This window comes from Psychromonas sp. MME1 (assembly GCF_041080865.1).
Classification (GTDB): Bacteria; Pseudomonadota; Gammaproteobacteria; order Enterobacterales; family Psychromonadaceae; genus Psychromonas.
Map to the genome: position 1 here is coordinate 2,537,546 of NZ_CP160906.1, position 115,343 is coordinate 2,652,888.

The following is a 115,343-nucleotide window of genomic DNA, read 5'->3' on the forward strand; positions in this document are numbered from 1 at the left end:
CGAACCTATTAGCACTTAATGCAGCCATCGAAGCTGCACGTGCAGGAGAGCAAGGACGCGGCTTTGCCGTTGTTGCAGATGAGGTACGCAGCCTTGCTAGCCGTACGCAGGAGAGTACGTTAGAGATCAATGATATGCTTTCTGAATTGCATCGTTTAGTGACACTTTCAGTTAACGCAATGGAACTTAGCCAAGAGCGAAGCATCCGCTCAGTAGACTCATCACAGGCGATTTCAGAAAGCCTCGGGGCAGTTACCACTGCGATTAATTCAATTAATGATATGACCACACAAATAGCCACGGCATCGACCGAACAAAGTTCTGTGACAGAGGAAATTAATCGTAATATCAATGCGATTCAGGACATTGTCAACATACTCACACAGAGCAGTAAAGAAGCAGAAGCCGTCAGCCGCAACGTATCCAGTGAGGGAGATAAACTTGAACAGTTAGTCAGTCAATTTAAAATATAATTGATTTAAATAACCCCATAGGGAAGTTTTTGTTTGCACGGTCTGCCGCATCGTAATTTTATAACAACGCAGATTGGTGCTATTTTCTTCCCTATGGACGCTTGCAACTGGTAAAGTGTCCTGAGGCGATATCGATATATGGGCATTTTTCTCGGCTTAGTCCCAAGAGCCAAACTAGATCAATAAAAGTATGAGTAACATCTTCTCCTCGTAGCGACTACATTGTTACCAAAACAACATAATGATAATATGCAAAATTAATTAACAGGTGAGGATTAATGATAGCAATGCCCAACCGTTACCTTTTTGTGATAATTACCTTCATCCTGATTATTGTCATCACAATATTTAGCGGGCATAAATCTCAGCTAAGCCACACAAAGATCCACGCTAAAAATGGTATAATCGATATCTCTTCAGCCATTAAGCAAAGTCGAACACTTCATTTAAATGGCCAGTGGTTATTTTTTTATAACCAATTTTTAACTAATCAAGAGATACAAGAGAATATAGCGCAAGCCAAGCCGATCAATGTTCCTGCAAACTGGAAGCTTACTCAGTTTGAGCCACAAGTAAGTAAAACAGATGGCTTTGGTACCTACTATTTACAGATAACACGGGGCAAACATAAACAGCCACTGGCAATTAGTTTACCCATTATTTATTCAGCCTATCGTCTATATATCGATGATCAACTACTTGTTATATCTGGAAATGCTGCACAAAATAAAAATGATCAAGTGCCGCGTTATAAAACGCGTATTTTACAACTAGATACAGAGAAAGAAGTTATTCACCTTACGCTGCAGGTAGCAAATTTCGAAACAGATTGGGGAGGTATTCGCTACCCGATAACGATAGGCGATGCAGAGCTCATTTATCAAAATGATAAAATGAGCGCGATGAAGAGCATATTTCTAGCTGCCTTTTTATTGGCCATTGCCCTGTATAACCTGATACTTTTTTCATTAAGAAAAACGGACTCATTACCCCTGATATTTGCCCTAATATGTTTTGTTTTAGGGGGACGTGAATTTTTTATCGGTAACTATATCATCTTAAATTATCTGCCCGAATTAACCTTTTTACAAATGGATAGGGTAGAGCACCTTACCTTTTTCATTGCTGGCCCACTCATCATGCATTTTAATTACTTGAGCTTTCCGGCCTATTTTAATAAACGTTTCCTTATTAGCACCTATCTCATTGCCATATTATTAAGCCTGGTGCTTTTAATTTACCAGAATCATTTCACCGTATTTATTATGCAGCTGCTATCGTTATTTTATGTAGTCTATGCACTTTATGTGGTGGTACTAGCGTGTAAAGCAAAGCAAACTGGAGCGGGCATTATCTTACTGGCGAGTATGATTTTAGGGGGCTGCGTTGTCAATGATATTTTATATGCCCGTGAACTTATTATTAGTAGTTATTTAAGTAGTTTAGGTTTAGCAATTTATGTACTATCACAGGCTTATATGACTGGCGTAAAATTTAACCTCGCTTTTATAAACAATGAAAATTTAAGTAAACGCCTGACACGTCGTAATACAATTTTAGAAAATCTAACATTGAGATTTGAAGCCAAAGTTAAGGAGCGTACAGCGGAATTAGCCGATGCCAACCAACGTTTAAAAAAGATAGCGCAAACAGATCCCCTTACTCAAGTAGCAAATCGCAATGGTATTCAAGAGATAATACAACATGAAGAAGCTCGCTTTAAACGTAGTGCAAAAACATACTCTATAGGAATCTTAGATTTAGATCATTTCAAAAACATTAACGACAAATATGGCCATGATGGCGGCGATGAAGTATTAAAAAACGCAGCTAACATAATTAAGCAAAATATCCGTGGGCAAGATAAGGTGGCACGATGGGGCGGCGAAGAGTTTATTATTTTATTGCCGGAAACAAATTTGCTTGGCGCGGCAGAGGTCGCTAATAAATTACGCAATATGATTCAGCAAACAACCATAAAAATGTCTGGTCATGATATTCACATAACCGCAACAATTGGTTTAGCTGAAGCGCAATATGGTGAATCTTTTGATACAACATTCAAACGTGCAGATCTTGCCTTATATAAAGGCAAGGAAACAGGTAGAAATAAAGTGGCAATCTAGTCAGCCCTATACCACTCAAAGCATCACTAGAGATCTATTTAACAACTTAAAAGATAAATAATGAAAACCTTAGAACAGTACCAATTACTCACTACACAAGCGCTATCTATTATTGAAAATGAAGCGGATTTAATCGCCAATCTTGCCAATATTAGCGCCCTACTCAATATGAATTTAGATAACATCAATTGGGTTGGTTTTTATCTGCTAAAAGAGAGTCAACTTGTATTAGGTCCATTTCAAGGCAAGGTTGCCTGTATACGCATTCCTTTAAATAAAGGGGTATGTGGGAAAGCATTTTCAGATAACCAAATTCAGCGCATTGCCGATGTGCATCAATTTGAAGGCCATATCGCCTGTGATAGCGCGAGCCAATCTGAAATTGTGCTGCCGATTTGTGTCGATGGCATCGCGGTTGCCGTGCTAGATATCGATAGCCCAATTATAAACCGATTCAGCGAATTAGATCAGCAAGGGTTAAGCTATTTTATTGAACAGATTCAAGAGAAGCTTGGCTTTTAACCATACAATGTTTATCGAAGATGCCTTCATAGAATCCAAGCCATAGATTGCTAAGTAAAAAAAGCCCCGCTAATTAGCGAGGCTTTTCATATCCAACCTCTCGGTTAGGTTTATTTAGCTTGTGGGCGCATGTGTGGGAACAGTAATACATCACGAATAGTATGGCTGTCAGTGAACAACATAACTAGACGGTCAATACCGATACCTTCACCCGCTGTTGGTGGTAAACCATGCTCAAGTGCAGTTATATAATCGGCATCATAGAACATTGCTTCATCATCACCCGACTCTTTCTGTGCCACTTGATCCATAAAGCGTTCCGCTTGATCCTGTGCATCATTTAACTCAGAGAAACCATTCGCTAGCTCACGACCACCAACAAAGAACTCAAAACGGTCAGTTACAGTTGGGTCATCATCGTTACGACGCGCTAAAGGAGACGTCTCTGCTGGATAGGCAGTAATGAAAGTCGGTTGTAACAATTGATGTTCAGCAGACTCTTCAAAAATCTCAGTTAACACACGACCTTCACCCCACCCCTCTTTCAGGTTAACATGTAAACGCTCAGCCACCGCTTTAAGCCCAGCCATTGAGTCAAGTTCGCTTGCTTCTATACCCTCGTTATATTTTAGTACCGCCTCTTTCATGGTCATGCGCACAAAAGGAGCACCAAAATCAAACTCTTGCTCACCGTATTTAACGATACTCGAACCTAATACATTTTCAGTAATAGTGCGCAGCATATCTTCCGTCAAATTCATTAAGTCAATGTAATCGGCATAGGCTTGATAAAACTCAATCATGGTAAATTCAGGGTTATGACGAGTAGAAACCCCTTCGTTACGGAAGCTACGGTTTATTTCGAAAACACGCTCAAATCCACCAACAACTAAACGTTTAAGATTTAGCTCAGGCGCGATACGTAAATACATAGGTAAATCTAAAGCATTGTGGAATGTTTCAAATGGACGAGCGGTTGCCCCACCAGGTATCGCTTGTAACATCGGTGTTTCCACTTCCATGAAATCACGATCGGTTAAATAATGGCGAATAGCGGTAATGATTTTATTACGTAAAATAAACGTCTTACGTGACGCTTCGTTAGCAATTAAATCAAGGTAACGTTGGCGGTAACACGCTTCGGTATCAGAAAGCCCATGAAATTTATCAGGTAATGGACGCAATGCTTTGGTTAAAATGCGAATTTCACTGACTTTAATACTTAACTCGTTGGTTTGCGTTTTAAATAAAACACCTTTAGCGCCGACGATATCGCCTAAGTCCCATTTTTTAAACTCTTCGTTATAGAAACCTTCTGCTAGGTTATCACGAGCAACATAAACCTGTACGCGTCCCCCCATATCTTGGATTGTCGCAAAACTTGCTTTACCCATGATACGACGAGTCATCATGCGACCAGCAACACTCACCTCAACGGCAAGCTCCTCTAACTCTTCTTTGCTTTTCGCTTCATATAACTGATGTAATTGATCGGAGATATTGGCACGACGGAAGTCATTTGGAAATGCTTGGCCTTTTTCGCGCATCGCATTCAATTTAGCTAAACGCTGTGCCAGTATTTCATTTAACTCTTCTTGTGGTGCTTCTTCTTTTATTTGCTCTGACATGATAATTCCTGTTATTAATCTTTTAAAAATTTTATTACAAACCTGATTTCAGGCTCGCTTCAATAAATTTATCCAAACCGCCATCGAGTACCGCTTGAGTATTGCGGCTTTCAACACCGGTTCGCAAATCTTTAATGCGCGCATCATCTAAAACGTATGAACGAATTTGACTTCCCCAACCGATGTCCGATTTATTATCTTCACTCGCCTGTTTTTGTGCATTCTGCTTTTGCAGTTCATATTCATACAACTTAGCTTTTAACTGCTTCATTGCTTGATCTTTATTTTTATGTTGCGAACGGTCATTTTGACACTGCACCACTATATTGGTTGGCACATGAGTAATACGTACCGCTGATTCAGTGGTGTTAACATGCTGTCCACCTGCACCTGATGCACGATATACATCAATACGTAATTCCGCGGGATTAATCTGAATATCAATATCGTCATCAATTTCAGGATAAATAAAGGCTGATGCGAATGATGTATGACGACGTCCCGTTGAGTCAAAGGGCGATTTACGAACAAGACGGTGAACCCCAGTTTCAGTTCGCAACCAACCAAAAGCATATTCGCCAGCAAAACGGATCGTTGCCCCTTTTATACCCGCGACATCCCCAGGAGAAACTTCCATTAATTCGGTTTTATAACCGTGAGCTTCACCCCAACGCAAATACATGCGCAATAATATATTTGCCCAATCTTGCGCTTCAGTGCCACCAGAGCCTGATTGAATATCCAAATAGCATGAACTTGCATCGTGTTTTCCTGAAAACATACGACGAAACTCAAGCATCTCTAATTTTTTTTCTAATTCATCCGTTTGGCTTTGCGCTTCATCAAAACTATCTTGATCAGACTCCTCAACGGCCATTTCAACTAGCATTTCAATTTCTTCCGTGCCAGTGGCCAATTCATCAATCGTTTCCACCACTAATTCCAGTGAACTACGCTCTTTGCCTAATGCCTGGGCTCGATCTGGGTCATTCCATACATCGGGTGATTCTAACTCACGGGTAACCTCTTCTAAACGCTCTAATTTAGCATCGTAGTCAAAGATACCCCCGGAGCAAATTAGCTCGCTCATTTAGGTCTTTTACTTTATTTAAAATGGGATTGACTTCAAACATTAAAAATCTCTATTGATTGCTGACGAAAAGAGCCGAATTTTAACCAATATCCGCTGAAATATATAGAGCATAAAGAAAATAAGTAAATTTGTTCACTATCTTTTTCTGCCATTAACCGCCATTTTTTGGCTCAACGAGCGTAAAGTGGATAAAAACCAATAAATTTCCTGTTTTTTTATCAACGCGGGGATGCAATTTTTTTTCATTGCCGTAAAGTACAACGTTCGTATAACAAGGTTCGCCCTAACCCGATACAGGTTAGAAGCGACGCAATTTACCAATTGTATATTAGGAGAAAGTTATGGAGATGTTATCTGGCGCTGAAATGGTTGTCCGATCACTACAGGATGAAGGTATAGAGCATATTTTCGGTTATCCTGGCGGTTCCGTATTAGATATCTACGACGCTATTTTTCAATGTAGCGATATTGAACACTATTTAGTTCGTCATGAACAAGCAGCCGTACACATGGCAGATGCTTATTCAAGAGCGACGGGCAAAGTAGGCACCGTTCTGGTAACAGCAGGACCAGGTGCGACAAACTGTATTACAGGCATTGCAACAGCTTATATGGACTCTATTCCATTAGTGGTACTTTCAGGACAAGTACCCACCAATTGGATTGGTGATGATGCATTCCAAGAAACGGATATGATTGGGGTTTCTCGCCCAGTCGTAAAACACAGTTTCTTATGCCGCACAGCAGAAGAAATACCCATTGCCATCAAAAAAGCATTCTATCTTGCATCAACTGGACGACCAGGTCCCGTTGTTGTCGATTTACCAAAAGATGTGCAAAACCCACTGAATAAATTTCCCTATGAATACCCAAAAAGTGTCAGTTTACGCTCGTATAACCCAACCTTTAGTGGTCATAAAGGGCAAATAAAACGCGCCTTAAACGCATTACTCAAAGCTAAAAGGCCTGTACTTTATGTTGGTGGTGGTGCCATTGCATGTAATGCATCTAAACAAATCATTGAACTGGCTGAAAAATTAAACTTACCCGTAACCAATACGTTAATGGGGTTAGGGGCATTTCCAGGGCAACATAAACAAAATATCGGTATGCTGGGTATGCATGGCACCTATGAAGCCAATCTAACCATGCACAATGCAGATCTTATTTTTGCATTAGGCGCGCGTTTTGATGATCGTGTTACCAATAATGTCGAAAAATTTTGTCCAAACGCTAAAATTATGCAAATTGATATTGATCCAACTTCAATTTCAAAAAATATTCATGTTGACCTGCCTATCGTTGGTTCTATAGAGATTGTTTTACAGCAAATGCTTGATTTGCTACTAGTCACGCAGGAAACAAATGACGCAGAAAAAATAGCACAGTGGTGGGATAAAATTAATATTTGGCGCGCTAAAAACTGCCTTGCTTACAAAACATCGAATAGCCACATTAAGCCACAACAGGTAATTGAAAGTTTATACAAAGTTACCAATGGGGATGCCATTGTCACCTCTGATGTAGGCCAACACCAAATGTTCGCAGCGCTTTACTACCCCTTCAAAGAGCCGCGTCAATGGATTAACTCGGGTGGCTTAGGCACAATGGGCTTCGGTCTACCTGCTGCTATCGGCTGTAAAATTGCTTATCCAGATCGTCCCGTTGTTTGTGTGACTGGTGACGGTTCAATTCAAATGAATATCCAAGAGCTTTCAACCTGTATGCAATACAACATCCCCGTTGTTATTGTCCTACTAAATAATCGCTCTTTGGGGATGGTAAAACAGTGGCAGAAAATGTTCTACGGTGGCCGTCAGTCTCACTCCTATATGGATAGTGTTCCTGATTTTGTTAAATTATCTGAAGCTTATAACCATGTTGGTATCAAAGTTGATACTCTTGATGAACTTGAGCCTGCGCTTGAACGTGCATTTGAACTCAAGGATCGCGTCGTGTTTATTGATGTCATGATTGATCCAGAGGAGCACGTTTACCCAATGCAAATTAAGTTCGGTAGCATGGAAGATATGTATTTAAGCAAAACGGAGCAAACTAATGCGTAGTATTATTTCTGTATTACTTGAAAATGAATCAGGTGCACTTTCTCGCGTTGTTGGGCTTTTTTCACAGCGCGGTTATAACATTGAATCATTAACGGTGTCACCAACCAATGATAAAACGTTATCACGCATGACTATCACCACGGAAGTGTCCGATGTAGCACGTCTTGAACAGATGATGAAACAATTACATAAATTGGTCGATGTCTTGCGCGTATCGGAATTAACTGAAGGCCCACATGTTGAACGTGAACTTTTATTAGTAAAAGTTCGCACATTAAATGATACTCGTGAAGAGATAAAACGTTGTGCCGATATCTATCGTGGCCAAATTGTTGATATCACACAAAACCTTTACACCATCCAACTAAGTGGTACTTGTTCTAAGCTTGATGCATTTATTGCAACACTTGAAGATACCTGTGAAATTGTTGAGGTTGTTCGCTCTGGTGTCTGTGGTATCGCACGCGGTGAAAAAGCACTACGCGGTTAAATGGTAAAACTGATTACCCTATAAAATGCAAAGCTCAGAATTCTGGCTTTGCATTTTTTATTTCTACTAGGAGCGGTTATGTTCGAGTTAGGTGCATTATTACTCTCTGCATTTATTCTATTTATGTTTGGTTTATCAACTATTAGCTTAATCTGTATCGGGGCTATTATCATTTTGAGCTTTATCTTGTTGAATACGATTGCATTTATCTTTAAATTTGCATTTTGGATTATTTTAGCAATGATTATCTATTACCTCTTTTTCAACAAGGAACGGGATCAACCATGAAAATTTTTAATTACGCACTGATACTAGCGAGCTTACTGCTCAGTAACACTCTGCTTGCAAATACACTGACTGTCGACAACGCCTACGTCAGAGCAACACCACCACACGCACAAAATAGTGCAGCTTTTATGGTGATAAGCAATAGTAGCGAACAAAACATCAATCTTGTTTCAGCTAGCTCTGATATTGCTGAACGCGTCGAATTACACACCCATATAATGCAAGATGGGTTAATGAAAATGCGTCAGGTTGCAAAAATTGAAGTCCCAGCGAAGCAGCAAGCAATACTACAACCTGGTGGTTTGCATATAATGTTTATTGGCTTAAAAGAGGACCTGAAAGAGAATAAGTCTGTTATAGTGAAATTGTTATTTGATAATGGTGAAGAGATGACGATTAACGCACCGATCAAAAAAACTGTAATGCATAAAAATAAAACCAATTAATAATTACAATCAATAGGATTAACAATGAAAAAACAGATCTGCGCAGCCGTTGTGGCTGGCCTTATAAGCATGCCAACTATGGCTGATTTCTTAGGCGTATATGCAGGTGTTGATTACCGCAAAACAAAAACCAATCATACAGCCAATGGCTATACGGATGGATTTGATGACACGAATAACTTTTCGGGGTATCTCGCATTTGAGCACTTTATTCCACTCGTCCCCAATGCAAAAATCAAATACTCAGACTTAAGTGGTGAACACAGTGCAGACTCGAAGAACATTGACAGTTCATCAAAGAATGCCATTTTGTATTACCAACTACTTGATAACAGCTTGTTTGAGTTGGACTTTGGTCTGGCATACACCCGTGTTGAAACAGACTACGACAATTTAAGCACAAATTTAGGGCAAGCTTACGGTGCTGCAAAAGTGCATATCCCAGGTATTGCTATGCATGCATTCACTGAAGTTATTAGCGGCTCTATCAACGATGATGATGCAACAGACGCAGAAATTGGCCTTGCTTATACATTCAATCCGAATTCTGCGTTATTAAATTTTTCCCTACGAGCAGGTTACCGCTACCAAGAGGCAAAAATAGACCGCTTTAAACAAGAAAATAAGGGGCCATTTATCGGTCTGGAAGCACATTTCTAATAGTTCGTCACATTAAATGATCGAGTGCTTAACGGACTACGCTCATTGATAACAATCCCCGCCATAAATGTGCACAAGCGTAGCTTAAACACATCACGCGGGGACTGTAATTGATACCGGTTAGAATAAAGAACAGAACCAACATCCCCATTCTCACCCCCAGCATAAAAAACAACAAAAGGCATATAAGAGACACCGCCATTACAGCTAATGCCATTCATCTATATGACCAATTGCTCTTTGTGCATAATGTTGCAAGCCGGACTGGTCATCACCTTGACAACTAACTCACTCTGCCGCTTCGTTGCTGTTTTTTTCATTATTGTTTTTAAATAGCTCCTAACGGTTTCATAACTTAAGTTAGCTATTTTCGCAACCTCCAATAGTGAGTGACCATTTACCAACTCACTACAAATTAGACTTTCTTTGGTTGATAAATTATATAATTGAGATAACAGCTCCCTATTCACACAGGGAAGATGTCGATGGTAAATGAAAAGTGCAACACCAGCATGGCGGCCTTGTTTATGAAACAAAGGTGCAAATGTTAATGTGGTAGGGATTGCATCATCACCAGATAGTTGAATATTACAGATTGAGTTTTGTTGTAAACATCTTTGTATTGCACGCTGAATACGCTGATTAATTTTAACATTTATCCAATGCAAGGTCTGATTAACTTTCTTTAAATAGTTATGCGAAGATAAAAACTGTTCTGCTTGTTGATTACAATCAGCCACATAACCTTGCTCATCCAATAAAATAACAGGTAACTGAATTTGATTGAATAATAATTTTCTTATCAAATGTGGTTGATCATATTTCAATTTAAGTTGGTAAAGCTGCATTGAATGTTGAATGTGTGGAATGATTCTTTCTATAAAGCGATTCTCCTGCAATGAAAATTCACCTTGATTTTTACTTCGATGAAAAAAGAACTGGCAGCTCGATTCAGACTCATAACTCAACACGCTTCCACCAGCATAATAAATATCAAGATCCCTATTTAAACGCTGAAAAAAATCTGGATTTACTTGTAGCATTAACTCTGCGTCACAATCCCCCATGGTAATCAACTCACCAGGCAACGCTTCACTCAAACGCATAATCAAAGGATCTTTCTTGCTATTCTGCTGCAAAAAAAGTGATGCATCGCTAATATCCAACCCCTCCATCCAGATAATATTTTCCCTTTCTAGCGACTCATTAAACACCACAATGGCAGCGGAAAGTAGATTACAACGCTGAACGAATTGCTTTAAAAATGGTTTAAAACCAGCAGGCTGAACTAAAGCAGTATATAACGATTGTATTAACCGCTCACAGTCAGATTCAACCATATGCAACTCCCTATTAATCATTAAGCTTCAGAAAATGGCTATACATCAATGATATATCAAACAATTACCAGTTTATACCCAAATGGGGGTATTTGCAGCGGTACTTTTATATTATTGTGAAACCTAACATCTCAGTAAAAAGCATAATATAAAAGGAGTTAATTATGAAATTACATCCGCTTGTCCTGGCATTAGGTCTAACACCATTGGTAGGTTGTGGAGGAGGAAGTTCATCATCTGATAACGCCACCGCGACTAGCTACTCAGTATATGCAATTGATGGATATCTACGCAACGCGCAAGTATGGCTTGATCTAAATGGTAATTATCAATTAGATTTAGGAGAGCCAGAGGCACTTTCTGGAGAAGGTGGTTTAACCATATTAGATACAACCAATATCAGCAATCCAGAGCAATACTCGGTTGTTGTCAAGGCAATTGCAGCACAAACAATTGATGAAGATACTGTGACTGTAAGCAATCCCAATGGCATCGCAATTACCACTCCATTTTTATTATCCGCACCAGCGGGTCAAACAGTCATATCTCCGCTTTCCACCTTAGTTAAAATAAAAATGGATAACGGCCAGGATCAGCAGCAAGCAATGACAGCTGTCGCAACAGAGTTAGGTATTGTCGAAGACGCCTTACTTGGGGATTATATTGCAGCCAACCAAGGTGATATCGCAGCAAAAGCTAATGCAGTCGTAGAGTTAGGCGTACTGCCTGAGTCTGAACAAAAATTACAGGAAATTAGCCAAGATAATAGTAATCTTGATGAGCAGTTAACGACGCACTTAGAGACGGTGAAAGTACTAACCGAAGAGCAACGTTTAGTTAAAGAAGAAGACGGTAGTATCACTGTAGCGACAAAAATCGATACGGATGATGATGGTGTCATTGATGATAAAGATGCTTTTCCAACAGATGCCAGCGAATGGTTAGACAGTGATAAAGATGGCATGGGCAACAATAGCGATGCTTTCCCAAATGATGCGACCGAAACTGTAGATACCGATAAAGACGGTGTAGGTGACAATAGCGATGCCTTCCCTAATGATGCGACAGAAACTGTAGATACCGATAAAGACGGCATGGGTGACAATAGCGATGCCTTCCCTAATGATGCGACAGAAACTGTAGATAGCGATCAAGACGGTGTGGGTGACAATAGCGATGCCTTCCCTAATGATGCGACTGAAACAGTAGATACCGATAAAGACGGCATGGGTGACAATAGCGATGCCTTCCCTAATGATGCGACAGAAACTGTAGATAGCGATCAAGACGGTGTGGGTGACAATAGCGATGCCTTCCCAAATAATGCGACTGAAAGCGCAGATACCGATAAAGATGGTATGGGTGACAATAGCGATGCCTTCCCTAATGATGCGTCAGAAACTGTAGATAGCGATCAAGACGGTGTGGGTGACAATAGCGATGCCTTCCCAAATAATGCGACTGAAAGCGCAGATACCGATAAAGATGGCATCGGTGACAATAGCGATGCCTTCCCTAATGATGCGTCAGAAACTGTAGATAGCGATCAAGACGGTGTGGGTGACAATAGCGATGCCTTCCCAAATGATGCGACTGAAAACGCAGATACCGATCAAGATGGCATCGGTGACAATAGCGATGCTTATGCCAATGATCCTGATAAATCTGTGCTTGATACGTTTAGCAACAAAACATATACAACACCATTTATCCACCCTGTATTTAGAAAAGTAACCATTGTTGCAGTAAATACAGAAACATATATTCAAACGTTCAATAATGGTGATATACAAACGGCAACCATGATCTCTTATACCGCACTCAATGGTGTTCACTATGGTCATAACGAAATATTGGACCTATTAAAAACAGATGGCAGTTTTAACAGAATTAGTGCATGGAAATATGACTTCAACCTTGATGGTAACGCTCAATTTATCGGTGCCGCAATTGATATCGGTAATGAACAGCTAGTGGTGAAAACTTCTTAATGTATGTCGATGAGTCTGATGCCGCACTTGAAGGGGGCAATAATGGAGGAGGAAGGAACTATGATGGTATCTTTAATCCTGAATCAACCACTCATCCGGATGACCTATCTCAGGTTGATTTTGTTGCCAACGTCACCGTAACATGGCAAGAGAGCGATAAAGGAATAACCACCACAACAGATTTTATGCAATATCCAGCAGCAGGATTTGATCACACTAATATATCAGCTTTACAGGCTGAATATGCGGAGCATAAAACGGTGATGGTTGACGAAAATGGCGCACTATCTACCATAGACAAACATGATGACTGGAACGCTGACACGACCGTTAACTCACACATACAGTTTACTGTCATCGCGGAAAATCAATACCAGCTCAACTATAAACGTCCTGTCTGGGCAAATCCAACAGATGGCATTGATGAAGAGTATGCAGACTATAGCTACATAAACGGTAAAGCTGATACCTTAACCTCTTACTGGTACGAAACCAGCGAAAGTTTAAATGATCAAGGTGTACATATCTACGCCGGTAAACGTTATGTACTGGATCAGCAGGATGAAGCCAATATTAAACTGGTTGATGCGGAAAATCCGAATGGTTTGCTTTTCCAAGAATATTCTTCAACTCGTAAATCGGTCAGTGCAACAGAAAATAATGAAATTGTTACCTGGACGCACTATCCACTTGCCGGTTATGACTTTACCGTTGACACCGAAGATACTGGCCAAAACTACAAAATATTCCAAAAACAAAGCAACGGTATCTGGGTTGGCTACACTTTTCCACAATGGGGCTCACAGTCAATTGTTGATCTGCCAGGAAAAATTGAAGCTGCGCGCGCAGGCGGCACAGCGCTTTCAGAAATTGATGAACAGGTTATTGCAGGCTTAAGCCGTTACAATCAACCGATTACCACAACGTCTTTTGCCTACGATGAGCATGGAAATCCGATAACGTGGTACTTTGTCAGTAATCATCCTATTGTCACAGATGGCCAATATACAATGAGTCCCGTTACCCTAACCAATAACGGTTTTAAAGATGGCTGGCTGGTATTAAACGCCGCTGATAACTTCTTCCTTGCCGAGCCGACGACAGATACACCATGGAACTGGTTTAATGCTTATCAACGCTATTGGTTAGGCATTGACTCAATCGACACGGATCCCAACCACTTCATGTGGAGTAACTGGCTAGGTGAGTTTTACTTAGATGAAAGTCAAGCAGAAGCAAAACTTGCTGTATTACAAATTGAACACTTAATTGGTACATGGGCTAATGATTATGTCGCATTTCAATTTAACAGTGATATGACCTATGTAATGGAGCAAAAAATAGGTGATGGTGAATCACCGACAGGAACAGAGTCGGGAACCTTTAGCTATAATAGTGCGACAGGAGCAATAACAGTAACCTCTATCATCGATGATCAAAATGGCAGCTCAGGTCTTTCCGACTACCTGAATAACCCAAGCAATTCTTTTGTGCTTGCTCTGCCAGTCGTTAATGGCAGCTTAACCTTTAGTTATGTCGATGGTGATGAGAGTGGTGAATTTACACTCAATGCAAACTGATGCAGCATCATTAACCTGATTTTTACGGCAAAATAATTAAAGGTAAAACATTTATACCCATGTTATGTCAGGCACTAGCTCGGATACCAGAGCAAGACGTAACATGAGGTATAACTATACTTCAATTTTTTGCCTCGCATCTCGGCACTCTTTTTCTGCTGACTTTGCATCTTGAAGTATCATGGGTATAAATAGGGTATTAGCAGACCATGTTTAACGCCCTAACTCCCCCCTTAAATTCGTCCCTAATAATTCGCGAATCACTTTATTAGAAAGCCCTTGGCTAAGTAAGTAATATAATTTAGCGATCACGGTTTCCGTGGTCATATCCAAGCCACTAATAACCCCCGCTTCTAATAAGGCATGCCCTGTTGCATAGCCATCCATATTAACTTTACCTTTCAAACATTGACTGCAGTTGACAATTAACACACCACGATCACTCGCCTCTTTTAAGGTCTCTAAAAGAGAGTCATCTTGTTGTGCATTGCCCACACCATAGGTCAATAATACCAAGGCTTTAATTGGACTTTTTAAAAGGTTTTCGAGCACTTGCGAGTCTAATCCTGGAAATAGATGTAAAATAGCGATCGATTGGCTTTCAATCTCGGTAACGCGCAAACGTGTATTCACCGAACTTTGCGTCACCCCTGCAATATTTTTTATCTCAATTCCCGCCTCCAACAAAACCGGATAATTGGGAGAGACAAAGGCATCAAAGCCATCGGCATACTGCTTAGTGGTACGATTACCACGAAATAGCTGATTATTAAAAAACAGGCACACCTCATTAATGGGATGGTAAGCCGCGAGATAGAGCGAATTTAATAGATTAATACGCGCGTCGGAACGCAATTGAGAGAGTGGAATTTGCGATCCAGTAATAATTACCGGCTTAGATAAGTTTTCAAATAAAAAGGAGAGCGCGGATGCACTATAGGACATGGTATCGGTGCCATGCAAAATAATGAAACCATCGAAATCGTGATAACGTTTTTGAATATCTAGAGCCAGCGTATTCCAAACTTGAGGGGAAACATTCGCTGAATCAATCAGGGGGTTATATTCATAAAGCTCAAACTCAGGCATCTCATCATGATAAAACTCAGGCATATTCGCGATGGTTTGTGACAGATACCCTACCGCTGGAATAAAACCATCTTTAGAAGGTTTCATACCAATAGTTCCGCCAGTATAAGCAATATAAATTCGTTTTTTCTGGTTCATCGCACTTCTCTTTTATTCTTTATATAACGTTGCTAACTTGTATCGACACACGTAAAACGTGCTTTTGCGCCCTATTATGAAATTAATGAATAGACATAGCCACTATTATGTTTACTGTAATCGTGTTTTTCTTATCGCTAAATCACCCTGTTTTAAAGAGTAACGGCGCTAAGCAATTTGCTAACTGATCGGTTAATTGCAGTATTGAAATAGGCAAGGTTGACCGGGTGATGCTGTAGCCTTCGATAAAGGGCAAAACAATTGATACCGCAATTTGTAATTGCTCCACTGCGCATCCCACTGGGGCAATCGTTTGCAGATGCGTATATAGTTGCGCATATAGCTCGCGATAATATTGGTCGTAAGCTAAACGTCCTAGGCGATGATGATTTGCTGATGCCCAAAACTCTTTAAACAGATCACTATTGCCACTATTTTCACGATATTTAAGAATATAAAAAAGCAACGAACTTAATGCCGCTTTTCCCGATTGACGGCTTGGTTTTTGATAAGCTTGCAAGTAAGTAAAATAACGGTTAATAAAATCCTCAAACAGCTTATCTAACAAAACATGTTTATTTTTAAAATATAACAATACCGTACTTTCAGATAAAGCAGCTTGTTCCGACACTTTCTGTATCGAAAATCCTTCACAACCGACCTCTTTTAAAAGTTGCAATCCTGCCGATAAAATAGACTCAACTTGTTCATCAACCATATATATCCCCCGTATTAATACATTCATTGTAGGGGGCTTATTAATAGTGAGCAATCTTCCATAACGCAAACTTTTTCAATATGTTAACAACGAGACTCATGACAATGGCTATAATCATTACCTAGCCAACAAAGACATGGCTACAATGTGCCATTAATCTCCACATGCTTTATCAGGCGCTAGGGTAAGGAAAATAGCCGTGTGGAATTATCTATACTTCTATTTATAGCTAGAATCACGGTTGGCTTTTTTTAATGACTTTACATCTTGAAAAGTAGCATGAATATAAATATAACGAATGATGATTGAAAATGATGCAGCAGTATCGGGAGAAGCGATGAAACAACATTCCTTATATACTCTTATGCGAGGTGTGCTTTTAGCCTACTTTTTCTGCAGTATAATGAATTTATCCTTTGCGAATACGCTTCCAGAAAACACCCTCATTACCCCCTTAAAATCGCAAGCATCCTTTAGCAATAAACAGCACAAAAAAACACCACATAAAATAGCCTATATGCCACCAGCAACCGAATTTAACTATTACCTTGAGTTATGGAAGGGGATTTCAGCAGCTGCATCTGCCACTAAGAATGAAGTGTTTTTACTTGCTCCACAAAAAGACAACCCGACAGAACAGATAAAAATGCTTAGCAACGTAATACAAACGGATGTCTCTGCGATTATCTTTGCAACTCACGATGAAGTTGCCACGGCCCCTCTAATCAAACAAGCCATTGCCAAAGGAATTATTGTTATTATCGTCAATACAGACGACATCAACTACCCAACACCCGTGCATGCAATTGTTGGCTATAAACAACGTAAAAGCACTTATCTATTAGGCCAATATGCTTTATCTTTGACACAGAGAAAAACAATCAATGTCGGCATAATTGAAGGAGAAAAGGGGTATCACTCCGAGCAACGAGTGACAGGCTTTACAGATGCAATTAAGAACTCGCAATTACAAGTTATTGCCCGCGCTAATGGCCACTGGAGTACAGAAGGAGGTTATGCTGCCACATTAGAAATGTTCCGCAACCACCCCGATATCAATCTTGTTTTTGCTGCCAATGATTTCGAAATTATTGGAGTAGAAGCAGCTTTAAAAGCATTGAACATTCAAAATGTTCTCTTATTTGGCAATGATGGAGTCCCCTCTGTCATTGATGCGATTGCCAATAAAAGAATAGCGGCAACCATGTATGCAAATCCACAAGAAATGGGAAAAGTGGCATTTTCGGCCACCCTTGATAGCCTTACTAACGATTTCAAAGGAGGTTATATCGAGACAGCAATGACACTGATCACTCCCGACAACGCAGATTTACATTATTCTGAAAAAAAATGGCAACCTAATGATTTAAAAGAAATTATAATCACAGGGGAAACAACAGCAGGATTAGCTAATAAAGATGGTAGTGGTTTATATTGGGATATTATGCGCGCAATATATGAACCACTAGGCATCAAGGTTACGATAAAATCACTACCTCTTAAACGCTCACAACTAATGGTAGAAAGCCAAAAAGCAGATATGATGCTAGGAAATTATCGCGGATACTCCAACAATTTAATTTTTTCACAATGGCATTATGACACTAAGGATATAGTTGCCATATTCAAAAAAAGCACCTTGCCATGGCATGGCCAACAAAGTATTTCCGGTAAGCGTGTTGCTTGGGTTAGAGGCTCAAATTATGATAACTACCTTTCCGTAGACGTTATCACTAAAGAACAAAATAATCACGTAAGCCCATTGATAATGTTAGAAAGAGCCAGAGTCGATTACTTTCTCTGTGATCGCGCAGCTCTTGTCGAAGCATTAGAGGATTCAGCTAAACATTTGCAAGAAGCAGGTTTTAACCAAGACGACTACCAAATTAAAAGCCTCTTTAAATTGAAGTTATATCCCGCCTTTACCAATACACCTCGCGGTCAAAAGCTAGCCGAAATATTTGATAGTCAGCTCCCCCAATTACTCCACTCAGGTAAACTCAAGGCAATATTCGACAATTGGAATACCCCAATATTCCCATTTGACTACTGATACCAATCCGCATAAGCATCTGATCTATCTTGTTAATTAAAAATAATTGATAGCAACACTGCATTCAATCGCAGGTCATAGCTATAATTATGGAATCGGTAGACTTTGTATGAACTAATGGGATAATATCAAATCGTTTTATGGAGATGGATCCCCCTAATATAGTGACGCCCTAATAGGCCAAACGTTTAAACAACATTAACGTGTATGTTTAATACCAACCTGAATAAATAGCAGACCTATTTGGCTAGTTAAAATCAGATAACATACTGAATCAGTTTGGTATAAATTTATGCACGTGATAAGGGGGGAGATGTGTCAAGCCAATACGCACTTAGTCGAGCATCTATTGCAGTTCCATTTTTCAATACCATCAAAGAATATGGAAAAGATCCAAGAATCATCACCAAACAACTCGGTATTGACGATCACGTTTTTACTAATAGCAATCTTTATCTCCCCTCCTACTCATTAGGGCACCTCCTTGATTGCAGCGCAAAATTAACCAACTGTGATGATATTGGCTTTATATCTGGCCACATAGGTACAACGCAAGATCTACACCCTAAACTGGTATCATTGCTTGCTAACCAAGAAACATTAATGGATGCATTACTGGCTTTAAGCCAATGGCTGCATTTACAAGGCTCTCATTTCAATCTTGAGTTTGAATATATAGAGGGTGAGTTACGCATTTACCACACTAGCTCCTTGCACTCTTCACACAGAGGATTTAAACATGCGCACCTTTTTACAACATCACGCCTAATTAAACTATTAAGTAAATACCAAGGCACAGATTGGAAGCCTAATTATATTGTGTTGCAACCAGATATTGCCGACACCACGCAGATAGCACAAAAGACCGAAAACGGACGAGTATTAGTCGGACAACCTAAAAGTTATATAGCGATTAATTGTCAAATAGAGTCAATGGGGGCAACCAATAGCACTTACCGAGACAAGTCGACCAATGCATTACAACAACTAAAAATTATCATAAATACACTATGGTGCACTAACAACTTTAGTTTAGAGCTCATCGCTCACTTATTTGGTATTTCAGAACGCACCGTACAGCGTATATTTACCGAAAGCGGAGACACCTTTAGAAACTATATCAATAACTTAAAAGTAGACCAAGCAAAGCAACTACTTTTACAGGGATTTAGCGTAACTCAAACGGCAGAGAAGTTACAATACACAGAGCCCGCCAACCTTTCTCGCGCAATAAAAAAACAGACTGGCTTATCACCAATGCAATATATCAATCAACATGCTCGTGATTACACTCCGGAACTGCAATAGCCAATAATATTATAAAATATTACATGGCATACAATGTCGCAAAATGATAGGGACAGTATTGCCCTTCCCACGTAAAATTCTGAAATATACAAACATTATAATTTTGTTCAGGAGTCTATATGTTTAAAAAAACTTTACTTGCTAGCGTGCTCGCTGTCAGCGCATCAGCCAATGCTATCACGACTGAAACACGTCAAGCGTACAGCAAAGATTTTGGCATGGTTAGCTTCATGTATCCAAGCGAACAAGCTTCATGGTACTGGAAAAACCTTGATCAAGTGATGCCAACCGCCTCGGTTAAAAAAGCGGGTATTGCAAAACCACTTGAAAGAGATTACATCTCAGCAAGTAAAGTAAATAACGCGACTTTTAATGATACAAAATTAACTGAGATAATGAATGGTGAAAACCCAGCTGTAAACTCAATGATGATTGTGAAAGATGGCAAGGTTATTTTTGAAAAAAACAACATTCCTGCAAATACAAAACATGTATGGATGAGTAACGCCAAAGCTATCGCGGGTCTACTTGTCGCGATGTTAGAAGCTGAAGGTAAGCTTGATGTACAAAAACCACTTAAACAGTACATCCCTACACTAAACGGTAAAGATTGGGGTGACATTGCAATTATCGACGTATTAAATATGCAATCAGGTATGGATCATGAAGAGAATGATGCGGCACGTGCCAACCCTAACTCTTGGATCACTAAAATGATGTTCGCAGAAACGGGGGAAGCACCAAACTATTACGATACGTTAATTAACATTCCAAAAGCAAAAGCGCCAGGCCAAGCATTTGAATACAGCTCTGCTAATACGCAAATGCTAGGTTTACTGATTGCAACAATTGAAAACAAAACCTTATCGGAAGTGTTTGAAGAGCGCGTTTGGTCAAAAGCGGGCATGACTGGCGATGGTTACTTCTCAATGACACCTGATGGTCATGAAGTGATTCACGGCCTATTCAATTCTAACATCGAAGACATGGCTCGTTTTGGCATGTTATTTACCGATTCATGGTCAGCAACCGCTGAAAAGCAAATCATTCCTAGCGACATGGTGAAACATATTCAGAAATCGGTAAAACCAGGCGTTTACAAAGTAAGCCCTGCACACGTTGGTTTTATTGGCATGTTCCCTGATGAACCAATTGGTGGCAGCTACCAATTTGATGCGGTGTTTGCAGATGGAGATATCTACAAAGGCGGTATGCGTGGACAGGGTCTATACATCTCACCTAATAAAAATATCGTTGCCGTATGGTTTAGTAACCGTATCGAAGGTAACAACGTAGCAGGCTACATTCGTAACTTTGTAAAAGAAGAAATTAAATAACCTGTTTATCCGCCTGTATTGCATTCAAAAATAAAATACAGGCACTACCTTATCAAGTTCGCGGCATCTATATCTTTTATTTGATTGCACTGCGATAGAAGTTAAAAGTGCAAAAAGCAAGATCTACTCCCATGCCCCCTCGATTTATCTCTGAGCACGGGGTGTCCTGTACAGTTCCCAGATTAACTTATTTTGAATCGGCGAGTCGATAATCCAATTAAAGCAAGAGCAAAAATCGCCAGCGTTGCAGGCTCTGATACGATAATTTTCGTATTCGTGTAGCTAATATTATCTATTGCGCCTGAACCATGTAGCTTGATTTGCATTGAGTAAATTCCTGATATACCGAAATCGAGTCTTGCCCATTGGTTGTCACCACCAGTAAAGGGAGTGTAAAAAGTATTTGCTGATATTTCTTCGCCGTTAATATCAAATAAAGAAACTAAAGTATTGCTATTCGTTTCTTGACTTTCAATATCGAAAAAATCAATGCTGTTCAGGGTAACCGCTTCAGAAAAATCAATATTAAAGTAACCGGCCGCTCTTCTACCTTCATCATCAGGATTTGTACAGGTTAATGCATTACAAGTACTGGGATTTTCATGAAGAATTAACACATTACCAGGGCTAAGATCTCCTAGACTTGAGTTATTAAAGAAAGGAGCAGCAAGATCACTATCACCACCAGTATAATTATTTGTATCAAATATCACCGCTAGGTTATCTGCATTACGAGCAACATTTACCCCGTTAAAGGTAACACCATGAGACAAGCTATATTCATTGTCGATAATTGTCCCCGCAGCATATTTATCAAAGTTGATAATGCCACTTGTTGCGAAAGGAGAAGTAACAGCGAATAAAGCGGTTAAGAAGATAGTTTTAATGCAATTCATAATTTTCCAATAATAGTAATATTTATTTATGTGCCTGACTTATTAAGTCAAACCATCAAAGCAAAAAACAAGCCAACTTAAATAATCTATTTTTAAACATGCACTTATATTGATTTATTGATACATCGCCTTCTATGTATGTAAAGTAATTCGACTAATGTAAAACAAGGTTTAGCCCTGATGACTTCTCATAACTATGCATTTACAAATAAGTAAGCAACAAACGACAACAAACGGGGCATCCATGTATTTTACTTCATAAAGATAAACCCACGTTCAACGAGGAAATGCCTAAGTTACAAAACACCGTTTTGAAATACATGGTGAACTTCCTACACCTAATTGAACGTGGCATATTATTTTTAGTCAAAAAAGTATGGGTATTCTCTAGTACTATTATGTTTATTTTTCGAGTGCCACCACCTCACCACTCAGCGCAACTCCTGCCATAATGGCTCCTGCACCACATTGAAAGGTCTCGTTGCTTGAGGTGAGATTGTTTTTATAATTTGATTTGATATTTACTACCGCATTTCCACCTTCTTTTATCGCTCGGTCTTTTAGAGAAATCATGGCAGAAAGGAAAACCCAATTGCACGCTTCTTCATCTGTTTTATTGAAAGCGTTTGTTTTTTTCCTAGTTTTAAATTCACCTAATTCTTTGAGAGCTTTGCCGTAACTCTGTTCGCCAAAGTAGAATGAAACTTCAGAGCCTAATTTAGATTTAGCCACTTCAGAACTCATTGCCTTTGTAATAGAATAATTACCCACATCATCTCTAGCAAAAGTGCTTGATGAGAAAAAAACTAGTGATGAAAGCGCTAGAGTTGTTAATTTTTTCATTGCTATAAATTCCAAAATAGGTTGATTATGACTAGAGCATAACGAGGCTATACAATTTCTCATTGTCAGCCTGATTGTATTAAATAAAAAAACACAGTAATTCATAATCTATTGATATTCAAATAAATATTCTGTTTAAAAAATAATAGGTTCAAGCCTAGAGTGCATGTATACGCACAATTCAAACAAGGGCTTTAAAACAGCTAACAGCTAACAGCTAACAGCTAACAGCTAACAGCTAACAGCTAACAGCTAACAGCTAACAGCTAACAGCTAACACGTTGATTTTCTTTATTTCAATTTATGGGTGTCCAGCCTTTTGTTTCAGCAGGTCATGGGCGTATTGAAACGAGGATATGTGAGCAATTATTAATTGATAAAAAATGGTTGGCCAAGGAATATCGTTGGTCAGGCTTAAACAGTCTTATTAAAATAACCGCACAAGTACATGAAAAAAGTACAGGCAAAGAAACAGAGGAAACACGTTGGTACATTAGTTCATTGCAGTTAGGTGCAGAGCAAGCGTTAGGCGCAGTGCGTGATCATTGGCAAGTTGAAAGTATGCATTGGGTACTTGATATGACATTTAGAGAAGATGAGTCACGTATACGTAAAGGACGAGGACCATTAGCCTTTAACGTTATGAGAAAAATGGCAATGGCCTTATTCAAACAAGATAAAAGTAAATCGGCCAGTATGGCTGCGAAACAGAAGATGGCAGGGCTAGATGATAAATACCGCTCAACCTTGTTGGAGAGCGGGATTAAAATGCGCTAGCCGTGTCCCCACCCCAAGAAAACGTCAAAAACAAAACAAAACAAAACAAAACAAAAAAGTTCAACCAAAAAACCAAAAACATCAACCAATATCACGAATTCATTATTAAACACTCTGTTTTTGTGATATTTCCTTTGCATTTTACAACTGTTTAATAATTAAGCGTTTTTTAATGCTAGATTTGCATCCGAATAAAATATAACAAGGAGACTATTTTATGTTGAAAAAATCACCACTTACAATGATAACGAAGCAGTTATTTCCCCCCTTTCAGCAGCAGTATTCATGACTCTTCTGACAAGCCATAGCGTCTTTGCGGAAAACTTCTCTGCATATAATGCAGCACAGTTGTCAGAACACCTTCAGGCAGCTGTTGATAATGGCGATAGTAAAGATACGATTACAATTTTTGGTACCATTACGACATCACAACAATTCGACATCCAATCACCTGTAACAATTCAAGGTGCACCAGGTTTTCGTGTCAGCCGTATAGTGCGTACTTCAACTGATGCTTTTCAACCACTATTTAACATTCAAAGCAGTAATGTAACTATTCAAAATTTATTAATGTTTGATAGAAATGGTCAAAACGAAAATACTCAAGTTGCTGCAGATGCCGGCAATGACCACTCTAACGCACGTTTAATTAATATTCCCTATGAAGATGCTTATCAACAAATTAGCAATATTACCATTACCAACAATACCTTTGAAAACACTCCGGTTGGCGTTGCTTCTTCAGGGCTCATTCCTCGAAATTTAACGATTACCAATAATGATTTTAACAAGGTAAACCGTAGTGTTGAATTATTGCGTGATGTTGGTCGTGTGCACCACGTACTCGATGTGAGTGCCGATAATGTCGTATTAAATGGCGGAACCATCAACATCTCAAATAATCGTGTGACTGGTAATCGTATTCGCCTAGGATTCTCTGTTGATGCAGGCAATGATGGTATATATGTACCGCCTAGTTTTGAAAACATTCCATTTTTTGATGCTAGTGCACGTGCATTATTTAGTGATCGCCCAGTGGTGTTTACCAATAGCTCAACAATTAATGCGAATAGTATCGCGGGTGCGAATGAATTTGGTATTGCACTTGCGACGGTTGCTAACATTACTGTTGCAGGAAACTGGGTTGCAACAGCGGAAGACGATATTTGGTCTGATGATGCGAGTATTGAAAATAACTTTACAGCAGGCATCAATGTTGAGCATAACAGTGAAAATATTGTTGTCGATGCTAATACGATTGTGGTTGGTACAACGGGTGGATTTGCAACAGGTATTAATGTGCTAGGTTTCCAAGACCATGAAGCACCACTTAATCATGCACAGGCAAGTAGAAATATTTCTCTTGTGCGTAATACCTTTGAAGGGACAGGGCAAAATACTATTTTAGCATTTGGTTATGAAAACTTATTAGTGCAAGATAACGATGCTTCAGACTTTATAACGCGCAACCCTTATTCGGTGAACGCTTCTTTCTATACTATCCCTTGTGGTATAGGTACAAGTACAGCTTCAGGTAATACTAATATTTTCTTTAATCAAAGCAGTTTTGATGGTAACGGCAATGCTCCTCAGTTTTATGACGCTCATGGTAATGTTATTGACTCACCAGTTTGTAACTGAGTTTACTATAGCTTAATCACTTTAATGAAGAGCAACATTTGCGTAGCTCTTCATTGAACCCGCTTTTCAAATGACGTAAAACACTAAGATCAGGCTAATTACAGACACTAACAATCCACGCAGTGAATACACCTCGAATACCAATTTATCTCGACACACAGAGTACCCCTAGCAGTTTCATTGAATTAAGGCATTCTGAAAAAAGCATGTAAAACAGAAGATAGTTTGATGATGATTAGCTTTTTATTAGTTGTGGTGGCTAATAAACTCGCTAACTTTCATCAGGCAAGAACGGGGACAGCCACATCTTATACTTTATAAAAATATGGGAGTTGAGATCGAGGACATCCATATCTTTTGCTTTAATAAAAAGCAAACGCAGCAAACTGCCCCGATACATTGATTAAAAACAGATCAATATTACGTTGATAAAAGGTTATTAACAGTCGTTTATAGCGCTGCTTTTTCATCCGTTGTGAGGGATACCATCGCAGCGTATTTTTCCTACTATCGATACCCCAAATTCGCTTCAACCCACCCTTGCACTTGTGCAAAACGGTACTTTTCTAAACGTGCGAATCCTTGCACGTTACGTACTTTTAAGCGGGTGAAAATGGGTGTCGGTAGCCCACAGAAAAAACGCGCCAATAGCACTGGTGTTGTTTTCTCTGCTAATTTATCTCTAATTGCGGCGCTTAATTGGGTAAAGTCAAGGTCAGTTAATGGCATTAACGCGGGAGGTTCAGGCAAGCTAGCACTCTTTCCTGCACAGACGGAACAGTGCCCACATGGCGCTTGCAGATTCGCATCGGAAAAATAACGCGCGAGTTGTAAAGTTAAACATTGCTGACTGGAGAAAAAGTCGAGTAGATAATGAATCCGTGCTATTTCACTGGCCTCTTTATTTTTAAACTGCACCACGAGACCGTCGCGTAAGTCTGTATTAAGTGGTTGATGACTAACTTGATAGACCTGTGTCATCTGTTTTGTTTGTAGCTCCAACAATCCCTGTTGATCGAGATAATCAATCGCCGTGATCACGCGACTACGCTCACTTGGATATATCCTTTGTAATTGGTCAAAGTTGATGGTTGCCCAAGTACGCGCTTTATCTGCGCTGTTGAAAATGGCCTGCACAAACTGCTGCCGCTCTCCATTAAAGCGATTTAAAATCGTCGCTTCTGCTACGAGCAATTTGTATTTATATTCAGCGTAATAACTGTAAGCCGGTTGTAAAACGCCCTGCAATTCTAAATAGACTAATAGGGTTTTCAATGCCAGTAGACGGATATTAGATTGGCTCGATAGGCTATCCATCAACACCTCCCACTGCCCATTCGCTTGGGCTATCTCATGCAGTATATAATCGATGCCACTGGGTTCGGGAGTGTCGCTGTAGACAAAGTTTTCCAGCACATTAAGGTTGTTTTTATTCGCTAACAGCAAGCAGTCTGACGATAAACCGTCTCGCCCTGCTCGCCCTATCTCCTGCGCATAATTCTCAATGGACTTGGGTAAGTCATAATGGACAACAAAGCGAATGTCACTTTTATCAATGCCCATACCAAAGGCGATGGTGGCAACAATCACTGGCAGTTTCCCAGCCATAAAATCATGCTGAATCGCAACGCGGCGATCATTGGCTAAGCCAGCGTGATAAGCGGTGGCATCCACCCCTTGATTTTTTAATAAACTTGCCAACACTTCAGCGCTTTTTTGTAGAGTCACATAGATGATCCCAGATAATCCGTGGCGCTGTTTTATCCAAGGTAGGAGCAGCGCAAACTTATCCTCATCGGTGACTCCAATAACCGCGAGATTAAGGTTGTGACGATAGGAGCCCGTTAAGGTAATATGATCCGCGCTAATCGCAAATTTAGCCGCCATATCCTCAATCACTTTGGCGGTTGCCGTTGCGGTTAGTAGTAATACTTGCGGAATAGCAAAGTCGCGACGATATTGCGCTAATTTAAGATAATCGGGACGAAAATTATGCCCCCATTCCGAGATACAATGTGCCTCATCAACCACCAACAGCGAGATAGGTAGCTGCTTTAAGAAAAGACGAAAACGTTCGCTGTTTAAACGTTCAACGGAGATAAATAAAATCTTAATCTGCCTATTCGTTAAAGCGTTATAGACTGCCGAGGACTCCTGTGGCGTCTGCATCGAATGTAGGCTCGCGGCACTAATGCCCTTTTGCTGTAAAAATTGTAATTGATCGGCAATCAGCGCGAGCAAGGGAGAAACCACTAACGTCAAATTCGGTAAACACAATGCTGGCAATTGATAACAGAGGGATTTACCCGATCCCGTTGGAAAAATGGCCGCTCCACTATGACCATTAAGCAAGGCACCAATAACCTGTTGTTGCCCTTCTCTAAATTGAGTAAAGCCAAAATGCTGCTGCAGTAACTGTTCCATCTTATTCACTCTTTTCAATGACGACGAGGATCACTTATAATCAGCGACCACTTTGAGGTAAACAATATCATGCGAATTCATGCTCTGCATAAACTTTATCAACAACGCCATAGCCGCTGTACGCGCCCATTTTTAGCGAGAGGGGGACGTATTGAACGTTGCGTGCATTGCATGTTACTGCCCTATTTATGTATCTGTTCCATTAAGAAAACCGTGCCCACCAATAGTGCGTTTTTACTGTTAATGTACGATGATGAGATTTTAAAACCGAGTAATACAGGCCGCCTGATTGCCGACCTCATTCCCGATACATTTGCCTTTATCTGGTCACGCACCGAGCCAGATCCAAAGCTTTTAGCACTACTCAAGGATCCTTGCTGGCAGCCCATTATTATCTTTCCTGCTGAATATAGCGAACAGCGGCTACTAAAGCAAATGCCATTACTTACAAAGGGGCAACGTCCGTTATTTATTTTGCTCGATGCCAGCTGGGCACAAGCCAAAAAGATGTTCCGGAAAAGCCCCTATCTCGATCCCTTTCCCGTTTTATCATTTTCGCCAGAATCGATCTCACGCTATTTGGTGCGCAAAGCGGTGAAAGATAATCAACTGGCAACGGCAGAAGTCGCAGGAAGAGTATTAGAGTATATCGGTGAAACGGAAAATGCGCAGACGATGGATTTACTTTTTGAGACGTTTAAGGAGAATTATCTACTCGGTAAAGCGCGTAAACCGTTACCTGAAAATGCAACGCAGTTTGCGCTGCAGAAACAATTACTAATAAAATCAAAGGATTGAAATAAAAAATCAATGTCAGTACAGATTTATTGTTACGATTGTCCTACTATCAATTATACTGTTCAAAACTTATGAGGATAATGTATGAATATAAAACGACACATGTTAACAACTGCCTTAATCGCTTTATTTGCACTCGCTCAGGTCAATGCGGCAACAGTCACCTTAAAAGATGGACGTGCCATAGAAGGGAAGATAAAAAGCCAAAACAGTGAAACCATCGTTGTCGATATGAATGGTATTGAGATGCGCATTCCGGCTTCAGAGGTTGCCTTGATTGACTTGCAAAGTAGCACATCATTGGACAATACAGACACTGCAGCAGTTTCACAAACAAATACAACAACACAAGATAGCAGCAACATACCTGTAACCGTTCCTGCGGGCACAGCCATTACCATCCGCATGTCTGAATCGGTCAATTCCCGTAACCATAAAACAGGGCAGCGTTTTACTGGCGTACTCGAAGCGAATCTGATGGCAGGTAACGTCGTAGTCGCACCGAAAGGCGCGCAAGTTTACGGGGTGCTGAGCAATGTAAAAAAAGCGGGCCGTATTGCGGGCTCTGCGTCGATGCAGCTGGAACTCAGAGATATATCCATTAATAACGTAATGGTTGCCATCAGAACACAAGCGATCAGCGGTACAGGAGAAAATACCGCCAAAACGTCTGTGGGGCGCACTGCTCGTGCAGCTGCCATTGGTGGTTTAATTGGCGGTGGAGATGGCGCAAAAACAGGCGCAAAAGTGGGTGTGGGGGCAGCCATTTTAACTCAAGGTAGTGATATTGAAGTTCCCAAAGGTACACTGCTTGATTTTATTTTAACGGCCCCCATTCAAGGATGACAGTGTAAATATTGAACAGCGAACTCTCGGGTTCGTTGCTTCTCACTCGGCGCTATGAATGAACAAACTGACAAACAAACTGCGCAAGCATCTCTACATTGTTAAGATCTAACAAGGGCAACCTACAATTAGGGACTTGCCCATCACAGGCCACTGCAATAATGGATGCATCACTTGTAAATAAAAATGGCTTCGCTAAATCACTACGATGCAGCTCGATTTTAGAAAATGGCTGATCACGAAAACCTTCCACCAGCACTAAATCTAATGTATCAGTTTGTAATAAAGCCAGTTGCTCGCTCAATTTGCTATCGTGCTTTTGCGCATATTCAGAAAATAGAATTGAGCGCTGCGTTCCCGCCAACACCACTTGCGTCGCACCTGCTTTGCGAAGGCGGTAGCTGTCTTTACCCGGCTTGTCGAGATCGATATCATGATGACTATGCTTGATAAGGGCGACGCGCAGCCCCTGCTCAACTAATATCGGAATTAATTTCTCGAGTAGTGTTGTCTTGCCAACGCCACTATAGGCAGCAAAGCCCAGTAGCGGCTTAGGAAAATCTTCAATGGTGTGCATTTTTTCTCCCCGGTGATGAACATATTCATTAGCATTGCCAAAAAGCAGCAATGCATTTTTAATGATCATGCGTATAATAGCAAATTCAATCTATACACCACCTACACAATGATACTCTGGAAGCACAATGATCCCCTATCTCAATGAATTTTTAATGGTCACTTTGATCCACTTTTTAGCGGTGATAAGCCCCGGCCCCGACTTTGCTATCGTGGTTCGTCAAAGTATCAGCTTTGGACGAAAAACGGCAATCATGACTAGCCTCGGAATCGGTGTGGGTATTTCGATGCATGTGCTTTATACACTCCTCGGGATAGGCCTTATCATCACACAGTCAGAAACAGCCTTCATGGTTGCGAAAATTGCTGGAACTTTATATCTGAGCTATCTTGGCATAAAGCTATTATTCAGCAAGGCGCAAACAACAAAAACCATGGAAGTTAATGTTGATCATGATAAAAAACATCATCAGAAAGCCTTCATGCTTGGCTTTATGACTAATTTATTAAATCCTAAAGCGACAATGTTCTTTTTAGCGGTTTTTACTAGCATTGTTAGCATCAACACGCCCTTGTATGTACAAAGCATTTATGGCTTGTGGATCACAGTGACTACGGCATTGTGGTTTTCACTGGTTGCCTTTTTCTTTTCACAGCAAAGAGTGCGCGATAAATTCGTTAGTCATGGTTATATTTTTGAGCGGATAATGGGGGTAGTATTATTACTATTTGCAGGAAAGTTAGCTATCGCCTTAATGTAATCAACTTAACAAAGACTTGTTAGTAGGATCACTAGCAAGTCTTTGTTTAGCTTTTTATGGAACCGCAAAACCTTTCGATGCAACCCAAACTCGATACCACTGCTCAGTATTCATCTGTAGTGCTAATGCACCAACCGCTTCTTTAACACGGTCGATTTTTCCCGATCCAATAATCCCCACCGGATTGCACGGATGCTTTAAGACCCATGCAAAAATTACCTGTTCGATTGACGTAGCCCCTAATTCATCAATAAGCTCAGTTAAGGTGCCGCGTAATCTTCTCGCCTGTTCTGTCTGCTCACTAAAAATACCTCCACCCGCTAAACATGACCAAGCCATTGGACGAACACGATATTGTTGTAACTGATCGCAAACCCCATTTTCAAGCACCGCAAAGTGCATAGGATTAATTTCAACCTGATTAGTAACCAAAGGTGCATCTAAACGCGATTGTAATAAATCAAACTGCGCTGCGGTGAAGTTTGACACGCCAAAATGTTTCACCTTACCGCTTTGTTTTAGTTCGCTAAAAGCCTCCGCAACTTGATCTGCATCCATCAAAAAATCAGGGCGGTGAACTAATAAGGTATCTAACTGTTGCACACCTAAACGACGTAATGAATTGTCGGTCGACTCTAAAATAGCCTGTTTACTACTATCATAGTGAGAAACACGCTGTTCTCCGGGCGTTTGAGCAATTCCATTAATGCCAAATTTTGACACTATTTCAATTTGATCGCGCATCGCAGGGTCGAGTTTTAATGCTTCACCAAATAGTGATTCACAACCACCCGCATCATAAATCGCAGCGTGGTCAACGGTTGTAATCCCCATTTCCACATGCGCCTTAAGAAAAGATAAACGCGCCTGTGCGTTCATATCCCAAGCGCCTAAACGCCAATACCCCTGCACTAATTGAGAAAACGCAGGCCCCTGTGGTGCCATCAATACTTTTTCTACACAATTCATAACAAACTCCAACTAAACATAAATATTACCATTAAGGTTAGCATTAAAATAAGATAGCAATACAAGGGTTACACTTAGATACAAAGTAACTCAATTAATAAATTGTCGCCTTTCCGACACAAATAACATTCGTTGTCGCTTTTATGCTTACTTAAGGCAATTATTAAACGTTATCGCAGATCAAAATAATTATACAATTTGTGTAAAATATATGTTTATTTTGTAGGAAAATCCTGCAAAAGGAACTATATTACGCGCATGGGCAAGGGTGTGAAAAAGAAGCTGGTTATTGCAAATAAAAGCAGTAAAAGGAAACGCATCAATAATTACTTTTATCCAATAATTTGGCATTAATAATGCTTTAACCAGTAAACAATAGCTAGTAATAATAACTAGCAATTTTTAGATCCGTTACATATATTTATATGTAGCTGAGGAGTGCACTCTATGAACAAAGATACAATCAATACAACTTTTAACACCCCATTACTAAATGATTGTACCAATCATTTAGCCTTTCAGCTTAAACAAGCTCCAGCTGGAAATAAAAGAGAGCCAAAGAAATTGACGCCAACCTTTGAAACGTTATGCGCTGATATAGTCACTCATGAATTTATTCGTGGTTACAACTAAGTTATAACTCACTAGCGTTAATAATGACTAAGTAAACAGAGTCGCTAATATAACGACTCTGTTTACTCGCTATTGTATTATTACGAGCTACTTTTCGTCTCGATAAAAAACTAACTCGCTCTCGGTTGATTCCGCAGCAACAAAATAATAACCATCGACATCAAAAGAGGTTAACTGTTTAACTTCCGTTAATTGCTGTTCAATAATATAACGCGCCATTAATCCCCGTGCTTTTTTAGCATAAAAGCTAATCACTTTATATTGACCATTTTTTTGGTCTTTAAAAACAGGGGTAATAATCTTCCCTTGCAGCGCTTTTTTATTGACGGATTTAAAATACTCATTTGATGCTAGATTAATAAGTAAGTCATCACCTTGCTCAGCAAGCGATTGGTTGATAGTCTCTGTGATTAAATTCCCCCAAAATTGATAGAGGTTATTACCTCGCTCATTATCTAATCGCGTCCCCATTTCCAAGCGATAAGCAAGCATTAAATCCAATGGTCTTAAAACACCATATAAACCAGAGAGTATACATAGATGTTGCTGTGCATATTGCAAGGTAGTTGTAGATAACGTGTCGGCTTGCAAACCAGTGTAAACATCTCCTTGAAAAGCAAAAATAGCCTGTTTCGCCTTATCGGGTGAAAATGGCAATTGCCACTGCGCAAAACGAGCAAGGTTCAAACCTGCAATTTTGTCACTCACCTTCATTAATGAGGCAATTTCCTGCATAGATAGTTGTTGGCAGCGTGCTATCAATAACTCACTCTCTGCTAATAATTGCGCTTGAGAAAAAGTCGATATTGGCGCTGACGTGACAAAATCTAATGTTTTAGCAGGGGAAAGTACGACTAACATTGTTACTCCTAAACAGTAATATAATGACCGTGCGTAACAGCCATCATGCAGCGTTACGCACTCTTACGATGATATTAAAACCCTAATGTCACATCATCTAACGCGCCTGCGCTAAAACTTTTTTTATCGGTCGTTGAGTGTAGTTTGATCATTAAGCGAACATCATTAGCCGAATCGGCATGCGCCAAGGTTTCCGTATAACCAATAATGCCTCTCTCATATAACTCAAATAGAGATTGATCAAAGGTTTTCATACCTTGTTCCGTCGATTTTTTCATAATATTTTTAAGCTCATGGAACTCTCCCTTACGAATAGCATCAGCCATGGTCGGGGTATTATATAAAATTTCAAATGCGACACGCCGTCCTTTGCCATCGGCAGTAGGCACTAACTGCTGTGCAACTATCGCACGTAAATTTACCGATAAATCAAATAAAAATTGACGATGACGATCCTTATCAACCAAATGCATAATGCGATCAAGTGCTTGGTTAGCATTATTGGCATGTAATGTTGCTAAACAGAGATGTCCTGTTTCCGCAAAATTAAGGGTAAACTCCATGGTTTCCTGATTACGAATCTCCCCCACCAAAATAACATCAGGTGCTTGTCGTAATGAGTTTTTCAATGCGTTTTCAAAGCTATCGGTATCAATACCCACTTCTCGTTGAGTGATCACCGAACGCCCATGTTGATGCACAAATTCAATGGGATCTTCAATGGTTAAAATATGCCCTGCGGCATTTTCATTACGGTATCCTATCATCGCAGCTTGCGTTGTTGACTTACCAGAGCCCGTTGCACCCACACAGAGAATTAAGCCATGATTCGCCATACAAGTTTCTTTTAATTGCTGCGGCAGGTGTAACTCTTCAAAACTTGGGATATTACCTTCAATGCGACGAATAACCATTGAAGGTTGCTCTTTTTGCATATAGGCACTAACACGAAAACGCCCAGATTCAACCGTATTTAAAGCAAAATTAGACTCTTTTTCAATCTTGAATTTAGCGAATCGTTGTGCCCCCATCGCCTCTTCACAGAGTTGATAAACCTCCGCAGAGGTTAAGCTTTGATCATTGATTTGCTCTAAATAACCATTCACTTTCATCGTTGCAGGTAACCCTACGGAGATAAAAAGATCAGACGCTTTTGTTATCGATGCTTTATGCAGTAATGCCGTTAACATGACTTAATCCTTGTTAGAAAGTTTTAGGGTCAGATGCTTTTTGTGCCGCATCTGCATGAGAAACTTGCCCCTGGCTCACTAGGTTACGTAAACATTGATCTAATGTTTGCATACCATGCACCATCCCAGTTTGAATAACCGAATACATTTGTGCAACTTTATCTTCACGAATAAGGTTACGAATGGCTGGGATACCAAGCATGATCTCGTGTGCAGCAACACGACCACCGCCATTTTTCTTTAATAGCGTTTGTGAAATAACCGCACGTAATGACTCAGATAACATAGATCGCACCATGCCTTTTTCTGCCGCAGGAAATACATCGATAACACGGTCTATGGTTTTGGCTGCGGATGTGGTGTGCAATGTTCCAAATACGAGGTGGCCCGTTTCAGCGGCTGTTAATGCTAAACGAATGGTTTCTAAATCACGCATCTCACCGACCAGAATAACATCGGGATCTTCACGCAAGGCGCTTTTAAGGGCGCGATCAAAACCAAGGGTATCTTTATAGACTTCACGTTGGTTAATCAGCGCTTTTTTACTTTCATGCACGAACTCGATCGGATCTTCGATGGTCAAAATATGTTCATGACGACTTTCATTGATATAATCAATCATCGCTGCGAGTGTCGTTGATTTACCCGATCCCGTAGGCCCTGTTACTAAAACCAAACCACGGGGAAATTCAGATATTTTCTTAAAAATCGCGGGTGCATGTAAATCATCCAATGTTAATACTTTGCTTGGGATGGTACGAAATACCGCACCAGCGCCTCGTTTTTGGTTAAATGCATTAACACGGAAACGGGCTAAGTCTGGAATTTCAAATGAAAAATCGGTTTCTAGCTGCTCTTCAAAATCTTTACGCTGCTTATCATTCATAATGTCATAAATTAGACTATGCACCTCTTTATGCTCTAAAGCTGGTATATTTATCTTGCGAACTTCGCCATCTACCCTGATCATTGGAGGAACGCCAGCAGAAAGGTGTAGATCTGATGCATTATGCTTTACACTAAAAGCTAATAACTCTGTAATATCCATAATTTAAAAATCCTATTTATGATGAACAATATTTTTCAACAAATAACAAACGTTAAACAAAAAATAGCGCATGCAGCTCAACAAGTACACAGAAATCCTGAGCAGGTTCAGCTATTAGCGGTGAGTAAAACCAAGCCTGTTGCACTAATCAAACAGGCTTATGACTTTGGTTTACGCCATTTTGGTGAAAATTACGTGCAAGAAAGCGTAGAAAAAATCCAACAAATCAAAACTGATAAGGCATTTTCAGATCCGATTTATTGGTATTTTATTGGCCCATTACAATCCAATAAAACACGCCTTGTTGCTGAAAATTTTGACTGGGTACAAAGTGTTGAGCGAATGAAAATAGCACAACGCTTAAATGATCAACGTCCCAGTGAGTTAGCACCACTTAATATTTGCCTACAGGTTAATATTAGCGGAGAACAAAGTAAGTCGGGTACTACTTTATCGCAAGTTATTGAGCTAGCTTCACAAGTAAGTACATTACCACGCTTAAAACTACGTGGAATCATGGCGATCGCCGAAAATACCAGCGATCAACTACGCCTTGAAAAACAGTTCCAAGAGCTCCATAACATCTATTTACAGCTACAACAGCGATTTCCTAATATAGACACGTTGTCGATGGGAATGAGTGGCGACTTAGAAAGCGCAATTCGTTGCGGTAGTACCATGGTACGAATTGGTAGTGATATTTTCGGTCGTAGAGACTGATTTTTATTTTTAAAAAAGGAATTAACATGTTACACAAAAAAATTACATTTATTGGTGCGGGCAACATGGCGACAAGCATAATCAGCGGTCTAGTTAAAGATGGTTACCCGAGTGATTTAATTTGTGCGAGTGAACCAAACATTGCAAATACACAGAAATTAGCAGATAAATACGCAGTAAAAACAAGCCAAGATAACAACCAAGCAACACAATGGGCTGATGTCATCGTTTTATCGGTAAAACCACAAATAATGCCAGCGGTCTGCCAAGACCTAGCAGAACAAGGAATCGATTTTAGTCAAAAACTCATTATCTCGATTGCTGCAGGTATTTCAGTACAACGTCTACACTCGTTATTGGGTGAAAACAGTGCGATCGTTCGTACTATGCCAAATACCCCATCACTTTTGAAAAAAGGGATGACGGGCTTATTTGCTTCACAGCAAGTCACCGATGCAGACAAAGCTTTTGCTGGTGAATTAATGGCAGCAGTCGGCGAAACACTGTGGGTTGAAGATGAAGCGATGATCAATGCGGTTATTGCCGCATCAGGATCATCTCCTGCTTATTTCTTTCTGTTTATGGAAGCAATGCAAGAAAAAGCAATGGAGATGGGCTTTACTGAACAGCAAGCACGTTTACTCGTACAGCAAGCTGCATTAGGTAGTGCAGAAATGGTCAAAGAAAATAGTGAAATTAGTCTCGCCACATTACGTGAAAATGTCACGTCAAAGGGAGGCACAACTGCCGAAGCGGTGCGCACATTGAACGAATTAACATTAAAAGAGACCGTCGCTAAGGCCATGCAAGCAGCTGCTGACCGTGGTGTAGAGATGGAAAAGTTATTTTAAGTTTACAAAAAGAGAGAATATCCAATGAATGCTGTTAATTTTTTAGTCAATACTCTGTTTGATCTCTATCTGATGGTGGTATTGCTACGAGTCTGGTTACAGGTTGCTCGTGCTGATTTTTATAACCCCTTTAGCCAATTTATCGTTAAAGCGACGCAACCGGTTGTCGCGCCGTTACGTCGGGTTATACCAAGCTTGGGTGGTTGGGATACGGCGACGATCGTCTTTGCTCTGTGTGTAGCAGCATTAAAAGTTATTAGTTTAAGTTTAATTATCGGCGCTTCGATTACTCCCTTCATTGTCGCTGTATCAGCATTGGTTATTTTCATAACCGCTGTATTTAAACTACTCTTTTGGGTATTGATCTTACGTGCCATTCTCAGTTGGATTAGTCGCGGCCATAACCCAATTGAAGCAGTGATGATTCAATTAACCGAACCGCTACTTGCACCAGTACGACGCTTTATTCCTCCTATGGGTGGGCTGGATCTATCGATGCTAGTGGTGTTACTCGGCTTGCAATTTTTAGAAATGCTAATCAATGACCTACTGCAACAGCTATTCTAATGAGTGTGAATTACTTAAAACAAGACGGAGAAGATCTTCTACTGCGTCTTGTTTTACAACCGAAGGCGAGTTGCGATAAGTTTGTCGGTTTATTAGGAGATGAGCTTAAAGTGATGATTACTGCACCTCCGATAGATGGTAAAGCGAATCAACACTTAATTAAATTTCTTAGTAAGCAGTTTAAAGTCCCTAAGGGTGCGGTCATCGTAGAAAAAGGATCATTAAATCGCCATAAATTAGTGCGCATTCAAAATCCCAAACAGATTCCCCCCTTTTTTAATAACAAGGATGAACCATGTTGACATTAAATAGACTGTTAATTGCCTCTCTATTAACCGCTTTTTCGCTATTTTCTTCGATAACTTTTGCAGAGCAATCCCTTCGCTTTGCTAATTTACAGGTGCACTATATCGCCCTACCAACGACTTTTTTACAGCCAGAAATTGCTCAGCAATATGGTATAAAACGCAGCAAATTTACTGGCTTGATTAATATTTCCGTACTGGATGAAAATGACAACTTAAAAGCCGTTGCAGCACAGTTATCTGGCACAGGTAAAAATCTTATCGGGCAAGTAGAAACATTAAATTTCAAAGAGATACGAGAAGGAGAGGCTATTTACTACATTGCTACTTATCCCTTTAGCAATGAAGAAATTGTAAACTTTTCCATTGCAATTAAAAGCGCCAACACAACCAATACACTTAAGTTCCAACACAAGTTTTATACAGAGTAAAAACAGGCAAATTATGAAAAAAAAATGGGTTTTAGCCACAGGTAACAAAGGTAAAGTCAAGGAGATAGCGAACTGCTTAATAGCTTCTCAATTGAAGTCTTACCACAAAGTCATTTTAACGTTGCAGAGGTTCCAGAAACAGGTACAACCTTTGTTGAAAATGCCATTATCAAAGCGCGCCACGCAGCTAAAATAACAGGTCTGCCAGCCATTGCCGATGATTCTGGTTTAGAGGTCGATTTTTTAAATGGTCAACCCGGTATCTACTCCTCTCGTTTTGCCGGTGAAAATGCCACCGATCAAGATAATATAGATCTACTATTGAGTAAATTAGAGGGTATTAGTGCAGATCAACGCAGCGCTCGTTTTCAATGCGTACTCGTTTATATGCGTCACGCTTTAGATCCGACCCCCATTATCTGCCAAGGTACATGGGAGGGGGTAATTAGTAATGAAATGCAAGGTAAAAATGGCTTTGGTTATGATCCAATCTTTTGGGTCGAAAGTGAACAGTGTTCATCGGCACAGCTAAGCAAGCAACGCAAGGGGGAGTTAAGCCACCGCGGTAAAGCCTTGGCAATGCTTGTAGAGTTACTCAAAGAGCAGTTGGGTTAATCGCTGACTATTTATTGCCCCTACCATGAGGTAAGGGCTATTGTGCACATTATTAGGTTATTAAATGCTACAGTTACCCCCTTTAAGCCTCTATATTCATTTTCCTTGGTGTATTGAAAAGTGCCCCTATTGCGATTTTAATTCCCATAAATTACAGGGTACGATCCCAGAACAAGCCTACTTGCAGGCACTTCTCGATGATCTAAATAACGAGTTAGTTTATGTGCAAGGTCGTCAATTAGAGAGCATTTTTATCGGCGGCGGTACACCGAGTTTAATTTCAGCGTCAGGGATAGCATGGTTGCTTACTGAAATTAAACAGAAAATTCCCTTTAAAAAAGAGATAGAGATCACCCTTGAAGCCAATCCAGGGGCGATTGAAAATCAGAAAATAAGCGATTTTAAGAAAGCGGGAATTAGCCGTTTCTCCTTTGGTGTACAAAGCTTCCAGCAACAAAAACTAACGCTATTAGGTAGAATCCATGGCCCACAGGAAGCCGTTAATGCCGCGAAACAAGCGACCGCAGTAGGTATGAAAACCTTTAATTTAGATTTGATGCATGGCTTGCCTGAACAGACACTTACTGATGCACTTGAAGATTTACAAACTGCCATCGCATTACAACCAACACACCTCTCTTGGTATCAATTAACCATCGAACCCAATACCCAATATTTTTCACATCCCCCTAAATTACCTGAAGATGAGCTTCTCTGGGAGATTCAAGAGGCAGGTGTTAAGTTACTCGCAGAGAATGGTTATCAGCAGTATGAGATATCAGGTTATTGCAAAACGGGTTTCGCCTGCCAGCACAACCTTAACTATTGGCGCTTTGGCGACTATATCGGTATTGGCTGTGGCGCCCATGGTAAGTTAACCTTGCCACTTGAAAATAAAATCATTCGCAGCAGTAAAATCAAACACCCTAAGGGTTATTTAGATAAGTCTCGTCCATTTATCGATCACACTCATGTCGTCGCCAAAGATGAAATCGCCTTTGAATATATGATGAATCGCTTACGACTATTTGAGGTAATCCCATTTAAAGAGTTTGAAGCTTACACGGGATTAAGCGTTGCAACCATAGAGCCAGCGATAACTGCCGCGATCAATAAAAATTTATTGGTAAAAAATAGCGACAACTGGCAAGTAACTGAGCTTGGTCACCGCTACTTAAATGAACTATTGACGCTATTTATGGAATAATTTTTAATGTTGAGGGGAATATTTTTCCATCATCCCTTCAACATCATCCATCATCTCAGAGCTACCGCAGAAAAAGGGGACACGTTGATGGAGTTCCGTAGGCTCTATGGTCATAATTCGATTAAAGCCATCACTGGCACGACCGCCAGCCTGTTCAATCAAAAATGCCATTGGATTACATTCGTACAATAAACGTAATTTTCCTTTTGGTGCAGAGGCCGTTGAAGGGTAGATATAAATCCCCCCCTTTAATAAATTACGATGAAAATCAGAGACTAATGAGCCAATATAACGAGAGGTGTAGGGACGATTTGATGCGGGTTCGATCTCTTGGCAATGTTTTAAATATTTCTTAACACCATCGGGGAATTTAAGATAATTACCTTCGTTAATCGAGTATATTTTGCCAGTCACAGGGATCTGGATATTTTCATGGGAAAGGTAAAAAACGCCTAATGATGGATCGCAAGTAAAGCCATGCACTCCATTTCCCGTTGTGTAAACCAACATGGTTGATGAACCATAAATAATATACCCCGCAGCGACTTGGCGTATACCTGGCTGTAAAAAATCGTCTAATACAACGGGTTCACCTAACGGGCTAAGCCTTTGATAAACAGAAAATATAGTACCGATAGAGACATTAACATCAATATTCGATGAGCCATCAAGCGGATCCATTAATACGACATACTTGCTGTTTACGCTGCGCTCACTATCAAAGATAATAATATCTTCCTCTTCTTCCGATGCAACACCACAGACTTCTCCTCTCGCTTCTAATGCAGACTTAAACACATTGTTAGCAAATAGATCCATTTTTTGCTGTACTTCACCCTGTACATTTTCAAGGCCGGTTACGCCAATAATATCGACTAGCCCTGCTGTATTTATTTCCCGATTAACGACTTTCGCAGCTAATCGAATAGAACTTAGCAGTAAAGATAATTCACCCGTCGCTTTAGGGTATTCGTTTTGTTGTGCAATGATATATTCGCCTAAGGTGATCATTTTCTACTCCCTATAATATAATGTGTCGCTGATATCCAACGCTATATATTCGACCATCGAAAAAGTTAACAAAATAAAAGGCGAATACAATCACCCTCAAAATGATGCGCTAATGAGTGCAAACAAATAGGCAAAGATTAACTTTTTGTAATGATTCATCCACCTTTTCGATCTGATCAATGCGCTACAATTTTCTCATCAAATAACTATAGGAAACAAAACATGAAATTAAAAAGTTTAATTTGCGGCGTAACCATTGCATTAGCCTCCTTTACGGCATTAGCTGATGATGATGCACTTTCTGTACTGGCATTAAAAAATGCTAAATTCACCGTAGAGCAGGCAATTGAGAAGGTATCGCAGGAGTATAAAGGTAGCATTGTTGAATTTGAAGTAGACGATCATCGAGGGCAAGCTAGCTATGAATTTGAGATAGTTAATTTGCAAAGTGAACAAAAGTACAAACTGCAGGTAAGCAATGAAGATGGTAGTATATTAAAAGAGAAAACCACTAACCTAAAAAGTGATGAAAAAGAAGCGGTGAACACACTAACCGCTGCTAAGTTGAATCTAAAATCTACACTGACACTGGTGCGACAAAAATATAATGCTGAAGTAGTTGAATTTGAATTGAAAAATAAAAAAGGGATCACTTTTTATAAATTCAAACTGTACGATGAAAATGGGCGAAAACGCATTATTGTTGATGTTGAAACGGGCGAGATGGTTCCCGTTATGAAAAAATAGTTGATTATGATTAATTCGCCCGATTTTCATCATTGGGCGATAACGACAGACCACGTATATTGATAGAACATGACTATAAACGATAGAAGGATAACTTGTGCGAATTTTAGTTGTCGAAGATAACCTCACTACTCGTCAGTACCTACAAAAGGCACTGCAAGAACAAGGGTATCAAGTAGACCTTGCTGATAATGGTAAAGATGGCTTATTTTTAGCACTTGAACATGATTACCAATTAATCCTGTTGGATCGCATGTTGCCGCAATTAGATGGTTTATCGGTATTATCAACCCTCAGAAATGCCAACAACAAAACACCCGTTTTAATATTAAGCGCATTAGATAGTGTATCAGAGCGTGTCAGAGGACTACGAGAAGGAGGCGATGATTACCTCGTTAAACCCTTTGCGTTATCTGAGTTATTAATCAGAATTGAGATATTAATTAAGCGTCGTGTACTCGGTACACAGCCATCAAGCACTATCCAAGTCTCTGATCTAAAAATGGATCTACTTTCCCATAAAGTATATCGTGGATTAATAGAGGTTCCTCTACAACCCAAAGAGTTTAAATTATTACGCTATTTAATGGAGCATGCGGGGCAAGTGGTATCTCGCTCCTTGCTATTTGAAGCGGTATGGGATTATCATTTTGATCCACAAACCAATGTTATTGACGTGCACGTTGCACGTTTACGTAAAAAGGTAGAGCTAGATGGTTATCCCCCCTTACTTGAGACAGTGCGTGGCGTCGGTTACAGAATGGTGGAGAAATAACCTAAAAGCGAGTTCCATCTGGCGTTTAACCTCTTTATACACCGCCCTGCTACTTTGTGTTGTTAGCCTTTTGCTGATTATTTTATACCAATTGAGTGTCGGGCAAATAAAACGCGATCAAATAGTACAAATGGAAAACCTTGTTGAACAGCAAAAGCTCTTAGCTAAGCAACTTGAGCTCAATGATTTCATTCAACAATTTGAGATGCATGCAGCTAACTCTAGACAATACATACTGACTTTTAGGCATAAGGGAAATACCTACGGTCAATTAAGCTCCATTCCGACTTATATTAATAGTTGTCCAACGCTCTCTCGCTTCCCTATTTGGTTAGAAAAATACGATGAATTACGTTTGATTAGTGGCTGTATTTTACATATATCAACGGGCACACTATTTATCGCCAACGATGACGAATCACTTTACAATTTACAAACACAATTTCTTAACGCGTCTCTCGTGGCACTATTATCTGCATTGATATTGGGTATTTTTACAGGATTTATTTTCTCTCGACGTGTATTAAAAAGGATCCGTACATTTAATAATATTGCACAACGCGTTGAAGCAGGAGAAATGACCGCTCGAGTTCCAATCTCCTCTAATGCCGATGAATATGATGACATGGCGAGACATATTAATACCATGTTATCTCGCCTAGAGGACTCTTTTAATGCCATCAGCACAGTGACCGATGCGATTGCACACGACTTACGTACCCCACTGAGCCACCTTAAACAACAAATAGAAGAAAATATAAATGATGCACATAAAGCAGGTCTAAATAGCGACCATTTACAAAAAATGATAACGAAATTAGATGCTATTCTATTTACCTTCACTGCAATGTTAGAGATCACACGCCTTGAACATAGTCAGCAAAAAGAGCACTTTACTTTAGTATGTCTCGATGACGTGATTAATGATGCCATTGATTTAATCCACCCCCTCATAGAAGAAAAACAACAAAACTTACACATTACTGGTGCAAATTGTTTACTACAGGGTGATGCGACGTTATTGTTCAGAGTCGTTTATAATTTACTCGAAAATGCCTGTAAATATGCAGGAGAGTTTGCACAAATATCCATTGATATCAGCAACAAAGGCTTTACGCTTAGCGATAATGGTCAGGGAATTGCCGATAGTGAAAAAGAAAAAGTATTTCAACGCCTATACCGCATTGAAAAGAGTAGAAATATAGCGGGCTTTGGTATTGGCCTGTCACTAGTCAAAGCGATCGTGCGTCTGCATGATGGTAAAATAAAACTCCTAGACAACAATCCCGGCTTAAAGGTGGTTATTGAATTTACTGATACGCATTAAATAACTTCAACTAGGAATAAGCAAATCGATACTGCATAGCTACTTCAATTTTCTGCCTAGCATCTTGAAGTAGCATGGAATTTATCCCATGCTACTTCATAAAAGGCGTTAAGAAAGATTCACTAAAAATGGGTCTCGAGATAACTTATGATTACCCTCTGGCTCAAACCAAGCCAATTTTTCGGCCAAACTGACGACTTCACCAATGATCATCAATGTCGCACCTTGTAAGCCACCACCTAATAAAGTTAATTCTGATAGTTTTCCAATAACCACCTGCTGGTCTGAGGTTGTGCCCCGATTAACCAAGGCTACAGGCGTATCGGGTGAACGCCCAAAACTGAGTAACTGATTTTGTATTTCCTGAGACTGAATTAATCCCATGTAAACGACTAATGTCTGATGGGGAGCTGCGAGGGCTTGCCAATTAAGTTGTCTGCCATCTGATTTACGATGCCCTGTTACAAAGGTAACAGATTGAGAATAATCACGATGTGTTAAAGGGATCCCCGCATAGGCACTACACCCTGAAGCGGCGGTAATGCCCGGTACGACTTGAAAAGCGACCCCCGCGGCGACGAGCTCTTCTAATTCTTCTCCACCACGGCCAAAAATAAAGGAGTCCCCCCCTTTCAAACGCACCACTTTTTTACCTTGTTTAGCAAATTCCACCAACATTTGATTGGTTCTTGATTGCTCAACTTCGTGATTTCCAGCTTCCTTACCAACGGAAATCAAATCAGCATCACGACGCACTAAATCTAAAATATCGGCAGAAACCAACCTATCATATAATACGACATCAGCTTGCTGCATAAGCTGTAATGCCTTTAATGTTAATAACGATGGGTCACCTGGCCCTGCTCCAACCAAAGCAACATCTCCCTGTGTAACATCTTCCGTTAATGTTTTTTCCATTAACTCAAGCGCATTTGCTGTTTGCCCTTTTTGTAATAAATGACCTAATTGCCCGTTAGCAAATAATTTTTCCCAATAACGTCGACGTAAAGAAGGATTACCAATCACTTCCTTTACACGGTTACGAAAATCACCAGAAATACGAGCTAACCGCCCTAAATGCATAGGTAGTAACGCTTCTAATCGCTCCCTAATTAAACGCGCTAAAACGGGAGCTGTACCTGCACTTGAAATCGCCACAATAATAGGGGAGCGATCCACGATAGAGGGCATAATAAAACTGGACAGTTCTGGGTCATCGACCACATTGACGAGCAATTGTAAGGCATTAGCTGCATTTGCAATTTGTTCATTAACATCGCGCTTATCGGTTGCAGCAATAACTAACCATTTGCCCTGTAACAGATCAGTACTGAAATTTTGACGGATTATTTTTAATTGCTGATCTTTCTCTTTTTGCAATAGACGGCTATCAATTTCAGGCGCACAAACAGTGACATCAGCATTGGCTTTAAGCAACAGGTGCACCTTTCTAAAGGCAATATCCCCACCACCGACGACAAGACAGGGACGGTTTTCGAGTTTGGTAAAAATGGGTAGGTAATCCATAGCAAGTCACTCATTAATAGTATTATGAAGCCGACACTATAAAGAAATATCTCACAAAGATAAAATAGCGAAAAGTAATTACTTATTGTAAAACGTTAAACTAGCGATTCTCTAATAATGCACGCACACCATCACGCCAAGTAAATATCCCCTTGATTTCGCCCCCCTCCAATACAGGTAAGCAACCAATATTGTTATTCAACATAATCATTAATGCATCACTAACAGTGCATTGCGGCGCAATAACCAATGGAGAACGAGTCATTATCTGATGTGCACGTTGATTGATCGTAGCAGTATCACGCGTAGACTCAGCATCGGTTCCCAAAAAAGGGCTCAGACAACGCAATAAGTCATGCTCACTAATAATGCCCTGAAGTTGATTATCTTCGACAACGAGTAAATGATGAAATACACCGTGATCTAAAATTTCTTTGACAACGGTTAACCTATCGTCCATATCAACGGTCACCACACGAGTTGTCATCATGTCACACACTTTCATATCATGCTCTTCAATTGAACTAATTAAAAAAGCCAGTATCAACTGGCTCTACACATAAACTTAAGTACTTACGTTAAATTAAGGTTTATTTTTTATGAAATCAACGCCCTTTTGAATATCAGCATGCAAGACGGCTAACATTTCTTGTTTTTTCTGATCTTCAAATGGACTTAAATCACCAAAGGGCAAAACGCGATCTATACCATTTTTACCCAACAACAATGGTTGCGTAAAAAATGGCGAACAGCTATTACCACCATCAACATAAGCATTCTGAATAATCCCCTGTTTACCTAACAAAGCTTTTACAAGGTTGATACCAAATATTGATGCTGCACGCGCCATGGAAAGGGTTGCAGACCCTCCTCCCGCTTTTGCTTCAACCACTTCCGTACCTGCGTTTTGAATTCGCTCGGTAAGCTCAACGACCTCTTGTTCAGTAAACGTAACTCCCTGCACTTGCGATAAAACAGGTAAAATGGTGGTACCACTGTGACCACCAATAACATTAACTCGAACATGCTCTGCTGGTAAGCCTTTTTTCTCAGCAACAAAATCTTCGGCACGAATCACATCTAAGGTAGTGATGCCAAATAACTTGTTTTTATCATAAACCCCTGCTTTTTTCAGTACTTCGGCTGCGATGGCAACGGTGGTATTAACAGGATTAGTAATAATTCCAATGCATGCCATTGGGCAGACTTGAGCAATTTTTGTCACTAAAGTTTCAATAATACCAGCATTAATATTAAACAGATCGGAACGGTCCATACCCGGCTTACGGGCAACACCCGCAGAAATAAGAACAACATCGGCACCTTGTAAAGCTGGCGTAGGATCATCTCCGGCATAGCCATCGACATAAACACTGGTAGGAATATGACTTAAATCTTTAGCAACCCCCGGTGTAACTGGCGCAACATCATAAAGTGATAATAATGAATTTTCAGGTAAATCAAGTTTAAGCAGTAAAGCCAATGCTTGGCCAATACCACCAGCAGCACCTAGAACAGCAACCTTCATAAAACAACCTCCGATTTATAATATCATTGCCATTAATATTACTTCAACTTAGTCGATTGTGCTGGAAATGTTAAGTGATTGTGAGCGATGTAAAGTTAATTGGGGTAATCAGCAAAATTTAAGTGATTTAACACATATTTTTGTATTCACCTTCCCCCTTGAATTAACGCATAACAACCATTTAGCTCCCCATTATGCTTTATATAAAATGGATCCGTTGAGTCCTTGATAATTCTATTGTAATAATTGAAAAACGAATATTTATGCATTTTTTTAGATTATTTAGTTATTGATAATTAGCCAATATCGATTATCATTGGCAGTGCAATTTGCACAAGTTCTAAATTAGAGTATTTTTAATATGACACAACCAACAGAACTAATGGACTTCTTCAAGGCATTATTAAAAAAAGAACGCCTCAGCTCGCAAGGAGAGATAGTAGAGGCATTACAGGAAGCTGGTTTTCACAATATTAATCAGTCCAAAGTTTCTAGAATGTTAAGTAAATCAGGGGCGGTTCGTACACGAAATGCCAAAAAAGAGATGGTTTATTGCTTACCTTCCGAGCTTGGTATCCCAACAACGACTAGTCCATTAAAAAATCTGGTGGTAGATATTGATCGCAACGATAGCCTAATAGTTATCCGCACAAGCCCAGGCGCTGCGCAACTGATTGCCCGCCTACTTGACTCGATAGGCAAAGCCGAAGGTATTCTTGGCACCATTGCAGGCGATGATACCGTTTTTATTACCCCAACAAGCAGTAAAAAAATTAATAACACCTTAAATGTAATCAAGCAATTATTTCAATAATAGTCCCGAAGGAGTGCGCCTTTGCAAAAAGGCCACTTCTTCACCCCTCTAGCAGCATCGTAAAATTAATCTACTATTAATGGATTAATGGCATTGCACAGAGAAAATGATATTGAAAAAGATAGCCGCTTTTACACTCATTGAGTTACTGATAGTCATTGCTATTATTGCTCTGCTGGCAAGTATTACCTATCCATCTTACCTTTCCTACTTAATCACAATGCGTCGAAGTGATGCACAGGCAGTGTTAATTAAAGCGCAATTAAAACAAAGCAGCCTACATATTTTAAATCCAACCTATAGCGTTGATAAGAGTGAACTAGGCTTATTAGATAATCACTATTATAACTTTACCACTCTCTCTGCCAGCGCATCCACCTACCTCATCAAAGCGACAGCCAAAATGGGCACGTCGCAGGCCGATGATGAAACAGCCTGTAAAACATTATATGTCGATCAAAATAGCAGCCACACTAGCGATGGCAGCACCCCAAATGAGCAGTGTTGGTGATAAATCAAATAAAAATAATAGTTAAAAATTTCCTACTGTGAATACTAACTTGCTGGCATTTTTTATAAGAAACAAACACAAACAGCATGTTTAACCGCCAACTTTTCATCCGTTTTTGTTAAGAAACCACTTTCATTATCACGTTTAAAAACAATTAAGTAATCGCTTTTCTGATGCGCAACTAATAACCATTGTTGATCTGGCGATAGCGCAAAGTGACGCGGAAATAATCCACCAGAAGGGGTAAACGTAAGCGCGGTCAATAATCCATTACTTTGTTTAACGCTGTAAATGGCAATACTATCATGGCCACGATTACTGACGTACAGATACCGCCCATCCAGACTTAATGCCACTTCAGCAATAGAATTTTCCAAGCTACCTTGTGATTCTCCGCTTAATGGCTTGTTTGCCTGTGGCAAACTGCTAATAGACTGAATATGCACTAGTTCGCCAGTCGTTTGATTAAAATTGAAGACACTAACTTCAGAGCTCAGCTCATTACCTAAATATAATTTATCGCCCAACGCATTAAAGGTAAAATGACGTGGTCCTGAACCAGCAGGTAAATACGCACAAAATACTTCATTCAGCTGATTTTCACTCACATCATATACTTTTAAGGCATCAATCCCTAAATCAGCCACGACTAAAAATTTTTCATCTACACTTAATTGACTTGCGTGAGCGTGTGCACTTGCTTGCCTATCAGGGCAACGCCCTTGACCTGTATGCTGGATCGACTGATAAGCAGGCAATAACTTATCTTGAGTCAACGAAAACGCACTCACACTACCAGTCATGTAGTTACTTACAAATGCGTTTTTATGATTTAAACTGATATGGCAAGGTGCACCACCTAAGCTGCTTTGCTTGTTGATAAAAATAGGGGTAATTGGCATTTTTATATCAAAACAACCGAGGTAGCCTTGTTGCTCATTTTCACTCACGGCAAGTAAATACTTTCTATCTTTGCTGACAACCAAAAAACTAGGATCTGATAACATTGCTGAACTGCCAACTTCTTTTAATTGTCCATTTTTATTATCAAACTCAACGACTTTAATGCCCGCTTCCGCATTTGGCGTATAACAGCCAATGTATAAAATTTGTTTAGTCATGGTTTACTCTTTTAAAAATAAATAGGGGCACATAACAAGCACTCTCATTTGCTCAATGGAACAACGACCCATCCCAGAGTCATTGGTAACGAGAAAATTAACGCATCAATTTATTAAGCCGCTAAAGTGCAAATTAACGACCGATAGCCTGCTACTTTTAAAAACGCGCTTTGATCTCCTGCTCCGTCATAAATTCCAACGGTTTATTAGATAGATACTGATAAATGACATTATAAGCTAATACATTTTTCACATACCGGCGCGTTTCTTTATAGGGAATTGTTTCAATCCAGCTATCCATTAATAATCCCTTGGAAGTCCCATTTTTAAGGTCATTTTGCCAACGATCAACTCGATATGGCCCGGCATTATAAGCTGCGGTAGCAAGGACCCGATTTCCTTGATAACGTTGCAACAAACCATTTAAGTAAGCACTACCTAACTCCACATTAATAGTGCCATCACTTAATTGAGAGCGATTATGATAGCTTTTTAAGCCTATTTTTTTAGCTGTTTCCTTCGCCGTATTAGGCATTAATTGCATATAACCTCGCGCACCAGCAGGTGAATTTGCAAACTCATCAAAGGCGCTTTCTTGTCTTGTAATCGCATAAATATAAGTACTATCTAACTGATATTTATTCGCATAGAAAGAAAAAAGCTCCGCCTCAGTTGCAGGAAAACGAATACTTAAGGCATCCCAACTTTTAGCGTTAATACTAGCGACCACGGAAAGGTGCGCCCAATCCTTACTGGCAGCAAATAAACCCAGTTGGTTTTGCAGGGCGACACTTTTACCTAATAACAATTTTCGCCACTCACGTTTTAACAAAAAGGGCAAGGAGTGGTAATGTAACTCTTCAATATGCGCTAATTGTTTTTGTAAGTGGTCTAATTTATTACTTTTTGCTGTAATAATCTGGCTATTAAATTGGTATTTTTTACCCAACTTTTGGGCAGCAAGAAAGCCGTAATAACTACGACTAGAGGCAATTTTATTGTAAATATGCACTGCTTTTTTGTTCTGTTTTTTCTCTTCCCATACTCGCGCTTGCCAATACTGCCATTTATTTTCAGATCTTTTATTTACGCTGAGCTTAGCTATCCAATACTCAATACCTGACCAATCGTCTAATTTAATCGCATAGCGGATACGTCGTTCGATTAAATTAACATCTTTAATTTTAGCGAGTTCTTTATCTAACCAAGGCATTAACTCTTCACTTTCGACAATAAGAATGCGTGATATAAGATCTTTTTTTAAATTCAGCCTCTCCTTCGATGTAAAATGAATTTTGTTTTCATAAGTTAAATAGGCTTTTAACCCTAACTGTACATTTTTGCGGGCAAGCTGTTTAATCGAAGCATTTAAATAGTCATAACTTTTCTGCTTTTTATTAGTAAATAATGTACTTGTCAGCAATTTTTCTGGTTTTTTGCTTAATGTAAATAACTGTTCTGCCAACCGCTTGTTTGAATCATTCATGAGTGTTATCAAATAGGACATTAGCGCCGTCTGTTTTTTCTGATAACTAAGTTGAAAACGTTGCCAAATTAACTTCTGATCAATTTTTTTTATTTTTAAATAGTGCTGCAACACCGGATCACAGGCATTGGCTAAGGAGACACCCGTTAACCACGTTTCTTTCACGGCGGGCCAAATTCTACTGGATTGATTATCAGCAAGTTTTGCTTGAAAATAGAAACACTTTAAATCGGTAGAGTTAGGTAGTTTTGGGTAAAATTGTAACAATTGATCCCAAAAGCGATTCTTGCCTAAGTAATATAAATACTCTCTTTGTAAGTCTTGGCTAACAACATGGTCAGGATATTTTTTCAAAAACGCTTGTATAGCAGTTAAGCTATCAGGGCTAAAGTTCGATTTAAATTGTTGGTATTCAAGTAAATAAGTCAGCGGGTAGTCTGGAATCAGCTGCATTTTTTGTAATGCATCCTGCCATTTTTCCTGTTGTTGTAATTCAGAAGCTTGGGTATACAGGTTTCTTTGCTCGCTTAATGTCAATGATGCGGCAATATTCGTAAAGGATATTAAAAACAACGTCAGAAAAATTTTTTTCATTGAAATTCCTTTATATCGGATGATTTAACGCTATACCATAGCACAGGCTAATAACTCCTGTGTATATTTGTGTTGCGCTTGCGTAAATATTTCTTCAGTACAACCCTGCTCTATGATTTCGCCCTCTTTCATAACCAAGACTCGATGACTTACAGAGCGGACAACGGATAGGTCATGACTGATAAATAAATAGCTCAGTGATAACTCTTTCTGTAAGGAGATCAATAAATCCAAGACTTGTTTTTGAATACTCCTATCTAAGGCAGAAGTAGGTTCGTCTAAGACTATTAACTGAGGATTTAAAATCAAAGCACGTGCAATCGCGATACGCTGTCTCTGTCCACCAGAAAATTCATGAGGGTAACGCTGGCCACTCGATGGTTCTAATCCAACACGTTGCAAAACACTTGCTACTTGCTGTTTTATTTGTGTAGGGGTTAATTTTTTATGAACCTGCAAACCTTCGCTAATAATTGCTTCAACAGACATGCGAGGGCTTAAACTTGCATACGGGTCTTGCAACACAATTTGCAATTCTGCGCGCAACGCTTGCAATTCATTATGGCCTATAGCGTCAATTTCTTTACCTAAATAAACGACCTTACCCGTGCTTTTAATCAGTTGCAAAATCGCCTGCGCGAGAGTACTTTTCCCCGAGCCACTCTCGCCAACTATTGCTAATGTTTCTCCCCGGTGTATGTGCAAACTGACATTTTTTACCGCTTGTAAGCGGTGCGTTGTTTTGCCCCAAAAATTCTTTTGTAATGGATAACAAACATTGATCTTATCTGCACTTAATATTAATTGCGGTTCCTCTAAGGGTGCCATCTTTCCCGATGGAATAGCCCCTAATAGCATTTTTGTATAAACATGCTGTGGAGCGCTAAATAACGCATGGTTATTGCTATATTCAACGACTTCCCCATCACGCATAACCATGACGTAATCGGCAATTGAACGCACAATATGTAAATCATGGGTAATGATTAAAATAGCCATATTGAGGCGCTGCTGCAACGCTTTTAAAAGATCCAGAATCTGTTTTTGAATAGTCACATCAAGCGCTGTAGTCGGCTCATCTGCAATTAATAGTTCAGGGTCATTCGCTAAAGCCATGGCAATCATAACGCGCTGTCTCTGCCCCCCTGATAATTCATGGGGATAGGAACCAAGTCGCTGCTCTGGATTTTCAATTCCCACTAGCTGCAACAACTCTATTATGCGCAGCTTGGCTTTATGGCCCGTTAATCCTTTGTGTAAAAGCAGCGTTTCAGCAATCTGCTTTTGCACCGTATGCAGAGGATTAAGCGAAGTCATAGGCTCTTGAAAAATCATTGAGACTTTATTACCGCGAATAGATTCAAGCACCACATCATCTTTACCGACTAATGGCTCTCCAGATAAATAGATTTCACCACTAGGATGATGTGCATGGGGATAAGGCAAGAGTTGTAAAATTGAGAGCGCTAACAGTGACTTACCTGCGCCACTTTCTCCAACAATCGCTAACGTTTCCCCCTTGTTAAGGGTAAAATTAACCCCCTTAACAATCGCCTTTTCGGCAAAGCTGATAGACAAGTTGTCTACTTTTAATAACTCATTAGAGTGCGTTGTTCCGCTCATACTGTTTTCCTTGGATCAAAAGCATCACGTACGGCTTCACCAATAAAGACTAATAAAACCAAAATAGTAGAAAGTGAAATAAAAGCGGTGATTGCTAGCCAAGGCGCATGCAAATTATCTTTACCTTGGGCAACCATTTCACCTAAGGAAGCTGATCCTAACGGCAATCCAAAACCTAAAAAATCCAGTGATGTTAATGTTGTTAGTGCGCCTGTAAATAAGTAAGGCATGAAAGTAAGGGTCGCGATCATCGCATTGGGTAAAATGTGTTTAAACATCACTTTACTATCAGATACCCCCAATGCCTGAGCTGCTTTAACATATTCTAAATGACGACCACGTAGGAACTCTGCTCGTACAACCCCAACTAAACTTGGCCAGCTAAATAAAATCATCAACGCCAGCAACCATGTAAAGGTCGGTTCGACAAAGCTCGCTAGAATAATAAGCATAAAGAGCATGGGTAGCCCTTCCCATATTTCTAATAAGCGTTGACCAAACAGGTCTATTTTTCCACCGTAATAGCCCTGAAAAGCGCCGACAGCAACACCGATCATGGAGCTAGCAAAGGTGAGGATTAATGAAAATAATACGGATATTCTAAAGCCATAAACCAAACGAGCTAAGAGATCTCGCCCTTGGTCGTCAGTACCTAAATAGTTAATATGACTCGGTGGTGAAGGTGCAGCTTCAGTTAATTCGTAGTTGATACTATCATAGGAAAAAGGAACAATAGGCCAGAGGATCCAACCAGATTTCTCAATTTGTTGCACCATATAGGGATCACTATAATCGGTATGAATGTCAAAATCACCGCCCAACCTATTTTCCGTTATATCTTCAACAATAGGAAAGTACCAATGATTTTTATAGGAGACCATTATCGGTTTATCATTTACCCAAAGCTCCGCAAATAAACTCATTATAAAAAGAGTCAGAAAAATCCACAGCGACCAATATCCCCGCTTATTGCTTTTAAACTGCATCCAACGATTATGATTGATTGGATTGTTTTTTATGTTCTGCCACGTAACCAATAATGACATCTTATCGTCCTTCAAAACTAATACGGGGATCAATCATGGTATAAGTGACATCGCTAATTAACTTCAATAGTAAGCCAATCAACGTAAATATATACAATGAAGCAAATATAACTGGATAGTCTCGATTGATCACCGATTCAAAACTCAGTAGCCCTAAGCCATCGAGCGAAAAAATAACTTCAATTAGCATTGAGCCCGTAAAGAAGATACCGATTAAGGCTGCGGGTAATCCAGCTATCACCAAAAGCATCGCATTGCGGAAAATATGCCCATATAAAATGCGTTTTGTTGAACAACCTTTTGCTCTTGCTGTGATCACATATTGTTTATGAATCTCATCAAGAAAAGTGTTTTTAGTAAGCATCGTAAGCGTGGCAAAACTTGCTAATACTGATGCAAGAATAGGTAAGGTTAAATGCCAAAAGTAATCCTTTATTTTTGCAAAGAATCCCAGCTGGGCAAAATTATCCGAGGTTAATCCACGCAATGGAAACCAATCATAATAAGAGCCACCTGCGAATAACACGATGAGCATAATTGCGATAATAAATGCGGGGATGGCATAGGCAACAGTGACGACGGTACTACTCCAAATATCAAAGCGACTCCCATGTGACGTTGCTTTCTTGATGCCTAATGGAATAGATATCAAATAGGCGAGTAGTGTTGTCCAGAGCCCTAAAGAAATAGAAACAGGCATTTTTTCGACAATTAAGTCCGTCACTTTCATATCACGGTAAAAACTATCACCAAAATCAAACTGCGCATATCGCCATAGCATAGAGAAATATCGTTCTAGCAAGGGTTTATCAAAACCATATAGCTTCTCTAATGCCGCAATATACTCAGGATCAACCCCCTGTGCTCCACGATATTTAACCGTCGTTGAGTTCTCTTTTATCTCACTATTAGTGCCACTAGCAAGCCGCGAACTATTATTTGAGTCAATACCTTGATAGTGGGCAATCGCTTGCTCTACGGGCCCTCCTGGGGCTATTTGCACAATAAAAAAGTTAATCGTCATAATCCCCAATAAGGTGGGAATAATAAGCAGTAAACGCCGCAGAATGTATTGTTTCACTGGATTTGCTCCTGAGCCTTTTCAGAGGGTGTACGCAGCCACCACGTTGATAAACCAAGATCATAAATAGGCGCTATTGGCGGACGAGAAAATTTATCCCAATAGGCGATGCGGTAAGCTGGAAGGTACCACTGCGGAATAACCATATGCTGACTCAGCAATACTCGGTCTAGCGCCTTGGTTCTATGCACCAGCTCTTCACGCGTATCGGACATAATTAATTGCGAAACTAGTTGATCGATAACAGGTAAACAGACACCTGCCCAATTTGAAGTTCCGACCTGCATCTGACTCGCACATCCCCAATACCCGACTTGCTCATTACCAGGGGAGATAGACTGCCCCTTGCGCAGGGAAACCATATCAAAATCGAAATTATTCAAACGGTTAATAAATTGTGAGATATCAACTAAACGAATCGATGTGTTGATACCAACTCTTTGCAGGTTACGGCGAAACGGATGTACCACCCGCTCAAAATCCTGACTATACAGTAAAAATTCAAAGCTTAGCTGCTTACCATTCTTATCCTGCATTTTGCTATCTTTTAATTGATAACCTGCCTTTTCAAGTAGCTTTACTGCTTGACGCATTTGTTCCCGTATATTGCCATCGGCATCAGTTTTAGGGTGTTGTAGAGGCCCAAAAATAGAATCAGGCAATGCGGATTTATAGGGAGATAAAATCTCATATTCCGCGGCAGAAATCTCTTTTTCTGTCGCTAATTCAGATCCAGAATAAAAACTATTAATACGTGTATAAGCCCCATAAAAAAGGGTTTTATTAGCCCACTCAAAATCAAATAAAAGACTAATCGCATTACGCACATTGATATCTTTAAATTTATCTTTGCGTAAATTAAACCAGAAACCTTGCATGCCCTGTGGATTTTTATCTGCAATTTGCGTGGTTACAATTTTACCGGAAACAAAATTATCGCCGGTATAACCTGTCGCCCAACGCTTAGATGAGCTCTCCAAGCGATAGTCAAACGCTCCCGATTTAAATGCTTCAAAGGCCACATTATCGTCACGGTAATAATCAAAAAGCAATTGGTCAAAATTATGCATTCCCTTATTTACCGGTAAATCTTGTGCCCAATAATCCGCAACACGTTGATATATTATCCGCTTAGATGGTTCAACACTGGCCACTTCATAGGCGCCAGAGCCAATAGGAATAGTGAGACTACTCTTAGCAAAATCGTGATCACGCCAATAGTGTGCTGGCAAAATAGGAATTTGCCCAATAATCAGAGGCAATTCACGATTACCGACTTCCTTGAAGTAAAAGCTCACCTGTAATGGGCTATCTACGATGACCTCCTTAACACCCGAATAGTAGGAACGGAAATGAGGCGCCCCCTTCTCAATTAATAACTCAAAGCTAAATTTAACATCCTTTGCTCGAATAGGCTGACCGTCCTGAAAACGTGCAGCTTCATTAATCATAAAAGTGACAGAAGATAAATCATCGGCAATTTTAACTTTTTCGGCAATTAATCCATAGCAACTAAAGGGCTCATCTGCCGATTGCTTCAATAACGAATCGTAGATCATAGAAATACCTGCCGCAGGGTTACCTTTCACGATAAAAGGATTTAGTGAATCAAAACTACCGATAGCAGCCTGTTTGAAAACGCCACCTTTCGGCGCATTTGGATTAACATATTGAAAATGAGAAAAATCTGCGGGGTACTTTAAATCGCCATACATACTCAAGGCATGGCTCCAATTTTGCGCGAATAGAAAATAACTATTCATCGATAAATAGCAAAATATCAAAGTACGTATAAACTTAAATATAAGAGCTCTAAACATGCAATAAACCAACTATAAGCAAATAAAAATACAGGAGGAAATAACGATAACAAAACGTTCAACAAAAAAGAATAGCAAAGTGGGATTATAAGCAGTGGTGAGTTATCTGGACAATATTGCCCCATAACCCCCACCTCAACAAGTAGTTTTTGTTTTTATCTATAGAAAATAAACGTAGATCAAAAATTAATTCCAAGAATAGCAGGAGGGCAAAAAAACGTGATCTAAATCACTTTTAAATACGATAAAAAAGAATAATCTAATTAAGAACACGATACGTGTATAACAAAAAGGTGTCTTCTATGAGAATTGAAATTACAAGTAAACAAATAACTATCACTGACACAATGCGTAACAAAGTAGAGGAACGTTTCGAAAAATTAGAAAAATTACAAATTCCTTTAATCAAACCTCACTGTATTATCACCAAAGAGCCAAAAGGCGTAAAAATTGAGGCAACAATTGGCATACCAAATGGTAAGGTCTTTGCCCATGCAGAAAATGATGATCTTTATGTTGCAATCGGACAGCTATTCCAAAAAATAGAAAGGCAACTCAATAAACACTTACATAAGCCGCAAGCGGATCGCGCTAAAAATAATGGCAAAGATATGTGCCGTAACGGTGAAATTTCAGGAGAAGCCATTGAAGAGCCTGAAATAGAAATAGAATCAGATGCAGAAATTAAATTAAATAAAGAATTTGCAGCATAAAGAGCAAATATCTTTACTAGCTAAGTAGAAATAAAAAGGAGCGATAAGCTCCTTTTTGTTAAATCAGCGATAAAAGATTATTTTTCTAGACCATCATCTTCATAATGACGATTATCGTGAGCCTGCTGCAGTAGCAATCGGCTCTCCTCCAAAAACAGATTAGAGTAATCCCCCATCCAATCAGTTACAGATGCAAAGCGCTTAATAAATGCATCACGATCGCCCTTCTCAAGGAGTTCAATCGCCTCAGAAAAATGTTTATGATAACGCTTAATCATGGCGACATTATTTTTCTGTGAAAGAATAATATCTGCATACAAAGACGGCTCTTGGGCAAATAAACGGCCAACCATAGCCAACTCTAAGCGATAGATTGGAGAACTTAAATCAAGCAACTGCTTTAAATCAGCATCAACCTCTTGCAAATGAACACCATAAACAAAACTTGTGAAATGCCTTAAAGCTTGGATTAAGGTCATTGACTGGTCATGAATATCTGCTTTGACTTTATAAAGGTGCGCCCCCCATATTTTCATCTGCTCAATCAGCCATTGGTATTTATCTGCATCACGACCATCGCAATAAGCGACGACTTGTTTCGCAAAACTACTAATATCAGGGCCAAACATAGGATGTAGCCCAACAACAGGACCTTTATGCACAGCTAACATAGCATTTAATGGACCTTCCTTAACACTGGTAATATCGGCAAGGATACAATCATCAGGTAAATAGGAGAGTTCTGATATGATAGATTCGGTCACGTCGATAGGAGAACCAACGATAACTAACCCTGCATTGCTACATATGTTTTCAGCTTGATCCCAATTAGCACGACCTAAAATGTCAACGTCATAACCTGACAGTTTAAACATCTCAACAAAGCGTTTGCCAAGTAGTCCATTCCCGCCAATAATAACGATACGTTTTAAATCTGGATTGACGGTTTTAAAGCCGGTTTCATTTTCACTGGCATAGGATTCACGCATAGTACGACGCAAAATATCTTCAATCAGATTAGCAGGAACGCCTTTTAACTCAGCCTCTTCTCGACGTTTAGCAAGCATAGAGGCTTCGCGTTCAGGAACATATATAGGTAAACCGTGTTTAGTTTTCACTTCACCGACCTCACCAACCAAACGTAAACGTTCGGCGAGTAAATCGATTAACTGCTGATCAACAGCATCAATTTGATCTCTTAATTTACTTAAAGGCATAATTTCTTCTTATCGTGAATGTAATATATCATTTAACAAACTATTGGCTTCAGCTAATAACTCACTGGTTGTCTGCCAATTAATACATGCATCAGTTACAGAAACACCATATTTGAGGGATTCTTTATCCTGTTCAGCAGATTGACTTCCTTCATTAAGATGACTCTCTAACATAATACCGATTATTGATTTATTTCCATCAAGCACTTGATGGAAAACATCTTTAGCAACTAATGGTTGCAAAGAATAATCTTTATTAGAGTTTGCATGGCTACAATCGACAATGAGTATATCGTCAACGCCTGCTGCATGTAGGGCTTTTTCTGTTAGAGAAACATTAACCGAATCATAATTTGGTTTACCACCACCACCACGCAATATAACATGTCCATCTTGATTACCACTAGTTTGCAATAGTGCACTTTGGCCTTGTTGATTGATCCCCATAAATCTATGTGGAGAAGAAGCTGACTGCATCGCATTGACAGCGGTTGATAAACTGCCGTCAGTACCATTCTTAAAACCAACGGGCATTGATAAACCACTCGCCATTTCACGATGCGTCTGTGATTCGGTAGTACGAGCACCAATTGCAGCCCAGCTAAATAAATCACCGAGATATTGCGGACTAATGGGATCCAATGCTTCTGTTGCGATAGGTAAACCTAAATCTGCAATCCACAACAACAATTCACGAGCTTGCTTTAACCCGTATTCAATATCAAAGGAATCATCCATATGAGGATCATTAATTAAGCCTTTCCAGCCAACCGTGGTACGGGGCTTTTCAAAATAGACTCGCATAACGATATATAACGTATCTTTATATTGCTCATGTAATTTGTGCAATTTAATAGCATACTCTTTAGCAGCTTCTAAATCATGAATAGAACAAGGGCCACAAATAACTAAAAAACGCGGATCTTTTTTATGCACAATATTAGCAATGATCTGGCGTGAATCTGCAATAGAGTGATAAATACTATCAGAAGCAGGTAAGAGTTTTTTTAACTCAAGCGGAGTAATTAAAACAGTTTCTGATTGAATATGAATATTTTCATTTTGAGGTATAGTCATTTTTTTCTCATTGAGATATTGATAGTGAAAGCATCATATCATAGCGATAAAATAGATCATATTTGCAGATTAAATGAGCGTAGATATTTTAAAAAATATAGAGAAATGCGTAAAAAATTGCCGATGTAAAAAAATCTTACTGGGTTTGTTTAATTGGGCGCTTGGCGATGGAAAGACGTCGCAGAGCACCGAAGCTCGTGACACATCGCTATCGCGATACTCGCCCTACTATCACATGATTTGATACTGCCGTCGGCAGGCTACCCAGCTTCCCCGTGTTCAAGTGGTCATCATCAAGTGCTTAAACAAAAAAATCCCTGCTGACATCGTCAACAGGGATTTTTCGTTTATTAGGCGCTTGGCGATGACCTACTCTCACATGGGGAGACCCCACACTACCATCGGCGCAGCTGCGTTTCACTTCTGAGTTCGGAATGGGATCAGGTGGGACCACAGCGCTATGTTCGCCAAGCTAAAAAGTTAATTAGAAAAGCTGTCTATTATTCTTTAATCTTGCAAGTTGTAAAATATATTGTCGCAAACGTACTTTTTCTTGGTTACATCAACACGTCTTAGGTGTTGTATGGTTAAGCCTCACGGGTAATTAGTACAAGTTAGCTCAATACGTTACCGCACTTACACACCTTGCCTATCAACGTTGTAGTCTCCAACGGCCCTTCAGGGGACTTAAAGTCCCAGTGAGAACTCATCTTGAGGCTCGCTTCCCGCTTAGATGCTTTCAGCGGTTATCGATTCCGAACGTAGCTACTGGGCAATGCCATTGGCATGACAACCCAAACACCAGCGGTTCGTCCACTCCGGTCCTCTCGTACTAGGAGCAGCTCCTCTCAATTCTCAAACGCCCACGGCAGATAGGGACCGAACTGTCTCACGACGTTCTAAACCCAGCTCGCGTACCACTTTAAATGGCGAACAGCCATACCCTTGGGACCGACTTCAGCCCCAGGATGTGATGAGCCGACATCGAGGTGCCAAACACCGCCGTCGATATGAACTCTTGGGCGGTATCAGCCTGTTATCCCCGGAGTACCTTTTATCCGTTGAGCGATGGCCCTTCCATTCAGAACCACCGGATCACTATGACCTACTTTCGTACCTGCTCGACGTGTCTGTCTCGCAGTTAAGCTGGCTTATACCATTGTACTAACCTCACGATGTCCGACCGTGATTAGCCAACCTTCGTACTCCTCCGTTACTCTTTGGGAGGAGACCGCCCCAGTCAAACTACCCACCAAACAATGTCCCAAACCCCGATTCAGGGGCCATGGTTAGAACTCAAAACATACAAGGGTGGTATTTCAAGGTTGGCTCCACGTCATCTGGCGACAACGCTTCATAGCCTCCCACCTATCCTACACATGTAGGCTCTAAGTTCACTGCTAAGCTGTAGTAAAGGTTCACGGGGTCTTTCCGTCTAGCCGCGGGTACACTGCATCTTCACAGCGATTTCAACTTCACTGAGTCTCGGGTGGAGACAGCATGGCCATCATTACGCCATTCGTGCAGGTCGGAACTTACCCGACAAGGAATTTCGCTACCTTAGGACCGTTATAGTTACGGCCGCCGTTTACCGGGGCTTCGATCAAGAGCTTCGACCTAAGTCTAACCCCATCAATTAACCTTCCGGCACCGGGCAGGCGTCACACCGTATACGTCATCTTGCGATTTAGCACAGTGCTGTGTTTTTAATAAACAGTTGCAGCCATCTGGTATCTTCGGCCGCCAATAGCTCCATCCGCAAGGGACTTCACCGTCAGCGGCGTACCTTCTCCCGAAGTTACGGTACCATTTTGCCTAGTTCCTTCACCCGAGTTCTCTCAAGCGCCTTGGTATTCTCTACCTGACCACCTGTGTCGGTTTGGGGTACGATCCTTATATTTCTGAAGCTTAGAGACTTTTCCTGGAAGCATGGCATCAATGACTTCATCACCTTAGTGACTCGACATCGTATCTCAGTGTTAAGAAAACCCGGATTTACCTAAGTCTTCCACCTACATACTTGAACCTGGACAACCATCGCCAGGCCCACCTAGCCTTCTCCGTCCTCCCATCGCAAAATATAAGGGTACGGGAATATTAACCCGTTTCCCATCGACTACGCCTTTCGGCCTCGCCTTAGGGGTCGACTCACCCTGCCCCGATTAACGTTGGACAGGAACCCTTGGTCTTCCGGCGGGGAGGTTTTTCACCCCCCTTATCGTTACTCATGTCAACATTCGCACTTCTGATACCTCCAGGATGCCTTACAGCTTTCCCTTCGACGGCTTACAGAACGCTCCTCTACCATGCCTATAAATAAGCATCCGCAGCTTCGGTGATATGTTTAGCCCCGTTAAATCTTCCGCGCAGGCCGACTCGACTAGTGAGCTATTACGCTTTCTTTAAAAGATGGCTGCTTCTAAGCCAACTTCCTAGCTGTCTAAGCCTTCCCACATCGTTTCCCACTTAACATATACTTTGGGACCTTAGCTGGCGGTCTGGGTTGTTTCCCTTTCCACGACGGACGTTAGCACCCGCCGTGTGTCTCCCGTGATTGCACTTGTTGGTATTCGGAGTTTGCATGGGGTTGGTAAGTCGGGATGACCCCCTAGCCCAAACAGTGCTCTACCCCCAACAGTGATACACGAGGCGCTACCTAAATAGCTTTCGAGGAGAACCAGCTATCTCTTGGTTTGATTGGCCTTTCACCCCCAGCCACAAGTCATCCCCTAATTTTTCAACATTAGTGGGTTCGGTCCTCCAGTTGATGTTACTCAACCTTCAACCTGCTCATGGCTAGATCACCAAGTTTCGGGTCTAATCCCAGCAACTATTCGCCCAGTTAAGACTCGGTTTCCCTACGGCTCCCCTATACGGTTAACCTTGCTACTGAAATTAAGTCGTTGACCCATTATACAAAAGGTACGCAGTCACCGAACTAAGTCGGCTCCTACTGCTTGTACGTACACGGTTTCAGGTTCTATTTCACTCCCCTCACAGGGGTTCTTTTCGCCTTTCCCTCACGGTACTGGTTCACTATCGGTCAATTAGGAGTATTTAGCCTTGGAGGATGGTCCCCCCATATTCAAACAGGATTTCTCGTGTCCCGTCTTACTCGTTTTCACTGTAAAGAAGTTGTCATATACGGGACTATCACCCTGTATCGTCGGACTTTCCAGACCATTCTACTAACTTCTAAACAGCTTAAGGGCTGTTCCAATTTCGCTCGCCGCTACTTTCGGAATCTCGGTTGATTTCTTTTCCTAAGGGTACTTAGATGTTTCAGTTCCCCTCGTTCGCTTCGTTAAGCTATGTATTCACTTAACGATGACACTAAGTGCCGGGTTGCCCCATTCGGAAATTCCAGGATATAACGCTTGTTATCAACTCCCCTGGACTTATCGCAGATTACCACGTCCTTCATCGCCTCTAATTGCCTAGGCATCCACCGTGCACGCTTATTCACTTAACCATACAACACCTAAAAAGTGTCACGCAGTGACGCGTTTTAGGTATTGTTCCCAACAAGAGATTGACGTCTTTTTGTCAATGTCTGAGTGGGCAACACCATTTGGCATCACTACTTAATACTGATTTTTGTTTTGTATGTCGTTTCCAAGACGCTTGCGATTTCTCATATTTTACAATACAAAAAACAACATTCGTTTTTCGTGCACCTATCAATCATAAGATTGAGTAGATACGTACTGTTCACATTTCACTACGTGAAAAATGAACTTTTTATTTTTGCTTGATTACAATAACTAGAATAAATTCTAATCATTGAGAACAATTTCGTTTCGTTTAAACATATTGATATCTATATCGATACGTTCAAACAGAACTTTATCAGCTTTCCTAATTGTTAAAGAGCAGTGTTACTTATATTTCAAAGAAAGACACTTTATAAGCATTCTAAAGAGAACATTTATAAAGTGATTCTTTTGGTTTCACAAAGAACAGTAAAAAAAGATTAAGTATCCTTTTTTATCGCAGTGGTATCCCCAAGGGGATTTGAACCCCTGTTACCGCCGTGAAAGGGCGGTGTCCTAGGCCTCTAGACGATGGGGACATAGAACTTCTGCACTTCTTCAGTCTAATCAAACAATCTGTGTGAGCACTCATTATTGTGAATTTCTTTACGTAAGGAGGTGATCCAGCCCCAGGTTCCCCTAGGGCTACCTTGTTACGACTTCACCCCAGTCATGAACCACACCGTGGTCATCGCCATCCCGAAGGTTAAGCTAATGACTTCTGGTGCAGCCCACTCCCATGGTGTGACGGGCGGTGTGTACAAGGCCCGGGAACGTATTCACCGTGGCATTCTGATCCACGATTACTAGCGATTCCAACTTCACGGAGTCGAGTTGCAGACTCCGATCCGGACTACGACAAACTTTATGAGATTCGCATACCCTCGCAGGTTAGCAACCCTTTGTATTTGCCATTGTAGCACGTGTGTAGCCCATCCCGTAAGGGCCATGATGACTTGACGTCGTCCCCACCTTCCTCCGGTTTATCACCGGCAGTCTCCCTAGAGTTCCCGGCATGACCCGCTGGCAAATAAGGATAGGGGTTGCGCTCGTTGCGGGACTTAACCCAACATTTCACAACACGAGCTGACGACAGCCATGCAGCACCTGTCTCAGAGCTCCCGAAGGCACTCATCAATCTCTTGGTGATTCTCTGGATGTCAAGGGATGGTAAGGTTCTTCGCGTTGCATCGAATTAAACCACATGCTCCACCGCTTGTGCGGGCCCCCGTCAATTCATTTGAGTTTTAACCTTGCGGCCGTACTCCCCAGGCGGTCTATTTAATGCGTTAGCTTTGAAACCCACGGCATATAGCCACAAACTTCTAATAGACATCGTTTACTGCGTGGACTACCGGGGTATCTAATCCCGTTTGCTCCCCACGCCTTCGCGCCTCAGTGTCAGTCTCTGTCCAGGTGGCCGCCTTCGCCACTGGTATTCCTTCAGATCTCTACGCATTTCACCGCTACACCTGAAATTCTACCACCCTCTACAAAACTCTAGTTAACCAGTTTCAAATGCAGTTCCAAGGTTGAGCCCTGGGCTTTCACATCTGACTTAATTAACCACCTACGCGCGCTTTACGCCCAGTAATTCCGATTAACGCTCGCACCCTCCGTATTACCGCGGCTGCTGGCACGGAGTTAGCCGGTGCTTCTTCTGCGAGTAACGTCACAGATACAGGGTATTAACCTGCACCCTTTCCTCCTCGCTGAAAGTGCTTTACAACCCGAAAGCCTTCTTCACACACGCGGCATGGCTGCATCAGGGTTTCCCCCATTGTGCAATATTCCCCACTGCTGCCTCCCGTAGGAGTCTGGACCGTGTCTCAGTTCCAGTGTGGCTGGTCATCCTCTAAGACCAGCTAGGGATCGTCGCCTTGGTAGGCCTTTACCCTACCAACTAGCTAATCCCACTTGGGCTCATCTTGTCGCGATAGCTTATAAATAGAGGCCACCTTTGGTCAAAAGACATTATGCGGTATTAGCAGTCGTTTCCAACTGTTGTCCCCCACAACAAGGTAAATTCCCAAGCATTACTCACCCGTCCGCCACTCGTCAGCAAAATAGCAAGCTATTCTCTGTTACCGTTCGACTTGCATGTGTTAAGCCTGCCGCCAGCGTTCAATCTGAGCCATGATCAAACTCTTCAATTTAAAGTTTAATTTGTATCTTTCGATACGACTCAATATTACTGACTAAAACTAAAGAACTTACGTTCTTTTTGTTATTCTGAATTAACCACCAAATATAAATATTTGGCCTGTTAATCATTGAAAGATAAATCTTTCAATGTAAATGAATTAATTCGTGTGTCACTTCTATTGATGTTACCTAAACAAGTTAGGTGTAACTTCTGCAAGCAGAAGCGTTACTTTTTGATTATTTGAAATCACATCAACAATAAGTGCCCACACAGATTGTTTGATTAAATTGTTAAAGAGCGCGCCTTGCGGCGAGGTGCGTATATTACGCCCCTTTCGAACAATGTCAACGTCTTATTTTACGTTTCTTACGAAGCGATAAATGCGTTTGTTTTATTCTCAAACTGGTTGCTAACTTGCGTTACGCCCCGTGTCTGTGGATGCGCATTATAGGGATTCAGATCACATTGGCAAGCGTTTTTTTCCAATAATATTTAATTATCGTTTGTTTGTATAATATCTAATCAACTTCTGTTTATTGGTTACAACAATACGCAAAAACATGAAGAACAAGTTTATTTCTCTGTGGGACAGAGCCCTACTTAAAAAGCGCTTTATAATAGAAACAGTTAATACATCAGCTTAAAAATATTTCTTGCATTGAACACTCCAGACACCGCAGCTATCATAGCTTTATACTGAATTTGTTAGGTGGATTGATCGCGTATTGTTTAAAAGAAAATAAACCATCTTTAGATCTAACAGCTCAGGAATTTGAGCTGTTAGATAGCCATAATGTGATATGCGCTTAACCAGAATAAAAAACAGTAAGAAAAGACCTACTGGGTTTGTTTTATTTGGCGCTTGGCGATGGAAAGACGTCGCAGAGCACCGAAGCTCGTGACACATCGCTATCGCTATCGCGATACTCGCCCTAATATCACATGATTTGATACTGCCGTCGGCAGGCTACCCAGCTTCCCCGTGTTCAAGTGGTCATCATCAAGTGCTTAAACGAAAAAATCCCTGCTGACATCGTCAACAGGGATTTTTCGTTTATTAGGCGCTTGGCGATGACCTACTCTCACATGGGGAGACCCCACACTACCATCGGCGCAGCTGCGTTTCACTTCTGAGTTCGGAATGGGATCAGGTGGGACTGTTATCCCCGGAGTACCACAGCGCTATGTTCGCCAAGCTAAAAAGTTAATTAGAAAAGCTGCCCTTCTATTCATTCTTTAATCTTGCAAGTTGTAAAATATATTGTCGCAAACGTACTTTTTCTGGTTACAGCTCGCGTCAACACAGTCTTAGGTGTTGTATGGTTAAGCCTCACGGGTAATTAGTACAAGTTAGCTCAATCGACGTGTTACCGCACTTACACACCTTGCCTATCAACGTTGTAGTCAAACTCCAACAATGTCCCAAACCCCTTCAGGGGCCATGGGACAAGGGTGGTATTTCAAGTCGGCTCCACGTCATCTGGCGACAACGCTTCATAGCCTCCCACCTATCCTACACATGTAGGCTCTAAGTTCACTGCTAAGCTCACGGGGTCTTCCGTCTAGCCGCGGGTACACTGCATCTTCACAGCGATTTTTCACTGAGCGGGTGGAGACAGCATGGCCATCATTACGATTCCGAACAAGGTAGCTACCTTAGGGTTATATGCCATTGGCATGACAACCCCATCAATTAACACCAGGCGTCACACCGTTACGTCATCTTGCGATTTAGCACAGTGCTGTGTTTTTAATAAACAGTTGCAGCCATCTGGTATCTTCGGCCGTAGCTCCATCCGCAAGGGAGCAGCAATTCCTTCACCCAAAGCGCCTTGGCTGACCACCTGTGTCGGCATTTCTGAAGCTTAGAGGGACCAATGATCACTTAGTGTTCACGACGTTCTAAACCCAGCATCGCGTACCACGTTTAAATGGCGAACAGCCATACCCTTGGGACCGACTTCAGCCCCAGGATGTGATGAGCCGACATCCGAGGTGCCACCTTGGAGGATGGCCGTCGACTAGCTATTACGCTTTCTTTAAAAGATTTCATCGTTTCCCACTTAACATATACTTTGGGACCTTAGCTGGCGGTCTGGGTTGTTTCCCTTTCCACGACGGACGTTAGCACCCGCCGTGTGTCTCCCGTGATTGCAGTATTTGTCATGACCCCCTAGCCCAAACAGTGCTCTACGGGCTACCTAAATAGCTTTCGAGGAGAACCAGCTATCTCCCTTTCACCCCCAGCCACAAGTCATCCCCTAATTTTTCAACGTCAGTTGATGTTACTCAACCTTCAACCTGCTTGGCTAGATTACCAAGTTTCGGGTCTAATCCCAGCAACTATTCGCCCATAAGACTCGGTTTCCCTGCTCCCCTATACGGTTAACCTTGCTACTGGCAAAATACGCAGTCTTCGGCTCCTACTGCTTGTACGTACACGGTTTCAGGTTCTATTTCACAGGGGTTCTTTTCGCCTTTCCCTCACGGTACTGGTTCACTATCGGTCAATTAGGAAGGATGGTCCCCCCATATTCAAACGATTTCTCGTGTGTCTTACTCGTTTTCACTGTAAAGAAGTTGTCATATACGGGACTATCACCCTGTATCGTTTCCAGACCATTCGCGGAATCTCGGTTGATTTCTTTTCCTAAGGGTACTTAGATGTTTCAGTTCCCCTCGTTCGCTTCGTTAAGCTATGTATTCACTTAACGATGACACTAAGTGCCGGGTTGCCCCATTCGGAAATTCCAGGATATAACGCTTGTTATCAACTCCCCTGGACTTATCGCAGATTACCACGTCCTTCATCGCCTCTAATTGCCTAGGCATCCACCGTGCACGCTTATTCACTTAACCATACAACACCTAAAAAGTGTCACGCAGTGACGCGTTTTAGGTGTTGTTCCCAACAAGAGATTGACGTCTTTTTGTCAATGTCTGAGTGGGCAACACCATTTGGCATCACTACTTAATACTGATTTTTGTTTTGTATGTCGTTTCCAAGACGCTTGCGATTTCTCATATTTTACAATACAAAAAACAACATTCGTTTTTCGTGCACCTATCAATCATAAGATTGAGTAGATACGTACTGTTCACATTTCACTACGTGAAAAATGAACTTTTTATTTTTGCTTGATTACAATGATTAATAAATTAATCATTGAGAACAATTTCGTTTCGTTTGAACATATTGATATCTATATCGATACGTTCAAACAGAACTTTATCAGCTTTCCTAATTGTTAAAGAGCAGTGTTAAAAAACACTTTATAAGCATTAAAACTTAATGTTTATAAAGTGACTTTCACTTAAAGCGTAAACTCAGTTCCTACCAATGGATGGTTAAAAAGATTGAATATCTTTTTTATCGTAGTGGTATCCCCAAGGGGATTTCCCCTGTTACCGCCGTGAAAGGGCGGTGTCCTAGGCCTCTAGACGATGGGGACATAGAACTTCTGCACTTCTTCAGTCTAATCAAACAATCTGTGTGAGCACTCATTATTGTGAATTTCTTTACGTAAGGAGGTGGCAGGTTCCCCTAGGGCTACCTTGTTACGACTTCACCCCAGTCATGAACCACACCGTGGTCATCGCCATCCCGAAGGTTAAGCTAATGACTTCTGGTGCAGCCCACTCCCATGGTGTGACGGGCGGTGTGTACAAGGCCCGGGAACGTATTCACCGCATTCTGATCCACGATTACTAGCGATTCCAACTTCACGGAGTCGAGTTGCAGACTCCGATCCGGACTACGACAAACTTTATGAGATTCGCATACCCTCGCAGGTTAGCAACCCTTTGTATTGCCATTGTAGCACGTGTGTAGCCCATCCCGTAAGGGCCATGATGACTTGACGTCGTCCCCAGCAGTCTCCCTAGAGTTCCCGGCTTGACCCGCTGGCAAATAAGGATAGGGGTTGCGCTCGTTGCGGGACTTAACCCAACATTTCACAACACGAGCTGACGACAGCCATGCAGCACCTGTCTCAGAGCTCCCGAAGGCACTCATCAATCTCTTGGTGATTCTCTGGATGTCAAGGGATGGTAAGGTTCTTCGCGTTGCATCGAATTAAACCACATGCTCCACCGCTTGTGCGGGCCCCCGTCAATTCATTTGAGTTTTAACCTTGCGGCCGTACTCCCCAGGCGGTCTATTTAATGCGTTAGCTTTGAAACCCACGGCATATAGCCACAAACTTCTAATAGACATCGTTTACTGCGTGGACTACCGGGGTATCTAATCCCGTTTGCTCCCCACGCCTTCGCGCCTCAGTGTCAGTCTCTGTCCAGGTGGCCGCCTTCGCCACTGGTATTCCTTCAGATCTCTACGCATTTCACCGCTACACCTGAAATTCTACCACCCTCTACAAAACTCTAGTTAACCAGTTTCAAATGCAGTTCCAAGGTTGAGCCCTGGGCTTTCACATCTGACTTAATTAACCACCTACGCGCGCTTTACGCCCAGTAATTCCGATTAACGCTCGCACCCTCCGTATTACCGCGGCTGCTGGCACGGAGTTAGCCGGTGCTTCTTCTGCGAGTAACGTCACAGATACAGGGTATTAACCTGCACCCTTTCCTCCTCGCTGAAAGTGCTTTACAACCCGAAAGCCTTCTTCACACACGCGGCATGGCTGCATCAGGGTTTCCCCCATTGTGCAATATTCCCCACTGCTGCCTCCCGTAGGAGTCTGGACCGTGTCTCAGTTCCAGTGTGGCTGGTCATCCTCTAAGACCAGCTAGGGATCGTCGCCTTGGTAGGCCTTTACCCTACCAACTAGCTAATCCCACTTGGGCTCATCTTGTCGCGATAGCTTATAAATAGAGGCCACCTTTGATCAAAAGACATTATGCGGTATTAGCAGTCGTTTCCAACTGTTGTCCCCCACAACAAGGTAAATTCCCAAGCATTACTCACCCGTCCGCCACTCGTCAGCAAAATAGCAAGCTATTCTCTGTTACCGTTCGACTTGCATGTGTTAAGCCTGCCGCCAGCGTTCAATCTGAGCCATGATCAAACTCTTCAATTTAAAGTTTAATTTGTATCTTTCGATACGACTCAATATTACTGACTAAAACTAAAGAACTTACGTTCTTTTTGTTATTCTGAATTAATGAATTAATTCGTGTGTCACTTCTATTGATGTTACCTAAACAAGTTAGGTGTAACTTTCTGCAAGCAGAAACGTTACTTTTTGATTATTTGAAATCACATCAACAATAAGTGCCCACACAGATTGTTTGATTAAATTGTTAAAGAGCGCGCCTTGCGGCGAGGTGCGTATATTACGCCCCTTTCGAACAATGTCAACGTCTTATTTTACGTTTCTTACGAAGCGATAAATGCGTTTGTTTTATTCTCAAACTGGTTGCTAACTTGCGTTACGCCCCGTGTCTGTGGATGCGCATTATAGGGATTCAGATCACATTGGCAAGGTTTTTTTTGCTATATTTCAGTTATTTTTAAAATAAATTTTTATACCTTAATTACAAACACGTTATCCACAACTTAGCTTTTGTTATCCACACAAAGTTATCGTATAGTTTCTTTTTCTATCCTATTTGAAGAGGTTTTTATGCTTCCTGTTTTACGCCCTTATAGGGGCATTTTTCCAAAAGTTGCCGATTCTGTATATATTGATCCCTTTTCTTCTATTATTGGCGATGTTGTATTAGATGAGGACGTCAGTGTTTGGCCTATGTCAGTATTACGTGGCGATGTGAATAGCATTAAAGTAGGAAAACGCACAAATATTCAAGATGGTTCCGTTTTACATGTTGCACGTAAAGGTGAAGCGAATATAGATGGTTACTCTTTACACATTGGTGAAGATGTTACCGTAGGCCATAAAGCAATGCTTCATGCTTGTAAAATCGGTGATCGCGTTTTAATTGGAATGGGGGCCATCGTTTTAGATAATGCCCATATTGATGACGATGTTATCCTCGGCGCTGGAGCATTAGTTCCACCAAATAAACATCTTGCAACGGGTTATCTATATGTTGGTTCGCCAGCAAAAGCGGTAAGGAAACTTAGCGAAGATGAACGAGCATTTTTGAAGCGCTCTGCTGCTCATTACGTTAAGCTAAAAAATGAGTACCAACAAGAAAGTTGTAATTAAATCGCTCAGCCAAAAACAAGGCCACAGGGCTGTGGCCTTGTTTTTAAAAATTACAGTATTTCTTTATGAATTAAAGTACTGCTATTAATATGAAATTCTAACGCAACTTCATCGCAGGCATGCTGACGAATACACATTGCGCAATCTTTCATCACTTTTTCAGGCATTAATGATTTGCTTGTAGGGCTAAAACCTAGTTTCATAAAAAACTCAGGCATACGTGTTAAGACAAATACACGTTTAATAGCTAGTTTTTCAGCGCGTTTGATAATCCGTTCAACAAGAATTCGTCCCTGCCCTTTACGTTCATAACCAGGTTCAACACCTAACGAACGGATCTCAGCAAGTCCTGTGTCATAGACATATAATGAACCACAGCCAGTTACTTTCCCTTCATATTCAGTTACCGAAAATTCACCAACCGATTTTACCAAATCAGACTTATCTCGAGGTAAATTTTCCCCCTTTTCAGCCCAGTGATTGACCATCGATTCAATACGCTCTAAATCAGTTAAGCGAGCTGTACGAATCACTAACCCACTCGTATCACGATCTGTTAAACGTTGTTCCGCTTCGGTTAGTGCATATTCTATTTGTTCTGGAGCCACGCCACCTTGAGCTTTACGTGCAGATAATGTCGCTTCTAATGTTAATACAGGGTAAACATCTTCTTCTATAACTTGTGAAAACGCTTTGAATTCAGGCACGGTTAACCCTTCAAGCGGCACTCCTTTTTCAATAGCAGCGACCACGGCAACGCCAACAATATGATGCGCTTCTCGGAAGGGGATCCCTTTTGCCACAAGGTAATCAGCCAATTCAGTGGCATTTGAGTAACCGCCTTGTGCGGCTTCCTTCGTACGCGCTTCATTTACTTTAAGGTCAGTCAATGCCATCGCGGCCATTTCTAGACAATCCCCCCATGTATCTAACGCATCAAATAGTCCTTCTTTATCTTCTTGCATATCTTTATTATAGGCAAGAGGCAACGCTTTTAAGGTCATTAACATTCCAGCCAAAGAGCCAAATACACGACCAGATTTCCCGCGTATCAATTCCATCGCATCTGGATTTTTTTTCTGTGGCATCAGAGATGAACCTGACGTAACTAAGTCAGACATTTCTATAAACGCAGACTCGCCACTGTTGTAAAAAATTAAATCTTCAGCCATTCGTGATAAATGTACCATTGATAGTGTTGCACAACTCATCAATTCCACGACATGGTCTCTGTCTGAAACAGAATCTAAACTATTTCGTGTGGCTCTAGCAAAACCTAATGAATGTGCCAATGCAGTCCTGTCTATAGCATAAGCAGTACCTGCTAATGCCCCACTTCCTAGCGGACAGGTATTTAGCCTATCAATACAGCCTTTTAAACGGCTATAATCACGTTCGAGCATTTCTAAATAAGCAAGGCACCAATGTGAAAATGTCACTGGTTGTGCTCGCTGCAAGTGCGTATACCCTGGTAATACAACATCTTGATGAATACGCGCCAATTCGATCAATTTTTTTTGTAACGTATCGAGATGCAATACTAATTCTTGTGCTGTTTTTTTACACCAAAGCTTTAAATCAGTTGCAACTTGATCATTACGACTCCGCCCAGTGTGTAATTTTTTACCTAAATCACCAACACGATGAATCAGCTGAGTTTCAACCCAAGAATGTATATCTTCTGCATCGGATTGCAATACTTGACTTGGGTTTAGTTGAACTGAAATTAATAATTCATTTAATGCTGATTCTAACTGTTTTTGCTCTTCTTCAGTCAAAACATTCACTGATTGCAATGATTTAGACCAAGCTATTGAACCAATTATATCCTGCTCTGCAAGACGATAATCGAATTTTAATGAATCATTAAATAGTTTAAATTTAACGTCTGCCGCTTGGCTAAAACGCCCACCCCATAATGCCATGTTAATGCTCCATCACTTAGTTTGTTTTTTTATTTATATAGAATCTTGATTAAATCAGGTTTTAGAACCTATATAAATAGAAATTCCTGTTTGCCTATACAACAAGGTAAACAGGAATAGAATAGAAATCTAGTTGCTTAAATTATTTACTATTTAACTTACGAATACGACTAGATAGTGAATATAAACGGATAAAACCTTCGGCATGTTTTTGATCATACACGTTGTCATCACCAAATGTAGCAAACTCCTCTGAATAAAGGCTATTTGGCGAACGTTTCTGTACTGCCGTCACTTGCCCCTTATACATTTTAACAACAACTTCACCATTAACATCTTTTGCTAATGCTTCAGAAGCAGCTAGTAAAGAGCCGCATAAAGGTGTAAACCAACGACCATCATAAACTAAATGCGCAAATTCTTGCCCAACTTGATCTCGCCATTTACGTGATGGCTTGTCATGAACTAATTCATCAATGCCACGCAGTGCTGTTACCATTACGGTGCCTCCTGGTGTTTCATAACAACCTCGAGACTTCATACCAACAGTACGGTTTTCTGTAATATCAATACGACCAACACCATGAGCAGCTGCTTTTTTGTTTAATAGCATCAATGCATCGTATGGTGATAACTCAACACCATCAACAGCAGTAACACGCCCACATTCAACTTTAATGGTTAAATATTCGGGTTCATTAGGGGCATCAATCGGATCAACCGTTAACGTCCACACACCTTTACTTGGCTCATTCCACGGGTCCTCTAATTCACCGCCCTCATGAGAAATATGCCATGCGTTTGCATCTCGGCTATATATCTTAGCTGCACTCGCCGTTGTTTTAATATTACGTTCAGCAAGGTAATCAAGCAGATCTTCACGCGAAACCATATCCCATTCACGCCATGGCGCAATGACTTTTAATTCTGGCGCTAATGCTGCGAAACAACTCTCAAAACGAATTTGGTCATTACCTTTACCAGTACAACCATGGCAAACCGCATCCGCCCCAACTTTAAGTGCAACTTCCACTTGTGCTTTGGCAATAATTGGACGCGCCATCGATGTACCTAATAAATAAGTACCTTCGTATACGGCACCAGTTGCCATCGTTGGATAAATGTAGTCTTTAACAAACTCTTCTTTAAGATCTACAATATGACATTCAGAAGCACCTGATGCTATCGCTTTCTCATGTAAACCAACTAATTCTTCTGCACCTTGACCAACATCAGCACAAAAAGCAACAATTTCACAATCATCATAAGTTTCTTTTAACCATGGAATGATTGCTGAAGTATCTAGACCACCCGAATAAGCGAGTACCACTTTTTTAACTTTACTCATTTGATTATTTTCCTTTGATCAGTGTCAGCATGATAGCATTTTGAATATGCATTCTATTTTCTGCTTGGTCAAAAATCAACGAAGCAGGACCATCCATTACCTCTGATGTGATATCTAAACCACGATGGGCTGGTTGGCAATGTAATACGTGTTTAATTCCCGTTAAATTCAGTAATTCTCGGTTAATTTGGTAAGGCATAAATTTACTTTTTATTTCTGCAAGAGGAGTCGCGTCCCCCATAGATATCCAAGTGTCGCCGTATACCACATCATAACCTTTAATATCATTAATATCGTTAGTAACTCTGATACTACCGCCATTTTTGGCAGCTATCTCTTCGGCCATTTTCATTACTTGTGCATCAGGGCTATGACCAATCGGACAAACAGCTGTGACCTCTGCTCCCAATATGGCACCAGCAATAAAAAGGGAATGAGTGACATTATTGCCATCACCAATATAAGCTAATTTGACCTTAGAAACATCATCATATTGCTCAGAAATAGTTAAAAAATCTGCCATCGCCTGACACGGATGGTAAAGGTCACATAGCGAGTTAATGACCGGCACGCTCGAGTATTGTTGCATTTCAAGTAATGTATTATGATCAAAAACACGTGCAACAATACAATCAGCCCAGCGAGAAATATTAGCGGCAAAATCTTTAACATCTTCACGGCTACCCATGGCACCATTTGTTTGGTCTAAGTAGACAACATGCCCCCCTAATTTATTGACACCAATATCAAAGGTAACACGCGTTCGCAATGATTGTTTTTCAAATAACGTCACCACACTTTTGCCAGCTAATGCTTGATGATATTTAGCAGGATTTGCTTTTAACTCTTTGCCTAATGCAATCAGATCCAATGCCTGTTGCTGCGTCATTTCCATACCTGTTAATAAATCTTTCATCGCTTTACTCTCTACTTAACTACTTTTGTTCCCACGGCTTGCCCTGCAAGCAATGACACTAAATTTTCAGGATTCTTCCAACTAGCCAACATAACATAACCTAGTTTATCTGCTGCCTGTAGCGCAGCTTGCACTTTCACAACCATACCGTCTTTGATTACTTCATCGGCGATAAGTGTATCAGCTAATTGTGTATTTAGCTCAGCTATGACCTGTTTATTCTCATCCCATACGCCATCGACATCGGACAAGAATACTAATTCGGCACCAATCAATTCACATATAGCAATGGCAGCTTGATCTGCATTAACATTATATAAGCGGCCATCATCACCAATTCCAATAGATGATATAACTGGTAAATGTCCTGCAGCTAATAAGCCATTTATTAAGGTTGGGTTGTTAGCACTGCAGACACCAACGGCTCCTAGTTCAGGATCGAGCTGCGTCACTTTGCAACTAAAACCATCGGCAAGCGAAAGCCCAACCGCCGAAAGCCCAGACTGTAGCGCCTGCGCCATTAGCAATTTATTAGATGTTCCAGCTAATGCTCCGGCAACATAAGGTATTTGCTCGAAGGGCGTTATGCGTAAACCATTTTTTTTTTCACTAACGATGTTCATTTTGCGCAATACATCTTCAACAATAACGCCGCCTCCGTGCACTAATAACAAAGGACGCTGTTGATCTTGTAAATAGACGGTTAAAGCTGAAAATAAATTAGCTAAGGCCTGTTGGTTTTCAAGCACAGCACCACCCAATTTTATCAGTAATGGCTGTGTAGACAAAGGTTGAGTCATTTTTATTATTCCACTTAAATAAGAGACGTTGTCATGGCAAATCCAAAACGTATATTAATACATTGTATCGCCTGCGACGAAGCACCTTTCAATAAATTGTCAATTGCGCTAAACACGACCAGATCGTTACCATCTACAGCCCATCCCAAGTCACAAAAAGGAGTATTAACAACATTTTTTAATGCAGGATATTTACCATGAGGCATCAAACGAACAATTTCTTTATCTGCATAAGCGTCGTGATATGCTTGATCAACCTGAGCGTTGCTCACCCCTTCTTTGAGCTGCACATTGATACTTGCTAAAATACCACGCTTGAAACTACCTAAATGCGGAGTAAATACAACAGGAGTTCCTAGATGTTGATCTATTTCGGGTTTATGGCGGTGATTGAATACACCATATGGCTGTAAACTTACTTCACAAAAACTACTCGCTATACTCGCTTTTCTACCTGCGCCACTTACCCCACTGGTTGCATTAATGGTTGGTTTGCAACCTTCTTTAATTAACCCAGCTTCAAATAATGGCTTAAGTGCCGTTAACGATGCAGTGGTATAACAACCAGGTACGGCAATTAAATCTGTTTTTTTAATTGCGGCGACATTCCATTCAGCTAGACCATAAACAGCTTTATCTAACAAATCTGGGTATTGATGAGTAAATCCGTAATACTTATCATAAAAACCAGAGCTTTGGACTCGGAATGCACCGGAAAGATCGAAAACCACGGTATTTTGTTCAAGAAAAAGAGCTGCCAAATCATGACTTACTTCATGTGCAGTCGCTAAAATGACAATATCAATACCCGCACAAATAGTGGCAACATTATCACTTGCAAGCGGCTGTAATGGTAAATCAACAACACCTAGTAAGTTTCCATAAAGGTCTGATATTTTTTTTCCTTTATCGAGACTATTCTCTGAAACATATAAGCCACTTAATTCAATATATTTATGACGAGTTAAAAAAAGAGCCAATTCAGCGCCAGTATAACCACTTGCACCAACTACAATTGCTTTTAACATAGGGAGTCCCTGTTTCATCTGCTCAATAAAAATAGAGAGCCCCATTTTGGCACTCTCCGTAGTATGAAGGGCATTCTAATAAGTTCTGAGTATTTATTCAATATTTATGAATAATTATATAAATGAATTTAACCAGCACAGAGCGAAAACAGAATATTTACAAATTACCTCTATCAGGTGCAAAGTATGTGTTATTAAAAATAAAAATAAGCAAACATGTATAAATTTATTACTTTTGTTAAGTTAGCTCACAAAAAGCTATTTATTAATATAAATTGTACGCCATAACCTGCCAGTTCTTAGTAAGATGTGCAAAAAATTATTGGCAGCAACAAAAACAATAATTATATTTAGTTACATTCATTTTCATTCAAAGGGAATTCAACACAAATGTTAATCAAACAAAAATTAAGAGCCTCTACTCTTGTAACAGCAGTCAGTATGCTAGCTATGCTATTGCTAATGACCTTCGCTGCCACATCCTTTAAACAGGATATTGTCCTAACAGAAAATATCGGCAAAATTGAAACCAGCATTTGGAAATTAAGAACACACGAAAAGGACTTTTTAGTCAGTAAAAAAAATGAATATTATGAAACCTTCAACAACGAAATATTGGCATTACAAACACAAATCAACAAATTGGATTATGACCTGAGAAACATTAACCGCTCAAGTGAAGAACCGTTGCGATTAGGTAAATTACTCAATGAATACCAAAATATCTTCATTGAAGTATTTAATACACAAAAACGTATAGGATTTGATTCACAAAGTGGTTTCTATGGTCAACTTAGAGAGACAGCACATACGGCAGAGGTCGAGATTGGTGACTCAGTGATGTTTCATAAAATGATGCTGAATGTTCGCAACAGTGAAAAAAATTACATGCTACTGCTTGACGATAAATATATCGATATCTTTACTGAAGACTTTGATAACTTTTATGCTGACGTGAAAAAAAGTTACTTAGTAACACCGCAAAAAAATGCGATTTTAAGTGCCCTTGATGCATATAAAAATGCGTTTATGTCATTAATAGCAGCACAACAACAATTAGGTTATAACGACAACGATGGTTTACGAAAAAAATTAAATGAAACAGTATCAAAAATTAGCATAGTGCAAGCAAGTCTAGTAACAACAATTAATGATGTGATCACTGATTATATAGATTCCATGAAACAGATGACCTATATCTTGCTTGCCGTTGCTTTATTTATTTCAATGATTGTTACTTGGTTTATTTCTCATAGTATTATGGGTGCAATTTTGCACATTAAAAACTCAATTATAAAAATATCAGAGACCAATGATTTAACGATATCCGTTTCAACAAAGAGTAATGATGAACTTGCTGATATGGCAAAGGCATTTAACTATATGGTTTCTAATTTCCAGCGTTTATTAGCATCAGTAAAAAAATCAGAGGCAACCTCTGCCGATAGCAAAAAAATATTAGAAGAAAATCCTCTTTGGGCAGATTTTATCTATGATGAATTACTTGAAGGCTCTAAAGATAAAAAATAAATAGCACCTTTTACTCTATTATTCACTACGCCTGTGAATAATAGAGTCCTCAACCATATTAAACTTATTCCTCTTAATAATTTACTCTACCACTACGCTTATCTATTTTTTATATTGAGAATAAAGGTGTATATTTACTATAAAATAATACGTGAAGATCTCATACCAATCCGCATAACATTGAAGTCATCGCTTGTTGAAGTAAAAATTTATTTTTTTAACCAACAAGATAGACCTGATAATGATACAGATTGATATAATCAAGCATTGCTTGAAAATTGATTATTTACCCTCTCTTTCTCATACCCTACTGAAGGTGTTATATGTCATTACCATCATTTATTAATCTCTACCAAGATCTTATCGCAATCCCATCAATTAGCTCGACAGACTCTGCTTGGGATCAAAGCAATTTACCCGTTATTAACCAACTTGCGACTTGGTTAGCTGAACTTGGTTTTAAAAATGAGATACGTGAAGTAGAGGCAGCCCCTGGAAAATATAATTTAATTGCGACGTTTGGTGAAGGTAAAGGAGGGTTATTACTAGCTGGACATACCGATACAGTACCATATGACGCGGGTCAATGGTCTACAGATCCCTTCAAGGTTGTTGAAAAAGATAATCGCTTATACGGTTTAGGGACTATCGATATGAAAGGATTCTTTGCCTTTGTTATTGAAGTACTTAAAGGCATTGACCTACATAAATTAGATAAACCATTATACATATTAGCGACAGCCGATGAAGAAACAACCATGTCTGGGGCACAAGCTATCGCTGAGCAAAAAGCAATCAAACCCGATTACGCTATCATTGGTGAACCAACAGGATTAACTCCAGTTGTTATGCATAAAGGCCATATGTCTGAAGGAATTCGCATAACCGGACGTAGCGGCCACAGCTCAGATCCAGACAAAGGATTAAATGCAATTGAAATTATGTATCTAGTGATTGGTGAATTAAAAAAACTACAGCAAAAATTTAAAGAAAAATATAACAATGAACACTTTGCGGTTCCTTATCCAACGCTTAATTTTGGCGCAATACACGGAGGCGATAGCCCCAACCGTATTTGTGGCTGCTGTGATTTGCATATTGATATGCGACCAATTCCCGGCGTTAGCACCAATGAACTTTTTATTAGTGTAAAACAAGCACTATCGGAAGTTGAAAAGCGTTATCCGAACTGTGTTGATATTTATCATATGCACGAACCAATCCCTTCATACCAATGCCCAATGCATTCAGATTTAATTGATCAGGCTCAGATTTACACGGGAAAGCAAGCTCAAAGTGTCAATTACTGCACTGAAGCACCCTTTATAGAACAACTTGGCTGCGACACCATTGTTTTAGGCCCTGGACATATCGCACAAGCACATCAACCCAATGAATACTTAGACTTAGCTTTTGTTAAACCAACCCAAGAGGTTATTGAAAAATTAATTCATCGCTATTGCCGTAATTGAGTTTCAGAATCATTATTTATTATCAAAGAACAGTAAACTTTTATGGACAAATATTGACTGTGTAGCACGTTGTGTTAATTTATCCCACTATTGAGGATGAAATAATGTAATTTTATTACAGGGCATAAAGGGGTTGTATGACAGAGCAATACGCAAATTTACGCAGTAATGTTGGTTTATTAGGACAATTACTCGGCAAAAGTATCAGTGACCATTTAGGTGATGAGTTTCTTGAAAAAATAGAATATATTCGTCAGCTATCTAAGTCTTCTCGCGCAGGCAATCAGGAAGATGGTAAGGAATTAGTCACAGTACTGGCAAATCTTTCCGATGAAGAGTTAGTGCCCGTTGCACGTGCTTTTACTCATTTTTTAAATCTAGCGAATATCGCCGAACAGTTCCATGGCATTTCTCGCCAGTGTGACAGTGGTGTCTGTGCGCCAGATCCTATGCAAACTCTTATTGCTAAATTAAAAAATGCTAATGTTTCTCAAGAAACAATGCAACAGGCAGTCTCCGATTTACAAATGAATATGGTGCTAACTGCTCACCCGACAGAAATAACACGTCGTACTTTAATTAGTAAACATATTGCCATTAACGAATGTTTAAGTTTATTAGAAATAACTGAAATATCAGATAAAGAACGAGAGCAATTACTAAATCGCCTAGAACAATTAATTACCCAAGCTTGGCATACCAACGATATTCGTAAGAATCGTCCGACCCCCGTTGATGAAGCAAAATGGGGTTTCGCTGTGATAGAGAACAGCTTATGGGATGCGGTTCCTCAATATGTTCGAGAGCTAGAAAGTAAACTCCAAAATGAGCTAGGTTTATCTCTACCAATAGATTCCTCTCCAATTCAGTTTACTTCTTGGATGGGGGGAGACAGAGATGGGAACCCATTTGTTACAGCAAAGGTAACACAGGAAGTGCTATTAACTAGCCGTTGGGTGGCAGTCAGCCTATACCTCCAAGATATAAAACAACTTACCACAGAACTATCTATGGATAAGTGCGATGAAAATTTACGCACAACCGTTGGCGATGATACCGATGAACCATATCGTTATATTTTACGTAAATTACGCGCAGACTTAAAAGAGACATTAACCTCTCTCAGTGCACAATTACAAGGGTTAAATACCAACGCACAAGATATCGTAACCCGAACAGAACAGATAAAAGAGCCGCTCGAGCTCTGTTATCACTCACTTAAAAATGTCGGATTGCATTCAATTGCCAATGGATTAATTTTAGATATCCTACGTCGCATAGCCTGCTTTGGTATTAATTTGGTTAAGCTCGATATACGCCAAGATGGCGAACGTCATGGTAATACATTAGCGGAATTAACTCGTTACTTAGGATTAGGTGATTATAACGCTTGGAGTGAAGCGGATAAACAAGCCTTTTTATTACAAGAGCTAAATAGTAAACGGCCATTAATACCTGCATCGTGGCAGCCATCTGCAGAGGTTCAAGAGGTCCTAGATACTTGCAAAGTTATTGCACAAACGGATCAACAAGCGCTTGGTATTTACATCATATCAATGGCACGACAAGCCTCAGACGTACTATCTGTCCAGCTATTATTAAAAGAAGTGGGCTGCCCATTCCGCATTCCCGTTGCGCCATTATTTGAAACACTTGATGATTTAAATAATGCTGCGGATGTTATTTCACGCCTTTTTGCCGTAGATTGGTACCGTGGTTATATCAATGGCGAGCAACACGTTATGATTGGCTACTCAGATTCAGCAAAAGATGCAGGAGTGATGGCGGCGAACTGGGCTCAATACACCGCACAGGAAGCATTAGTAAAAATCAGTGCAGAAAATGATATTAAGCTGGTTCTATTCCATGGTCGTGGCGGTACAATTGGACGCGGTGGAGCTCCAGCACACCAAGCGCTGTTATCACAACCACCAGGCTCCTTAAAGGGTGGGTTACGGGTAACCGAACAAGGAGAAATGATCCGCTTTAAATTCGGCTTACCAAAAGTAGCAATACAGAGCTTAAACCTTTATACATCCGCTATTTTAGAAGCTAATTTATTGCCACCACCGGCACCAAAACAAGAGTGGCGCGATATAATGGAGCGATTTTCTGAGGAATCATGTCAAGAGTATCGTCACTTTATTCAAGATGAGCCTCAATTTGTTCCCTATTTCCGTAGCGTCACCCCAGAACAAGAATTGGGTAAACTTGCGCTTGGCAGTCGTCCTGCAAAGCGTAAACCAAATGGTGGCATTGAAAGTTTACGTGCTATTCCTTGGATTTTTGCTTGGAGTCAAAACCGATTAATGTTGCCAGCATGGTTAGGCGCAGGCACGCCACTTAAGAAGTTTCTTGATGAAGGTAAAAAAGAACTGATCCGAGATATGTATCAACACTGGCCTTTCTTCCATACCCGTTTAGAGATGCTTGAAATGGTCTTTATGAAGGCAGATGAAGAGTTAACACAATTCTATGAAGAGCGCCTGGTACCAGAAGATCTATGGCCGTTAGGTCAACGCCTACGCGAAAACTTGGTATTAACACGTAACACTGTGTTAGAGGCTATTCCTGACCACATGTTAATGCAGGAACAACCTTGGATTAAAGAGTCAATATCACTCCGCAATCCTTATGTTGACCCACTCAATATGTTACAGGCCGAGTTACTTTCCCGTTTCCGCAGTCACAACGAACAAAATGAAGTATGTCCGGTTGTTGACCAAGCGTTAATGGTAACTATTGCAGGTATTGCGGCAGGTTTGCGCAATACAGGCTAATTCAATCAAGTAAAATAATTATTAACCTCACGCTATTGGTGGGGTTAATATTTTTAACACAAACAATAAATGAAAACGATGAATGAAGAGCAGCCGAAAATACTAGATACGCTTGGACTACGTTGCCCAGAGCCTGTCATGTTACTTCGTAAAACGGTTCGGAAAATGCAGCAAGGCGATTTATTACTTGTCATTGCTGATGATCCAGCAACGACTAGAGATATTCCTAGTTTTTGCCGCTTTATGGATCACACATTAGTGAAAATAGAAACACAAGATATACCTTATCGATACCTCATTCGCAAGGGAGCTTGAGCACAAGACTCAAGCATTCGATCTTTATTAAAAAACGGTTAGTCTTTATATATATTTTCATATACATAATTGGTTGCCTCAATAAAACCCGGCACACTACCACAGTCAAAACGCTTTCCTTTAAATTTATATGCCAACACACAGCCTCTTTTCGCTTGCGTTAATAATGCATCGGTAATTTGAATTTCACCATTTTTCCCGGGAGGTGTATCTTCAATAATATCAAAGATGTCTGGGGTCAATATATAACGCCCAATAATAGCAAGATTACTCGGAGCAGTACCCGGTGCTGGTTTCTCAACCATATCATCAACACGATAAATATCGTCTTTGATCATTTCACCTTTAATCACACCATATTTATGAATTTCACTCTCAGGGACTTCTTCAACGGCAATAATCGTACAACGAAATTGGTTATACAGACCGACCATCTGTTTAAGTACCCCTTCTTGCTCATTCACACAAAGGTCATCGGCCAATACGACAGCAAATGGTTCATCGCCAACAAGCTCTTTACCGATCAAAATAGCATGACCAAGACCACGCATTTCTCGTTGACGAATAAAAGAGAAGCTCGCTTTATCCATAATCGCGCGAATATCTTTTAACTTCTCTTCCTTTGGCGTACCACTAATTTCGCGCTCTAATTCATAATTCAGGTCAAAATGGTCCATTAATGAGTGCTTACCACGCCCAGTAACAATGCACATTCCTGTCATACCTGCTTCTAATGCTTCATCGACACCAAATTCGATCAAAGGTTTATTGACAACCGGCATCATCTCTTTCGGCATAGATTTAGTAGCGGGCAAAAAGCGAGTTCCATACCCAGCGGCTGGAAATAAACATTTTTTTATCATATAACCTCAATTATCAATAGAATTTAAAAACGTAAAAATGGTTTTTTAATAACCATTTGGATTGTTAGATTGCCATCGCCATGTATCTTGCATCATATCACTCAAGCTGCGTTGTGCTTGCCAACTCAGCTCTGACATTGCTTTATCAGGTGCCGCATAACAAGCGGCAATATCTCCCTCGCGACGAGGTGCAATATGATAAGCGACCTGCTTTTCGCTAGCTTGCTCAAATGCATTGATCATATCGAAAACCGAATACCCCTTACCGGTTCCTAGATTATAGATAAAGACACCCGTATCTTGATTTAATTTATCTAAAGCACGCAGATGCCCAAGAGCAAGATCCACGACATGGATATAATCACGCACCCCAGTCCCGTCCTTTGTCTCATAATCATTACCAAACACGGCAAGTGACTTTAATTTACCAACGGCAACTTGCGCAATATAGGGTAATAAATTATTTGGAATACCATTGGGATCTTCACCAATTAAGCCTGAAATATGTGCCCCCACAGGATTAAAATAGCGGAGTATAGCAAATCGCCAACGTGGATCTGATTTAGCGACATCCTGAAGTACCATTTCAACCATCAATTTCGAGCTACCATAGGGATTAGTCGTCCCCCCTACCGGCGCATTTTCACTAATAGGTAAAGTAGCGGGATCACCATAGACAGTAGCAGAGGAGCTAAATACCAATTTAAAACACCGGCTGTTGCCATCGCATCTAACAGTGTTAAGGTGCCTTGAACATTATTTTGATAATAAGAAACGGGCTTAGCAACGGATTCTCCCACGGCCTTTAAACCAGCAAAATGGATCACCGCATCAATATCGTGTTCGCTAAATATAGAGTCGAGGAATTTTTAATCTAAGATATCACCTTGATAAAAAAGCGCTTGTTTACCGGTAATTTTAGCTACTCTGTGTAACGACTCTAGTGAAGAATTACACAGATTATCAACAACAACAACCTCTTCACCTGCTTGCAATAACTCCAAAACGGTATGCAACCAATATATCCTGCACCACCTGTAACTAAAAAAGCCATACACCCTCAACTCACGAGAAATCAATATTCAATTATCAAGTACAGAGCCTTTAATATCAAGCCATTATCATTTGCACAGTTCAAATAAGGTCGAAAATGAGGCTCAACACAAAGGAGAAATATCTTTATCACCCTTCCCTATATCAATGAAGGATGATAAAGATGAAGCTTAATTATAGTGTAAGAAAGGGTTCTATTTTGGCCAGTGTTCCCGTCCCGATGCCTTTAACATTAGTTAATTCATCAAGGCTTTTAAAATGGCCATTTAGTTCTCGATAATCAACAATTGCCTGCGCTTTTTTATTGCCCAACCCCTTTAAACTTGCCAACTGTTCATTACTCGCTGTATTGATATTAATTTTTGTTGTAGCCTGCGCTGAGCTAAGCTCCCCTTTGTTTATGCTGTTATCTGCAGCATAGACTGAAATGCCACCTGAAAAGATAAATAGCAATAAAAAAACTAATAGCCGATTAATTGGATAAGTTAACATACACACTCCTTTTCTTGATTAAATAAAGTCAAAATTTAGACTAAAAAATGATTTTATCAATAAATATAAATTTACTTTTTATCAAACTATGTAGATAACAATAAAAAATGTAGACTAGATCACTTAGTAATAGTATGGATAATGACGAACAAGAGGAAATATGATGGCCAAGAAATGGTTTGTTATCTATTGCAAAAGTCGTGAAGAGCAACGAGCAGTAGAAAATTTACAACAACAGGGCATTGACTCTTTTTTTCCAAAAATAAGCAAAGAGAAAATACTTCGTGGCAAAAAAAGCATTATTCAAGAAGCGCTCTTTCCCTCCTACTTATTCGTATTTATTGATCCCAAAGATGCCGCGTTTAGCTCTATTCGATCCACACGAGGCGTGCTCGATTTTATCCGCTTCGGTGCGAAAATAGCACAAGTCAATATCGACTTAATCGAAAAATTAAAAAACATATGCGCATCAAACAACGCATTACAGAGCTTACCAGAGCAATTTTTATCCTATGGCGATAGTGTTGAGATATTACATGGCCCTTTTCAAGGACTATCAGCCATCTTTTCACAAACGGATGGTTTAGAACGTTCAGTATTACTTCTTAATGTACTCAATCAAGAGAATAAGATATCGTTTCGTAATAGCGACATTAATAAATTGGAACATTAATCAATGCAAATATTACATGAATTTCAAAATTTACGTGCTGCACAGGCATTTTCAGACTATTTACATTCACTCGGTATTGCCAATCATATTGAGGATAATGAATTTATTTATCCTTTACTAATAGAAGAACAAACGCAATATGATGCAGCTAAAATGGAACTACAGACCTTTTTGCACAACCCCAATAAAGAGAAATATCTCGCTGCGAGTTGGCAAACAGGCTCAACCAATCAGATTTCGCCTTCGTTGTCTGCTGAAAATAGTCATTTACTGGCCAACTTTATTGCCCATGGTGGTTTACTAACGAATTTAATTATTGCCATCTGTATCGCCATTTATGCGCTAACTAGCTTAGGGCTCTTCGATCCCATTCAATCATCACTCGCTTTTTTTACCAATAATCACTTTAATTATTGGCAAAGTTGGCGATTTGTTACCCCTGCATTCCTCCATTTTAGCGCCTTGCATATTATTTTTAATCTTTTATGGTGGTGGCAGCTAGCTGGAATTATTGAAAAAATAGAAGGTAAACAACGTTTAACCTTGATTCTTTTTGCTTACCGCTATTATTTCAAATTTTGCACAGTACCACTTAGTTGGCCCCTATTTTGGTGGTTTAAGCGGCGTAGTATATGGGTTAGTCGGCTATTGTTGGTTATTTGGAAAGCTTAATAAACAGAGTAAAATTAATTTACCCAATGCTTATTTTGGATTTTTACTTGGGTGGTTAGTATTAGGTTTCATCGACATATTACCTGTAAATGTGGCCAACTATGCACATCTTGCCGGTTTATTTACAGGTATAATATTGGCAATTATTTGCTCATTACCGATTTTTAAACGATAAAAACTAGCCACATTTACTCATATAGGTATTTAGTGAACAATAAATCTGCAAGCGGGTTATTAACAGTTGGTGTTGATAACATCGCATTAATTTCATTCAGGCAACGTAGGCGGATATTTTCTCTTTCAGCGATTGATTTGACCATATCCTCACTTTGTTCACCCAATATTGTAATGATTTTATCGCGAATTAACGGTTCATGACGCGCTAATAACGCATAATTAGTACTAGATTTAGCCATTAACTCTACAGAAACTCGAATATAGCCGATTCTTTTACCCTGTTTATCGTAATTAGTAATAATATCGGGATCGATTAAGAGGTACTCATAATAATTTACCTCTTCCGTTGCAGCTTCCTCTGCAACAATATGCACGGGAAAAAACGAAAAACAGAATAGGCAAAAGAGCATTTTTTTAAACATGATTATTTCCTTACAACAAAGCTAAACGATTTCTATATTTGGGTGCTACAATAGCAAATTATTTTGCTTTTATCCTCTTTAACATATTTAATAAATAAAGGTTTTCATGCTTAATCAGTTGCTTCCTATCAGCTTCTCAAATACTTGGTATAGCGAAATAGACACTGGCGAATGCTCAGAAACGTTACGCTCATGGTTATTTGATCAGAGTTCATTGACAGAGAAACTCGAACAACAATGCAATAAATTCCACGTACGACTAAGACAACAAATAGCAATCAACCCCCAAAAAAATCCACTTTCAGGTTATTTCTTAAATGAAAAACAGCTATTAGTCCGCGAAGTATTGCTCTATTGCGATGATGTAGCAATGATTTGTGCGCAAACTGAAATACCTTTCTCAACATTAACAGCACAACAAGCGACATTAGCAAATCTCGGCGAACAATCACTAGGTCGAGTGCTATTTCAAGATGCTAGTATGCAACGAGGCACTATAGAGGTATGCCAATTTCCCGAAAAATCAGCGGTGCATCAATTTACAGCAACGATTAATCAAGCATGCGAATATGCACTATGGGCAAGACGATCATTTTTTTACCTTAATAATAAACCTCTGTTGGTCAGTGAGCTATTTTTACCTGCTTCGGGGGTATATCAAAAATGACCATTTTTACTCAGCAAAAAATTCATGCTTATGCACAATTAATGCGTATCGATAAACCAATCGGCACCCTATTATTACTTTGGCCTACCCTCTGGGCGCTATGGATAGCTGCACAGGGAATCCCTGACCTCTCGGTTTTAGCAGTTTTTGTAACGGGTGTATTCATTATGCGCAGCGCGGGTTGTGTGATCAATGATTTTGCCGATAGAAATGTAGATGGTTTTGTAGAACGCACTAAAAACAGACCTTTACCTTCAGGGAGAGCGACAGGGAAAGAAGCCATCTGGCTATTTGTTGGGCTAATAATCTGCGCATTTTTACTGGTTTTAACACAGAATAAGTTGACTATTACACTATCTCTTGCAGCCCTATTACTGGCGTTTTGCTATCCATTTATGAAACGTTTCACACATCTTCCACAGTTTGTATTAGGTCTCGCTTTTAGCTGGGCAATCCCCATGGCGTTTGCAGCACAGGCCAACCAACTTCCTTCGGTAGTATGGATTCTATTTTCCATCAATATTCTCTGGACCATTGCTTACGATACCTTATATGCCATGGTTGACCGTGATGATGATGTGAGAATAGGGATAAAATCAACGGCCATTTTATTCGCTGATTACGATAAATTAATCGTTGCCTTATTACAGCTAAGTTGCCTTATCTTATTACTCATTGTTGGTATTATTGAATCGTTAAGCAGCAGCTATTATGTGGCTTTGCTCATCGTTTTTGGCCTATTTGTGAAACAGCAAATGGATATAAAAGAGAGGGATAAAAAGGCCTGCTTTAAAGCCTTTTTAGATAACAACTATGTCGGATTAGTGATTTTTCTTGCTCTATTTATAAGCTACCTCTAACAGCCAGGCCCACACTCCATGCATTGATTTGCCATCGAGCTGCCTAATTTCAATTTGGCATTAAGGTCTCGCAAAGCTGTACGAACACCTTCTTCAATAACAGGATGGTAAAAAGGCATATCAAGCATCTGCGAAATAGTCATTCTATTTTGATGCGCCCAAGCTAAAAGATGTGCCAAATGTTCTGCCTGTGGGCCAATCATCTCAGCTCCCAGAAAACGTCCCGTACCATGTTCCCCATAAATATTTAATAACCCTTTATTTTTCAGCATGACGCGACTACGCCCCTGATCTTCAAAGGAGACACTGCCTGTCTCAAAACAATGGCAACCCGTATACTTTTCACTCACCTGCTTATACGTTAAACCAACCATTGCCAGCTGTGGGTCAGTAAATACCGCTGCTAATGGTGTACGACGCAGACCAGCACGCACATTAGGATAAACAGCTGCGTTACTACCTGCAATTTTACCTTGATCAGCCGCTTCGTGAAGTAATGGAATTTGGTTACTGGCATCTCCAGCGATAAATATAGAGGGCTGCGAAGTTTGCATGGTATAGGGATCGGCAATCGGTACGCCTCGCGAATCACTATCTATCTCTATATTTTCTAAGCCTAAATTATCAATATTTGGTCGGCGACCAGTAGCAGCAAGCACATAATCAACTCGGCTTATTTGCTCTACGCCAGTTTTATCAATGTAAGTAATTTCAACAACATCACCTATACGAACCATATTGGTGACATTCGCATCCGCATCTAAATAAAATTCATCGGAGAAAGTTTTCTGCGCATAGGCCATCACTTTAGGATCGGTAAAAGGACCAACTTGCCCACCCATGCCAAACATTAGCACCTTAACACCAAGGCGATGTAATGACTGACCTAGCTCCAAACCAATCACCCCTGGACCAAAAACAGCCACAGATTTAGGCAAATCAGTCCAATTAAAAAGGTCATCATTAATAATCAGCTTATCGCCTAATTCGTTCCAAACAGGTGGATAAGCAGGTCGAGATCCGGTCGCAATAACAATGCGATCTGCGATTAACAGCGTATGATCATCAATCTGTAACGTTTTTTCATTAATAAAGCGTGCTTTACCAATAATTTTATCTTGAGTCGGAATACCTTCTACAGCATCAACCACAAAACCGACAAAACGATCCCGTTCATCGCGCACACGCTGCATCACTTTCTGTCCATCAATGCGCACATCACCATCTACAAAGACACCAAAAGGCGCCGTATGCGCCGCACCATGCGCCGCCTCTGCCGCTGCAATTAGCAATTTGCTAGGCATGCAGCCGACACGGGCACAAGTAGTGCCAAATACGCCTCCTTCAATAAGCACAACCGAATCGTTTTTTTCTTTAGCGGCACGGTATGCTGCTAATCCAGCGGTCCCACCACCGATTACTGCTACATCTACTTTAATTTCATTCATAAATCCTCCTAACAGCTGATTTATTCCCTATTTATGCTGCACGTTACGAAATTTAGGGTCAAAAAAAGCGCATTTTCAAAATCCTGAAAATACGCTTAAATATTGGTCTTATTTAAGGAAGTATTAACCTTTAACGTAGGCGACTACTGCATCGCTATCACCAATATGTTTTCCATCAACAAATAGTTGTGGCACAGTGGTTGCCCCTGTCACAGCTTTAAGGCTAACACTCGTTGCATCTTTACCTAATACAATTTCTTCAAAAGCAATATTACTTTCAGCTAAAACGGCTTTCGCTTTCGCACAGAAAGGGCAACCAGGCTTAGTAAAGAGAGCAACTGCAGCAGGTGCTTTCGCATTAGGGTTAATATAATTAAGCATGGTATCTGCATCTGATACTTCAAATGGGTCGCCCGGCTTGTTTGGCTCAATAAACATTTTTTCAATCACGCCATCTTTAACTAACATGCTGTAACGCCAGCTGCGCTTACCAAAACCGATATCACTTTTATCAACTAACATTCCCATACCTTCAGTAAAGGTTCCGCAGCCATCTGGTACAACCGTGATATTTTCCGCTTCTTGATCGGCAAGCCATGCATTCATAACAAAAGTATCATTAACACTAATACAGACAATTTCATCAACGCCATTTTCTTTTAATACACCAGCTAATTCATTATAGCGAGGTAAATGAGTAGAAGAACAAGTGGGTGTAAATGCACCGGGCAGAGAAAACACTGCCACCGTTTTGCCAGCAAATAATTGATCCGTTGTGATCGTTGTCCACTCATCGCCTTTGCGAGCAGGGAATGAAACATTTGGTACTTTTTGTCCTTCGATATTATTTAACATTGCTATCTCCTAATTATCAGTAAAATTGAATAAATAAATTTAAAATTGATTAACTTAACGACTTACCCGTCCCTATGAAAACATTATGGTGAAAAACATGCGAAAGGTAAAATCGTTTATATTTAAAAAATTAATAGCTAAAACCTATTATTAGCGGTGATTGCGAATAGCTTTAATTATTTCTGTCGTTGAACAACCGTCTTTAAATTGTAAAACCCTTACTTCACCACCATTTGCGATGACTTCAGCGCCCCCTGCAATATCCTCAGGTTTATAATCCCCGCCTTTAACAAGCAAATCGGGTAATATTTGTGCAATTAAACGTTGTGGGGTCTCCTCACTAAACTCAACAACCCAATCAACTGCCCCAAGTCCGGCTAAAACAGCCATTCTTCTATCAACAGGATTAACGGGACGCCCCTCTCCCTTTAAACCACGTACAGACTGGTCACTATTAACAGCAACAATCAATCAATCTCCCTGCGTTTCTCTAGCTGTATTTAAATAGGAAACATGCCCCGCATGTAAAATATCAAAACAGCCATTAGTCATAACCACTTTTTCACCACGATGCTGTGCCAGTTTAACAGCTAGCTGTAACTGCTCTTGACTAAGCACACCAAAACCAATCTCTTGCTGACTATAAACGGCATTGGCAAGTTCAATAGTATTCACCGTAGACGTACCTATTTTACCCACTACAACCCCTGCGCCAGCATTGGCAAGTGTGCAGGCATGTTCGAATGAACTACCCGCGGCTAATGATGCTGCTAATACTGAAATAACCGTATCCCCAGCCCCAGTAACATCATAAACCTCTTGGGCCTGAGTTGGCAGATGAAATGCCTCGTGGCCACGGCGAATTAATGTCATGCCATGCTCACTACGTGTCACCAAAAGCGCTTGTAATTCATATTGTTCGATTAATGCTAAGCCTTTATCGACTAATTCTTGATCATTTTTGCAATGACCAACAACCGCCTCAAACTCAGCCAAATTAGGAGTTAATAATGTCGCACCACGGTATTTTTCAAAATTAGTACCTTTAGGATCAACCAATACAATCGCACCAGCATTTTTAGCCAATTGAATCATTTTTTGTACATCGGTGAGAGAACCTTTGTCATAGTCTGAAAAAATAACAACACGTAAGCCATTATCAAGACTCACTTGCATTTTATCTAATATCAAAGCGCTATCAATATCATGAAATCCTTCTTCAAAATCTAAACGCAATAATTGTTGATGGCGACTAAGTACGCGTAACTTAGTGATGGTAGGAAAGTCATTTAAGGTAACTAAATCCGTCTTTACATGAACTGATTTTAAGCCACTTGTTAATGCATTAGCAGCTTCATCGTTTCCGACTAAACCAATTAAAGTCGCCTTTCCACCTAAAGCTGCAATATTAAGAGCAACATTCGCAGCACCTCCAGGACGTTCTTCAATCGATTCTACTTTAACTACAGGCACTGGCGCCTCTGGAGAAATTCTCCCAGTCGGCCCCTGCCAATACCTATCAAGCATAACATCGCCAACAACTAAAACCTGCGCACTCTCATATTCTGGTAATGTTATTTTCATAGGATCTCTCTTCTAGTTTTAAGATAATTTAGATAAACATTAAGATTACCATATTCATCGTAAAATCACATTTTCCATGAATACAGATAACGACTTTTGACTTAGATCATAGGATAAAAAAGAGCTTCTTACAGATGCCACTCAGAAACCTATACTTAAACGTTCATCTATCAGGACTATCTGCTATGTTAACTATATTATGTATCGACAATGATCAACAATGTCTCACTCAATTGCGACATGACTTACAACTATTATTTACAGAAGCATTCGCTATCAGTACAGCAACTGATTTACAACAGGCCGATCTTTTTCTGTCACAACAATATACACAGGTAGCACTAATTTTATGCTCACAAAAATTAATATCAGCTAACCCCCTCTCCATTTGGCAAAATGAAAAATATCAGGCCATCCGTAAAATCATTTATGCAAGAGAAGCAACCGCAAACAATTAGTCGATAGCATCAATATTGCCCAATGCAACTACTTTTTAGCACTCCCTTACCACACAAAGGTACTACAAAAAATTATTAATGCGCAAATAATTGATTACAACAAAAGTATCATAAATAAATGCAGTAACAGATTACAATCAAGCGATAATAGCGGGAAAGATGAAGTTATATTAAAACAAACAGAGAGCAAATTAAGCCACCAATTCCAAGAAAAATTTCTCGATTACTCTTTATATAGTGACTCCGAACTATCCCATTTAGTCATTGAATTTTTGTATAAAATTCTAGAAAAAAAGATGAGAATATAGTTTGGCGAAAATACAGTGCGAATCACATATTAACTCGCGAAGGTGAAAAAAATAACTTTCTTTGGTTTATCACAAAAGGGGAAGTCTTACTTAAAAAACGTAATGCACACGGAGAAAGTCAAGACATCACGGTAATGCAAGCAGGCATGATGGTCGGCGGTATGTCTTTTTTAACGGGTGAAGCTGCATTTAGTACAGGTATTACCCTTGTCGATAGCGAAGTAATTAAAGTTGATAAAGCGGTTTTTTCACAAATAATGCAATCGAACTCAGCATTACTTGCTCCCTTTACTAATTTATTATTGCGTAATTTCAATCGTCGTTTACAGCATAGTATTTCGACAGAATTAGCATTACAAGAGACATTAAAATCTTTAGAAGCGGCACAGAATCAACTCGTCGAAAGCGAAAAAATGGCTGTTCTTGGACAATTAGTGGCGGGAGTTGCACATGAATTAAATAATCCGGTTGCTGCTATATTACGTGGTTCAGACAGACTCACTACGCTTATATTATCCTTATTGCATTGCAATCAGGAAGGCGAATTTTCTAATTTAGCACGTCACACACTACGCCAAGGTTTAACACTCACACCACTTTCTACATCAGAAATTCGTCAACGAACAAAAATATTAATGAATAAGATGAATGACAAAAAACTGGCTAAGCAGCTTGTTAATATGAATTTAGACGAATCAAAAATTCCACTTATAGCGGGGCGTAATTTACATGAAAGTATCGCTGTGCTGGACCAATTTCACCAGGTTGGTACTATTTTACGCAATAGCAACGCTTGTGCTGTGCGTATTTCAGATTTAGTGAAAAGTTTAAAACATTATGCAGGACAAGATAACGATAAAACCGTAACGGCCGATATTCATGAGGGATTAGAAGAAACGCTTATCATCTTTGAAAACAAACTAAAACACTATGAAGTAATAAAAGAGTATCAAAATATCCCCAAAATAGATTGTCACCCGATTGAGATCGAACAAGTCTGGACTAATATTATCGCTAATGCGATTGATGCTAAACAAAGTACACCCGGCAAGGGAATATTAAAGATATCAACAAAAGACCAACCCTTTGGTGAAACACCTACCATTCAAGTAATCATTGAAGATAACGGCCCAGGAATACCAGAAAAGATACGCAGTAAAATATTTGATCTTAATTACACAACCAAGCGAGAAGGTAATTTCGGACTAGGTATTGGGTTAACCATTAGCTCAGAAATTATATACCGTCACCATGGATTTATTGACATCGAATCAAAGGAGAACCAATTCACACGTTTTATTGTCACTTTACCCGTATTTAACCCTTGTATAGAGAGTAGCCACATGCATTTTGTAAGATAAAAAGACAACGCTATTTTTCAGGAATGCGAGCAATAAAAAGCAGCAACAGGGTAAGAATCAGCAGTAGCAAAAGTTGCAATAACAGATGCCCTTTTAGGAGTAATATGGAGATTAAAAAAGTAACCAATATCGTTAAGTAAATTTTTTTCTTGCGTGATGTAGTTATTTTTTTATCGGCCTCCCAATCCTGCAAGCCTCACCAATATAAGGTGTTGTTAATAGCTTTTTATGCAGATAGGGAGAGCTACGTGAAAAACAGGCGAGAGCAAGAATAAGAAAAGGGGTCGTCGGTAACACGGGCAAAAAAACACCTAACACACCGAGAACGATGGACAAACAGGCAATAAAAATTAATAAATAACGGTAAATAATATTAGTCATCAGCGCGTCTTTTAATACCAATTCCGGTAAGTATGTGATCTAAATTTTGCGCAGGAAAAGCAGCTTAATTCAAGGCGTAATTTGACGTAAATGGTTATTCCCTTTGCGAAAATTACAACGCAGCAGTAAGTTGTTTTAACCAGTAAAATAGATCAGCTATTTATCGGAATTGGTATAATAATTATTGGAATTTAAACAAAAAAAGCTCGCCATTGGCGAGCCTCTTTAAAGTCTGTTGAGATAAAACCAAACAGACTAAGGTAGCAATTTGAAAAATTACTTCTTACCAAGCTTCTCTTTAATACGAGCCGCTTTACCAGTAAGTTCACGTAGGTAGTATAGTTTAGCTTGACGAACCACACCGCGACGTTTAACTTCAACGCTTCCTACAATTGGGCTGTGAGTTTGGAATACACGCTCAACACCTTCACCGTTCGAAATTTTACGAACTGTGAATGCAGAGTGTAAACCACGGTTACGTTTCGCGATTACAACACCTTCAAATGCTTGAAGACGCTCTTTACCACCTTCTTTTACTCGTACACGTACAACAACAGTATCACCCTGTGAAAATTTAGGGATATCTGTACGCATTTGTTCTTTTTCAATTGCTTGTATAATATTGCTCATTTTAATACCTTTAATACCTAGTTAGCTAATAACATCGCTAGTTAGTCGGAGCTACTTTCCAGTGCAGCAAGCAATTTTGCTTGCTCGTCAGTCAGAGCTAGGTTAGTTAATAAATCAGGCCTTCTCTGTTTCGTGCGTAACAGTGACTGTTGCAATCGCCACAGGCGAATCTTCTCATGATCACCGCTTAATAAGACACTCGGAACTTGCTTTCCATCTAACACCTCTGGACGCGTATAGTGCGGGCAATCTAGCAAGCCATCCGCAAAGGAGTCTTGCTCGGCTGATTGCACATGACCTAAAACACCCGGTACAAATCGTACCACAGCATCAATTAAGATCATGGCAGGCAACTCACCACCACTTAACACATAATCACCAACAGACCACTCTTCGTCTATCAAGTTTTCGATTACACGCTCATCAATCCCTTCATAACGCCCTGCCACTAATATCAACGCATCGCTGCTCGATAAGGACTGTGCACCACAATGGTCTAAACGTTGTCCTTGAGGAGAAAGGTAGATAACCTTTGCCTCATGTCCTGCCTCTCTTGCGGCCTGCTTTGCTGCTAAAATGGCATCCTGTAAAGGCTGCACCATCATCAACATACCAGGGCCACCACCATAGGGACGATCATCGACCGTTCTATGTTTATCTAATGTAAAATCACGCGGATTCCAACACTCAATAGAGAGCAGTTTATTCTTTACCGCTCGACCTGTTACCCCATTTTCGCTGATGGCCCGAAACATTTCCGGGAAGAGGCTTACAACCCCAATCCACATCGCTTATCTCCTAGGGTAATCAGAAATCAGGTTCCCAATTAACTTCAATTAGTTTATTTTTAATATCTATATTAGAAATAACTTGCTGTTCAATAAACGGAATTAACCGTTCTTTTTGTCCAAAAGCATCGTTCGAGTTGGCTTTTACAACAAGCACATCATTCGAGCCTGTCTCCATCATATCGGTGACAACACCTAAATGATAACCTTTGTCAGTGTGAACCTGACACCCGATTAAATCGCGCCAGTAGAAATCATCTTCCAATTCAGGAAGTTCTTTTGAGTCAACAAACAGTTCCAAACCCACTAAGGCTTGGGCATCTTCTCTGACATCAAATTCTGCTACTTTTGCAACAAAACCATTATTGTGGCGTTTCCAATCCGTTATAATAACATCTTGAAATTGCCCCTTTGATTTCATTAGCAGCGGCTTATATTCAAAAATACTTTCAGCATCATCGGTGTAGGAGTGGACTTTTAACCAGCCTTTGATGCCATATACCGCACCAAATTTACCTATTACAATTGGCTCTGCTACTTTGCTCACCTAAGTCTCCTCACCAGACTGCAATTATGCAGCTACAGCGTTATCTTTTACTAATTTAGCTACACGATCACTTAGCTGTGCGCCAAGACCAACCCAATGGTTGATACGATCTGTATCTAAACGTATTTTTTCTGCTTGACCTTGTGCGGTAGGGTTAAAGAAACCTACTTTCTCAAGGAAACGACCGTCACGCGGGCTACGGCTATCAGTTACTACCACTTGGTAGAATGGGCGTTTTTTTGCGCCACCACGAGCTAAACGAATAGTTACCATATCGTCCTCTATTTTATTGTTAAACGTCATTAGTCAGAACATTCTGACCACCAGCTTTTGTAGAAAGCCGCAAAATTATACTCTTCTTAAGCAAAAGAACAATCAAAATCACACTTTGATCTGTTTTTTGATGACTTGAACAGCTCGATTTCGTTAATTAATAACGAAAAATAAAAAGCCTCTTGGTTGAATGAACAACGAAAGAGGCTTAATAAACAGATCAATAAGAGATCGCTATTTCTTTTTAAAAGCACCTAATCCGGGAGGCATTCCCATCCCCCCCATACCACCCATACCACCCATACCAGGAGGTAACATGCCTTGCATGCCACTCATCATTTTACGCATTCCGCCCTTCGCAGACATTTTCTTCATCATTTTTTGCATCTGCGTAAATTGTTTAAGCAATTTATTTACATCTTGAATTTGCGTCCCCGAGCCAGCTGCAATGCGGCGCTTACGCCCACCTTTAATTATTTCGGGTTTAGCACGCTCTTTTTTAGTCATAGAATTAATAATGACTTCCATTTGGTTGGTGCTTTTATCATTGACTTGGTTTTTAACTGCATCAGGTATTTGCCCCATACCTGGCAATTTATCCATCATGCTGGTCATACCGCCCATATTTTTCATCTGCACTAACTGTTCACGGAAATCATCAAGGTCAAAACCTTTGCCTTTTTTAATTTTATTCGCTAACTTTTCGGCTTTCTGCTTATCTACTTTCGTTTCAATTTCTTCGATTAACGAAAGCACATCACCCATTCCTAAAATACGCGATGCAATACGATCTGGGTAAAATGATTCTAAGGCATCTATTTTTTCACCCATACCGATAAATTTAATCGGTTTTCCAGTGATATGACGAATAGATAGCGCGGCACCACCTCGAGCATCACCATCGGCTTTAGTCAAAATAACGCCCGTTAATGGCAGCGCTTCATTGAACGATTTTGCCGTATTAGCCGCATCTTGGCCGGTCATAGCATCAACAACAAATAACGTTTCAATTGGATTGATGGCCTGATGAAGTGCTTTAATCTCATCCATCATCGCACTATCAACATGCAAACGACCAGCCGTATCGACGATCACCACATCAATGAATTTTTTCTTCGCATGTGCAATCGCAGCATTGGCAATATCAATTGGATCTTGCGTAATATCACTAGGGAAAAACTCAACATCAACCTCGCCAGCTAATGTTTCTAACTGCTTAATTGCCGCAGGGCGGTATATATCAGCACTAACAACCAGCACACTTTTTTTATCTCGCGTTTTTAATAAACGCGCCAATTTAGCAACAGAGGTCGTTTTACCAGCCCCCTGCAATCCTGCCATTAATAAAATTGCTGGCGGCTGTATTGCTAAATTTAATGATTCGTTAACCTCACCCATCGCCAATTCAAGTTCATTTTGGACGACTTTAATGAAAGCTTGACCGGGGCTTAAACTTTTAGCAACTTCTTGACCTACTGCCCTTTCTTTTAATGCCTTAATAAAATCACGAACAACAGGTAAAGCAACATCTGCTTCTAATAAAGCCATACGTACTTCACGTAAGGTCTCTTTAATATTATCTTCTGTTAAACGTCCTTTACCGCTGATATTCTTCAGGGTTTTCGACAGTCGATCGGTTAAATTCTCAAACATGGTCTGCTCTCGTTGCTAAAAATAAAATTAGATTATACGCAATTCTGCTTTTTCAAAATAGTATTAATAACAATTTGCTCAATAAAGCACACAAATACACTGTTTTAAGGGCAAAGCTATGCGTATAATTACTATTTATAAGTCATTATTTTAGTAGGCTGATATGGATTATATTGCATTAATTAGCATTGTTTTTTACATTGCAGCAGGCGGCATTAGCACATCAAAATTATTCTCAACACAAAGCGCCCTGCCAACATCGTTTTTTATCTCTATTGGTATCGCATTAGCTGCCCATGCAAATTGGCTATATGAACATATATTTTTATTGCACGGTCAGAATCTACCGATGCTTAATGTGCTTTCATTAATAACTTTTATCATTTCGCTACTTTCAACGTCTGCGGCGAAACGTTTAAATACAGGCATGCTATTACCTGTTGTGTATGGATTTACTGTACTTAACTTTATCGCGGTCAGCTATATACCAAGCCACTATATTACTCACCTCGAAACACATCCGCAGATTGGTGCACATATTATTTTTGCGCTACTAGCCTACTCAATGCTAACCATTGCTAGTTTATTTGCCCTACAACTCGCTTATTTAGACTGGCGTCTCAAACATCATAAGGCACCATTAACGACCACCCCAATGCCTCCATTAATGACCTTAGAAAAGAGCTTATTCCAATTTATTCTTTTTGGCTTTATTTTACTCACCTGCACATTACTCACAGGCTTTATATTTTTAGATGATATGTTCGCACAAGGGAAAGCCCATAAAGCGATATTATCAATGATTGCATGGGTAATTTATGCAACGTTACTTTGGGGACACTTTCGCAACGGATGGCGTGGTCGATTAACGGTCTATATCACCATTATTGGCTCATCGTTATTAACGCTCGCCTATTTTGGTAGCCGTTTTGTACGTGAAATTATTCTTAATTAGCAATAACCTATCACCAGAAAAGTATCTATTTATCATATTAGGGGTACCCCATGATGCCCCTATTTATCACGTCATAAAAATGTAACAATCTTGTCGTATAGTCAAAAACCTCAAAACATCACATTGAAGTAAATCACAAAAATAGAAATTAATTATCGGACATTTTTCAATTTGTTACTCTTTTTTCAACGAAAAAGATAACAAAACAATGATTTTAATTACGTTGAAAAATCGAATTCGAGGCATGATTTCTATAAAAAAATAACGCAACAACAGGCATGACCTGTGGTGTTATTGGCAATAAAAATACATAAAAAGAGTCAATAAAAGTCAACATAGTGAGCACACCCCTTTAAAATCAAGTGATTCATAGATTTTAAAAAAGTTCAAATTTTTATTGCAAAAATGTGATTGCTTAGATAATGTATGTTTAGTGATCGGGCATAGCACGATTACACAGGGACTAATGGAATGATTTACTCAACTAATTTTTTATAAGGTAATGGAAAATGAAAAAGACTATTCTAGCTGCTTCAGTAGCGGCACTATGCTCAATCTCTGCACAAGCTGCAAATGTATATAACGCTGATGGCGTTTCTGCTGACGTATACGGTCGTATGCAATTTGATATCAAAAATGATGATGGCGATACAGACGGTGTTGGTTCAGCACGTATGGGTTACAACGCTAGTTCAGTAATCACTTCTGACCTTAAAGCTGTAGCTAAAGGCGAATGGCAAATTGATGCTGAATCTGAAGGCGATTCTAATGAATCTAAATTTACAGCTCGTCACCTATACGTAGGCGTGGCATCTGCTGAATATGGCCAAGTGGTATTTGGTCAAAGTGATACAGCATTCTACCAAGCGGTAGCTGCCACTGATATCTTCAACACTTACGGTTATGAAGCATTTACTGCGATTGAAGATGGTCGTCAACCAGGCCAAATTATCTATAACGGTTCTTTTGATGGATTTTATGTAGGTGCATCTTACCAATTCCAAGATGACAACTATACCTTCCAAATTGGTAACCCAGATAATCCAGAAGATGTTAATGATGCAGGTCAATTAGACGGCTCTTATGCATTAACATTAGGTTATGAGTTTGATTTCGGTTTAGCTGTTTACGGTGGTTACCATCTTGAAGAGTTCCAAAACGATGACAAACATAACTATGCGCTATCTGCAGCATACACAATTAATGAGCTATACTTAGGTGCCGTATTTGCTATGGCTGACTACGATAGCAATAAATTGTACGGTTATGACTTCGTAGCTTCTTACGATTTAAGTGAATTAACAACTGGTCTGTCTGTATACACGGGTTATGCAACTCAAGATGCACAAGATGGATGGGAAACTTTAGCAGGAACAGATTCACCTACAGAAGCACTTAAACTAGGTCTACAATACAAATTGAACAGCAATGCTAAAACTTGGATTGAATTCAGAAATGATTCAAGCGATGTAGCTAAAGATGCAAATGAAGAGCAACAAGTTACTGCAGCTATTCAATACAACTTCTAAGATTATTTAATAATACCTTGTTATTAAATAACTGATTGAAAGCTCGCTACGGCGAGCTTTTTTGTGGCTGAACTACAATCAGTTCGATAGTAACTCTACTTTAGATATATACAAAACAAGTGGCTGCTGCAAGTGATACATATAAAAATCAACTCCAGACATCTCTGATAAATCCATCTCTCTTTCTGTTGGTGCATTTTTTATATCGTTTAACGCGATAATAAATTCACCCCACCCCGGTTTAATCATCAACCACTGTCCAAATCTATCATTATGATTAGATTTTGCTTGGTTATAAGCCCGATCCGTCATAATTAACCTCACCTGCAGAACATGATCGTTAGGGTTAAAAAATGAAAACTTAATGGATTTGTAGCCTTGCCAATCTCCAGCAAAAAATCGCAAAACGACACGGCTAGCATCTTTAGAGGAAAAAATAGCTTTCATTAAATCAACATTTTCATGCATGACAACTGGCAATTTACCACTATTAACAATAGAAAGAGGTAGATCAGACTTCCAACGGGTTAACTCGATCCCACTAGCAAACTTAGCAAGGATGGGAAAATCGACTCTTATTGCATATTCGTCTTTAGCAGCCTGTATTGCGGGAAACAAGAGGTATAAAAATGTTAACATGTAAATTACACGAAATATCAACATTCCGTGATGAGGCTTGCTAAAATCACCAAAAAAAGATAAATAGCCAATGCACCAAATAAATTATAATAAATATCCGTAAGTTGCCGACTACGAGAAAAAAGCGGCTGAATCAATTCAATAGCACAGCCAACAATAAGTGTAGCCAACAATAAAATGAGTAATTGTCGTTGACTGTTACTACTCTTTATCTTTGTATTAAATGAAATTAATAACCAAGCCAACAACGAAAAACAGACAACATGCCCAATAGGCCAAAGAGCCCAAATAAGTCGTGGTGCTATTAAATCAGGTATATGGCCAAAAAGTAAAATAATCAAAACACAGGCAAGCAATATTATTATTATTTTTTTAAACATATCTGAACTCATTACTGATGTGTCTTGTAAAAAGATAAACTATCTATCTCTAATACCTTATATTTAAGCTTGGCACAGAAAATAAAAAGCACCGAATTCATTGACCTTAATCGTATAACATCACTAATAAAGGCTTTAATTGTTGTTAAATTGTTATCAAAAAGATATTATCAAACCTAGTAATTTTTAAGCAATACAACGGGTTAATGGAGCTTATTTTAATAAATGGACTTAATAAAAACGCTATTGCTACAGCTTATTTTTAAGCTCGGGATATTCTCACTTTTCCATTACCTTAATCGGCATAATATTACGATTTTATATCTACATAGCATTTTCCCAAGCGACCACTCTCCCTTACCATCGTGGCAACCATTACGTACACCACATAACAGCAAAGACCTCGATTTCACACTTAAAACGTTAAACCAACATTATCAATTTATCTCGCTAACAACTGCGCTCAATATTTTGCAGAAAAAAATTCCGCCTATTAATAATGGCTTAGTTATCACCTTAGATGATGGCTATTATAATAATATAGATGCAGCTGCTACTATATTTGCTAATTATGCTATTTATCCAACCATTTTTGTTGCGACTAAACATACCGAAAATAATATTCCATTTTGGTTTGATAGGCTGGATTATGCATTGCAGCAAATTGAAGAGAGCACATTTACTAGCGAGCTTTTACACCACCCCTTCACATTCGATTGTTCATCTCGGCAAGCGCTGAAACAGAGCTATGCTCTCTTCCGTAACAGAATAAAACTCGAATTCAAGTGTGATACTACCATGCGAGATTACCTTGAAAAATTATCAATCCAAATAGAACAATATACGGGTAAGGCTCTCAGCCAAATTATAGAGCAAGACAACCATGCCAAATTGGCCTCATGGCAACAACTAAAACAAGCTCAGCAACAATTTGATTTTGAAGTTGGCAGTCATACTGTAAATCATGCAAGATTAGCCTTAGTTGCTAATAATATTGCAGAAACCGAACTATCAGAATCAAAGCGTCACATAGAAGGGCGACTCAAAACTCCTTGTGATACCTTTTGTTATCCAGACAATAGTTATAATGAATCCACAGAGAAACTAGTCAATAAATACTACCAATGTGCATTAACTACCGATGCGCAGTTAAACAAAATCGGTCAGAATATGATGCGATTAAAACGTTTCAATTTTCCTACTGACAAGAATCCACTTAAAATTTTATTTAAGATCTCCGCATTACGTCAGTTTTTACAAAACAACCGTTAGGATAGTTAGGGCTTTATGAAGATATGCATAGTTGCACATTACGCTTATGGCGCATTAACTGGCGAAGAGTCAGGCCATATTGGTGGCGTAGAGAGACAAACGGCTCTGTTAAGCGAATGGTTATCCACAAATGGGCACCAAGTAACAGTAATCACTTGGGATGAAGGAGGCCCCAAGATTGAGTTGATAAACAATATTAAGATTGTAAAACTATGTAAAGTTAGTGATGGCTTACCTATGCTGCGTTTTTTTACTCCTCGCTGGACTTCTCTAATAAAAGCATTACGAATTGCTAATGCGGATGTTTATTACCAGAACTGCGCTGAGTATGTGACAGGGCAAGTTGCTATTTGGTGTAAGTTTAATAACAAACCTTTTATTTATTCTGTCGCTAGCGATGCAGACTGTGAAGCGCCTTTTACCAAACTCACAACCAAACGTGACCAATGGTTATTCCTATATGGCTTAAAAAATGCCAATAAAATAATTTGCCAAACCAATAAACAAAAAAAATTACTCCACGAAAATTATAAGCTCAACGCTGAAATGCTGCCTATGCCAGGAACACCACCAAAGGGAAAAGCCGACCCCGTGCATCAATTTTCAGCAAATAATGTAATATGGGTAGGCCGAATTCAAACCGTTAAACGTATCGAATGGTTAATTGATATCGCAGAGAAATTACCAGATATTAATTTTTCAATTATCGGTCCGACCGATCATAACCTTTCCTACACTACGCACACCTTGCCCAGAGCCAAGCGATTAAAAAATATAAAATTTTTAGGCAAAATTAGCCGACAAGAGATGCCAGATATCTACAAAGATGCCACTGTATTATTAAATACATCGATTTATGAAGGTTTTCCTAATACTTACCTTGAGGCATGGAGTTACGGTGTACCAACAATATGCACTATTGACCCTGATAATCTTATTAACTCATTCAACTTAGGTTTTGCATCTGCAATACAGGATGAATTAATTACTGCGCTAAAAGAGACAGTCACCAACCAAAAACAATGGCAACTATATTCACATAATTGCCTTCAATACTATCAATCAAATTACGCCTTTGACACCGCTCAAGGGAAATTTGAAAGAACATTTTTAGCATTTTCGAGCAAAAAGCGCACTCAAGAACAATTTAACCAACAAAGCCAAAGCTGGTCCGAATATTATAATATTGAAGCGCAGTCAATATCACATTTAGATCTACAAGTCAGAGCAAAATATGCCTTACAATATTTGCAATCATCAACGATACATAAAGATGATAACTTGTTAGATGTTGGCTGCGGTACAGGTAATAGTACGCAGTTATTTAAAAAGGCAACAGGGTGCGAAACCTTCGCCATTGATTTTGCCCCAGATATGATTGCTCAAGCGCAAAAAAATGATACCAACAACATCAATTTTCAAGTTGCAGATGCAACGAAACTTCCCTTCGAGAACAAGTTTGCCAAATGTATTATCTCTCTTGGTACATTAGAATATATCCCTAGTGACATGCTGGCATTAACAGAATATAACCGTGTTTTACAAGATGATGGCCAGTTAATCATTTCAGTTCCCAATAAACATTCATTCTTTAGAAAATTAAGAAATTTAGAAAATAAACTATTACTACTTTTAAAAAGGCTATTTACTTCTAATAATGAAATACATTTTCAGGGATATCATAAACAATGGGATATTGATAGCTTGACCTTACAACTCAATAAGAGTGGTTTTGCAGTTACTGATAGTGTTTTTTTTACTTATGGTTTTTTAAGCCCAAAGTTAGTTCACTCAAGAGCAAATTTAGCACTCTGCCGCTATCTAAATGAAAAAATACAACCACAGGATAGGTTAGCTAAATACCTTGCTCATTCATTAATACTGAACATGAAAAAAGTAACGACTACAGAGGTCATAGATAGGAAATGACAAAAAAAACAAACGTCTTGATAGTGATTAGCAATATGGAATTCGGTGGTGCACAGCGACAAATTGTCGAACTTGTGAATAACATTGATAACAGTAAATTTAGCGTATCTGTTTGCTCCCTTTCGCAATACACACCGCTTGCAGAACAATTTAATAGTAATATTCCTTTATATGTGATCCATAAAAAGTCAAAATTTGATTTTTCCGTCGTATTTAAATTAGCAAAGTTAATACGCAAACATATGATATCATACACAGTTACTTATTTGATGCAGAGATTGCCGCTCGATTAGCAGCCAAACTATCATTTACCTCGATAAAGATTATTGGCTCAGAACGTAATGCCAATTACACATTAAAGCCTATTCAAAAACGCGCCTATATATTCACCAAACATCTAGTCAATGCGATTGTTGCTAATTCTCAAAGTGGTGCAGAATTTAATGCAAAACAAACTGGTCAACCTAAGAGTAAATATCACGTCGTTTACAATGGTGTAGATACAAACAGATTCAAGCCACAGAGTAATCAAAATATTCGAGCTGAATTAGGTATCGCAGAAAGTGCTCAAGTGATTGGTATGTTTGCAAGTTTTAAAAAGCAAAAAAATCATCCATTTTTAATAAAAGCATTACAACAAGTAAAAAAACAAGGGGTAAATTTTAAACTGCTGTTAGTTGGTGATGTATTGTATGGCGGTCTACATGGCTCAGATAATTATACCGTTGCACTAAAACAATTAATTCAGGAAAGTGGTTTTTCCCAAGACGTAATTTATTTAGGAAATAGAGACGATGTTGAACGTCTTTATCCTGCTTGTGATTTTACGGTATTACCATCACTGTTTGAAGGCACTCCCAATGTGGTACTAGAATCAATGGCCTGTGGTGTACCTTGTATTGCAACTGACGTATCAGATAATGCTAGGATAATAAAACACACTAGCTCTGGTTATATCGTTGCTGTAGATGATATTGACTCACTTAGCCAATACATCTTAGGGCTAATTAATCAGCCCAATCTACTAAACGAACTCTCGAATAATGCACAGCAAACTATAATAGAAAAATTTTCATCCTATAAATTGTCGGAAAATATGGAAGCAATATACAGTTCAGTAAGTTGTAAAAATAGATTGTAATTTTAATAATAATGGTATTTAACATGCTGAAAAGTAAGAAAATTGGCTTTTTCAAAATGGGGAGTTTTTCTCATACTAATGAGAAAGTAAAAAATATTTTAATTGAAAATTTTCCAGAATATGACATTGAAGTTATCGATATCTGGGAAGACTTAATTAGCATTAAAAATCCACTACTTTGGTTCGCCTGTTTTAAAGATTATTTCATTTCAGATTTAATCAAAAGGCGCACCTTTGTAGACAGCGTATACCGTACAGAATTCTTTTTCCGTTTAGTAAGAGAGAAAGCACAGCAGCTGATACAACAAAAAGGTTACGAATTTACTTTTCAGACTCAGTCCTTTTTTGATGTTAGCTTTCCAGGAATCGCAAACTTTCTCTATACAGACCACACTCACTTAGCAAATTTATATTATCCTGCATTTTCCCCCAAGAAACTCTACCCGCAAAAGTGGATTAATCTTGAGAAAAGCGTTTATAACAATGCTGCTATCAATTTCACTATGAGTAATCACGTATCGAAATCAATGTATGAACACTATAACTGTCCGAAAGAAAAGATTTGCAACGTATATGTAGGGAGTAATGCTGGTTTGCCAAAACAAAACTTAACCATGAGCGTTATAGCAAACAAAATATTCTATTTTTAGGTGTTGCTTGGGAGCGTAAAGGCGGGCCGCAATTAGTTGAAGCATTTAAAAAAGTAAGGGAAACATTACCTAATGCCACGTTAACAATTGTGGGTTGCTCACCAGAAATAGATGTTAAAAATTGCACTATAGTGGGACGGATTCCACTTGATCAAGTTAATCAATATTATCAACAGGCAAGTGTATTTTGTTTACCGACACGATTAGAGCCTTTTGGGATTGTCTTTATTGAAGCTTTTAATAATAAATTACCCATAATTGCTTCTAATATTGGCGCTATTCCTGATTTTGTCCACAGTGGAGAAAATGGCTATACAGTTGATCCTGATGATATAACAGCTCTGGCTGAGTGTTTAACAATACTATTGTCTAATCCTAAGATGTGTGAAGAATTCGGTTCTGCTGGATACCAATTGATTAAAAATAGATATACTTGGGAGGCAACGGGAAAAAGGCTACGTAAAGAGATTACGCAGCATTTAACAAATATGAAGGGTAACTAGCTAGCCCTAAATGGACAATTTTCCATCAATAAATCAAGATCGATTTTAATATCATCTCCATTGACCTGTTGGATAATATCGCTAATTGTCGTTGTACGCTCTATAATAAATGGCCCAGAATATCTTTTCTTTACAGACTGATAGTAGTCATAAAACTTGAATTGAGTATGTGGTACAAAGCCGTTGAAATTCACATGCACATTGGGAATGTTATAGCTATCCGCGATAATAATCCCATGCAACGAACTAGAGGCAATACAATCACACTCATTAATACTTTCAATGACTTTTGCAACAGAGTCTGCAACGCTAATAACCTTAATATCATCAGCGTGCCTCACTTGCATTTTTAACCACTCCTTAAAAAAGCTATTTTTTGCTTCGGCATAATGGGCAATGATGCCAAGTTTATATCTCTTTTTACTTGAAACACTAAATAAACGAGAATATAACAAAGCAGGATCACCATAAACCTCAGGACAATCAACCCCTGACTTTAATAATTCATTACGCGTTAATGGTCCCCTTACCGCTTTAATCCCAATAGGTTTGGAAATAACTTTACTGCCCTTTTCGGCAAATCCAGGCCCCCAAACGATTGTATTTTCATCTGCCCAATGCAAAATACTTCCAATAACTAAATGACAAGGTTTAATTATCTTCTTAGGGAGCTTATCTAAACGAACCGCTCTCTTCTTCGCAATAGCCTCAACAATAACGGGATTTAAGTCATCCCCGAAATTCTTAGGTAAAATCCCAAGCAGTGATAATTTACTTTTTCTTTGGAACCATTTTACGTAAATATTTTCCATAATAACCTAATTTTTATGCCTCAAATAAATAACCAGATCCACCTTATTAATTAACTTCTATGTTAATTATCTCTGGTGATAACGGTTTTTCTTGGCCACCACCAGACTGAGAATCTTGATCTTCCATTGCTCCTATGTCAATCCCACCAACAACTCTTTTACCTTTATATATATCCTGAGTTAACTCCACACCAAAAACATCCTTATACTTATCTAGATAACTTTGGATATTAAAACCAGCACCAATAGCTGCTGAATTAGATGCAAGCGATACATTTTGTGATAAATCAGAAAATAATGGATCTTCATATAGGCAGGCAACACAGGTAACATTAGTCTGTTTTAATGAGACTGATTTAGAATAGACTACGTTATTGTTCACTAAATTAGATGACTGGGTGGACTCAACAAACAGATCATTGCCCATTTCGCTATTACGATTAAATAAAATATTATTTATATATACGTACTCACCTGTAGCAGCTTCTATACCTTTATCATAATTAATAATGGTATTATTAATAGCACCACCCGAAGAGCCTCCTCGGAAATGAATCGCCATACCAGAATCATATAAACCTCCTGCCCACTCAACATCCCAATCGGGGTGCTGCACATTTTTTATGACGTTACCAATTACCCATGTATCTAATGAGCTATCTGTCGCTGCAATACCACTCGCTGCATCACTAACTTCATTATTAATAACCCAGGTGTTGTTAGCCCCATTATGAATAATAATGGCTCCGCCCGTGGAACTGTTATTTTTATGCTTTTTCCAATCCCATATTCTATTATTAATGATCAATGTATTATTTGCTTCTTTAACGTCAACGCCATTTTCTAGATTACTATAAAAATCATTATCGGCAATATAGACATAACTCGGACGATTCACATCAGCTGTAGAAGCAATGCCAACCTGCACGGAATCTCCGCCCAAATTATATATTTTATTACGCAATATCCATACTCTATCCACATTAGATCTGGGAATAACACCATGGTAGTCGTTTTCAGAAGATACTCCATCAGCAGGATTAACATCATCAAAATCATTGCCAAATGCAGAAATATCATTATTAAAAACAACTAAATCGTGGAACCTATTATCAAGCCCACCATAAATTGCAATCGCAGCTGCATTACCAACATTCTCCCCATTACCACGAAATACAGAATTACGAATAACAGCATGATGCAAGTTGCTACCATTATGACTACGGAAACTTACATTTTTTTTCGGCAGGTTATATTCTAAATTTTCTAGAATGACATATTGCCCCTTAATAATAGTTTCACCACTAATTATAGCCCTATTATCTTGGTCAACCCCTCTAATCCAGACAGGCTTATCGGGTGTTCCATCGGCAGTAATTATTAATTGTCCCCCACCATCATATGGTCCACCATGAATTTCAACATATGCCCCAGCTGCATAAGTTCCTTCCATAATCGTTTTACGAGGTTTATCCGGCGAACCAAACTCATTATTTGTATTTGTCGCATCAGGATGACTTGAGTCGACATAATAACTTAGCAAACCTTGTTCGTTTGCAGCAGCCCAATTTGCAGGTGCTTTACCCGTAATTGGATGAACAATATCACCTACATAACCATTCGGAGCCCACGTATTGATAGGATCTGGAACACCGTTACCCACTTTATAATCTTCAGCAACCAATGTAGATGAACAAAGTAAGCTAACACCTAATAATCCAACCTTGCAATAATTCTTAAACATGTTAATCCCCTTTGTAACAACAGTACCACAATACATTTAATTAAAGATAAACATAAAATTAAATGTAACCATCCTATTAAATATAACCATGTAATGATAACTTACCAATTATCTAGCCACTAAAATGGTCATTTTTTGCGCATTATTTTTCTGACACACTAACTAAAAGGCTTTTTTCTCCTAAACGCACTGCTTTTCTTTCTATATAAACCCTGAGCATTAGGGCAATAGCAACCCACATTCCTACAGCACCCTCGCGTGGATAAAAAGTTTGACTACCAATAGATGCAATTAAAAATGCAAGTATTAATGCGAGACTCATTCCCCCTGTTACAACATAAATTTTATGGCTGCCATCTCGAAATAATGACCATGAATATCTAACTAATAGCAAGTAAAACCAAAAAACAGGTATAGCACCAATCAAGCCATTATCTTGAAGCCATTGCAAATAGGCATTGTGAGGGTGTGGAAAACTTTCGCCCTCACCATGCTCAAGCATTATTTGCAGAGTGATGCCTTGATTTTTCATCGCTTCTCGGCCATATCCTAACCAAGGAGCCTCACTTATAGACTCCCAAACTAATGGCCAAGCAACAACTCGCCCCGAAGTCACTGCGTGAAGATCTGCATTTCCTTCATCAAAATTTATATGATTAACTTGACTTTCATAAGAGGTATCTTGCTCAACTACCCCGTACATGAATCGTTCAACTGTAGAAGGGGCATAGATCAAAACGGCAAAAAACATAACGGGTACCAAAAATAAATATCTACGCCATTTAAAAATACAATACATGGCACCTAAAACAGCCCATGTTGCATACCCGGTTGCCCTCCAGTCATTGCCATCGCAATTAAAATAACAAGACATGCTGGGAGAATAAATAAAAAAAAGCGCCTATTGCTTACATATTCTTTTAGACAAAAAACCAACCAAAAAGCACCGCTCATCATCATCGACATGTTTACACGGTGATAGCCCACACTTCTTGATATAACTTTTAAAGCTCTCCTTTGTAAACTCTCACCACTCATTGTTAATGAACCAAATTTCATTGCTTTGATTACCTGCAATGCCAAAAGAATAAACATCAATGCTAAGGCAATGACGGCAAAATCATATTGTTTTCTATTACGGCACCCATCAAAGATAATCATTGCGGGTAAAACCCATTTGAAACAGTTGAAAAGGTACTCGTTAAGAGCACTTAGCCCAGTATCCGCTTCTAACCCATAAACTTGCATCAACTCATCGACACCACTATGATCAGACAAATAACGGACTAAGCTGATAAAAATAATTAGGCCATATAAAAACAATAAAAAATTTAGATTTTTTGGCATATCCCAAGTAAAATTCTGCTGTTTTCGATGCAAAAGCCAAGAAAAAAAGGTATTAATAAACAAAAAATTCCAGTGATTTAAACCAGGGACACCTGCTATAGCTTTAGGCATATCAGGATGCTGAAAAACAGCCATAAGTAACACAAGCCAACAAGCAGCACGAAACCAATCTCTCCATGCATAGACACTTAGATAGGCAATAAGTAGAGTTAATAATGTAATTCTAATCACGCTGTAGCCCATTCTTAATTTGAAGTTCAGAAAATATTTTATGCCAATGTAATTCCACCTGTGCAAAGCTAAATTCTCGCGTATCTTGATATGCTTGTTTTGAGAAATCGAATTGCGAGCTTTGCGCTTCAAAAAATTTAATATAAGCAGAAGCAAACGCATCTTCTGTTAATGGGGAAACTAGATACCCATTTTTCCCCTCTTTTAATAAATCGCCAAGATCACCAACATCAGAAGTAATGGCAGGCACACCGACCATCATTGCCTGAATAAGAGCCTGTGACAAACCCTCTGAGTCAGAAGTTAGAGAAAAACATTTTGATTTTTGCAACCATTCATGAACATTATTCTGCCAACCAGCAAAATGAATATTCTCAGCAATTTCCAAACGTTCTGCTAAATATTGTAGAGCCTCTTTATCTGGACCATCACCCACAATAACAGCATTTAAATTAGGCAGAATTTGTTGCGCCTTTTTTATCGCTAGCAGAAAACGATCCACTCGCTTTATTTCCGATAAACGACCAATTAATATCAAGTCATAAATTTTGCTAACATTCTCATCAGGACAAAAAATAGTATCATCAAATCCACCCGGTACTATTTCACAAGGCGCAGTGATTCCTTTTTCTTGAAAATAGTTAATAGCGGAAGCACCCATCGTGACAATTAAACTCATGGTATTAATTGATTTTAGTAATAAGTTTTCAATAAAGAGATCAGCTTGACCAATACGGTTAAAGATACGATTCTCCGTTTTAATGCCGCCCCCTTGCACTTCTCTTGGGCCTCCACCACAAATATATATTGATTTTGCACCTATTAACCTTGCCAACAACGCAACAAAAAGACCGTTAATTAAAATATGAAAACCAACTAAGACATCGGGCCTTTCTTTAATCGCAATCCATGAAAAATAAAGCAAACGAGCGCCGACTTTACCCGTTATTTTTTGTAACCATTCGGGGGCGTAGGCACCTTGAACATTATTTATTTCGGGCACTTCAGTAGCAGCAACCATAGTCAGTTGTGCGCAATTACTGGCATTCGCCATGGGTTTTAAATGAGTAATTAGCCAGTGATCTGAATAAAATGTCCCCGTGACAAGTATTTTTACCTTTTTCGGTACCTTCTTTTGCGGCATGATTTTAAATAGGGTCAGTAAACAGTAATAAATAGTGAGTACAACTCTAATCATCCACCTATAAATATGCTGTCCCAACGAAGAGGAATTATTTGTATTTGTCATTGTATTATCATAAATTATTTGGAAAATTTAACGGTACCCAAGCAATGGATACGCTACTGCGATTTGTTTGATCAGGTTGATTAATTTGTAAATTTACGTATTGTTCACCATTGATAAAAACACGTGTTTTATCGGGTTTTTCCACATACCAAGTCACCCCGCTAAGGTCATCACCATGATAGTCTGTGGTGACGTAAATATGGGTTTCTTCTCCCTCTTGCTTTACCACAAAATCTAACTCTTCGGTCGTGCGCAGATAACCTAATAACCGCCGAGTCGTAGTAACCAAAATCTTTTGTTGGCCTTGGTAGCGAGCTAATAACTCAAAGGCTTTTTTTGTCTGTTCAGAAAAGGGAGCTTGTTCAGAAAAAACTTTTCCTAAATGGCTATAAAAGAGACTGCACCCTTGTTTATTAACTAATGTATTTAAAACTGACTCTGTCAGTACATTATGTATACCGCGAGCGGTATCGAACATAGATACGCCCCCCCATGAAGGGTTACAACGCAGAAATTCTAAAACAGGCGAGCCATCTATCAAGGTGGTTCTTCT

98 protein-coding genes, 2 tRNA genes, 5 rRNA genes, 6 pseudogenes and 2 other annotated features (2 of these 113 running past the window's edge) are annotated in these 115,343 nt (G+C 39.7%); of the genes and pseudogenes, 53 read left to right on the forward strand and 58 right to left on the reverse strand.

Translation table 11 applies throughout. The annotated features are described in order from the left end of the window. The 3 genes and pseudogenes from AB2N10_RS11610 to AB2N10_RS11620 all read left to right on the forward strand — a co-directional run. Positions 1-473: pseudogene (locus tag AB2N10_RS11610) on the forward strand (methyl-accepting chemotaxis protein) (it extends 1,191 nt beyond the left edge of the window). Between the two features lie 278 nt (positions 474-751). After that, positions 752-2,599, forward strand: a complete 1,848-nt coding sequence (locus tag AB2N10_RS11615; protein ID WP_354625421.1) for a diguanylate cyclase — start codon at positions 752-754, stop codon at positions 2,597-2,599. Between the two features lie 60 nt (positions 2,600-2,659). Beyond that, the gene (locus AB2N10_RS11620; protein WP_354625420.1) at positions 2,660-3,121 is read left to right on the forward strand and encodes a GAF domain-containing protein; all 462 of its coding nucleotides are present in this window, start codon (positions 2,660-2,662) and stop codon (positions 3,119-3,121) included. 110 nt (positions 3,122-3,231) lie between these two features. On the opposite strand, the gene lysS is transcribed toward AB2N10_RS11620, so the two are convergent. Further along, positions 3,232-4,749 carry a lysine--tRNA ligase gene (gene lysS / locus AB2N10_RS11625; RefSeq protein ID WP_354625419.1) on the reverse strand — a complete coding sequence of 506 codons (1,518 nt, stop codon included), beginning with the start codon at positions 4,747-4,749 and terminating at the stop codon, positions 3,232-3,234. A 34-nt stretch (positions 4,750-4,783) separates the two neighbouring features. Beyond that, a protein-coding gene (gene prfB, locus AB2N10_RS11630) for a peptide chain release factor 2 (RefSeq protein ID WP_369433873.1) occupies positions 4,784-5,882 on the reverse strand; the annotation gives its coding sequence in 2 pieces (ribosomal slippage) (positions 4,784-5,806 and positions 5,808-5,882; 1,098 coding nt in all). Between the two features lie 301 nt (positions 5,883-6,183). Between prfB and AB2N10_RS11635 the strand changes: the two genes are divergently transcribed. The 5 genes from AB2N10_RS11635 (at position 6,184) to AB2N10_RS11655 (ending at position 9,792) form a co-directional block, all read left to right on the forward strand. Next, positions 6,184-7,908 (forward strand): acetolactate synthase 3 large subunit, encoded by a 1,725-nt coding sequence (locus AB2N10_RS11635; protein WP_354625418.1) that lies wholly within the window; start codon positions 6,184-6,186, stop codon positions 7,906-7,908. Further along, on the forward strand, positions 7,901-8,398 hold the full coding sequence (gene ilvN / locus AB2N10_RS11640) for an acetolactate synthase small subunit (protein WP_354625417.1): 498 nt from the start codon (positions 7,901-7,903) through the stop codon (positions 8,396-8,398). Before AB2N10_RS11635 ends, ilvN begins: the two co-directional genes overlap by 8 nt. Positions 8,399-8,476: 78 nt before the next feature. Then, positions 8,477-8,686, forward strand: coding sequence for a hypothetical protein (locus AB2N10_RS11645; RefSeq protein WP_354625416.1), 210 nt, complete (start codon positions 8,477-8,479; stop codon positions 8,684-8,686). Beyond that, positions 8,683-9,132 carry a copper chaperone PCu(A)C gene (locus AB2N10_RS11650; protein ID WP_354625415.1) on the forward strand — a complete coding sequence of 150 codons (450 nt, stop codon included), beginning with the start codon at positions 8,683-8,685 and terminating at the stop codon, positions 9,130-9,132. The genes AB2N10_RS11645 and AB2N10_RS11650 overlap by 4 nt, the downstream gene beginning before the upstream one ends. 24 nt (positions 9,133-9,156) lie before the next feature. Then, complete coding sequence (locus AB2N10_RS11655; protein ID WP_354625414.1) at positions 9,157-9,792, forward strand: TIGR04219 family outer membrane beta-barrel protein; 636 nt, start codon at positions 9,157-9,159, stop codon at positions 9,790-9,792. 221 nt (positions 9,793-10,013) lie between these two features. On the opposite strand, the gene AB2N10_RS11660 is transcribed toward AB2N10_RS11655, so the two are convergent. Further along, positions 10,014-11,132, reverse strand: coding sequence for a helix-turn-helix transcriptional regulator (locus tag AB2N10_RS11660; RefSeq protein ID WP_354625413.1), 1,119 nt, complete (start codon positions 11,130-11,132; stop codon positions 10,014-10,016). 164 nt (positions 11,133-11,296) lie between these two features. On the opposite strand from AB2N10_RS11660, the gene AB2N10_RS11665 reads away from it, so the two are divergent. Further along, positions 11,297-13,123 carry a hypothetical protein gene (locus AB2N10_RS11665; RefSeq protein WP_369433874.1) on the forward strand — a complete coding sequence of 609 codons (1,827 nt, stop codon included), beginning with the start codon at positions 11,297-11,299 and terminating at the stop codon, positions 13,121-13,123. Continuing rightward, positions 13,123-14,703 (forward strand): hypothetical protein, encoded by a 1,581-nt coding sequence (locus AB2N10_RS11670; protein ID WP_369433875.1) that lies wholly within the window; start codon positions 13,123-13,125, stop codon positions 14,701-14,703. Before AB2N10_RS11665 ends, AB2N10_RS11670 begins: the two co-directional genes overlap by 1 nt. 213 nt (positions 14,704-14,916) lie before the next feature. Here the strand turns inward: AB2N10_RS11670 and ansA are convergent, their stop codons facing one another. Both ansA and AB2N10_RS11680 read right to left on the reverse strand, forming a co-directional pair. Next, positions 14,917-15,930 carry an asparaginase gene (ansA, locus tag AB2N10_RS11675; RefSeq protein WP_354625411.1) on the reverse strand — a complete coding sequence of 338 codons (1,014 nt, stop codon included), beginning with the start codon at positions 15,928-15,930 and terminating at the stop codon, positions 14,917-14,919. A gap of 142 nt (positions 15,931-16,072) precedes the next feature. Further along, complete coding sequence (locus AB2N10_RS11680; protein WP_369433876.1) at positions 16,073-16,648, reverse strand: TetR/AcrR family transcriptional regulator; 576 nt, start codon at positions 16,646-16,648, stop codon at positions 16,073-16,075. A gap of 298 nt (positions 16,649-16,946) precedes the next feature. Here AB2N10_RS11680 and AB2N10_RS11685 point away from each other — a divergent pair, with 298 nt between their 5' ends. From AB2N10_RS11685 to AB2N10_RS11695, 3 genes are all read left to right on the forward strand, one after another. Beyond that, on the forward strand, positions 16,947-18,701 hold the full coding sequence (locus AB2N10_RS11685) for a substrate-binding domain-containing protein (RefSeq protein ID WP_354625409.1): 1,755 nt from the start codon (positions 16,947-16,949) through the stop codon (positions 18,699-18,701). A gap of 315 nt (positions 18,702-19,016) precedes the next feature. Beyond that, positions 19,017-20,009, forward strand: a complete 993-nt coding sequence (locus tag AB2N10_RS11690) for a helix-turn-helix transcriptional regulator (protein WP_354625408.1) — start codon at positions 19,017-19,019, stop codon at positions 20,007-20,009. 119 nt (positions 20,010-20,128) lie between these two features. Beyond that, on the forward strand, positions 20,129-21,346 hold the full coding sequence (locus AB2N10_RS11695; protein ID WP_354625407.1) for a serine hydrolase domain-containing protein: 1,218 nt from the start codon (positions 20,129-20,131) through the stop codon (positions 21,344-21,346). Positions 21,347-21,528: 182 nt separating this feature from the next. Here AB2N10_RS11695 and AB2N10_RS11700 read toward each other — a convergent pair whose 3' ends face one another. Further along, on the reverse strand, positions 21,529-22,242 hold the full coding sequence (locus tag AB2N10_RS11700) for a PEP-CTERM sorting domain-containing protein (protein ID WP_354625406.1): 714 nt from the start codon (positions 22,240-22,242) through the stop codon (positions 21,529-21,531). A gap of 402 nt (positions 22,243-22,644) precedes the next feature. After that, the gene (locus AB2N10_RS11705) at positions 22,645-23,085 is read right to left on the reverse strand and encodes an excinuclease (RefSeq protein ID WP_354625405.1); all 441 of its coding nucleotides are present in this window, start codon (positions 23,083-23,085) and stop codon (positions 22,645-22,647) included. A gap of 321 nt (positions 23,086-23,406) precedes the next feature. Here AB2N10_RS11705 and AB2N10_RS11710 point away from each other — a divergent pair. Then, positions 23,407-23,862: pseudogene (locus AB2N10_RS11710) on the forward strand (ISAs1 family transposase); the annotation flags it as partial. Positions 23,863-24,147: 285 nt separating this feature from the next. Then, a complete protein-coding gene (locus tag AB2N10_RS11715) occupies positions 24,148-25,503 on the forward strand; it encodes a hypothetical protein (protein WP_354625404.1) in 1,356 nt (451 codons plus the stop codon). Between the two features lie 507 nt (positions 25,504-26,010). On the opposite strand, the gene AB2N10_RS11720 is transcribed toward AB2N10_RS11715, so the two are convergent. Then, positions 26,011-27,927 (reverse strand): RecQ family ATP-dependent DNA helicase, encoded by a 1,917-nt coding sequence (locus AB2N10_RS11720; protein ID WP_354625403.1) that lies wholly within the window; start codon positions 27,925-27,927, stop codon positions 26,011-26,013. Between the two features lie 69 nt (positions 27,928-27,996). On the opposite strand from AB2N10_RS11720, the gene AB2N10_RS11725 reads away from it, so the two are divergent. Next, entirely contained in the window at positions 27,997-28,725 is a 729-nt protein-coding gene (locus AB2N10_RS11725) for a tRNA-uridine aminocarboxypropyltransferase (protein ID WP_369433877.1), read from the forward strand. A gap of 84 nt (positions 28,726-28,809) precedes the next feature. Next, on the forward strand, positions 28,810-29,571 hold the full coding sequence (locus AB2N10_RS11730) for a hypothetical protein (RefSeq protein WP_354625400.1): 762 nt from the start codon (positions 28,810-28,812) through the stop codon (positions 29,569-29,571). Positions 29,572-29,623: 52 nt separating this feature from the next. Here AB2N10_RS11730 and mobB read toward each other — a convergent pair whose 3' ends face one another. After that, entirely contained in the window at positions 29,624-30,148 is a 525-nt protein-coding gene (gene mobB, locus AB2N10_RS11735) for a molybdopterin-guanine dinucleotide biosynthesis protein B (protein ID WP_369433878.1), read from the reverse strand. A gap of 127 nt (positions 30,149-30,275) precedes the next feature. Between mobB and AB2N10_RS11740 the strand changes: the two genes are divergently transcribed. Beyond that, the gene (locus AB2N10_RS11740) at positions 30,276-30,908 is read left to right on the forward strand and encodes a LysE family translocator (protein ID WP_354625398.1); all 633 of its coding nucleotides are present in this window, start codon (positions 30,276-30,278) and stop codon (positions 30,906-30,908) included. A 54-nt stretch (positions 30,909-30,962) separates the two neighbouring features. On the opposite strand, the gene AB2N10_RS11745 is transcribed toward AB2N10_RS11740, so the two are convergent. After that, positions 30,963-31,877: an aldo/keto reductase family oxidoreductase gene (locus tag AB2N10_RS11745; protein WP_369433879.1), complete on the reverse strand. Its 915-nt coding sequence runs from the start codon at positions 31,875-31,877 to the stop codon at positions 30,963-30,965. A 447-nt stretch (positions 31,878-32,324) separates the two neighbouring features. On the opposite strand from AB2N10_RS11745, the gene AB2N10_RS11750 reads away from it, so the two are divergent. Next, a complete protein-coding gene (locus AB2N10_RS11750) occupies positions 32,325-32,510 on the forward strand; it encodes a hypothetical protein (protein WP_354625397.1) in 186 nt (61 codons plus the stop codon). A gap of 87 nt (positions 32,511-32,597) precedes the next feature. Here AB2N10_RS11750 and yaaA read toward each other — a convergent pair whose 3' ends face one another. The 3 genes from yaaA to AB2N10_RS11765 all read right to left on the reverse strand — a co-directional run bounded on the left by yaaA (position 32,598) and on the right by AB2N10_RS11765 (position 35,609). Then, on the reverse strand, positions 32,598-33,371 hold the full coding sequence (gene yaaA, locus AB2N10_RS11755; protein ID WP_354625396.1) for a peroxide stress protein YaaA: 774 nt from the start codon (positions 33,369-33,371) through the stop codon (positions 32,598-32,600). Positions 33,372-33,445: 74 nt separating this feature from the next. Further along, complete coding sequence (locus AB2N10_RS11760) at positions 33,446-34,561, reverse strand: PilT/PilU family type 4a pilus ATPase (protein WP_354625395.1); 1,116 nt, start codon at positions 34,559-34,561, stop codon at positions 33,446-33,448. A gap of 13 nt (positions 34,562-34,574) precedes the next feature. Next, a complete protein-coding gene (locus AB2N10_RS11765; RefSeq protein WP_354625394.1) occupies positions 34,575-35,609 on the reverse strand; it encodes a type IV pilus twitching motility protein PilT in 1,035 nt (344 codons plus the stop codon). A gap of 21 nt (positions 35,610-35,630) precedes the next feature. Between AB2N10_RS11765 and AB2N10_RS11770 the strand changes: the two genes are divergently transcribed. From AB2N10_RS11770 to hemW, 7 genes and pseudogenes are all read left to right on the forward strand, one after another. Further along, the gene (locus AB2N10_RS11770) at positions 35,631-36,329 is read left to right on the forward strand and encodes a YggS family pyridoxal phosphate-dependent enzyme (RefSeq protein ID WP_354625490.1); all 699 of its coding nucleotides are present in this window, start codon (positions 35,631-35,633) and stop codon (positions 36,327-36,329) included. A 26-nt stretch (positions 36,330-36,355) separates the two neighbouring features. Continuing rightward, positions 36,356-37,180 carry a pyrroline-5-carboxylate reductase gene (gene proC, locus AB2N10_RS11775; RefSeq protein ID WP_354625393.1) on the forward strand — a complete coding sequence of 275 codons (825 nt, stop codon included), beginning with the start codon at positions 36,356-36,358 and terminating at the stop codon, positions 37,178-37,180. 24 nt (positions 37,181-37,204) lie between these two features. Further along, a complete protein-coding gene (locus tag AB2N10_RS11780) occupies positions 37,205-37,747 on the forward strand; it encodes a YggT family protein (protein ID WP_354625392.1) in 543 nt (180 codons plus the stop codon). Continuing rightward, positions 37,747-38,049: a DUF167 family protein YggU gene (yggU, locus tag AB2N10_RS11785; protein WP_369433880.1), complete on the forward strand. Its 303-nt coding sequence runs from the start codon at positions 37,747-37,749 to the stop codon at positions 38,047-38,049. Before AB2N10_RS11780 ends, yggU begins: the two co-directional genes overlap by 1 nt. After that, complete coding sequence (locus tag AB2N10_RS11790) at positions 38,043-38,483, forward strand: DUF4426 domain-containing protein (RefSeq protein WP_354625390.1); 441 nt, start codon at positions 38,043-38,045, stop codon at positions 38,481-38,483. Before yggU ends, AB2N10_RS11790 begins: the two co-directional genes overlap by 7 nt. 13 nt (positions 38,484-38,496) lie before the next feature. Then, positions 38,497-39,098: pseudogene (gene rdgB, locus AB2N10_RS11795) on the forward strand (RdgB/HAM1 family non-canonical purine NTP pyrophosphatase). Positions 39,099-39,162: 64 nt separating this feature from the next. Then, positions 39,163-40,305, forward strand: a complete 1,143-nt coding sequence (hemW, locus tag AB2N10_RS11800) for a radical SAM family heme chaperone HemW (RefSeq protein WP_354625389.1) — start codon at positions 39,163-39,165, stop codon at positions 40,303-40,305. A 3-nt stretch (positions 40,306-40,308) separates the two neighbouring features. On the opposite strand, the gene fbp is transcribed toward hemW, so the two are convergent. Then, positions 40,309-41,316 (reverse strand): class 1 fructose-bisphosphatase, encoded by a 1,008-nt coding sequence (gene fbp / locus AB2N10_RS11805; protein ID WP_369433881.1) that lies wholly within the window; start codon positions 41,314-41,316, stop codon positions 40,309-40,311. Positions 41,317-41,538: 222 nt separating this feature from the next. Between fbp and AB2N10_RS11810 the strand changes: the two genes are divergently transcribed. The 3 genes from AB2N10_RS11810 to AB2N10_RS11820 all read left to right on the forward strand — a co-directional run bounded on the left by AB2N10_RS11810 (position 41,539) and on the right by AB2N10_RS11820 (position 44,165). After that, positions 41,539-42,063, forward strand: a complete 525-nt coding sequence (locus AB2N10_RS11810; RefSeq protein WP_369433882.1) for a PepSY domain-containing protein — start codon at positions 41,539-41,541, stop codon at positions 42,061-42,063. Between the two features lie 97 nt (positions 42,064-42,160). Next, the gene (locus tag AB2N10_RS11815) at positions 42,161-42,838 is read left to right on the forward strand and encodes a response regulator transcription factor (protein WP_354625387.1); all 678 of its coding nucleotides are present in this window, start codon (positions 42,161-42,163) and stop codon (positions 42,836-42,838) included. Then, on the forward strand, positions 42,807-44,165 hold the full coding sequence (locus AB2N10_RS11820) for an ATP-binding protein (RefSeq protein WP_369433883.1): 1,359 nt from the start codon (positions 42,807-42,809) through the stop codon (positions 44,163-44,165). Before AB2N10_RS11815 ends, AB2N10_RS11820 begins: the two co-directional genes overlap by 32 nt. 108 nt (positions 44,166-44,273) lie before the next feature. On the opposite strand, the gene cysG is transcribed toward AB2N10_RS11820, so the two are convergent. The 3 genes from cysG to mdh all read right to left on the reverse strand — a co-directional run bounded on the left by cysG (position 44,274) and on the right by mdh (position 47,220). Then, entirely contained in the window at positions 44,274-45,692 is a 1,419-nt protein-coding gene (gene cysG, locus AB2N10_RS11825; RefSeq protein WP_369433884.1) for a siroheme synthase CysG, read from the reverse strand. A 100-nt stretch (positions 45,693-45,792) separates the two neighbouring features. After that, complete coding sequence (locus tag AB2N10_RS11830) at positions 45,793-46,182, reverse strand: CBS domain-containing protein (protein WP_369433885.1); 390 nt, start codon at positions 46,180-46,182, stop codon at positions 45,793-45,795. Positions 46,183-46,275: 93 nt separating this feature from the next. Further along, complete coding sequence (gene mdh, locus AB2N10_RS11835) at positions 46,276-47,220, reverse strand: malate dehydrogenase (protein ID WP_369433886.1); 945 nt, start codon at positions 47,218-47,220, stop codon at positions 46,276-46,278. Positions 47,221-47,581: 361 nt separating this feature from the next. Here mdh and argR point away from each other — a divergent pair, with 361 nt between their 5' ends. Together argR and AB2N10_RS11845 are read left to right on the forward strand one after the other, a co-directional pair. After that, positions 47,582-48,034: a transcriptional regulator ArgR gene (gene argR, locus AB2N10_RS11840; RefSeq protein WP_369433887.1), complete on the forward strand. Its 453-nt coding sequence runs from the start codon at positions 47,582-47,584 to the stop codon at positions 48,032-48,034. Between the two features lie 106 nt (positions 48,035-48,140). Then, the gene (locus AB2N10_RS11845; protein ID WP_369433888.1) at positions 48,141-48,545 is read left to right on the forward strand and encodes a type IV pilin protein; all 405 of its coding nucleotides are present in this window, start codon (positions 48,141-48,143) and stop codon (positions 48,543-48,545) included. 62 nt (positions 48,546-48,607) lie between these two features. Here the strand turns inward: AB2N10_RS11845 and AB2N10_RS11850 are convergent, their stop codons facing one another. The 6 genes from AB2N10_RS11850 to AB2N10_RS11875 form a co-directional block, all read right to left on the reverse strand. Further along, positions 48,608-49,666 (reverse strand): lactonase family protein, encoded by a 1,059-nt coding sequence (locus AB2N10_RS11850; protein ID WP_354625382.1) that lies wholly within the window; start codon positions 49,664-49,666, stop codon positions 48,608-48,610. Positions 49,667-49,823: 157 nt separating this feature from the next. Beyond that, positions 49,824-51,746 (reverse strand): transglycosylase SLT domain-containing protein, encoded by a 1,923-nt coding sequence (locus AB2N10_RS11855; protein ID WP_369433889.1) that lies wholly within the window; start codon positions 51,744-51,746, stop codon positions 49,824-49,826. 30 nt (positions 51,747-51,776) lie between these two features. Then, on the reverse strand, positions 51,777-53,369 hold the full coding sequence (locus AB2N10_RS11860) for a dipeptide ABC transporter ATP-binding protein (protein WP_354625378.1): 1,593 nt from the start codon (positions 53,367-53,369) through the stop codon (positions 51,777-51,779). Continuing rightward, complete coding sequence (locus AB2N10_RS11865; RefSeq protein ID WP_354625488.1) at positions 53,366-54,388, reverse strand: ABC transporter permease; 1,023 nt, start codon at positions 54,386-54,388, stop codon at positions 53,366-53,368. Before AB2N10_RS11865 ends, AB2N10_RS11860 begins: the two co-directional genes overlap by 4 nt. 28 nt (positions 54,389-54,416) lie before the next feature. Then, a complete protein-coding gene (locus AB2N10_RS11870) occupies positions 54,417-55,496 on the reverse strand; it encodes a microcin C ABC transporter permease YejB (RefSeq protein ID WP_369433890.1) in 1,080 nt (359 codons plus the stop codon). Continuing rightward, on the reverse strand, positions 55,493-57,211 hold the full coding sequence (locus AB2N10_RS11875) for an extracellular solute-binding protein (protein ID WP_354625487.1): 1,719 nt from the start codon (positions 57,209-57,211) through the stop codon (positions 55,493-55,495). Before AB2N10_RS11875 ends, AB2N10_RS11870 begins: the two co-directional genes overlap by 4 nt. A gap of 407 nt (positions 57,212-57,618) precedes the next feature. Between AB2N10_RS11875 and raiA the strand changes: the two genes are divergently transcribed. Further along, entirely contained in the window at positions 57,619-58,029 is a 411-nt protein-coding gene (gene raiA, locus AB2N10_RS11880; RefSeq protein WP_354625377.1) for a ribosome-associated translation inhibitor RaiA, read from the forward strand. A gap of 77 nt (positions 58,030-58,106) precedes the next feature. Here raiA and tyrA read toward each other — a convergent pair whose 3' ends face one another. The 6 genes from tyrA to AB2N10_RS11910 form a co-directional block, all read right to left on the reverse strand. After that, positions 58,107-59,246, reverse strand: a complete 1,140-nt coding sequence (gene tyrA / locus AB2N10_RS11885) for a bifunctional chorismate mutase/prephenate dehydrogenase (protein WP_369433891.1) — start codon at positions 59,244-59,246, stop codon at positions 58,107-58,109. 9 nt (positions 59,247-59,255) lie between these two features. Next, a complete protein-coding gene (locus AB2N10_RS11890) occupies positions 59,256-60,323 on the reverse strand; it encodes a 3-deoxy-7-phosphoheptulonate synthase (protein ID WP_354625376.1) in 1,068 nt (355 codons plus the stop codon). A gap of 356 nt (positions 60,324-60,679) precedes the next feature. Next, positions 60,680-60,795: ribosomal RNA gene (gene rrf, locus AB2N10_RS11895) — 5S ribosomal RNA — on the reverse strand. A 111-nt stretch (positions 60,796-60,906) separates the two neighbouring features. Beyond that, positions 60,907-63,795, reverse strand: a 23S ribosomal RNA gene (locus AB2N10_RS11900). Between the two features lie 524 nt (positions 63,796-64,319). Next, positions 64,320-64,395: transfer RNA gene (locus AB2N10_RS11905), tRNA-Glu, on the reverse strand. A gap of 72 nt (positions 64,396-64,467) precedes the next feature. Then, positions 64,468-66,012 (reverse strand): 16S ribosomal RNA (locus AB2N10_RS11910). 526 nt (positions 66,013-66,538) lie between these two features. Between AB2N10_RS11910 and AB2N10_RS11915 the strand changes: the two are divergent. Then, positions 66,539-66,812: pseudogene (locus AB2N10_RS11915) on the forward strand (transposase); the annotation flags it as partial. A 253-nt stretch (positions 66,813-67,065) separates the two neighbouring features. On the opposite strand, the gene rrf (AB2N10_RS11920) reads toward AB2N10_RS11915, so the two are convergent. The 3 genes from rrf (AB2N10_RS11920) to AB2N10_RS11930 form a co-directional block, all read right to left on the reverse strand. Next, a 5S ribosomal RNA gene (gene rrf / locus AB2N10_RS11920) occupies positions 67,066-67,198 on the reverse strand. The 16S, 23S and 5S rRNA genes sit together here with 1 tRNA gene alongside, the layout of an rRNA operon. Positions 67,199-67,413: 215 nt before the next feature. Then, positions 67,414-67,546: a sequence feature (23S ribosomal RNA rRNA prediction is too short), on the reverse strand. Positions 67,547-67,593: 47 nt separating this feature from the next. Then, positions 67,594-68,847: a sequence feature (23S ribosomal RNA rRNA prediction is too short), on the reverse strand. 534 nt (positions 68,848-69,381) lie between these two features. Next, positions 69,382-69,454 (reverse strand) — tRNA-Glu (locus AB2N10_RS11925). 72 nt (positions 69,455-69,526) lie between these two features. Next, positions 69,527-71,038, reverse strand: a 16S ribosomal RNA gene (locus AB2N10_RS11930). 546 nt (positions 71,039-71,584) lie between these two features. Here AB2N10_RS11930 and AB2N10_RS11935 point away from each other — a divergent pair. Beyond that, positions 71,585-72,130, forward strand: coding sequence for a gamma carbonic anhydrase family protein (locus AB2N10_RS11935; RefSeq protein ID WP_354622610.1), 546 nt, complete (start codon positions 71,585-71,587; stop codon positions 72,128-72,130). Between the two features lie 50 nt (positions 72,131-72,180). Here AB2N10_RS11935 and argH read toward each other — a convergent pair whose 3' ends face one another. From argH to argC, 5 genes are all read right to left on the reverse strand, one after another. Further along, positions 72,181-74,055 carry an argininosuccinate lyase gene (gene argH, locus AB2N10_RS11940; protein ID WP_354622611.1) on the reverse strand — a complete coding sequence of 625 codons (1,875 nt, stop codon included), beginning with the start codon at positions 74,053-74,055 and terminating at the stop codon, positions 72,181-72,183. A 142-nt stretch (positions 74,056-74,197) separates the two neighbouring features. After that, positions 74,198-75,403 carry an argininosuccinate synthase gene (locus tag AB2N10_RS11945; RefSeq protein WP_369433892.1) on the reverse strand — a complete coding sequence of 402 codons (1,206 nt, stop codon included), beginning with the start codon at positions 75,401-75,403 and terminating at the stop codon, positions 74,198-74,200. Positions 75,404-75,407: 4 nt separating this feature from the next. Continuing rightward, positions 75,408-76,319, reverse strand: coding sequence for an ornithine carbamoyltransferase (locus tag AB2N10_RS11950; RefSeq protein ID WP_354622612.1), 912 nt, complete (start codon positions 76,317-76,319; stop codon positions 75,408-75,410). An 11-nt stretch (positions 76,320-76,330) separates the two neighbouring features. Further along, a complete protein-coding gene (argB, locus tag AB2N10_RS11955) occupies positions 76,331-77,119 on the reverse strand; it encodes an acetylglutamate kinase (RefSeq protein ID WP_369433893.1) in 789 nt (262 codons plus the stop codon). Positions 77,120-77,133: 14 nt separating this feature from the next. Continuing rightward, positions 77,134-78,147 (reverse strand): N-acetyl-gamma-glutamyl-phosphate reductase, encoded by a 1,014-nt coding sequence (gene argC / locus AB2N10_RS11960; protein WP_354623457.1) that lies wholly within the window; start codon positions 78,145-78,147, stop codon positions 77,134-77,136. Between the two features lie 390 nt (positions 78,148-78,537). Between argC and AB2N10_RS11965 the strand changes: the two genes are divergently transcribed. The 4 genes from AB2N10_RS11965 to tusA all read left to right on the forward strand — a co-directional run bounded on the left by AB2N10_RS11965 (position 78,538) and on the right by tusA (position 84,244). Next, positions 78,538-79,677 carry a HAMP domain-containing protein gene (locus AB2N10_RS11965; RefSeq protein ID WP_369433894.1) on the forward strand — a complete coding sequence of 380 codons (1,140 nt, stop codon included), beginning with the start codon at positions 78,538-78,540 and terminating at the stop codon, positions 79,675-79,677. A 323-nt stretch (positions 79,678-80,000) separates the two neighbouring features. Continuing rightward, positions 80,001-81,149 (forward strand): acetylornithine deacetylase, encoded by a 1,149-nt coding sequence (argE, locus tag AB2N10_RS11970; RefSeq protein WP_354622615.1) that lies wholly within the window; start codon positions 80,001-80,003, stop codon positions 81,147-81,149. Positions 81,150-81,286: 137 nt separating this feature from the next. Further along, a complete protein-coding gene (ppc, locus tag AB2N10_RS11975; RefSeq protein WP_354622616.1) occupies positions 81,287-83,929 on the forward strand; it encodes a phosphoenolpyruvate carboxylase in 2,643 nt (880 codons plus the stop codon). 78 nt (positions 83,930-84,007) lie between these two features. Continuing rightward, positions 84,008-84,244 (forward strand): sulfurtransferase TusA, encoded by a 237-nt coding sequence (tusA, locus tag AB2N10_RS11980; protein WP_354622617.1) that lies wholly within the window; start codon positions 84,008-84,010, stop codon positions 84,242-84,244. A gap of 38 nt (positions 84,245-84,282) precedes the next feature. Here tusA and galU read toward each other — a convergent pair whose 3' ends face one another. From galU to AB2N10_RS11995, 3 genes and pseudogenes are all read right to left on the reverse strand, one after another. Beyond that, on the reverse strand, positions 84,283-85,107 hold the full coding sequence (galU, locus tag AB2N10_RS11985) for a UTP--glucose-1-phosphate uridylyltransferase GalU (protein ID WP_354622618.1): 825 nt from the start codon (positions 85,105-85,107) through the stop codon (positions 84,283-84,285). 45 nt (positions 85,108-85,152) lie between these two features. Beyond that, positions 85,153-86,161: pseudogene (galE, locus tag AB2N10_RS11990) on the reverse strand (UDP-glucose 4-epimerase GalE). 173 nt (positions 86,162-86,334) lie between these two features. After that, entirely contained in the window at positions 86,335-86,652 is a 318-nt protein-coding gene (locus AB2N10_RS11995; RefSeq protein ID WP_354622619.1) for a helix-hairpin-helix domain-containing protein, read from the reverse strand. 160 nt (positions 86,653-86,812) lie between these two features. Here AB2N10_RS11995 and rfaH point away from each other — a divergent pair, with 160 nt between their 5' ends. From rfaH to AB2N10_RS12010, 3 genes are read left to right on the forward strand one after another with little or no spacing between them, the layout of a single operon-like run. Further along, positions 86,813-87,325 carry a transcription/translation regulatory transformer protein RfaH gene (rfaH, locus tag AB2N10_RS12000; RefSeq protein WP_369433895.1) on the forward strand — a complete coding sequence of 171 codons (513 nt, stop codon included), beginning with the start codon at positions 86,813-86,815 and terminating at the stop codon, positions 87,323-87,325. Positions 87,326-87,328: 3 nt separating this feature from the next. Beyond that, a complete protein-coding gene (locus AB2N10_RS12005; protein WP_369433896.1) occupies positions 87,329-87,997 on the forward strand; it encodes a rhomboid family intramembrane serine protease in 669 nt (222 codons plus the stop codon). Continuing rightward, entirely contained in the window at positions 87,879-88,172 is a 294-nt protein-coding gene (locus AB2N10_RS12010) for a rhomboid family intramembrane serine protease (RefSeq protein WP_354622622.1), read from the forward strand. Before AB2N10_RS12005 ends, AB2N10_RS12010 begins: the two co-directional genes overlap by 119 nt. Before the next feature lie 13 nt (positions 88,173-88,185). Here AB2N10_RS12010 and AB2N10_RS12015 read toward each other — a convergent pair whose 3' ends face one another. Continuing rightward, the gene (locus AB2N10_RS12015) at positions 88,186-88,596 is read right to left on the reverse strand and encodes a flagellar basal body-associated FliL family protein (RefSeq protein WP_369433897.1); all 411 of its coding nucleotides are present in this window, start codon (positions 88,594-88,596) and stop codon (positions 88,186-88,188) included. A 106-nt stretch (positions 88,597-88,702) separates the two neighbouring features. Here AB2N10_RS12015 and AB2N10_RS12020 point away from each other — a divergent pair, with 106 nt between their 5' ends. Together AB2N10_RS12020 and ubiA are read left to right on the forward strand one after the other, a co-directional pair. After that, the gene (locus tag AB2N10_RS12020) at positions 88,703-89,263 is read left to right on the forward strand and encodes a chorismate lyase (protein ID WP_354622623.1); all 561 of its coding nucleotides are present in this window, start codon (positions 88,703-88,705) and stop codon (positions 89,261-89,263) included. Continuing rightward, positions 89,260-90,123: a 4-hydroxybenzoate octaprenyltransferase gene (ubiA, locus tag AB2N10_RS12025; protein WP_354622624.1), complete on the forward strand. Its 864-nt coding sequence runs from the start codon at positions 89,260-89,262 to the stop codon at positions 90,121-90,123. The genes AB2N10_RS12020 and ubiA overlap by 4 nt, the downstream gene beginning before the upstream one ends. Here the strand turns inward: ubiA and AB2N10_RS12030 are convergent. The 3 genes and pseudogenes from AB2N10_RS12030 to hldE all read right to left on the reverse strand — a co-directional run bounded on the left by AB2N10_RS12030 (position 90,120) and on the right by hldE (position 94,010). Then, the gene (locus AB2N10_RS12030; RefSeq protein ID WP_354622625.1) at positions 90,120-91,571 is read right to left on the reverse strand and encodes a dihydrolipoyl dehydrogenase; all 1,452 of its coding nucleotides are present in this window, start codon (positions 91,569-91,571) and stop codon (positions 90,120-90,122) included. The genes ubiA and AB2N10_RS12030 overlap by 4 nt on opposite strands. 123 nt (positions 91,572-91,694) lie before the next feature. Next, complete coding sequence (locus tag AB2N10_RS12035; protein WP_354622626.1) at positions 91,695-92,426, reverse strand: glutathione peroxidase; 732 nt, start codon at positions 92,424-92,426, stop codon at positions 91,695-91,697. 150 nt (positions 92,427-92,576) lie between these two features. Beyond that, a pseudogene (hldE, locus tag AB2N10_RS12040) lies at positions 92,577-94,010 on the reverse strand (bifunctional D-glycero-beta-D-manno-heptose-7-phosphate kinase/D-glycero-beta-D-manno-heptose 1-phosphate adenylyltransferase HldE). Positions 94,011-94,195: 185 nt separating this feature from the next. On the opposite strand from hldE, the gene AB2N10_RS12045 reads away from it, so the two are divergent. Beyond that, the gene (locus AB2N10_RS12045) at positions 94,196-94,468 is read left to right on the forward strand and encodes a hypothetical protein (protein WP_369433898.1); all 273 of its coding nucleotides are present in this window, start codon (positions 94,196-94,198) and stop codon (positions 94,466-94,468) included. A 334-nt stretch (positions 94,469-94,802) separates the two neighbouring features. Further along, the gene (locus AB2N10_RS12050; protein ID WP_354623459.1) at positions 94,803-96,137 is read left to right on the forward strand and encodes an ATP-binding protein; all 1,335 of its coding nucleotides are present in this window, start codon (positions 94,803-94,805) and stop codon (positions 96,135-96,137) included. Between the two features lie 162 nt (positions 96,138-96,299). Here the strand turns inward: AB2N10_RS12050 and AB2N10_RS12055 are convergent, their stop codons facing one another. From AB2N10_RS12055 to ffh, 6 genes are all read right to left on the reverse strand, one after another. Next, complete coding sequence (locus AB2N10_RS12055; RefSeq protein ID WP_369433899.1) at positions 96,300-96,518, reverse strand: YbaN family protein; 219 nt, start codon at positions 96,516-96,518, stop codon at positions 96,300-96,302. 276 nt (positions 96,519-96,794) lie between these two features. Next, a complete protein-coding gene (gene rplS / locus AB2N10_RS12060) occupies positions 96,795-97,148 on the reverse strand; it encodes a 50S ribosomal protein L19 (protein ID WP_354622630.1) in 354 nt (117 codons plus the stop codon). Positions 97,149-97,189: 41 nt separating this feature from the next. Continuing rightward, entirely contained in the window at positions 97,190-97,936 is a 747-nt protein-coding gene (trmD, locus tag AB2N10_RS12065; protein ID WP_354622631.1) for a tRNA (guanosine(37)-N1)-methyltransferase TrmD, read from the reverse strand. Positions 97,937-97,955: 19 nt separating this feature from the next. After that, a complete protein-coding gene (rimM, locus tag AB2N10_RS12070) occupies positions 97,956-98,483 on the reverse strand; it encodes a ribosome maturation factor RimM (protein ID WP_354622632.1) in 528 nt (175 codons plus the stop codon). A 24-nt stretch (positions 98,484-98,507) separates the two neighbouring features. Continuing rightward, positions 98,508-98,756 carry a 30S ribosomal protein S16 gene (gene rpsP, locus AB2N10_RS12075; protein ID WP_354623460.1) on the reverse strand — a complete coding sequence of 83 codons (249 nt, stop codon included), beginning with the start codon at positions 98,754-98,756 and terminating at the stop codon, positions 98,508-98,510. A gap of 234 nt (positions 98,757-98,990) precedes the next feature. Next, entirely contained in the window at positions 98,991-100,409 is a 1,419-nt protein-coding gene (gene ffh / locus AB2N10_RS12080; protein WP_354622633.1) for a signal recognition particle protein, read from the reverse strand. 163 nt (positions 100,410-100,572) lie between these two features. Between ffh and AB2N10_RS12085 the strand changes: the two genes are divergently transcribed. Together AB2N10_RS12085 and AB2N10_RS12090 are read left to right on the forward strand one after the other, a co-directional pair. Next, positions 100,573-101,364, forward strand: coding sequence for a cytochrome c biogenesis protein CcsA (locus tag AB2N10_RS12085; protein ID WP_354622634.1), 792 nt, complete (start codon positions 100,573-100,575; stop codon positions 101,362-101,364). 509 nt (positions 101,365-101,873) lie between these two features. Beyond that, positions 101,874-102,893, forward strand: a complete 1,020-nt coding sequence (locus AB2N10_RS12090) for a porin (RefSeq protein ID WP_354622635.1) — start codon at positions 101,874-101,876, stop codon at positions 102,891-102,893. Positions 102,894-102,971: 78 nt separating this feature from the next. Here AB2N10_RS12090 and AB2N10_RS12095 read toward each other — a convergent pair whose 3' ends face one another. Together AB2N10_RS12095 and AB2N10_RS12100 are read right to left on the reverse strand one after the other, a co-directional pair. Further along, the gene (locus tag AB2N10_RS12095; RefSeq protein ID WP_354622636.1) at positions 102,972-103,532 is read right to left on the reverse strand and encodes a hypothetical protein; all 561 of its coding nucleotides are present in this window, start codon (positions 103,530-103,532) and stop codon (positions 102,972-102,974) included. 17 nt (positions 103,533-103,549) lie between these two features. Next, positions 103,550-103,912, reverse strand: coding sequence for a hypothetical protein (locus AB2N10_RS12100; RefSeq protein ID WP_354622637.1), 363 nt, complete (start codon positions 103,910-103,912; stop codon positions 103,550-103,552). Between the two features lie 225 nt (positions 103,913-104,137). Between AB2N10_RS12100 and AB2N10_RS12105 the strand changes: the two genes are divergently transcribed. The 6 genes from AB2N10_RS12105 to AB2N10_RS12130 are packed head-to-tail and all read left to right on the forward strand — an operon-like array spanning position 104,138 to position 109,407. Continuing rightward, positions 104,138-105,184 (forward strand): polysaccharide deacetylase family protein, encoded by a 1,047-nt coding sequence (locus tag AB2N10_RS12105; protein WP_354622638.1) that lies wholly within the window; start codon positions 104,138-104,140, stop codon positions 105,182-105,184. Positions 105,185-105,199: 15 nt separating this feature from the next. Then, positions 105,200-107,113, forward strand: coding sequence for a methyltransferase domain-containing protein (locus AB2N10_RS12110; RefSeq protein ID WP_354622639.1), 1,914 nt, complete (start codon positions 105,200-105,202; stop codon positions 107,111-107,113). Continuing rightward, a complete protein-coding gene (locus AB2N10_RS12115) occupies positions 107,110-107,406 on the forward strand; it encodes a hypothetical protein (protein WP_369433900.1) in 297 nt (98 codons plus the stop codon). Before AB2N10_RS12110 ends, AB2N10_RS12115 begins: the two co-directional genes overlap by 4 nt. Beyond that, positions 107,391-108,254 (forward strand): glycosyltransferase family 4 protein, encoded by an 864-nt coding sequence (locus AB2N10_RS12120; RefSeq protein ID WP_369434674.1) that lies wholly within the window; start codon positions 107,391-107,393, stop codon positions 108,252-108,254. The genes AB2N10_RS12115 and AB2N10_RS12120 overlap by 16 nt, the downstream gene beginning before the upstream one ends. Positions 108,255-108,277: 23 nt before the next feature. Beyond that, positions 108,278-108,904, forward strand: coding sequence for a hypothetical protein (locus tag AB2N10_RS12125; protein WP_369433901.1), 627 nt, complete (start codon positions 108,278-108,280; stop codon positions 108,902-108,904). Continuing rightward, the gene (locus AB2N10_RS12130) at positions 108,892-109,407 is read left to right on the forward strand and encodes a glycosyltransferase family 4 protein (RefSeq protein ID WP_369434675.1); all 516 of its coding nucleotides are present in this window, start codon (positions 108,892-108,894) and stop codon (positions 109,405-109,407) included. Before AB2N10_RS12125 ends, AB2N10_RS12130 begins: the two co-directional genes overlap by 13 nt. On the opposite strand, the gene AB2N10_RS12135 is transcribed toward AB2N10_RS12130, so the two are convergent. The 6 genes from AB2N10_RS12135 to AB2N10_RS12160 all read right to left on the reverse strand — a co-directional run. Next, the gene (locus tag AB2N10_RS12135; protein WP_369433902.1) at positions 109,404-110,219 is read right to left on the reverse strand and encodes a polysaccharide pyruvyl transferase family protein; all 816 of its coding nucleotides are present in this window, start codon (positions 110,217-110,219) and stop codon (positions 109,404-109,406) included. The two genes, AB2N10_RS12130 and AB2N10_RS12135, sit on opposite strands and share 4 nt — an antisense overlap. Positions 110,220-110,265: 46 nt before the next feature. Continuing rightward, positions 110,266-111,963: a right-handed parallel beta-helix repeat-containing protein gene (locus AB2N10_RS12140; RefSeq protein ID WP_354622643.1), complete on the reverse strand. Its 1,698-nt coding sequence runs from the start codon at positions 111,961-111,963 to the stop codon at positions 110,266-110,268. Between the two features lie 142 nt (positions 111,964-112,105). Further along, entirely contained in the window at positions 112,106-112,714 is a 609-nt protein-coding gene (locus AB2N10_RS12145) for an O-antigen ligase family protein (protein ID WP_369433903.1), read from the reverse strand. A 53-nt stretch (positions 112,715-112,767) separates the two neighbouring features. After that, entirely contained in the window at positions 112,768-113,541 is a 774-nt protein-coding gene (locus tag AB2N10_RS12150; RefSeq protein ID WP_369433904.1) for a hypothetical protein, read from the reverse strand. After that, positions 113,534-114,790: a glycosyltransferase gene (locus tag AB2N10_RS12155; protein WP_354622645.1), complete on the reverse strand. Its 1,257-nt coding sequence runs from the start codon at positions 114,788-114,790 to the stop codon at positions 113,534-113,536. Before AB2N10_RS12155 ends, AB2N10_RS12150 begins: the two co-directional genes overlap by 8 nt. Positions 114,791-114,797: 7 nt before the next feature. Beyond that, positions 114,798-115,343: the final stretch of a hypothetical protein gene (locus tag AB2N10_RS12160; RefSeq protein ID WP_354622646.1), read on the reverse strand. Its footprint extends 666 nt past the window's final position; the window shows 546 of its 1,212 coding nt (coding positions 667-1,212); its start codon lies beyond the right edge, outside the window — the gene reads right to left on this strand; its stop codon occupies positions 114,798-114,800.

Coding starts and splice junctions, on each gene's coding strand:
- AB2N10_RS11615 (WP_354625421.1), top strand. CDS start 752: ATGATAGCAATGCCCAACCGTTACCTTTTTGTGATAATTACCTTCATC.
- AB2N10_RS11620 (WP_354625420.1), top strand. CDS start 2,660: ATGAAAACCTTAGAACAGTACCAATTACTCACTACACAAGCGCTATCT.
- lysS (WP_354625419.1), bottom strand. CDS start 4,749: ATGTCAGAGCAAATAAAAGAAGAAGCACCACAAGAAGAGTTAAATGAA.
- AB2N10_RS11635 (WP_354625418.1), top strand. CDS start 6,184: ATGGAGATGTTATCTGGCGCTGAAATGGTTGTCCGATCACTACAGGAT.
- ilvN (WP_354625417.1), top strand. CDS start 7,901: ATGCGTAGTATTATTTCTGTATTACTTGAAAATGAATCAGGTGCACTT.
- AB2N10_RS11645 (WP_354625416.1), top strand. CDS start 8,477: ATGTTCGAGTTAGGTGCATTATTACTCTCTGCATTTATTCTATTTATG.
- AB2N10_RS11650 (WP_354625415.1), top strand. CDS start 8,683: ATGAAAATTTTTAATTACGCACTGATACTAGCGAGCTTACTGCTCAGT.
- AB2N10_RS11655 (WP_354625414.1), top strand. CDS start 9,157: ATGAAAAAACAGATCTGCGCAGCCGTTGTGGCTGGCCTTATAAGCATG.
- AB2N10_RS11660 (WP_354625413.1), bottom strand. CDS start 11,132: ATGGTTGAATCTGACTGTGAGCGGTTAATACAATCGTTATATACTGCT.
- AB2N10_RS11665 (WP_369433874.1), top strand. CDS start 11,297: ATGAAATTACATCCGCTTGTCCTGGCATTAGGTCTAACACCATTGGTA.
- AB2N10_RS11670 (WP_369433875.1), top strand. CDS start 13,123: ATGTATGTCGATGAGTCTGATGCCGCACTTGAAGGGGGCAATAATGGA.
- ansA (WP_354625411.1), bottom strand. CDS start 15,930: ATGAACCAGAAAAAACGAATTTATATTGCTTATACTGGCGGAACTATT.
- AB2N10_RS11680 (WP_369433876.1), bottom strand. CDS start 16,648: ATGGTTGATGAACAAGTTGAGTCTATTTTATCGGCAGGATTGCAACTT.
- AB2N10_RS11685 (WP_354625409.1), top strand. CDS start 16,947: ATGATGATTGAAAATGATGCAGCAGTATCGGGAGAAGCGATGAAACAA.
- AB2N10_RS11695 (WP_354625407.1), top strand. CDS start 20,129: ATGTTTAAAAAAACTTTACTTGCTAGCGTGCTCGCTGTCAGCGCATCA.
- AB2N10_RS11700 (WP_354625406.1), bottom strand. CDS start 22,242: ATGAATTGCATTAAAACTATCTTCTTAACCGCTTTATTCGCTGTTACT.
- AB2N10_RS11705 (WP_354625405.1), bottom strand. CDS start 23,085: ATGAAAAAATTAACAACTCTAGCGCTTTCATCACTAGTTTTTTTCTCA.
- AB2N10_RS11715 (WP_354625404.1), top strand. CDS start 24,148: ATGACTCTTCTGACAAGCCATAGCGTCTTTGCGGAAAACTTCTCTGCA.
- AB2N10_RS11720 (WP_354625403.1), bottom strand. CDS start 27,927: ATGGAACAGTTACTGCAGCAGCATTTTGGCTTTACTCAATTTAGAGAA.
- AB2N10_RS11725 (WP_369433877.1), top strand. CDS start 27,997: ATGCGAATTCATGCTCTGCATAAACTTTATCAACAACGCCATAGCCGC.
- AB2N10_RS11730 (WP_354625400.1), top strand. CDS start 28,810: ATGAATATAAAACGACACATGTTAACAACTGCCTTAATCGCTTTATTT.
- mobB (WP_369433878.1), bottom strand. CDS start 30,148: ATGCACACCATTGAAGATTTTCCTAAGCCGCTACTGGGCTTTGCTGCC.
- AB2N10_RS11740 (WP_354625398.1), top strand. CDS start 30,276: ATGATCCCCTATCTCAATGAATTTTTAATGGTCACTTTGATCCACTTT.
- AB2N10_RS11745 (WP_369433879.1), bottom strand. CDS start 31,877: ATGAATTGTGTAGAAAAAGTATTGATGGCACCACAGGGGCCTGCGTTT.
- AB2N10_RS11750 (WP_354625397.1), top strand. CDS start 32,325: ATGAACAAAGATACAATCAATACAACTTTTAACACCCCATTACTAAAT.
- yaaA (WP_354625396.1), bottom strand. CDS start 33,371: ATGTTAGTCGTACTTTCCCCTGCTAAAACATTAGATTTTGTCACGTCA.
- AB2N10_RS11760 (WP_354625395.1), bottom strand. CDS start 34,561: ATGTTAACGGCATTACTGCATAAAGCATCGATAACAAAAGCGTCTGAT.
- AB2N10_RS11765 (WP_354625394.1), bottom strand. CDS start 35,609: ATGGATATTACAGAGTTATTAGCTTTTAGTGTAAAGCATAATGCATCA.
- AB2N10_RS11770 (WP_354625490.1), top strand. CDS start 35,631: ATGAACAATATTTTTCAACAAATAACAAACGTTAAACAAAAAATAGCG.
- proC (WP_354625393.1), top strand. CDS start 36,356: ATGTTACACAAAAAAATTACATTTATTGGTGCGGGCAACATGGCGACA.
- AB2N10_RS11780 (WP_354625392.1), top strand. CDS start 37,205: ATGAATGCTGTTAATTTTTTAGTCAATACTCTGTTTGATCTCTATCTG.
- yggU (WP_369433880.1), top strand. CDS start 37,747: ATGAGTGTGAATTACTTAAAACAAGACGGAGAAGATCTTCTACTGCGT.
- AB2N10_RS11790 (WP_354625390.1), top strand. CDS start 38,043: ATGTTGACATTAAATAGACTGTTAATTGCCTCTCTATTAACCGCTTTT.
- hemW (WP_354625389.1), top strand. CDS start 39,163: ATGCTACAGTTACCCCCTTTAAGCCTCTATATTCATTTTCCTTGGTGT.
- fbp (WP_369433881.1), bottom strand. CDS start 41,316: ATGATCACCTTAGGCGAATATATCATTGCACAACAAAACGAATACCCT.
- AB2N10_RS11810 (WP_369433882.1), top strand. CDS start 41,539: ATGAAATTAAAAAGTTTAATTTGCGGCGTAACCATTGCATTAGCCTCC.
- cysG (WP_369433884.1), bottom strand. CDS start 45,692: ATGGATTACCTACCCATTTTTACCAAACTCGAAAACCGTCCCTGTCTT.
- AB2N10_RS11830 (WP_369433885.1), bottom strand. CDS start 46,182: ATGATGACAACTCGTGTGGTGACCGTTGATATGGACGATAGGTTAACC.
- mdh (WP_369433886.1), bottom strand. CDS start 47,220: ATGAAGGTTGCTGTTCTAGGTGCTGCTGGTGGTATTGGCCAAGCATTG.
- argR (WP_369433887.1), top strand. CDS start 47,582: ATGACACAACCAACAGAACTAATGGACTTCTTCAAGGCATTATTAAAA.
- AB2N10_RS11845 (WP_369433888.1), top strand. CDS start 48,141: ATGATATTGAAAAAGATAGCCGCTTTTACACTCATTGAGTTACTGATA.
- AB2N10_RS11850 (WP_354625382.1), bottom strand. CDS start 49,666: ATGACTAAACAAATTTTATACATTGGCTGTTATACGCCAAATGCGGAA.
- AB2N10_RS11855 (WP_369433889.1), bottom strand. CDS start 51,746: ATGAAAAAAATTTTTCTGACGTTGTTTTTAATATCCTTTACGAATATT.
- AB2N10_RS11860 (WP_354625378.1), bottom strand. CDS start 53,369: ATGAGCGGAACAACGCACTCTAATGAGTTATTAAAAGTAGACAACTTG.
- AB2N10_RS11875 (WP_354625487.1), bottom strand. CDS start 57,211: ATGTATGGCGATTTAAAGTACCCCGCAGATTTTTCTCATTTTCAATAT.
- raiA (WP_354625377.1), top strand. CDS start 57,619: ATGAGAATTGAAATTACAAGTAAACAAATAACTATCACTGACACAATG.
- tyrA (WP_369433891.1), bottom strand. CDS start 59,246: ATGCCTTTAAGTAAATTAAGAGATCAAATTGATGCTGTTGATCAGCAG.
- AB2N10_RS11890 (WP_354625376.1), bottom strand. CDS start 60,323: ATGACTATACCTCAAAATGAAAATATTCATATTCAATCAGAAACTGTT.
- AB2N10_RS11935 (WP_354622610.1), top strand. CDS start 71,585: ATGCTTCCTGTTTTACGCCCTTATAGGGGCATTTTTCCAAAAGTTGCC.
- argH (WP_354622611.1), bottom strand. CDS start 74,055: ATGGCATTATGGGGTGGGCGTTTTAGCCAAGCGGCAGACGTTAAATTT.
- AB2N10_RS11945 (WP_369433892.1), bottom strand. CDS start 75,403: ATGAGTAAAGTTAAAAAAGTGGTACTCGCTTATTCGGGTGGTCTAGAT.
- AB2N10_RS11950 (WP_354622612.1), bottom strand. CDS start 76,319: ATGAAAGATTTATTAACAGGTATGGAAATGACGCAGCAACAGGCATTG.
- argB (WP_369433893.1), bottom strand. CDS start 77,119: ATGACTCAACCTTTGTCTACACAGCCATTACTGATAAAATTGGGTGGT.
- argC (WP_354623457.1), bottom strand. CDS start 78,147: ATGTTAAAAGCAATTGTAGTTGGTGCAAGTGGTTATACTGGCGCTGAA.
- AB2N10_RS11965 (WP_369433894.1), top strand. CDS start 78,538: ATGTTAATCAAACAAAAATTAAGAGCCTCTACTCTTGTAACAGCAGTC.
- argE (WP_354622615.1), top strand. CDS start 80,001: ATGTCATTACCATCATTTATTAATCTCTACCAAGATCTTATCGCAATC.
- ppc (WP_354622616.1), top strand. CDS start 81,287: ATGACAGAGCAATACGCAAATTTACGCAGTAATGTTGGTTTATTAGGA.
- tusA (WP_354622617.1), top strand. CDS start 84,008: ATGAATGAAGAGCAGCCGAAAATACTAGATACGCTTGGACTACGTTGC.
- galU (WP_354622618.1), bottom strand. CDS start 85,107: ATGATAAAAAAATGTTTATTTCCAGCCGCTGGGTATGGAACTCGCTTT.
- AB2N10_RS11995 (WP_354622619.1), bottom strand. CDS start 86,652: ATGTTAACTTATCCAATTAATCGGCTATTAGTTTTTTTATTGCTATTT.
- rfaH (WP_369433895.1), top strand. CDS start 86,813: ATGATGGCCAAGAAATGGTTTGTTATCTATTGCAAAAGTCGTGAAGAG.
- AB2N10_RS12005 (WP_369433896.1), top strand. CDS start 87,329: ATGCAAATATTACATGAATTTCAAAATTTACGTGCTGCACAGGCATTT.
- AB2N10_RS12015 (WP_369433897.1), bottom strand. CDS start 88,596: ATGTTTAAAAAAATGCTCTTTTGCCTATTCTGTTTTTCGTTTTTTCCC.
- AB2N10_RS12020 (WP_354622623.1), top strand. CDS start 88,703: ATGCTTAATCAGTTGCTTCCTATCAGCTTCTCAAATACTTGGTATAGC.
- ubiA (WP_354622624.1), top strand. CDS start 89,260: ATGACCATTTTTACTCAGCAAAAAATTCATGCTTATGCACAATTAATG.
- AB2N10_RS12030 (WP_354622625.1), bottom strand. CDS start 91,571: ATGAATGAAATTAAAGTAGATGTAGCAGTAATCGGTGGTGGGACCGCT.
- AB2N10_RS12035 (WP_354622626.1), bottom strand. CDS start 92,426: ATGTTAAATAATATCGAAGGACAAAAAGTACCAAATGTTTCATTCCCT.
- AB2N10_RS12045 (WP_369433898.1), top strand. CDS start 94,196: ATGTTAACTATATTATGTATCGACAATGATCAACAATGTCTCACTCAA.
- AB2N10_RS12055 (WP_369433899.1), bottom strand. CDS start 96,518: ATGACTAATATTATTTACCGTTATTTATTAATTTTTATTGCCTGTTTG.
- rplS (WP_354622630.1), bottom strand. CDS start 97,148: ATGAGCAATATTATACAAGCAATTGAAAAAGAACAAATGCGTACAGAT.
- trmD (WP_354622631.1), bottom strand. CDS start 97,936: ATGTGGATTGGGGTTGTAAGCCTCTTCCCGGAAATGTTTCGGGCCATC.
- rpsP (WP_354623460.1), bottom strand. CDS start 98,756: ATGGTAACTATTCGTTTAGCTCGTGGTGGCGCAAAAAAACGCCCATTC.
- ffh (WP_354622633.1), bottom strand. CDS start 100,409: ATGTTTGAGAATTTAACCGATCGACTGTCGAAAACCCTGAAGAATATC.
- AB2N10_RS12085 (WP_354622634.1), top strand. CDS start 100,573: ATGGATTATATTGCATTAATTAGCATTGTTTTTTACATTGCAGCAGGC.
- AB2N10_RS12090 (WP_354622635.1), top strand. CDS start 101,874: ATGAAAAAGACTATTCTAGCTGCTTCAGTAGCGGCACTATGCTCAATC.
- AB2N10_RS12095 (WP_354622636.1), bottom strand. CDS start 103,532: ATGTTAACATTTTTATACCTCTTGTTTCCCGCAATACAGGCTGCTAAA.
- AB2N10_RS12100 (WP_354622637.1), bottom strand. CDS start 103,912: ATGTTTAAAAAAATAATAATAATATTGCTTGCCTGTGTTTTGATTATT.
- AB2N10_RS12105 (WP_354622638.1), top strand. CDS start 104,138: ATGGACTTAATAAAAACGCTATTGCTACAGCTTATTTTTAAGCTCGGG.
- AB2N10_RS12110 (WP_354622639.1), top strand. CDS start 105,200: ATGAAGATATGCATAGTTGCACATTACGCTTATGGCGCATTAACTGGC.
- AB2N10_RS12115 (WP_369433900.1), top strand. CDS start 107,110: ATGACAAAAAAAACAAACGTCTTGATAGTGATTAGCAATATGGAATTC.
- AB2N10_RS12125 (WP_369433901.1), top strand. CDS start 108,278: ATGCTGAAAAGTAAGAAAATTGGCTTTTTCAAAATGGGGAGTTTTTCT.
- AB2N10_RS12135 (WP_369433902.1), bottom strand. CDS start 110,219: ATGGAAAATATTTACGTAAAATGGTTCCAAAGAAAAAGTAAATTATCA.
- AB2N10_RS12140 (WP_354622643.1), bottom strand. CDS start 111,963: ATGTTTAAGAATTATTGCAAGGTTGGATTATTAGGTGTTAGCTTACTT.
- AB2N10_RS12145 (WP_369433903.1), bottom strand. CDS start 112,714: ATGTTTTTTGCCGTTTTGATCTATGCCCCTTCTACAGTTGAACGATTC.
- AB2N10_RS12155 (WP_354622645.1), bottom strand. CDS start 114,790: ATGACAAATACAAATAATTCCTCTTCGTTGGGACAGCATATTTATAGG.